Annotated in this window: 89 protein-coding genes, 2 tRNA genes and 1 pseudogene (1 of these 92 only partly in view); 68 read left to right on the plus strand and 24 right to left on the minus strand. The window is 67.4% G+C overall.

Annotated features, from left to right (window positions below; genetic code table 11):
- The 3 genes in view from NFL01S_RS19810 to NFL01S_RS19820 are tightly spaced (at most 40 nt apart) and all read left to right on the plus strand, a layout consistent with a single transcriptional unit that may run on beyond the window.
- Positions 1-281, plus strand: the 3' portion of a protein-coding gene (locus tag NFL01S_RS19810) for a PH domain-containing protein (RefSeq protein ID WP_062977378.1). It extends 232 nt beyond the left edge of the window; only the last 281 of its 513 coding nucleotides appear in the window; its start codon lies beyond the left edge, outside the window; the stop codon is at positions 279-281.
- Between the two features lie 40 nt (positions 282-321).
- Entirely contained in the window at positions 322-999 is a 678-nt protein-coding gene (locus NFL01S_RS19815; RefSeq protein WP_062977379.1) for a response regulator transcription factor, read from the plus strand.
- 1 nt (position 1,000) lies between these two features.
- A complete protein-coding gene (locus NFL01S_RS19820; RefSeq protein WP_062977381.1) occupies positions 1,001-2,311 on the plus strand; it encodes a sensor histidine kinase in 1,311 nt (436 codons plus the stop codon).
- 188 nt (positions 2,312-2,499) lie between these two features.
- Here the strand turns inward: NFL01S_RS19820 and NFL01S_RS19825 are convergent, their stop codons facing one another.
- Entirely contained in the window at positions 2,500-3,051 is a 552-nt protein-coding gene (locus NFL01S_RS19825; RefSeq protein ID WP_062977383.1) for a GtrA family protein, read from the minus strand.
- 87 nt (positions 3,052-3,138) lie between these two features.
- Between NFL01S_RS19825 and NFL01S_RS19830 the strand changes: the two genes are divergently transcribed.
- The 4 genes from NFL01S_RS19830 (at position 3,139) to NFL01S_RS19845 (ending at position 7,266) form a co-directional block, all read left to right on the plus strand.
- Entirely contained in the window at positions 3,139-4,311 is a 1,173-nt protein-coding gene (locus NFL01S_RS19830; protein WP_084492934.1) for a 5-(carboxyamino)imidazole ribonucleotide synthase, read from the plus strand.
- A gap of 46 nt (positions 4,312-4,357) precedes the next feature.
- Positions 4,358-4,831 carry a 5-(carboxyamino)imidazole ribonucleotide mutase gene (gene purE / locus NFL01S_RS19835; RefSeq protein WP_062977583.1) on the plus strand — a complete coding sequence of 158 codons (474 nt, stop codon included), beginning with the start codon at positions 4,358-4,360 and terminating at the stop codon, positions 4,829-4,831.
- Positions 4,832-5,288: 457 nt separating this feature from the next.
- Complete coding sequence (locus NFL01S_RS19840; RefSeq protein ID WP_062977387.1) at positions 5,289-5,987, plus strand: TetR family transcriptional regulator; 699 nt, start codon at positions 5,289-5,291, stop codon at positions 5,985-5,987.
- Positions 5,988-6,105: 118 nt separating this feature from the next.
- On the plus strand, positions 6,106-7,266 hold the full coding sequence (locus tag NFL01S_RS19845) for an acyl-CoA dehydrogenase (RefSeq protein WP_062977389.1): 1,161 nt from the start codon (positions 6,106-6,108) through the stop codon (positions 7,264-7,266).
- Between the two features lie 172 nt (positions 7,267-7,438).
- Here the strand turns inward: NFL01S_RS19845 and NFL01S_RS19850 are convergent, their stop codons facing one another.
- Positions 7,439-8,029 (minus strand): TetR/AcrR family transcriptional regulator, encoded by a 591-nt coding sequence (locus tag NFL01S_RS19850; RefSeq protein ID WP_062977391.1) that lies wholly within the window; start codon positions 8,027-8,029, stop codon positions 7,439-7,441.
- A gap of 89 nt (positions 8,030-8,118) precedes the next feature.
- Here NFL01S_RS19850 and NFL01S_RS19855 point away from each other — a divergent pair, with 89 nt between their 5' ends.
- Positions 8,119-8,523 carry a VOC family protein gene (locus NFL01S_RS19855; protein ID WP_062977393.1) on the plus strand — a complete coding sequence of 135 codons (405 nt, stop codon included), beginning with the start codon at positions 8,119-8,121 and terminating at the stop codon, positions 8,521-8,523.
- A 50-nt stretch (positions 8,524-8,573) separates the two neighbouring features.
- On the opposite strand, the gene NFL01S_RS37030 is transcribed toward NFL01S_RS19855, so the two are convergent.
- Positions 8,574-9,188, minus strand: coding sequence for an oxidoreductase (locus tag NFL01S_RS37030; protein ID WP_245670797.1), 615 nt, complete (start codon positions 9,186-9,188; stop codon positions 8,574-8,576).
- A 43-nt stretch (positions 9,189-9,231) separates the two neighbouring features.
- A pseudogene (locus NFL01S_RS37035) lies at positions 9,232-9,681 on the minus strand (oxidoreductase); the annotation flags it as partial.
- Positions 9,682-9,760: 79 nt separating this feature from the next.
- On the opposite strand from NFL01S_RS37035, the gene NFL01S_RS19865 reads away from it, so the two are divergent.
- Positions 9,761-10,120, plus strand: coding sequence for a MerR family transcriptional regulator (locus tag NFL01S_RS19865; RefSeq protein ID WP_062977395.1), 360 nt, complete (start codon positions 9,761-9,763; stop codon positions 10,118-10,120).
- A gap of 101 nt (positions 10,121-10,221) precedes the next feature.
- On the opposite strand, the gene NFL01S_RS19870 is transcribed toward NFL01S_RS19865, so the two are convergent.
- Positions 10,222-10,689 carry a hypothetical protein gene (locus NFL01S_RS19870; protein WP_157116717.1) on the minus strand — a complete coding sequence of 156 codons (468 nt, stop codon included), beginning with the start codon at positions 10,687-10,689 and terminating at the stop codon, positions 10,222-10,224.
- Positions 10,690-11,130: 441 nt separating this feature from the next.
- On the opposite strand from NFL01S_RS19870, the gene NFL01S_RS19875 reads away from it, so the two are divergent.
- Entirely contained in the window at positions 11,131-11,961 is an 831-nt protein-coding gene (locus NFL01S_RS19875; RefSeq protein ID WP_062977399.1) for a sigma factor-like helix-turn-helix DNA-binding protein, read from the plus strand.
- A 325-nt stretch (positions 11,962-12,286) separates the two neighbouring features.
- Complete coding sequence (cutA, locus tag NFL01S_RS19880; RefSeq protein WP_063916002.1) at positions 12,287-12,610, plus strand: divalent-cation tolerance protein CutA; 324 nt, start codon at positions 12,287-12,289, stop codon at positions 12,608-12,610.
- A gap of 50 nt (positions 12,611-12,660) precedes the next feature.
- Here the strand turns inward: cutA and NFL01S_RS19885 are convergent, their stop codons facing one another.
- The 3 genes from NFL01S_RS19885 to NFL01S_RS19895 all read right to left on the minus strand — a co-directional run bounded on the left by NFL01S_RS19885 (position 12,661) and on the right by NFL01S_RS19895 (position 15,875).
- Positions 12,661-12,948 carry a GNAT family N-acetyltransferase gene (locus NFL01S_RS19885; RefSeq protein WP_062977403.1) on the minus strand — a complete coding sequence of 96 codons (288 nt, stop codon included), beginning with the start codon at positions 12,946-12,948 and terminating at the stop codon, positions 12,661-12,663.
- 91 nt (positions 12,949-13,039) lie between these two features.
- Positions 13,040-14,398 (minus strand): FAD-binding oxidoreductase, encoded by a 1,359-nt coding sequence (locus tag NFL01S_RS19890; RefSeq protein WP_062977405.1) that lies wholly within the window; start codon positions 14,396-14,398, stop codon positions 13,040-13,042.
- A 499-nt stretch (positions 14,399-14,897) separates the two neighbouring features.
- Positions 14,898-15,875, minus strand: coding sequence for an NAD(P)/FAD-dependent oxidoreductase (locus tag NFL01S_RS19895; RefSeq protein WP_371851835.1), 978 nt, complete (start codon positions 15,873-15,875; stop codon positions 14,898-14,900).
- Between the two features lie 213 nt (positions 15,876-16,088).
- Here NFL01S_RS19895 and NFL01S_RS19900 point away from each other — a divergent pair, with 213 nt between their 5' ends.
- The gene (locus NFL01S_RS19900; protein ID WP_245670798.1) at positions 16,089-16,499 is read left to right on the plus strand and encodes a GtrA family protein; all 411 of its coding nucleotides are present in this window, start codon (positions 16,089-16,091) and stop codon (positions 16,497-16,499) included.
- A gap of 182 nt (positions 16,500-16,681) precedes the next feature.
- On the opposite strand, the gene NFL01S_RS19905 is transcribed toward NFL01S_RS19900, so the two are convergent.
- The 3 genes from NFL01S_RS19905 to NFL01S_RS19915 are packed head-to-tail and all read right to left on the minus strand — an operon-like array spanning position 16,682 to position 18,672.
- On the minus strand, positions 16,682-17,323 hold the full coding sequence (locus tag NFL01S_RS19905; protein ID WP_062977409.1) for a Type 1 glutamine amidotransferase-like domain-containing protein: 642 nt from the start codon (positions 17,321-17,323) through the stop codon (positions 16,682-16,684).
- A gap of 1 nt (position 17,324) precedes the next feature.
- Positions 17,325-18,161 (minus strand): maleylpyruvate isomerase family mycothiol-dependent enzyme, encoded by an 837-nt coding sequence (locus tag NFL01S_RS19910; RefSeq protein WP_062977411.1) that lies wholly within the window; start codon positions 18,159-18,161, stop codon positions 17,325-17,327.
- Between the two features lie 52 nt (positions 18,162-18,213).
- Complete coding sequence (locus NFL01S_RS19915; protein WP_062977413.1) at positions 18,214-18,672, minus strand: HIT family protein; 459 nt, start codon at positions 18,670-18,672, stop codon at positions 18,214-18,216.
- Positions 18,673-18,946: 274 nt separating this feature from the next.
- Between NFL01S_RS19915 and NFL01S_RS19920 the strand changes: the two genes are divergently transcribed.
- From NFL01S_RS19920 to NFL01S_RS19955, 9 genes are all read left to right on the plus strand, one after another.
- A complete protein-coding gene (locus NFL01S_RS19920; RefSeq protein WP_062977415.1) occupies positions 18,947-20,080 on the plus strand; it encodes a Re/Si-specific NAD(P)(+) transhydrogenase subunit alpha in 1,134 nt (377 codons plus the stop codon).
- Positions 20,080-20,400, plus strand: coding sequence for an NAD(P) transhydrogenase subunit alpha part 2 (locus NFL01S_RS19925; protein WP_033244390.1), 321 nt, complete (start codon positions 20,080-20,082; stop codon positions 20,398-20,400). The genes NFL01S_RS19920 and NFL01S_RS19925 overlap by 1 nt, the downstream gene beginning before the upstream one ends.
- 3 nt (positions 20,401-20,403) lie before the next feature.
- A complete protein-coding gene (locus tag NFL01S_RS19930) occupies positions 20,404-21,822 on the plus strand; it encodes an NAD(P)(+) transhydrogenase (Re/Si-specific) subunit beta (protein ID WP_062977417.1) in 1,419 nt (472 codons plus the stop codon).
- Positions 21,823-21,902: 80 nt separating this feature from the next.
- Entirely contained in the window at positions 21,903-22,352 is a 450-nt protein-coding gene (locus tag NFL01S_RS19935; RefSeq protein WP_062977419.1) for a nitroreductase family deazaflavin-dependent oxidoreductase, read from the plus strand.
- 80 nt (positions 22,353-22,432) lie between these two features.
- Positions 22,433-23,572, plus strand: coding sequence for a DUF5925 domain-containing protein (locus NFL01S_RS19940; RefSeq protein WP_062977587.1), 1,140 nt, complete (start codon positions 22,433-22,435; stop codon positions 23,570-23,572).
- Positions 23,573-23,590: 18 nt separating this feature from the next.
- A complete protein-coding gene (locus NFL01S_RS35630; RefSeq protein ID WP_174555704.1) occupies positions 23,591-23,749 on the plus strand; it encodes a hypothetical protein in 159 nt (52 codons plus the stop codon).
- A gap of 118 nt (positions 23,750-23,867) precedes the next feature.
- Positions 23,868-24,296 (plus strand): hypothetical protein, encoded by a 429-nt coding sequence (locus NFL01S_RS19945; protein ID WP_157116721.1) that lies wholly within the window; start codon positions 23,868-23,870, stop codon positions 24,294-24,296.
- A gap of 3 nt (positions 24,297-24,299) precedes the next feature.
- Entirely contained in the window at positions 24,300-25,250 is a 951-nt protein-coding gene (locus NFL01S_RS19950) for an AraC family transcriptional regulator (RefSeq protein WP_062977423.1), read from the plus strand.
- Positions 25,251-25,397: 147 nt separating this feature from the next.
- Positions 25,398-25,832, plus strand: a complete 435-nt coding sequence (locus NFL01S_RS19955) for an acyl-CoA thioesterase (protein WP_245670799.1) — start codon at positions 25,398-25,400, stop codon at positions 25,830-25,832.
- 487 nt (positions 25,833-26,319) lie between these two features.
- On the opposite strand, the gene NFL01S_RS19960 is transcribed toward NFL01S_RS19955, so the two are convergent.
- Together NFL01S_RS19960 and NFL01S_RS19965 are read right to left on the minus strand one after the other, a co-directional pair.
- Positions 26,320-27,159, minus strand: a complete 840-nt coding sequence (locus NFL01S_RS19960) for an SDR family oxidoreductase (protein ID WP_062977425.1) — start codon at positions 27,157-27,159, stop codon at positions 26,320-26,322.
- Between the two features lie 67 nt (positions 27,160-27,226).
- Positions 27,227-27,721, minus strand: coding sequence for an Lrp/AsnC family transcriptional regulator (locus NFL01S_RS19965; RefSeq protein ID WP_062977427.1), 495 nt, complete (start codon positions 27,719-27,721; stop codon positions 27,227-27,229).
- A 144-nt stretch (positions 27,722-27,865) separates the two neighbouring features.
- On the opposite strand from NFL01S_RS19965, the gene pdhA reads away from it, so the two are divergent.
- The 4 genes from pdhA (at position 27,866) to NFL01S_RS19985 (ending at position 32,508) form a co-directional block, all read left to right on the plus strand.
- On the plus strand, positions 27,866-28,993 hold the full coding sequence (pdhA, locus tag NFL01S_RS19970) for a pyruvate dehydrogenase (acetyl-transferring) E1 component subunit alpha (protein WP_062977429.1): 1,128 nt from the start codon (positions 27,866-27,868) through the stop codon (positions 28,991-28,993).
- Entirely contained in the window at positions 28,990-29,964 is a 975-nt protein-coding gene (locus NFL01S_RS19975) for an alpha-ketoacid dehydrogenase subunit beta (RefSeq protein WP_062977431.1), read from the plus strand. The genes pdhA and NFL01S_RS19975 overlap by 4 nt, the downstream gene beginning before the upstream one ends.
- A gap of 38 nt (positions 29,965-30,002) precedes the next feature.
- Entirely contained in the window at positions 30,003-31,589 is a 1,587-nt protein-coding gene (locus NFL01S_RS19980; RefSeq protein WP_062977592.1) for a dihydrolipoamide acetyltransferase family protein, read from the plus strand.
- 103 nt (positions 31,590-31,692) lie between these two features.
- The gene (locus NFL01S_RS19985) at positions 31,693-32,508 is read left to right on the plus strand and encodes a sulfurtransferase (RefSeq protein ID WP_062977433.1); all 816 of its coding nucleotides are present in this window, start codon (positions 31,693-31,695) and stop codon (positions 32,506-32,508) included.
- Positions 32,509-32,724: 216 nt separating this feature from the next.
- Here the strand turns inward: NFL01S_RS19985 and NFL01S_RS19990 are convergent, their stop codons facing one another.
- Positions 32,725-33,432 (minus strand): HNH endonuclease family protein, encoded by a 708-nt coding sequence (locus tag NFL01S_RS19990; RefSeq protein WP_084492944.1) that lies wholly within the window; start codon positions 33,430-33,432, stop codon positions 32,725-32,727.
- 51 nt (positions 33,433-33,483) lie between these two features.
- Entirely contained in the window at positions 33,484-33,846 is a 363-nt protein-coding gene (locus tag NFL01S_RS19995) for a hypothetical protein (RefSeq protein ID WP_062977435.1), read from the minus strand.
- A 285-nt stretch (positions 33,847-34,131) separates the two neighbouring features.
- Here NFL01S_RS19995 and NFL01S_RS20000 point away from each other — a divergent pair, with 285 nt between their 5' ends.
- Complete coding sequence (locus tag NFL01S_RS20000; protein ID WP_062977437.1) at positions 34,132-36,936, plus strand: DEAD/DEAH box helicase; 2,805 nt, start codon at positions 34,132-34,134, stop codon at positions 36,934-36,936.
- Entirely contained in the window at positions 36,936-37,700 is a 765-nt protein-coding gene (locus NFL01S_RS20005) for an SWIM zinc finger family protein (protein ID WP_062977439.1), read from the plus strand. Before NFL01S_RS20000 ends, NFL01S_RS20005 begins: the two co-directional genes overlap by 1 nt.
- A 325-nt stretch (positions 37,701-38,025) precedes the next feature.
- Here NFL01S_RS20005 and NFL01S_RS20010 read toward each other — a convergent pair whose 3' ends face one another.
- Positions 38,026-39,084 (minus strand): amidohydrolase family protein, encoded by a 1,059-nt coding sequence (locus NFL01S_RS20010; RefSeq protein ID WP_062977441.1) that lies wholly within the window; start codon positions 39,082-39,084, stop codon positions 38,026-38,028.
- Positions 39,085-39,206: 122 nt separating this feature from the next.
- Between NFL01S_RS20010 and NFL01S_RS20015 the strand changes: the two genes are divergently transcribed.
- The 5 genes from NFL01S_RS20015 (at position 39,207) to mmsB (ending at position 45,685) form a co-directional block, all read left to right on the plus strand.
- Positions 39,207-40,793, plus strand: coding sequence for a DUF2157 domain-containing protein (locus NFL01S_RS20015; protein ID WP_157116723.1), 1,587 nt, complete (start codon positions 39,207-39,209; stop codon positions 40,791-40,793).
- Between the two features lie 231 nt (positions 40,794-41,024).
- Positions 41,025-42,524: a CoA-acylating methylmalonate-semialdehyde dehydrogenase gene (locus NFL01S_RS20020; protein ID WP_062977445.1), complete on the plus strand. Its 1,500-nt coding sequence runs from the start codon at positions 41,025-41,027 to the stop codon at positions 42,522-42,524.
- A 2-nt stretch (positions 42,525-42,526) separates the two neighbouring features.
- Positions 42,527-43,669, plus strand: coding sequence for an acyl-CoA dehydrogenase family protein (locus NFL01S_RS20025; protein WP_062977447.1), 1,143 nt, complete (start codon positions 42,527-42,529; stop codon positions 43,667-43,669).
- Between the two features lie 37 nt (positions 43,670-43,706).
- Complete coding sequence (locus tag NFL01S_RS20030) at positions 43,707-44,792, plus strand: enoyl-CoA hydratase/isomerase family protein (RefSeq protein WP_062977449.1); 1,086 nt, start codon at positions 43,707-43,709, stop codon at positions 44,790-44,792.
- Positions 44,792-45,685: a 3-hydroxyisobutyrate dehydrogenase gene (mmsB, locus tag NFL01S_RS20035; RefSeq protein WP_062977451.1), complete on the plus strand. Its 894-nt coding sequence runs from the start codon at positions 44,792-44,794 to the stop codon at positions 45,683-45,685. The genes NFL01S_RS20030 and mmsB overlap by 1 nt, the downstream gene beginning before the upstream one ends.
- A gap of 462 nt (positions 45,686-46,147) precedes the next feature.
- On the opposite strand, the gene NFL01S_RS20045 is transcribed toward mmsB, so the two are convergent.
- Positions 46,148-46,834 (minus strand): hypothetical protein, encoded by a 687-nt coding sequence (locus NFL01S_RS20045; RefSeq protein ID WP_062977600.1) that lies wholly within the window; start codon positions 46,832-46,834, stop codon positions 46,148-46,150.
- 418 nt (positions 46,835-47,252) lie between these two features.
- Here NFL01S_RS20045 and NFL01S_RS20050 point away from each other — a divergent pair, with 418 nt between their 5' ends.
- The 7 genes from NFL01S_RS20050 to NFL01S_RS20080 all read left to right on the plus strand — a co-directional run bounded on the left by NFL01S_RS20050 (position 47,253) and on the right by NFL01S_RS20080 (position 57,068).
- Positions 47,253-51,068 carry a WXG100-like domain-containing protein gene (locus NFL01S_RS20050; RefSeq protein WP_062977455.1) on the plus strand — a complete coding sequence of 1,272 codons (3,816 nt, stop codon included), beginning with the start codon at positions 47,253-47,255 and terminating at the stop codon, positions 51,066-51,068.
- Between the two features lie 31 nt (positions 51,069-51,099).
- Positions 51,100-51,420 carry a hypothetical protein gene (locus NFL01S_RS20055; RefSeq protein WP_157116727.1) on the plus strand — a complete coding sequence of 107 codons (321 nt, stop codon included), beginning with the start codon at positions 51,100-51,102 and terminating at the stop codon, positions 51,418-51,420.
- Between the two features lie 133 nt (positions 51,421-51,553).
- On the plus strand, positions 51,554-52,033 hold the full coding sequence (locus tag NFL01S_RS20060; protein ID WP_157116729.1) for a YbaB/EbfC family nucleoid-associated protein: 480 nt from the start codon (positions 51,554-51,556) through the stop codon (positions 52,031-52,033).
- Positions 52,034-52,119: 86 nt separating this feature from the next.
- Positions 52,120-54,633: a hypothetical protein gene (locus tag NFL01S_RS35635; RefSeq protein ID WP_062977461.1), complete on the plus strand. Its 2,514-nt coding sequence runs from the start codon at positions 52,120-52,122 to the stop codon at positions 54,631-54,633.
- Positions 54,630-55,424, plus strand: a complete 795-nt coding sequence (locus NFL01S_RS20070) for an ESX secretion-associated protein EspG (protein ID WP_062977463.1) — start codon at positions 54,630-54,632, stop codon at positions 55,422-55,424. The genes NFL01S_RS35635 and NFL01S_RS20070 overlap by 4 nt, the downstream gene beginning before the upstream one ends.
- A complete protein-coding gene (locus NFL01S_RS20075) occupies positions 55,421-56,188 on the plus strand; it encodes an ESX secretion-associated protein EspG (RefSeq protein WP_168433984.1) in 768 nt (255 codons plus the stop codon). The genes NFL01S_RS20070 and NFL01S_RS20075 overlap by 4 nt, the downstream gene beginning before the upstream one ends.
- A gap of 103 nt (positions 56,189-56,291) precedes the next feature.
- A complete protein-coding gene (locus tag NFL01S_RS20080) occupies positions 56,292-57,068 on the plus strand; it encodes an enoyl-CoA hydratase (protein WP_062977467.1) in 777 nt (258 codons plus the stop codon).
- A gap of 30 nt (positions 57,069-57,098) precedes the next feature.
- Here the strand turns inward: NFL01S_RS20080 and NFL01S_RS20085 are convergent, their stop codons facing one another.
- Both NFL01S_RS20085 and NFL01S_RS20090 read right to left on the minus strand, forming a co-directional pair.
- Entirely contained in the window at positions 57,099-58,139 is a 1,041-nt protein-coding gene (locus NFL01S_RS20085) for an Hsp70 family protein (RefSeq protein ID WP_062977469.1), read from the minus strand.
- Between the two features lie 164 nt (positions 58,140-58,303).
- Complete coding sequence (locus tag NFL01S_RS20090; RefSeq protein ID WP_062977602.1) at positions 58,304-58,846, minus strand: MarR family winged helix-turn-helix transcriptional regulator; 543 nt, start codon at positions 58,844-58,846, stop codon at positions 58,304-58,306.
- 222 nt (positions 58,847-59,068) lie between these two features.
- Here NFL01S_RS20090 and NFL01S_RS20095 point away from each other — a divergent pair.
- A tRNA-Cys gene (locus tag NFL01S_RS20095) sits at positions 59,069-59,140 on the plus strand.
- Between the two features lie 54 nt (positions 59,141-59,194).
- On the opposite strand, the gene NFL01S_RS20100 is transcribed toward NFL01S_RS20095, so the two are convergent.
- Positions 59,195-60,604, minus strand: a complete 1,410-nt coding sequence (locus tag NFL01S_RS20100) for a metallophosphoesterase (protein ID WP_062977471.1) — start codon at positions 60,602-60,604, stop codon at positions 59,195-59,197.
- A 211-nt stretch (positions 60,605-60,815) separates the two neighbouring features.
- Here NFL01S_RS20100 and NFL01S_RS20105 point away from each other — a divergent pair, with 211 nt between their 5' ends.
- Positions 60,816-61,277, plus strand: a complete 462-nt coding sequence (locus NFL01S_RS20105; RefSeq protein WP_062977604.1) for a nitroreductase family deazaflavin-dependent oxidoreductase — start codon at positions 60,816-60,818, stop codon at positions 61,275-61,277.
- A gap of 296 nt (positions 61,278-61,573) precedes the next feature.
- On the opposite strand, the gene NFL01S_RS20110 is transcribed toward NFL01S_RS20105, so the two are convergent.
- Positions 61,574-62,245 (minus strand): TetR/AcrR family transcriptional regulator, encoded by a 672-nt coding sequence (locus NFL01S_RS20110; protein WP_062977473.1) that lies wholly within the window; start codon positions 62,243-62,245, stop codon positions 61,574-61,576.
- 132 nt (positions 62,246-62,377) lie between these two features.
- Here NFL01S_RS20110 and NFL01S_RS20115 point away from each other — a divergent pair, with 132 nt between their 5' ends.
- The 4 genes from NFL01S_RS20115 to NFL01S_RS20130 are packed head-to-tail and all read left to right on the plus strand — an operon-like array spanning position 62,378 to position 66,771.
- On the plus strand, positions 62,378-63,505 hold the full coding sequence (locus tag NFL01S_RS20115) for a VOC family protein (protein WP_062977475.1): 1,128 nt from the start codon (positions 62,378-62,380) through the stop codon (positions 63,503-63,505).
- Entirely contained in the window at positions 63,502-64,440 is a 939-nt protein-coding gene (locus tag NFL01S_RS20120; RefSeq protein ID WP_062977477.1) for a fumarylacetoacetate hydrolase family protein, read from the plus strand. Before NFL01S_RS20115 ends, NFL01S_RS20120 begins: the two co-directional genes overlap by 4 nt.
- Positions 64,437-65,954 (plus strand): bifunctional 3-(3-hydroxy-phenyl)propionate/3-hydroxycinnamic acid hydroxylase MhpA, encoded by a 1,518-nt coding sequence (gene mhpA / locus NFL01S_RS20125; protein WP_062977479.1) that lies wholly within the window; start codon positions 64,437-64,439, stop codon positions 65,952-65,954. The genes NFL01S_RS20120 and mhpA overlap by 4 nt, the downstream gene beginning before the upstream one ends.
- Positions 65,955-65,961: 7 nt before the next feature.
- On the plus strand, positions 65,962-66,771 hold the full coding sequence (locus NFL01S_RS20130; protein WP_062977481.1) for an SDR family oxidoreductase: 810 nt from the start codon (positions 65,962-65,964) through the stop codon (positions 66,769-66,771).
- Positions 66,772-67,071: 300 nt separating this feature from the next.
- Here NFL01S_RS20130 and NFL01S_RS20135 read toward each other — a convergent pair.
- From NFL01S_RS20135 to NFL01S_RS20145, 3 genes are all read right to left on the minus strand, one after another.
- Positions 67,072-67,144 (minus strand) — tRNA-Arg (locus tag NFL01S_RS20135).
- Positions 67,145-67,237: 93 nt separating this feature from the next.
- Complete coding sequence (locus tag NFL01S_RS20140) at positions 67,238-67,945, minus strand: DUF305 domain-containing protein (RefSeq protein WP_062977483.1); 708 nt, start codon at positions 67,943-67,945, stop codon at positions 67,238-67,240.
- Positions 67,945-68,916: a thioredoxin-like domain-containing protein gene (locus NFL01S_RS20145; protein ID WP_062977485.1), complete on the minus strand. Its 972-nt coding sequence runs from the start codon at positions 68,914-68,916 to the stop codon at positions 67,945-67,947. Before NFL01S_RS20145 ends, NFL01S_RS20140 begins: the two co-directional genes overlap by 1 nt.
- 92 nt (positions 68,917-69,008) lie before the next feature.
- Between NFL01S_RS20145 and argS the strand changes: the two genes are divergently transcribed.
- From argS to murA, 23 genes are all read left to right on the plus strand, one after another.
- Positions 69,009-70,667, plus strand: coding sequence for an arginine--tRNA ligase (gene argS / locus NFL01S_RS20150; protein WP_062977486.1), 1,659 nt, complete (start codon positions 69,009-69,011; stop codon positions 70,665-70,667).
- Positions 70,668-70,725: 58 nt separating this feature from the next.
- On the plus strand, positions 70,726-72,141 hold the full coding sequence (gene lysA, locus NFL01S_RS20155) for a diaminopimelate decarboxylase (RefSeq protein WP_062977488.1): 1,416 nt from the start codon (positions 70,726-70,728) through the stop codon (positions 72,139-72,141).
- A 23-nt stretch (positions 72,142-72,164) separates the two neighbouring features.
- On the plus strand, positions 72,165-73,541 hold the full coding sequence (locus NFL01S_RS20160; RefSeq protein ID WP_062977606.1) for a homoserine dehydrogenase: 1,377 nt from the start codon (positions 72,165-72,167) through the stop codon (positions 73,539-73,541).
- Between the two features lie 59 nt (positions 73,542-73,600).
- Positions 73,601-74,662, plus strand: coding sequence for a threonine synthase (gene thrC, locus NFL01S_RS20165; RefSeq protein WP_062977608.1), 1,062 nt, complete (start codon positions 73,601-73,603; stop codon positions 74,660-74,662).
- A 2-nt stretch (positions 74,663-74,664) separates the two neighbouring features.
- Positions 74,665-75,642, plus strand: a complete 978-nt coding sequence (gene thrB / locus NFL01S_RS20170; RefSeq protein ID WP_062977490.1) for a homoserine kinase — start codon at positions 74,665-74,667, stop codon at positions 75,640-75,642.
- 312 nt (positions 75,643-75,954) lie between these two features.
- Entirely contained in the window at positions 75,955-78,075 is a 2,121-nt protein-coding gene (rho, locus tag NFL01S_RS20175; RefSeq protein WP_062977492.1) for a transcription termination factor Rho, read from the plus strand.
- A 308-nt stretch (positions 78,076-78,383) separates the two neighbouring features.
- The gene (gene rpmE, locus NFL01S_RS20180; protein WP_062977610.1) at positions 78,384-78,614 is read left to right on the plus strand and encodes a 50S ribosomal protein L31; all 231 of its coding nucleotides are present in this window, start codon (positions 78,384-78,386) and stop codon (positions 78,612-78,614) included.
- A 106-nt stretch (positions 78,615-78,720) separates the two neighbouring features.
- Positions 78,721-79,800: a peptide chain release factor 1 gene (prfA, locus tag NFL01S_RS20185; protein WP_062977494.1), complete on the plus strand. Its 1,080-nt coding sequence runs from the start codon at positions 78,721-78,723 to the stop codon at positions 79,798-79,800.
- 531 nt (positions 79,801-80,331) lie between these two features.
- On the plus strand, positions 80,332-81,216 hold the full coding sequence (gene prmC / locus NFL01S_RS20190; protein WP_062977495.1) for a peptide chain release factor N(5)-glutamine methyltransferase: 885 nt from the start codon (positions 80,332-80,334) through the stop codon (positions 81,214-81,216).
- A gap of 520 nt (positions 81,217-81,736) precedes the next feature.
- A complete protein-coding gene (locus NFL01S_RS20195; RefSeq protein WP_062977612.1) occupies positions 81,737-82,402 on the plus strand; it encodes an L-threonylcarbamoyladenylate synthase in 666 nt (221 codons plus the stop codon).
- Between the two features lie 52 nt (positions 82,403-82,454).
- Positions 82,455-83,621, plus strand: a complete 1,167-nt coding sequence (locus tag NFL01S_RS20200) for an MraY family glycosyltransferase (RefSeq protein WP_062977497.1) — start codon at positions 82,455-82,457, stop codon at positions 83,619-83,621.
- 10 nt (positions 83,622-83,631) lie between these two features.
- A complete protein-coding gene (locus NFL01S_RS20205) occupies positions 83,632-84,099 on the plus strand; it encodes a Cg1360 family ATP-synthase-associated protein (protein ID WP_157116733.1) in 468 nt (155 codons plus the stop codon).
- Between the two features lie 344 nt (positions 84,100-84,443).
- Positions 84,444-85,220, plus strand: a complete 777-nt coding sequence (gene atpB, locus NFL01S_RS20210; RefSeq protein WP_084492994.1) for a F0F1 ATP synthase subunit A — start codon at positions 84,444-84,446, stop codon at positions 85,218-85,220.
- 77 nt (positions 85,221-85,297) lie between these two features.
- Positions 85,298-85,546, plus strand: a complete 249-nt coding sequence (locus NFL01S_RS20215) for an ATP synthase F0 subunit C (RefSeq protein ID WP_062977501.1) — start codon at positions 85,298-85,300, stop codon at positions 85,544-85,546.
- 5 nt (positions 85,547-85,551) lie between these two features.
- Positions 85,552-86,112 (plus strand): F0F1 ATP synthase subunit B, encoded by a 561-nt coding sequence (locus NFL01S_RS20220; RefSeq protein ID WP_062977503.1) that lies wholly within the window; start codon positions 85,552-85,554, stop codon positions 86,110-86,112.
- Positions 86,113-86,131: 19 nt separating this feature from the next.
- Positions 86,132-86,941 carry a F0F1 ATP synthase subunit delta gene (locus NFL01S_RS20225; RefSeq protein ID WP_062977614.1) on the plus strand — a complete coding sequence of 270 codons (810 nt, stop codon included), beginning with the start codon at positions 86,132-86,134 and terminating at the stop codon, positions 86,939-86,941.
- Between the two features lie 81 nt (positions 86,942-87,022).
- Entirely contained in the window at positions 87,023-88,660 is a 1,638-nt protein-coding gene (atpA, locus tag NFL01S_RS20230; RefSeq protein WP_062977505.1) for a F0F1 ATP synthase subunit alpha, read from the plus strand.
- 61 nt (positions 88,661-88,721) lie between these two features.
- Positions 88,722-89,693 (plus strand): F0F1 ATP synthase subunit gamma, encoded by a 972-nt coding sequence (locus NFL01S_RS20235; protein ID WP_062977507.1) that lies wholly within the window; start codon positions 88,722-88,724, stop codon positions 89,691-89,693.
- A gap of 22 nt (positions 89,694-89,715) precedes the next feature.
- Positions 89,716-91,164 (plus strand): F0F1 ATP synthase subunit beta, encoded by a 1,449-nt coding sequence (atpD, locus tag NFL01S_RS20240; protein ID WP_033247477.1) that lies wholly within the window; start codon positions 89,716-89,718, stop codon positions 91,162-91,164.
- A gap of 6 nt (positions 91,165-91,170) precedes the next feature.
- A complete protein-coding gene (locus NFL01S_RS20245) occupies positions 91,171-91,548 on the plus strand; it encodes a F0F1 ATP synthase subunit epsilon (protein WP_062977509.1) in 378 nt (125 codons plus the stop codon).
- A 267-nt stretch (positions 91,549-91,815) separates the two neighbouring features.
- Complete coding sequence (locus NFL01S_RS20250; RefSeq protein ID WP_062977511.1) at positions 91,816-92,238, plus strand: DUF2550 domain-containing protein; 423 nt, start codon at positions 91,816-91,818, stop codon at positions 92,236-92,238.
- Positions 92,239-92,331: 93 nt separating this feature from the next.
- On the plus strand, positions 92,332-92,994 hold the full coding sequence (locus tag NFL01S_RS20255; RefSeq protein WP_084492996.1) for a cob(I)yrinic acid a,c-diamide adenosyltransferase: 663 nt from the start codon (positions 92,332-92,334) through the stop codon (positions 92,992-92,994).
- 154 nt (positions 92,995-93,148) lie between these two features.
- On the plus strand, positions 93,149-94,408 hold the full coding sequence (gene murA, locus NFL01S_RS20260; protein ID WP_062977513.1) for a UDP-N-acetylglucosamine 1-carboxyvinyltransferase: 1,260 nt from the start codon (positions 93,149-93,151) through the stop codon (positions 94,406-94,408).
- Positions 94,409-94,719 lie beyond the last annotated feature (311 nt).

The raw sequence follows: 94,719 nt of genomic DNA on the forward strand, positions 1-94,719 counted from the left end.
TCCTGGACTGGCGCTCGACGCATTTCATCGTCACCGACCGCCGGGTGCTGGTGCGTGAGGGGGTTCTCACCCACAGCGGTCTCGATATTCCGATGAGCCGTATTTCCAGTGTTCAGTTCCGGCACGGTCTGGTGGACCGGATGTTCCGGACCGGCGAGTTGATCATCGGTTCGTCCTCGGAGGAGCCGCTGGAATATTCGGATATACCGAACGTGGAACAGGTGCACGCACTGCTCTACCACCAGGTTTTCGAGGCCGCGCCGCGGCACGGCGGCTACTGAGGACGCGGTCCCGAGATCGCCGGACCGTAACCTTGTCCGCATGACCGCCGTATTGCTGGGCGAAGACGACGAGGCGATCGCCGCGCCACTGTCACGGGCGCTGGGCCGCGAAGGGTATTCGGTGACCGTGGAGAGCTTCGGTCCCGCGGTGCTGGACCGGGCGCTGGAGGGCCACCATGATCTGCTGATTCTCGACCTCGGACTGCCGGGAATGGACGGTCTGGAGGTCTGCCGGCAGGTCCGCGCCCGCGGCGCCGAAATGGCGGTGCTGATGCTCACCGCGCGCACCGACGAAGTCGATTTCGTCGTCGGCCTCGACGCCGGCGCCGACGACTATGTCGGTAAACCGTTCCGCCTGGCCGAACTGCTCGCCCGCGTGCGGGCCCTGCTACGGCGCAGCGGGATCGGCGACGACATCGTGGAGGTCGGCGGTATCCGGCTCGAACCGGCGGCTCGGCGGGTGCTGGTCAACGGAGTCGAAATCGGGTTGGCGAACAAGGAGTACGAGCTGCTCAAGGTGCTGATCGACCGGGCCGGTCAGGTGGTGTCGCGCGAAACCATCCTTCGTGAGGTGTGGGGGGATGCCGAACTCCGGGGGTCCAAAACCCTGGATATGCATATGTCCTGGTTACGTCGCAAAATCGGGGACGAGGGCCCGATGGCGGAGCGGCGGATCGTCACCGTGCGCGGTGTCGGTTTCCGGTTGAACACCGACTGACGTGCGGCGCCGGATCCTGCGGTCGATGCTGACCGTGCTGATGCTGACCACGGTGGTGCTCGGGATTCCGCTCACCTATACCGCCTGGCTGTGGGTCGAGGACATCACCCGTAACGATCTGCGCGGCCGGCTGGAACAGATCTCCACCGAGGTCATCGGACAGGAACGCGGCACCGGTGTGGTGCGCGGCGGTTTGGACCTGCGCACCGTCGGACCGCTGGTCCCGGCGGGCGGCCGCCTGACGATCGTGTATCCCTCGCCGGAGGACAACGCCGCGAAGGTGGAGATCGGTGCAGTCGCCGTCGACGACCCGCTGGTGGAATCGCTGTCCATGGGTACCGAGGGTTCCCTGCGACTCGAAGTTCCTGCCACGCCGATGAAGGCCCGGCAGCGACAGGCAGTGGCCGGAGTGGGGCTGGCGGTGGCACTGTCCCTCGGTGCGGCGATCACCGTCGCCATCGTCACCGCGCGGCGGGTCGCCGACCCGATCCGCGATGTGGCCGCCCGGGCCGCCCGGCTCACGATGGGCGATTTCCGTGCGGACCCGCGCCGGCACGGGATCGAGGAGCTGGACCGTGTCTCCGATGTGCTGGATTCGGCCACTGTGGAGATCGCCGGCCGGTTGCAGCGCGAGCATGCGCTGGTGGCCGATGTATCGCATCAACTGCGCAGCCGGCTCACCGCGGTGCGGTTGCGGCTCGACGAACTGTCCGCGCATTCCGATCCGGCCGTGGTACACGAGGCCGACGAAGCGATGGCGCAGGTCGACCGGCTCACCGAGGCCATCGACGATCTGGTCCGGGCCTCCCGGCACGAGGACGCCACCGACCGCGATCCGGTTCCGGTGATGGACGAACTACGCGGCATCGTCGCCGAGTGGACCCCTCCGTTCCGGGAAGCCGGGCGCACGCTCTCACTGACCGGTGACGAATCGCTGCGCGCCCCGATCACCGGTTCGCGGTTGCGGGAGGCGGTGACGGTACTGGTCGACAATGCGCTGATGCACGGCGGCGGGACCTGCATCGTCTCGGTGCGCACCGTTCGGCCGGGCCGGGATCGCGATCCGTTGGTGTGTGTCCAAGTGGCCGACGAGGGAGACGGGGTCAGCGACGAACTGGCGCCGCATATCTTCGATCGCGGCTTCTCCGGTGCCGGATCCACGGGTGTGGGGCTGGCGCTGGCGCGGGCGTTGATCGAGGCCGACGGGGGACGGCTGGAGTTGCAGCGACGCCGCCCCGCGCTGTTCGCGGTGTTCCTCGGTAAACCGCTCGCGGCGCGGATGGAGAGCCGGCGTGTCGGGGAACCGCGCTGACAATGCCCCTGGATATGCGGCACGCCCGGCCGGTTGCCGGGCGTGCCGGAACCGCGGGTGTGCACACCCGTACTGATCCCCGAGCCCGTTGATGCGCTGTTCGCGGGCCACACTGTCGCGGCCGGCCTGGTGGGCTGCCGACCTGGTGGGGCCGCCGGCGGCGCCCATCGATCCCGGCGGAGCCGAGGTCAGCGGCCGAGCGGCCGCCGGTGGTGTTCCTCTTCCACGTAGTCCTCGAGATCTTCCAGCATCTGATCGACCTCGTCCGGGAACACCCAGCGCCGCATCGCCCAGAACCGGAACGCCATCTGCAACAGATTGCCGATGATGTAGGCGCTGATGAAATCGGCGATGTTCTCCACCATGAAGCTGACCGTGGGCTGGTGCAGTTGGAAGGCGTAGCGGGAGATATAGAGGGGCAGCATGCTGAGCACGACGCCCACGCCGCTGACCGCGAAGAACAGCAGCGCCTCGTGATGGCGTTCCCGTCCGCCGCGGTTCTTGAACGACCATTCCCGATTGAGGATGTAGGAAGCGATCACCGCGATAACGCCGGCGATGATCTTGGCCGTGACAGGCTTCTCCTCCAGAACCGTCCACTTCAGGGAGTAGAAGATCCCGCTGTCGATGACGAACGTGGTGGCGCCGACGATCGCGAATTTGATCAGCTCACGATTCCGGAACGCAATATCCTGCAGGGGCTGCGGAAGGACGCGGACCACGTCGTCGACGATTGACACAAGGCCAGAGCATACCGCTAGGCACTGTTCGCGCAGGACGTGACAGTATTTACCGACGTGAATGCTCGTAGATTCGATCCCGCGGCAATGCCGACCGTCACCATGGTCGGCGGCGGCCAGCTGGCGCGGATGACGCATCAGGCGGCCATCGCATTGGGACAGCGGCTCCGGGTCCTCGCCGAGCGACCCGACGATCCGGCGGCGCAGGTCAGCCCCGATGTCGTCCTGGGCAGCCATACCGATCTGGACGCCCTGCGCCGCGCTGCCATCGGTTCGCACGCGCTGACCTTCGACCACGAACACGTGCCCACCGAACATCTCGAGGCGCTGGTCGCCGAGGGGGTCGCCGTGCTGCCGCCGCCGCAGGCGCTGCGCTACGCCCAGGACAAGCTGGCCATGCGTACCGAACTGTCCGCGCGCGGCCTGCCGGTTCCGCCGTTCGCCGTGGTCGAGACCGAGGCCGACGCCATCCGCTTCGGTGACGAACACGGCTGGCCCATCGTTCTCAAGGCGATCCGCGGCGGATACGACGGGCGTGGCGTATGGATGCCCGCCGACGCGGAGGAGGCGGCGAAGATCGCCGCCGAGCAGCTCGGTGCCGGGGTATCGCTGATGGCCGAGGTCCGGGTGGCGCTGAAGCGGGAACTGTCGGCGATGGTGGCCCGCTCGCCCTACAGTCAGGCGGCCACCTGGCCCGTGGTGGAAACCGTGCAGCGCAACGGCCAATGCGCCGTGGTGATCGCACCGGCCCCGGACCTGTCCGAGGACCTGGCCGCCGAGGCCGAAGAACTCGCGTTGCGGCTGGCCCGCGATCTCGGCGTGGTCGGGGCGATGGCGGTCGAACTGTTCGAGACCGAATCCGGTGAAATCCTGATCAACGAACTGGCTATGCGCCCGCACAACTCCGGGCACTGGGGGATGGACGGCGCCCGCACCGGGCAGTTCGAACAGCATCTGCGCGCGGTACTGGACTACCCGCTCGGTGATACCGCCCCGCTGGCGCCGGTGACCGTGATGGCGAATATTCTCGGTGCGCCCGAGGCGCCGGAAATGTCGATGGATGAGCGGTTGCATCACCTGTTCGCCCGGATGCCCGACGCGAAGGTGCATCTGTACGGCAAGGGCGAACGCCAGGATCGCAAGATCGGGCATGTGAACGTGCTGGGCGACGAGGTGGCCGCGGTGCGGGAACGAGCCGAGCGTGCGGCGCACTGGATGTCGCACGCGGTATGGACCGACGGATGGGATCCGCATGAGTGACGTGGTGGCAGGCAGTATCCCGGGTTCTCCCGCGGTCGGGTTGATCATGGGCAGTGATTCGGACTGGCCCACCATGGAGGCCGCCGCCGAGGCGCTGGCGGAATTCGGGATCCGGTTCGAGGTCGGCGTGGTGTCCGCGCACCGCACTCCGCAGCGCATGCTCGACTATGCGCGGGACGCCGCGGGGCGGGGTTTGAAGGTCCTCATCGCGGGTGCAGGCGGTGCCGCCCATCTGCCCGGCATGGTGGCTTCGGCAACTCCGCTGCCGGTAATCGGTGTGCCGGTCCCGCTGAAGTACCTCGACGGAATGGATTCGCTGCTGTCGATCGTGCAGATGCCTGCCGGGGTTCCGGTGGCCACCGTCTCCATCGGCGGTGCCCGCAACGCCGGCCTGCTCGCCGCGCGTATTCTCGGCGCAGCCGACCCCGCGTTGCGGGAGCGGATGGAACAGTTCCAGGCCGGTCTCGAGGCCATGGTCATGGAGAAAGACGAAGCGCTGCGCAAGCGTTTGCTGGGCTGAGTCTGCTGCGTCGCCGGGCACACGATCACGGTCGATTTCGTGGCCGCTCGTTTCGGCTGGTTCGCCCCCGATCCGGTTCGCGATGCCCGGCCCGCACCTCTCCTGCGCGGCCGCCGTCGGCGGAGTTCGTTCGTGTCGGCGGCTTATCGTCGACGGTCGCGGCGAGTGCTGCGCTGGTCCCGCATGGCAATCGCCGGGGCAATCGAGGTGGTGGCCTTCAGGACGGCCGCCGAAAGTATGCGGTCCATCGGACCCGCTGATCGGAGTGGGTCAGCACCTCGCTCGTGATCCTCGGCGGGGGTACGGGCGCGTGGTCGGCAGTGGGCGGTGACCTCCCGCGGCAGCCGCGCTGTTCAGGGCAGCGGATCGGGTTCTTCGAGCGCTCCGCTACCTTCTCCGCGCGGATGCGTGCCGACAACTCCGCGGATCTCCGGACTGCGCTCGATACGGTTGGCGTATGGAAAACGAGGAAACCGTCCGCCGGTCCGGCGGGGGCGAGTTGGTACGTTTCCGGCTCGGCGTGGTCGACGAGGCGCTACGCCTGTTCGCGGACCAGGGGTACGAGGCGACCTCGGTCGATGAGATCGCCGAGGCGGCCGGTATCTCACGGCGCACCTTCTTCCGCCAGTTCCGGTCCAAGGAGGATGTGATCTTCGCCGATCACGAAGCCCAGCTGGCCGCGGCGCGCGAGTTCCTGCAGCAGGCGCACGGGGATCCGTGGGAGGCGGTGTGTGAGGCCGTGGTGCAGGTTTTCGAGCGGTTCACCCGCTGGCGCGATATTGCCGAGCGCCGCTACCACGTGGTCCGTCGAGTGCCGGCGCTACGGGACCGCGAGATCGTGACGGTGTTCCGCTACGAGCGGTTGTTCACCGACTATCTACGGGAGCGGCTGCCCGATTCCCCGGACCTGGCGCGGGTGCAGTTCACGGCCGCGGTGACCGCGACCCACAACTATCTGTTACGCCGGATGGTCCGCGGGGAGTCGGCTGCCGGGTCCGCGGATCTTCGGGCCGAGCTCAGTACGATTCCGCGGGGTGACCGGCGCGTGTCCGGCGAAGACGAACTGGTGCTTGCGGTGTTCCGGCGCGATCTACCGGCCAGGCACGTGGCCGACTTGCTGCATCAGCGTCTCGGTGGTTTGGCGGAAACGGAGTGATTGACACTGAGTGCCATCACTCGCTCGGGTGCTAGTGATTTGCAGGCGGTATAGTGGCAGAAGATCTGACACCGAGTGCCGACGAGTGGCACCGCACCGGCAAACAGGAGTGAACCCTATGGCGGGAAACCCGGATTTCGATCTGTTCAAGCTGGAGGATTTCCACGACGAGTTGCGGTCTGCCATCCGCGCCCTCTGTGAAAAGGAGATCGCTCCGTACGCCAAGGACGTCGACGAGCACGCACGCTTCCCCGAAGAAGCGCTGACGGCACTCAATGCCGCGGGCTTCAATGCCGTCCACGTCCCGGAGGCCTACGGCGGCCAGGGCGCCGATTCCGTGGCGACCTGCATAGTCATCGAGGAAGTCGCCCGGGTGTGCGGTTCGTCGTCGCTGATCCCCGCCGTGAACAAACTCGGCACCATGGGCATGATCCTCAACGGCTCCGAGGAACTCAAGCAGAAGGTGCTGCCGGATATCGTCAACGGCGAGATGGCCTCCTATGCCCTGTCCGAGCGAGAGGCCGGTTCGGATGCCGCCGGGATGCGCACCCGCGCCCGGCAGGAGGGGGACGACTGGGTCCTCAACGGTTCCAAATGCTGGATCACCAACGGCGGCAAGTCGTCCTGGTACACGGTGATGGCCGTGACCGACCCGGACAAGGGTGCCAACGGTATCTCCGCGTTCCTGGTCCACAAGGACGACGAAGGTTTCGTGGTCGGCCCGCTCGAGCACAAACTCGGCATCAAGGGTTCCCCCACCGCCGAACTGTACTTCGAGAACTGCCGGATCCCCGGCGACCGCATCGTCGGCGAACCCGGCACCGGTTTCAAAACCGCCCTGCAGACCCTCGACCACACCCGCCCCACCATCGGCGCGCAGGCCGTCGGCCTGGCTCAGGGCGCCCTGGACGCCGCCTTGGCCTACACCAAGGACCGCAAACAGTTCGGCACCGCGATCGCCGACTTCCAGAACACGCAGTTCATGCTCGCCGATATGGCAATGAAGATCGAAGCCGCGCGCTTGATGGTCTACACCTCCGCTGCGCGCGCCGAACGCGGCGAGAAGAACCTGGGTTTCATCTCGGCGGCCGCCAAATGCTTCGCCTCGGATGTGGCGATGGAGGTCACCACGAACGCGGTCCAACTGTTCGGCGGCGCCGGTTACACCACCGATTTCCCGGTGGAGCGGATGATGCGCGACGCCAAGATCACCCAGATCTACGAGGGCACCAACCAGATCCAGCGGGTTGTCATGTCCCGCGCCCTGCTCAAGGGGTAGGTCCAGCGAGTTCTGACAAGGCCGGCGGCCTGGGGATTGTTCCCCGGCCGCCGGTGGTGTTTCGGTGCTGGTTCGACGCCGGTGGTGTTTCGGTGCTGGTTCGACGCCGGTGGTGTTTCGGTGCTGGTTCGACGCCGGTGGTGTTTCGGTGCCGGGCGGCCGGTAGGGACGGTTACCGGACGGGGAGTGCGTCGAGGATCCGGCGTAGCGCGGTGAGGGTGTCGGCGAGTGCTTCTGGTCCGGTGCCGGAGGCGAGCCACAGGGCCGCCTCGTTCATGGCTCCGGATAGTAGGTGGCTGAGCGGCTGGACAGGCTGCGGCGGGATGACGCCCTCGTCGATCAGCGATGTCAATGCGTCGGCGAGATGTCGGGCGGAGGTGGCCTCGTCCATCGCGCGCCACTCCTGCCAGCCGAGTACGGCGGGGCCGTCGATCAACATTATCCGCTGGATCTCGGGGGTGGCGCAGGTGGTGAGGAATGCTTCGCATCCGGCGACGAGTTGATCCCACGGGGCGGGGCGGGCGTCCGCCGCGGCGGCGACCCGGTCGGCGACCTCGGACTGAACGTCGGCGAGAACTGCGCGGAACACCTCGGGTTTGCCGGCGAACTGGTGGTAGAGCGCACCCTTGGTGACTCCGGCCGCCGCGACTATATCGGCGATGGTCACAGCGGCGTAGCCGTTGTCGGCGAAGAGCCGTCTACTCTCTCGTAGCAGCGTACGGCGTGTTTCTTCGCGTTGCTGGACTCGTACTGAACCGGCCATCCCCGTCCTTCTGTTGACATACCGTTGGTATGCGATCTAGCTTAGTTCGCATACCAACGGTATGTGAACCGATCGGGCATGGAGGAAGAATGACACTCAGCAGCTGTTATCCCGTACTGGCCACGCCCCGGATCGCGGCGGCACGCGATTTCTACACACGTTGGTTCGGATTCGAGGTCATCTTCGAAGCGGACTGGTACGTCAGCCTGCGACGCACGGAAGGTGAGCGTTTCTACGAACTCGCGCTGCTCGACCCGGAACACCCCACCCTCCCCGCGGGGTACCGCAAGCCGGTGCAGGGCCTGCTGCTGAACTTCGAGGTCGACGATGTCGACGCCGAGTGGGAGCGGCTCGTGGTTCAGGGGGGACTGCCACCCGAACTCGAGATCCGTTCGGAGGATTTCGGTCAGCGGCACTTCATCCTGGCCGCCCCCGATGGGGTCCTTGTGGATGTCATCACCGAAATACCGCCCGTCGGTGAGTACGCCGAATAGCTCGGTCCGCACATCTGGCCGGTGGACTTGCCGGTCCGCGGAACTGCTTGTCAGGCCGTGTACTGGTACGCGGGGTAGGTGAGGTAGCCCGAATTGCCGCCCTGGAAGTAGGTTTCCTCGTCGGCGGGGGTGAGCGGGAGTGCGTTGCGTAGCCGCTCGACGAGGTCGGGGTTGGCGAGGAAAGCGCGGCCGAAACTGATGAGGTCGGCACCTGCGTGGAGCCGGCGGCCGGCATCGGCCGGACCCGTGGGGGTCGGACTCGAGGGGTGTACCGGGTTCATGATGAGCGTGCCCGGCCAGGCCCGGCGGAGGTCGAGTAGTACTTCGTCGTCGATGGTGGCCTCCAGGTGGATATAGGCGACGCCGAGCGGGGCAAGTTCGCGCAGTAGCGCGCGATACAGCCCGGCCGTATCGCTTTCCTGTACGCCCCGGAGTCCGCCGCCCGGCGAGAGGCGGATACCGGTTCGTGCGCCGCCGACGGCCGCAACGGTCGCGGCGACCGATTCGACGGCGAATCGGATGCGGTTCGGGATCGAACCGCCGTAGCGATCGGTACGCAGGTTGGCGTTGGACGAGAGGAACTGCGAGATCAGATAGCCGTTCGCGCCGTGCAATTCCACACCGTCGAACCCGGCCTCGACCGCGCGGGCGGGCCGCTGCGGCATACGATTCGGCCTGTTCCGGAATTTCGGCGGTGTCCAGGGCGCGGGGGACCGGGGCGGTGAGCCGGCCGGAGGGTGCGAAAACTCCACCGACGGCCGGTACGGCCGAGGGGCCGACCGGCTGCATACCGGTGGTGTCAGGGTGGGAGACGCGTCCGCCGTGCATGATCTGCGCGAAGATCCGTCCGCCGTTGGTGTGCACGGCCGCGGTGACCGGACGCCATGAAGCGACCTGTTCGTCCGTGTACAGGCCCGGTGTTCCCGGATTGGATCGGCCGACCGGGTCGGGTTGCACACCTTCGGTGACGATCAGCCCGGCGGTCGCGCGCTGGGTGTAGTACGTGGCCATCGCGGTTGTCGCCAGGCCGCCCGCCGCGGCGCGGACCCGGGACATCGGGGTCATCACCACGCGATTGGGCAGGGGCAGGTCGCCGAGCCGGTACCTGTCGAAAAGGGTTGTCACTTTCGGGGCTCCTTCGGGTCCATCGCGTCGCATCTCGGACGTGTGGGTTACCGTAAAACCTCACGTCTGTGTCAGAGGCAAGGCCAGTGGTTCGAGTCACACGGAGGTCGAGGTGCGGATCGGTGAGCTGGCGGCACGAACCGGGGTCAGTGTCCGGTCGCTGCGCTACTACGAAGAGCAGGGGTTGCTGGCCAGTGCGCGCAGCCCCAGCGGGCAGCGGCACTACACGCCCGAACACGTGGCGCGGGTCGAATTCATCCAGCGCATGTACGCCGCGGGCCTTTCCAGCCGCACTGTCGCCGAAGTCCTGCCCTGCGTCGAATCGCCGAGCGAGGAGACCTCCGATGCGGCGCTGGAGCGACTGGCGCAGGAACGCGAACGCCTCTCGGCACATATCGATGAGCTGATCCGGACGCGGGACGTGCTCGACCAGCTCATGATCGTGAACCGGGCGCATCGCGCGACCCTGTAGACCCGTGACGCATCGTTGTGGTGTTCAGGACGCCGTCTCGCGCCGACCGGTTGTGACGAGCGAATCCCGGTTTGCTCGTCGTCCGTGTGGGCCGGTCGGTTTCAGTCGGACCGCGGACCGGAAACGAACAGCGGTGGTGCGATCCCCACAGGCGCGATCCGGGTACCCGACCACGGGCATCGGGTGTCGTTATCGCGCGGGTGGTCGCAGATATGGTGATCGTGGACGGCGACCCGGGGACCGGGGCACAGTCCTGGGCACGAGAGGGAGACCACCGGGCCGGTGAGGTGTTTGCGGGTGAACAGACGCAGGTGGCGGAGTTTGATCCATGGGCCCCGCCCGCAGGCGCAGCGCGGTCGATCGGTGACTTTTGTTCCGATCCAGGGGCATTCGCCGGGTACGTTTCGCCAGTGGTCGGCTATCCGGCCGTCTTCGACGGTGGTGCCGTGCAGGCAATGAAGCGTTTCCGGACACCGGAAACGGCCGGAGGTGGCTGTCGTGCGCAGCATTCCGCGGTGAATCCAGGGTTCGTTTCCGCAGCGGCACAACGGTTCTGCCAAATATGTCATCGGTTGTGTCCTGTGCGGTCAGTGGGTGTTGCCGGGGGGACGGGCAGGTGTGTGGCGCTGCTTGCCGTTTCGGATGGCGCCGTGTTGCCGGTCGTGTGATGTGGAGGGCCGGGTAGTGCGCGTAGTCCGGCGGCCACGCGGGTCAGGATTGCCGCGTCGGTGCATTCGCCGAGTCGCCACAGCCGCAGTGTGGCCGCTATGGCGCGGTTGGCGGGGGTTCTCGTGGGCAAGCGGGGACGATCATGGTTCATCGGGTGACCTCGTATGTTCATGGATTCGTCGGAGCCGGCATACCGGGAATCGGCGTACGGGCGGTCATGCCGTGATTTATGCTTCCTAAACCGGTGAAACGGGGTGTGCCGCAGAATGTTTAGCGGGGGTAAACCGAGATGTTACGTCGACCCGCTGATGCGGTCAAGCCGGTATCTCTAGACTCAGGGCGTGGGTGGCACAAGCGAGTTCGAGCACGTCCGTTCCGAGCCCGATCCGATACAGCGCGGGCGGCGGGCGACCGAACTGATCACGCTCTACCAGCAGCGGGCCGCCGAACTGGCGCGCCTGCGTAAAGAGGCGATCGAAGAGGCCCACCGAAAAGGGCTGAACTACACCGAGATCGCGGAACTCCTCGGAATCACCAAGGGCCGGATCAGTCAGATCAAGTCGGGCGCGCCACCGGCCGAGCGCGCCTTCTTCGGCGTCGGGCCCGTTGCGGTCGGGATTCCCCGGAGGGAGGTAGGCGAGGGCGGTACGGCAGACGTCTTCGATGCGAGTGATCGAGCAGCTCGATCGCTTGTCGAGAAGGTGCTTGCACGCCTGTCTCTCGCCTCGTCGCGGTTCGAAATAGAACCTGACGCCGCGGAGGTGCCACCCGGGGACACGGTGGTGATCTGCGCTCCCGGCTCGGCGCCGGTGGCACAGCAGCTGATGACGGAGGACGACACGCTGAAACTCGAAAAGGTCGACGGCGAATGGTATCTCGTCGAGAAGGCCACCGGACGCCGGTACACCTCGCCCGCCACCGCGGATCCCGCAGACCGTGCCGATATCGGGTTTCTCGGTCGTCGCGAGGAGGACGGCCGGGTCATCGTCCACATTGCGGGTATGACAAGTATGGGGTCGCACGGGGTGGCGCATTGGCTGGACAGCAACGTGTCCGGGCTGTACGAGCCGTCGGTCCGGTCGGCCAGTGCCGTTGTCGAAAGCGACGTAGAGGCGGGCACGTCGGTCGTCGACAGTCGAGTTGTCGCAGGTCCGTTCGTTACGCGGGAGTGACCCATCGGCGGGCGCGACGGGGTGACGAACACGCTGGAAACGAGCTATACCGAAGCAGATGCCGTAGTCGACCGGGGCCTCACACTTTTTCCGGCGATGTTTCGCCATCCCCACCACCTCCTTCCTGGGCGCGGAGTGAGGACCTGGTCCTCCGCCCCTCGGAATGAGGTGGGCGCACAGTACATAAACGCTCCGACGGGCCGTAAATCGCTGGTGCCAGGCGGTTTTCGCTGGAGACAGGTCCAGGTGGCAGCGTCGGCGGGCGGCTGTCGTTCGGAGTGGGCTCACCGCGCGCGACTCGCGACGCTGGTGGATCATGTACGCCGTGAGCGATAGCGATCTTGTGGACGTCACCATCAGTGGACCCGACGAAGAATGGCTGGCGGAGTTCACCCGGCGGCTTGTAACCGACCGGTTGGCGGCGTGCGGGAATATCCACCCGGAGGTCCGGTCCATCTACCGGTGGGAAGGAGAGGTGGAAGACGCGTCGGAAGCCGTGGTGGTGCTGCATACCCGGGCATCGCACGTCGACGCGATCATCGAACGCGCCAATTCCGAGCATCCCGACGAGGTGCCGCAGGTTGTCGCGGTGCCGGTGACCGGTGTGAACCCCGCATACGGGGAATGGATACTGGCCGAGACCAGCTGATCAGCTCTCACCGCCGGCCGTGCGGAACGGATCTGTCGGCCGGTGCCGCCTCAGCGGTGGACGAGATCGGCGTACTCCGGATGTTTGCCGATGTATTCGTCCACGTACCAGCAGGTGGCGGTGACCGAACAGCCTGCCGCCCGGCTCTCGTCGAGGGCGTACTTCACCACCTGTGCGGCCACACCGCGCCCCCGGAACTCGGGGAAAGTGATCGTGTGGTGAAAGTTGCGGACCTTCGGGCTCTCGGATTCCGCGTAGTCGGCATAGCCGGCCAAGGAGCCGTCGAGGTAGATCTCGAAACGGGTATCGGCGGGATTGTGTCGGAGTTCGGTGCTCACCCTTGTTGGAACGGCCGCCCGTACCGGGTTTGTTCCGGACCGCGGCGATCGGGCCGCGTGCCCGGCAGATCGCCGTGCGATCCGCTGGTGTTCAGAGGACCGCGCCGGGATTGAGGATGCCGTGCGGGTCGAGCGCGTCCTTGATCCGGCGGGTCAGCGCCATCACATCGGGGCCGAGCTGATCGGGTAGCCAGGCCTTCTTCAACCGCCCGACTCCGTGTTCGCCGGTGATGGTGCCGTCGAGCGTGAGGGCCAGGTCCATGATCTCGCCGAACGCGCGGTGCGCACGTTCGGTTTCGCCGGCGTCGTCGGGGTCGTGGACGATCAGCGGGTGGGTGTTTCCGTCGCCGGCGTGCGCGATCACCGACACCGTGACATCGTTGCGCCGGGCGATCTCGGCGACACCGGTGACCAGGTCACCGAGCCGGGGTAGCGGCACCCCGACATCTTCGAGCAGGAGCCGGCCGATCCGCTCGACCGCCGGGATCGCGAAACGGCGGGCCGCGGTGAACGCCTCGGCCTCCTCGGCGTCGGCGGTTTCGAAGACCTCGGTCGCGCCCGCGGCCCGGCAGGCCTCAACCATCACCCGGGCCTCCTGGGCGGCGTGCTCGCCGGGGGCGTCGGACCGGGCGACCAGTAGCGCCGCGGCGCCGCGATCGAGCCCCATCCGCATCTCGTCTTCCACCGCGTTGATTGCGACGGAGTCCATGAATTCCAGCATCGCTGGGCGCAGCGCGCCGGTGATGGCGAGGATGGCCTCCGTGGCTGCGGTGAGCGTCGCGAAGGAGGCGACGACGGTGCATTGCGCGGGCTGGGCAGGCAGTAGGCGCAGGGTGAGTTCGGTGATCACGCCTAGCGTGCCCTCGCTGCCGACGAACATCTTGGTCAGCGCCAGCCCCGCCGAATCCTTCAACCGCGGCCCGCCCAGCCGCACTACGCTGCCATCGGCCAGTACGACTTCCATCCCGAGTATGTAGTCGGTGGTCACGCCGTATTTCACGCAGCACAGTCCGCCCGCGTTGGTGGCGGCATTACCGCCGATGGAACAGATCTCGAAGGAAGAAGGGTCCGGCGGATACCACAGCCCGTGCTCCGCCGCTGCCCGCTTCACCTCGGCGTTGAGCAGTCCGGGCTGGACCACGGCGGTCCGGGTGACCGGGTCGATCCGGATATCGCGCATCCGCTCCGTGCTCAGTACGATCCCGCCGTCGAGTGCGGTCGCCCCACCGGAAAGGCCCGAACCGGCACCACGCGGAACCACCGGAACCCGGTGATCGTCGGCCCAGCGCAGGGTTTCGCGCACATCGGCGGTTCCGGTCGCCCGGACCACGGCGACCGGTGTGCCGGCGCCGGGGTCCAGTGCCCGGTCCTGCCGGTATCCGGCGACGATATCGGGGTCGGTGATCACGGCACCGGCGGGCAGCCGGTCGGTCAATGCGCGCAGGTCCACGATGTCACGGTAGCGCCGAGCCGCGCATCATCGTGGTGGATGGTCCGAGATCGTGGTGGACGGTCCGAGCGCGGAACCGCGACCGGCTGTGGCAGCGCCGCCGGCCGGCCTGTCGGTCCGACCGGGCTGTCGGTCCGATTCGAACGCCGTCGACGTCCGGGCTCCACGAGGTGTGCAGGGGCCGGCTGGGCTCGTCTTCGGTGCCCGCGGAGACCGACTATGCCGGACCCGAGGGCGGAGCTGCGCGGCGCCGCACCAGGCCGGTCGCCGGGACCACCGACCCCGGCGGTATCCCGCGGCGGTCACCGAACGCCTGCGCGCCACCCGCGACCGCGGCGGTCGCTGGACCCACCGGGGCGGGAATCCGGCGACGCGGCCCCGATGTATCCGGCTGTCAGGGGCTGTGCCGCCGTGCCCGCGGCGCCGTGCTCAGTGCCCGCCGCCGTGCTCCGTGACCCGAGGTCCGGTCGCGAGCCGGATATCGCCGGGGCCGGCCGGATCAGGAGGCCCGGGCGTCGACTGCCGCGCGGATCTCCTCTTCGACCAGGTCCGCATTTATCTGCGCCCCGGCCATTGCGCCTGCTGCTGCGGCGGCGCCGACCTGTGCGGAGATATCGGTGACATTGCCTGCCGCCCATACTCCGGGGACCTCGGTGCGGCCGGTCGGGTCGGCCGGAATGTAGCGGCCGGCGCCGGTCGGGTGGGCGATCGCAGGCAAGCCCAGATCGCCGAGGAAACCGGCCCGCGCGACCATCCGTGTTCCGACAGCGACCACATTCCGGGCGACGACCGTGCCGTCGGCGAGGCGCAGCCCGGTGATCCCTTCGCCGTCTGTCTCGACGGCGGTGACTTTCCCGGTCACCACCCGAATACCCCGCGCCGCCAGCCGTTCGCCGTCTTCGGCGGTGAGCTCGGGGCCGTCGTGGGTGAAGAAAACGATATCGTCGCTGAGCTGGCGGAACAATTGCACCTGGTGCATCGCCATCGGGCCGGTGGCCAGCAGGCCGATCGCACGGTCGCGGACCTCCCAGCCGTGGCAGTAGGGGCAGTGCACGACATCGCGACCCCAGCGTTCGCGGAGGCCGGTGATATCCGGGAGTTCGTCGGTCAGTCCCGTGGTGACCAGCAGTCGCCGGGCCCGGACGCTGCGCCCGTCGGCCAGCTCGATCGTGAATCCGTGTTCCGTTCGGGTGGCCCCGGTGATTTCTCCGGAGACCACGTGCCCGCCGTAGCTGCGTACTTCCGCTCGGCCGCGCGCCAGCAGTTCCGCGGGTGGCATCCCGTCGCGGCCCAGCAGCCCGTGCACCCCGTCGGCGGGCGCGTTGCGGGGTTCGCCCGCGTCGATCACTGCTACTGTTCGCCTCGAACGCGCCAGCATCAGTGCTCCGTTCAGCCCGGCCGCCCCGCCACCGGCCACCACCACGTCGTAGTCGTTGTCCAGCGAATCGTTCGCCAGTTGTTCGGTCACCTCGACCACCTCCTCGGCACCGACTATCCAGAGCTCCGGCAATATCGGCAAGTAAATTTGCCGAAACGACAAACTGTTGAGTATGCCTCCGAACGGCCAGGAGCTCGTGGTTTGCCGCGTGCTCACCTCTCCGTCACCTGTCCCTGCGACGCTGGCCGCGTGCAGGAGGCGGCGACGGAAGCTGAAACGTGGGCGAGCCGGTTCGCCCGGTGGTGTGCGGCGGTGGTCACGCGACTGCCCTGGGGGCTCGACCGGATCGTCCCGCCGACCTTCCTCGGTTTCGCAGTGATCAACAGCTTCACCTTCGGTGTCGACCTGCTGATCCTGACGGGTATGCGCAGCGGGCTCGGCCTGCCGGGCTGGTTGTCGGTGACGGTCGGCTATATCTGCGCTTTCGCGCTGGCGTTCTACCTCAATCGCACCCTGAACTTCCGGTCCCAGGCGCCGGCCGGACGGCAAGCGGTCGTCTACACCGTCGTGGTGGTGATCAACTACCTGGCGTTCATTCTGGGGGTGGGAGCGGGGCTCGCGGCGCTGGGTGTGCAATACCACCTCTCACGCCTGCTGGCGGGTGCGTGTGAAGCCGTATACATGTACTCCGCTATGCGCTGGATAGTCTTTCGCCGCAGCTGATTTCGTTATGGGCGTACGCATCGCATGCTGATCCGAAGTATTCGGCTTCTGCTGGTTGGGCGGCCGTCGGCTCGGGCCTGGCAAGCGGTCGTCATGTTGCGTGCCGATGAGGGAAGGGAGGGGCCCTCGCCGCCGGTGTTCGGAGGCGCGCGTGCCGGTGAAGGCAGCAAAGTCGATTCGAATCAGCTCGTGTAAGAACGTATTTCGGTGCCGTTTCGAACGATGACATCGGCATCGGTGAGTGCCCAGTGCGGGGTGGCGTCGGCACGCAGGCGAGCCGCGAGGGCATCGCTCGTGCCGTCGGGATCGGTGGGGGAGTCGAGGTGCGCAACGATCGGCCGGTCGATCAACCCGAGTCCCTCCCATATCGGTTCGATACCGCAGGTCGGTGCCACTTCCCCCGGATCATCGGAGGCTTCCAGGCCGTGCAGATGCGGTCCCAGCAGGCAGGCGCCCGCGCTGTAACCCGCGTACAGGAGGGCATCCGCGGCGAGCAGATCCGGGATCACCGTGTCCGCACCGCTGCGGGCGAATTGGGCACGCAGTACGAAGGTATTGCCGCCGCGCACCCAGAGCGCCGGAAACCGGGACAGGGTCCGGCGCAATTCGGCCGGGCGGCCGATGTATTCGCGCAGGTCCACCTCGTGCGGTGTGAAGCCCGAGTTCCGTAGCGGCACCAGCTCGCTGGTCACCGCCGCCGCGCGTGCGCCGGGCCAGGAATCGCAGGCATTGGCGATCACCGCGATCGGGCCTGGAGTACCGGCGAGTTCGGCGAACACATCGTAGTGTTCGCCGAACCGGTAACTGGCCAGGAAAAGTCGCATCTCAGATCGTGAACGCCAAGTTCCGGGCCAACTGCCGCCCCAGTTCGGTGTCGCCTTCGAAAGTAATGCGGTCCAAGCTGGTTTCGGGGTCGACGCGTCCGCCGCCGAGCCGCACCAGCAGACCCGAATCCAGTTCCAGTGTCACCGTGGCACCCCGGCCGGGAGTGCTCACGTAGGCGGCCCGGTCGCCGACCTCGATATGCAGCGTACGGGCGAGGGGACCGGTCAACCGGAGGGTGATCAGTGAACCGGACGGTGCTCCACCGCGTTTCGCGAGTACCCGGGGCAGCGACTGCGCGAACTCCGTGAACGCGCACTCGCCGCGTGCGCCGCCCTCGTCGACCCGCTCGCCCAGCGCATCGGCGATATCGAGTTCGTGCATCCAGCAGTCGAACAATCGGACTCGCATGAACCGCGCGTAGGGCACCTCGCCTACCGGAGACTGCGAGGGTGCCGACCATGCCCGATCGTCCATGGCGGACAATGCTTTCCGGCGCCGGTCGATCACCTCGTGATACATCCGCAGCAGTTCCGCACCCGACAGTGGCCGCAACCGCTGCAACCAGATCTCGTTCAGTGCCCCGATATCGTTGCGGACGTGCGGCAATGTTTTGACGTCGATATCGGGTGCCTGCGCAGCACGTGCCGGCGGCTCATCGCCGAGCAGTAGCGATTCGGTGCCGATGATATGGCCTATCACATCGAAAACCGTCCAGCCGGGCAGCGGTGACGGTATCCGCCACCGGTCCTCGTCGAGCCCGCCGACCAGGTCGGTCAGGGCATCGAACTGGTCGGACAGCAGCCGGACGAGTTCGGGGCGGTCGGGGAGATCGGACATGGGCGGTGCCTTCCGTGGGCTGGCGGTCGGTCGGTTCGGTGTGGAAACCGGTTCAGCCGGTATCGGTATCGGGATCGGTAGCTGCGGTATCGAGGGCGGCCAAACCGGAGCGAATCGCGGCCGCGACCCGCTCCGGTTCGTGCGAGCGGCGCAGTACCAGGCCGGACGCGAACCGGAACTTGTCGCCGTGTGTGCGGGGCAGTACATGCAGGTGCACGTGGCCGACCGTCTGGAATGCTGCCTTGCCGTCGTTGATCAGCAGGTTCGCGCCGTCGGCGGCGAATGCCGGACCCTGTACCGCCCGCGCGATCCGATGCCCGACCCGGAAGAGTTCGGCACCGGTTTCCGCGTCGAGTCCGGACAGGTCGGTGGCGTGGCTCTTGGGGATCACCAGGGTGTGCCCGCGGGCGATCGGCCGGATATCGAGAAACGCGCAGACGGTGTCGTCTTCGAAGACCCGGTGGGCCGGCGCGGCACCCGCCACGATCAGGCAGAAAACGCATTCGCTCACAGGGCGACTCTACGGCGTACGGCCCGGCCGGACCCGATGGCCTGGTGGAATTAGCAAACTTTTCAGACCCGCCGGAACGGTTCTGCGGTTACCCGCCCCGAACAGCATTTACCAATGTGAAGATGACCGCCCCTGGGGTATGGATGTGACGGGCATCTCAGCTAATCTCACTCCCGTCGATGTACGGTGGCGAGGATTTCGGGCGGGGTGTTCACGAACACCCCGCCCGGCGCCGTAATCGGCGGCCGGAGACGTAGGAGAGGGAAACAGACAAGTGGAGACAACGCAGACCGTGAGCGATTCGTCGCCACGCGGGGCGCGTGTCGGTGTCGTTCGCGAAACCGCCGCGGGCGAGCGGCGGGTCGCCCTGGTGCCGAAGATCATTCCGGCCCTGGTGAAACAGGGTGTGGAGGTCGTCGTCGAAGCCGGAGCCGGACAGAGCGCGCTCATTCCCGATACCGCATACACCGCGGCCGGTGCCACGATCGGCGATGCCTGGTCGGCCGATGTGGTCGTGAAGGTCGCGCCGCCCACCGATGCCGAGGTTGCGAAACTGGCCGCCGACCAGACCCTCATCGGATTCCTGGCGCCGCGCAATGCCGACAACCAGATCGACGCGCTGAAGAAAAAGCAGGTGCAGGCGTTCGCCGTCGAAGCGATCCCGCGCATTTCGCGTGCGCAGGTGATGGACGCACTGTCCTCCCAGGCGAACGTCGCCGGGTACAAGGCGGTCCTGCTGGCAGCCTCGGAATCGACCCGGTTCTTCCCCATGCTGACAACCGCCGCGGGCACCGTGAAACCGGCGACCGTGCTGGTACTCGGCGTCGGTGTCGCGGGGTTGCAGGCGCTGGCCACGGCCAAGCGGCTCGGCGGGCGGACCACCGGATACGACGTGCGGCCCGAGGTCGCCGATCAGGTCCGGTCGGTCGGTGCGCAATGGCTCGATCTCGGTATCGACGCCGCCGGCGAGGGCGGCTACGCCCGCGAACTCACCGACGAGGAGAAGGCGAAACAGCAGCAGGCCCTCGAGGATGCGATCAAGGGTTTCGATGTGGTGATCACGACCGCGCTGGTGCCGGGCCGTCCCGCGCCGCGCCTGGTGACCGCCGCCGCGGTCGCCGGGATGAAACCCGGCAGCGTGATCGTGGACCTGGCCGGCGAAACCGGCGGCAACTGCGAACTCACCGAACCGGGCGAAACCGTGGTCAAGCACGAGGTGACGATCTGTTCGCCGCTGAACCTGCCCGCCACCATGCCCGAGCACGCCAGCGAGCTGTATTCGAAGAATATTTCGGCACTGCTGGAGCTGATGCTCACCGACGGCGAACTGAAACCGGACTTCTCCGATCAGGTGCTGGCCGATTCCTGCGTCACTCGTGACGCCGAACCGACAACGAAAGCCGAATGATGTACAGCGAGCTACTGGCGAATATCGCCATTCTGGTGCTCTCCGGATTCGTGGGTTTCGCGGTGATCTCCAAGGTCCCCAATACCCTGCACACCCCGCTGATGTCGGGCACCAACGCCATCCACGGCATCGTCGTGCTGGGCGCACTGGTCACCCTGGGCCGGATGGAGGACCCCTCGATCGGGGTGCAGATCATCCTGTTCGTGGCCCTGGTGTTCGGAACCCTGAACGTGATCGGCGGTTTCGTGGTGACCGACCGGATGCTGGGCATGTTCAAAGGTAAGAAGCCCGGCGCGGGTGCCGAGAAGGCAGGTCAGTGAGCCATGGACAATCTCGTCGATATTCTCTACATCCTGTCCTTCGCCCTCTTCATCTACGGCTTGATGGGGCTGACCGGCCCGAAGACCGCCGTCCGGGGTAACTGGATCGCCGCGGGCGGTATGGCCCTCGCGGTCATCGCCACGCTCATCGCGGTACGCGATACGAGCAACTGGATCCTCATCGTCGCGGGCCTCGTGGTCGGTGTGGCGCTGGGTGTACCGCCCGCCCTGCACACCAAGATGACCGCCATGCCGCAGCTGGTGGCGGCGTTCAACGGTGTCGGCGGCGGTACGGTCGCACTGATCGCGTGGGCCGAATTCATCGACACCACCGGGTTCTCCACTTTCCATCATGGTGAGGAACCGACGGTGCACATCATCGTCGGCTCGCTGTTCGCCGCGATCATCGGTTCCATCTCGTTCTGGGGTTCGCTCATCGCGTTCGGCAAACTGCAGGAGATCCTGCCCGGTAAACCGATCGGCCTGGGCAAACTGCAGCAGCCGGTGAACCTGCTGCTGCTGGTGGCCGCGATCGCCGCGGCGGTCGTGATTGGCCTCGGTGCCTCCGACGGTGGCGTCACCCAGTGGTGGATGGTCGGACTGTTGCTGGCCGCGGGTGTGCTGGGCCTCATGGTCGTGCTGCCCATCGGCGGTGCCGATATGCCGGTGGTCATCTCGCTGTTGAACGCCCTCACCGGGCTGTCGGCCGCGGCGGCCGGTCTCGCGCTGAACAACACCGCCATGATCGTGGCCGGCATGATCGTCGGCGCGTCCGGCACCATCCTCACCAACCTGATGGCCAAGGCCATGAACCGATCCATTCCGGCCATCGTCGCCGGTGGATTCGGTGGCGGCGGTGCGGTCGCGGCCGCCGGTGGCGGCGAGCAGAAGCAGGCCAAGGCGACCTCCGCCGCCGACGCCGCGATCCAGATGGCCTACGCCAACCAGGTGATCGTGGTCCCCGGCTACGGTATGGCCGTCGCCCAGGCGCAGCACGCGGTGAAGGAGATGGCGGGACTGCTCGAAGCCAAGGGCGTGGAGGTCAAATATGCCATCCACCCGGTGGCCGGCCGGATGCCCGGGCATATGAACGTGCTACTCGCCGAGGCCGAGGTGTCCTACGACGCCATGAAGGAAATGGACGATATCAACGGCGAATTCAGCCGGACCGATGTCGCCCTGGTGATCGGCGCGAACGATGTCACCAACCCCGCCGCGCGCGAGGATTCGGCCAGCCCGATCTACGGGATGCCGGTTCTCAATGTCGACCAGGCGAAATCGGTGATCGTGCTGAAGCGTTCGATGAACAGCGGGTTCGCCGGTATCGACAACCCGCTCTTCTACGCCGATCACACCGCCATGCTCTTCGGTGACGCGAAGAAATCGGTGGGTGCGGTCACGGAGGAACTCAAAGCGCTGTAGGCGCACGAATACAGCGGCCCCGGTGCGCGTTCGTCTCACTGCCGAACGTGTACCGGGGCCGTTGCTGTTAACGTCGACGAATGGCGGATCTCGGCGTGAAACTTTTGCGTACTCGGTGGTTCGTACGGGCCCCGATCTGGGCGTTCCGTGCCAGGCTCGGGTTCCTTTTCGGAGGCCGGCTACTCCTGCTGGAGCACACCGGCCGCACCTCGGGGAAAGCGCGGTACGTCGCACTCGAAACAGTGGATCGCCCCGGCGCCGACACCGTGGTCATCGCCTCCGGCTTCGGTGAGACCTCGCAGTGGTACCGGAACCTGCTGGCCGACCCGCACTGCCGGGTGAGCATCGGCACCCGCTACCGGGCGCCGGCGGTGGCCCGGCCGCTGGAGCGCCAGGAGACGGCCGTGGTGCTGGCCGACTACCGGATCCGGCATCCGAAGGCCTACCGGAAACTGGGCGGCATCATCGAGCAGGCCACCGGCAAGGGGATCGATACGGTGCCGATGGTCGAATTGGCCCTGGGTTCCTGAATCCGACGCGTCGATGACCTGCCGTCGACATGGGAAAATGTGTGGACTGTGTGGTCACCGCGGGCGGATCATGGTCGGCGATGCCCGAACGCAATGAACCACTTCGCCTGATCGAATTCGATCCCACGACTCCCGACCCTGCCGAAGCTTTGCCCTGGTCGGCGGTCCTCGACTCGTATTCCACGCCCCGAGACCTGCTGGACATGCTGACCCTGAGCCTCTTCGGCCGGGGCGTGCAGCCGTACTACCGGAAGAAACAGCTGGACCGGGTGCGACCGGAGGCCCTGCTGCGGCCGCCGGGCTCGCAGATCTCTCGTTCGGTCGTGGAATCCGATTCGCAGTCGATTCTGGTGCTCGGCGAAGGCTGGACCCTGCGCGCCGACCGGTGGGCCGACAAGTCGGCGACGCTGGAAGTGGTGGCAGTGAGCGACGAGCTGGCCGAACGCATCGTCACCGAATCGGTCCACGATGCCGAACAGCCCGCCCCCACCGACCTGTCCGCGGTGAAAATGGGCTTCTGGCATCAGGGCGACCGCGGAGCGACCCGGCGCGCCCTCACCGTCACCACCCCCGAGTGGCCGGAGATCCGGGCAAACTACAGCGTCCCCGTCGCGGGCGCACTGGATCGGTTGATGGCAATGCGCCCGGCCGATATCCGGGGCCGATTACTGCTTCTGCACGGTCCGCCCGGCACCGGTAAGACGACAGCCCTGCGCTCACTCGCCCGGGCCTGGGCGCCCTGGTGTCAGGCCGACTGCGTCCTCGATCCGGAGATGTTGTTCGCCAAACCCGGCTACCTGATGCGTGCGGCGATGGGTGCCGAAGGTGAGGACGACGAATCCGACCGCTGGCGGCTGCTCATCCTGGAGGACTGCGACGAGCTGATCCACGCCGAAGCCAAATCCACTTCGGGACAGGGGCTTTCCAGACTTCTCAATCTCACCGACGGAATGCTGGGCCAGGGCCGTGACGTACTGGTCGCTATCAGCACCAACGAGGACCTGTCCCGGCTGCATCCCGCTGTGACCCGGCCCGGGAGATGCCTGGCTCAGGTGGAGATCGGCAAGCTGACCGCCACCGAGGCGCGGACCTGGCTGGGCGATGCGCCGGCCGATATTCCGGCCGGGGGCGCGACGCTCGCCGAACTCGTCGCACTCCGCGACCGCGCCGAAAGTATCGCGGTACGCACGGAATACACCGACGGTGGAATGTACCTCTAGAAACTTCCGGCCGGGCTCGTGGCCCAACTGCGGGCGGGAATCGGCGCCGAACACGCGGCCGTGATCGTCGGGGCGATCGAAGGCTGTCTCGTGCAATGGCTGGCCGACGATCGGATCTCGCTTCCCGATCTGACAGAGCCCCTCCTTGCGATCTGCGTCGACGGGATCAGACGATGACCATCACCGACCGATTGATCGCGCCCGGCGCGACGAGGGACGAGATCGCACTCGGCTACTGCGCGGGGGGCGGTGGGGCCGTTGCCGCGGGCGCGCTCGCGTGGCAGGCAGGCCAAATGTGGCTGGTGGTCGTGGTGACTGCCTCCTCGGCTTCGACATGTTCGGCGGCGTCGTCGTCAACGCGACCACTTCGGCCACGCGCTGGTATCACCGGCAGGGCCGGGCGGCGCACAGTCATCTCCTGTTCGTTGTCGTCCACATCCGGCCATTTGTGCTCGCCCTCGCGGTACCCGGGTACGGGTGGACTGCGGCGGCACTGACCTACGTCTTGGCTCTGGTGTCCGCTGCCGCGGTGATCCGATCGCCGCGATCGATCCGCACACTTGTGGCGTTCGGCGCCGTCGTCGCCGGAATACTGGTGACCACCACGCTGGTGACGGTCCCGCCTTTCCTGATGTGGTTTGCGCCGGTGCTGCTGATCGAACTACTGCTCGGGCACCTGCTTCCTCATCCTGTTCGGTGCGGAACGCGCCGCGGTTATCGTTGATGGATGGATGCATTGGCGGCGCTGCTCGAAGGCCCACGGGCGCGGGGCGCGTTCGTGCTGCGGTCGATGCTCAGCCCGCCGTGGTCGCTGCGGATCCAGGACGAATCGCCACTGACACTCGTGGCCGTGGTCCGGGGGTGGGCGTGGGTGCTCACCGCCGACGGCGAGCAGCGCCGGATCGAGGCCGGTGACGTCGCGGTGTTCCGGGGAACGCGGCCCTATACCGTCGCCGACGATCCCGCGACCGAACCGCAGATCCTGATCAACCCCGGGCAGGTCACCACGACGCTGGACGGTGAAGTGCTCTGCGAGACCATGAGTCTCGGGGTACGGCAATGGGGTAACGATCCGGACGGGGAAACGGTGTTCGTCACCGGCTCCTACGAATACGTGGGCGCGGTGAGCCGGCGCCTACTGCGTGCACTACCGCCGATTCTGGTACTGCCGCGCGGCCGTTCCGACGATCGGTTGCTCGACCTGCTGACCGACGAAACCGTCAAAGATCTGCCCGCCCAAGGCGTGGTGCTGGACCGCCTGCTGGACCTGCTGCTCATCTCGACCCTGCGCACCTGGTTTTCCGGCGCCGAAGCACCACCGTGGTACCACGCCTACGGCGACCCGCTGGTCGGTAAGGCCCTGCGACTACTACAGCACAACCCCGCCCACCCTTGGACCGTGGCCGCGCTCGCCCAGGAAGTCGGCGCATCGCGGGCAGCGCTGGCCCGCCGGTTCACCGAACTGGTCGGGGAACCACCCATGGCATTCCTCACCGAATGGCGACTCGACCTGGCCGCCGACCTGCTGCAGGGCACCGAGGACACGGTCGAGGCAATCGCCCGCCGGGTCGGGTACGGCAGCGCGTTCGCCTTGAGCACGGCGTTCAAACGGCACTTCGGCGTCAGCCCGAGGGAACACCGGGCCGGCGGTGCTGCCGCGGTCTCCTCGGCCAGTTGATTCGTATCCGGCGTAGCGGCCGGGTCTGCGGTCCGGATGCGGCGGCAGTCGCGAGTCCGGCCGGCCTCGGTTGGACCGAGGACCGCGCGGACCGGCGGTCGTTCCTCGACGGCACTGCCCGCCGGCCGACCCGGTATCGTCGCCCCGGTGACGACGCAGTATCCGGTGCTCTGGCCGGTGCCCACCCGATGGGCCGATAACGACCACTACGGGCACGTGAACAACGTGACCTACTACGCGTACTTCGATACCGCGGTCAATGCGTGGTTGATGGACGCGACGGGCACCGATATCCGTGACCTGGCCGCGATCGGGATCGTCGCGGAGACCTCCTGCCGGTTCCACGCCTCGCTCAGCTTTCCGGACAAACTGCAGGTCGGCCTGCGAATTGCCCGCCTCGGCCGCTCCAGCATCACCTATGACCTGGCGATCTTCCGGGACGCCGGACAGGACCTGGAACTGGCTGCCACCGGCACCTTCGTCCATGTCTATGTGGACGAGGAAACGCGTAAACCGGTCGAGATCCCCGCGGTCATCCGCACCGCTGCCCGGACACTGGTCACCGAGGACCCGGGAACCTAGCGTGTGCCGTGCGGTGTCGCGGGCTCCGGCGCGGCGCCGTGGCTGTTGAAGCCGCCGCTCAATGTCCTGCGGCCGGCGCTGCATCCGCAGGAGCCGGCTCCGCGAGTGGGGTGAATCTCGCGGAATGGGGGCGCGATATCACCGAGGGCCTGCGAAGCCGGACCCGGCGGTTCGCCACCGCGATCGACGTCACGCTCGCCGAACTGCACCTGGAAGCCCTTCCTCCCCGCCGACGAGGCCCCCGCTCGCTTCTTGCGCGAGCGGGCCGAGTAGTGAGCCCTGACTCACTCCGCCTGAATAGGTAAGGCATCGGAATCAACCATGAAAACGAGGCTCGCAGGGGGGCGGTCTCTGCAATCGGCTGAGTATCCCAGCCTGGGCGGGCTGAGCAGGTAACCGGTGGTGGCGAGAGTCCGGAGATTCGTAAGGTGCGGGATCCGGACGGCCCGGAACCCGCGGATATCGCCGGGCGCCAGGTGGCAGATATTCAGTCGCCGGGGTTTTCCAGAGCGGCTTGGAAGCGGCGCATACCGCGGATCCAGCGGTCGTAGTCGGATCCCTTGTTGCGGTACATCTGCAGGACTTCCGGGTGCGGGAGGATCAGGAATTCCCCGGCCGCAACACCGGCGAGGACTGTGTCGGCGACCTCTTCGGGACTGAGTACGGAGCCCGCGGATTTCACGGCGGTGATCGCCAACCGGCCCGCTTCGGCGTTGTTCTCGGGGATCATTCCTTCGCGCAGCAAGGCCGTGTCCACGCCCATCGGGCAGATGCAGCTGACGCCGATTCCTTTGTCGCCGTAGGTGACCGACAACCATTCCGCGAATCCGACGGCGGCGTGTTTGGAGACCGAGTACGGTGCGGAGCCGAGTTGGGTGAGCAGGCCGGCGGCGGAGGCGGTGGAGACGAAGTAGCCGCTGCCGCGTTCGAGCCAGCCGGGGACGAGGAGGCGGGCGGCGCGGATATGCGCCAGGGTGTTGACTTCGAGGGCGGCCGACCATTGCGCGTCGGTGCTGTCCAGGCCTGCGCCGCCGCCGATACCGGCATTGGCGAAGTAGAAGTCGACGGGGCCGAAGGCGGATTCCGCGGCCGCGATCAGTTGCGCGATCACGTCGGGATCGGCGGCGTCGCCGCCTGCGGAGATCGCGGCGGCGCCGATCTCGTCCGCGACCTTCGCCGCGGTGGTGGAGTCGAGGTCGGCGACGACGACCTTCGCGCCGTGGCCGGCCAGCCCGCGGGCCAGTGCCGCGCCGATACCGGAGCCGCCGCCGGTGACGATGGCGGTCCGGCCGGAGAAGGTGTCGGTTGCTGTGCCTGAGAGCTCCATATCGGCACCCTATCCCTTACTGTGACACAAGCCTAGGTATGTCGCTTAATAAGGGGTTCGTGGCGGTTCAGTCCGGTTCGGCCAGGCGGCGAAGCAGGGGGGCGGTGCGCGGGCCCACCAGCTCCTGCATCACCAGTGTCATATTCGTGCGGACCACGCCGGGGATCTTCAGGATCTGCCCGGCGATCCGGTAGAGATCGTCGGCATCGCGGGCGACCACGCGGACCGTGAGATCGGTCGGGCCGGTCATACCGCAGGCCTCGGTCACTTCCGGTACCTCGGCCAGTTCGTCGACCACGGCGTCGAGGCGATGCTGGTCCACGACCACCGCGACGAAGGCGGACAGCCGGTATCCCAGCGCGCGCGGCTGCACCCGGAGTTCGAAACTGCGCAGGACGCCGGCGGCCTCCCAGCGCGCGAGCCGGGCCTGCACGGTATTGCGGGAGAGTCCGAGCCGGGCGGCCAGTTCGACGCCGGTGGCGCGGGGGCTGGCGGTCAGTTCGAGCAGGAGTCGCGCGTCCGTGGCGTCCAATACTGGCTCGGTGCTTTCCTGACTGGTCATAAAGCGCAGTATGACAGCAACCGGGCGGTTGAAACCGTGCGGAATGCTCAGTTGCCGGATCGAGACTTGCGCAGTTCGCCTAAGCGTGGATGCTATGTGGTGTAGGCCACATAAGCGCGTGACCCGCGTGAGGAGGCGAGGCCGATGCCCGGCACAACCGAGTATCCGGTGCAACTGATCCAGCCCGACGGCGCTCGGGTGCACAACCCGGAATATCAGGCCCTGGTCGCCGAGATCGGGCCGGATGAGCTGTGGCAGCTCTACGAAGACCTGGTGGTGAGCCGGCGGATCGATACCGAGGCCGTCGCCTTGGCCCGGCAGGGGCAGCTCGGTCTGTGGGCGCCGGGCGAGGGGCAGGAAGCCGCGCAGGTCGGTTCGGCACACGCGCTGCAGCCCGACGACTACATCTTCAGCAGTTACCGCGAAGCCGCGGTCGCGTACTGCCGCGGCCTGGACCCGGCAGCCCTCACCCCGATGTGGCGCGGGGTCGCGCATTCGTCGTGGGACCCGGCGGAGATCAATATGACCAATCCGGCGATCGTGGTGGGCGCACAGGGTCTGCACGCCACCGGATACGCCTACGCCGCCCACCTGGATGGCGCGGAGATCGCCACCATCGCCTATTTCGGTGACGGCGCCACGAGTCAAGGCGATATCGCCGAGGCCCTGACCTTCGCCTCCACCTGGAGCGCCCCGGTGGTGTTCTTCTGCCAGAACAACCACTGGGCGATCAGCGAACCCGTACATCTGCAGAGCGCCACCCCGATCGCGCAGCGAGCGGTGGGGCACGGGATCCCGGCGAGCCGGGTGGACGGCAACGATGTGCTGGCCGTCCTGGCCGTCACCCGCCGGGCCGCCGCCCGCGCCCGCACCGGCGGCGGGCCCTCCTTCATCGAGGCCATCACCTACCGCATGGGCCCGCACACCACCGCCGACGACCCGACCCGCTACCGCACCTCCGCGGAAACCGGGGACTGGGCCCGCCGCGACCCGATCCTGCGGATGCGGCGACTGCTCGAACGCGAGGGTCTGTTCGATACGGCCGCGCAGCAGCGGGTGGACGAACGCGCGGACGAGGTGGCGCACCGGATCCGGTCGGCCACGCTCACCATGCCCGATCCCGAACCGCTGGAACTGTTCGACCACGTCTACGCGACCCCGCATTCTCTCGTCGCGGCCCAGCGCCGCGACTACGCCGAGTATCTGGCCGACGACCCGGCCGCCGGTGAGAACGTCGCGCTCACCCTGCGCGAGGAAGGAGTCCGCTCATGATCACCACTTTTGCCGCGGCGCTCAACGCCGGGTTGCGTACCGCCCTCGAGGACGATCCCAAGGTGGTGTTGATGGGCGAGGACATCGGCCGGCTGGGTGGTGTGTTCCGGGTGACGGATACGCTGCAGAAGGATTTCGGGGACCGCCGCGTGATCGATACACCGCTGGCCGAATCCGGCATCGTGGGCACGGCGTTCGGGATGGCATTGCGTGGCTATCGGCCGGTGTGCGAGATCCAGTTCGACGGTTTCGTCTATCCGGCCTTCGACCAGATCGTCTCGCAGGTGGCCAAGATCCACTACCGGACGCGGGGCAGGGTGAGCGCTCCGCTCACGATCCGGATTCCGTTCGGCGGCGGAATCGGGTCCGTCGAACATCACTCCGAATCGCCGGAAGCGTATTTCGCGCACACTGCGGGACTGCGGGTGGTGTCGCCGAGCAACCCGGCCGACGCGTATACGATGATCCGCCAGGCGATCGCGCTGGACGATCCGGTGATCTTCTTCGAACCAAAACGCCGCTATTGGGACAAGGCCGAAATCGACCCGGTTGCAACGGATTCGCTGCCACTGGACCGGGCGCGAGTATGCATACCGGGTTCGGACGCCACCCTTGTCGCGTACGGGGGAACGGTGGCCACCGCAGTGACCGCGGCGAAAATCGCCACCGAAGAGGGCCTTTCACTCGAGGTGATCGATCTGCGCAGCCTGGCGCCCCTGGATATCGACACTATCGCCGAATCGGTGGACCGGACCGGCCGGCTGATCGTTGTGCACGAAGCGCCGGTCACCGGCGGAATCGGCGCGGAGATCGCGGCCCGGATCACCGAACGCTGTTTCTATCGACTCGAAGCACCGGTCCGGCGGGTCGGCGGATTCGATATTCCCTACCCTCCGGCTAAGCTCGAAAAGCATCACCTACCCGACCCGGACCGCATCCTGGCGGCGGTCGACAGCACGCTTGCCGCCTGAGTGCCCCGCCACCCTGACGCCAGCCGGAGGTGCCCACCGTGGACGATGCCGCTACCGCCGAATCAGGCGAGATCCTGGAATTCCGGCTGCCCGACCTCGGCGAGGGACTCACCGACGCCGAACTGCAGAACTGGACCGTCGAGGTGGGCGACGAGGTGGAACTGAACCAGACCATCGCCGAGGTGGAAACCGCGAAGGCGGTGGTCGCGTTACCCTCGCCGTTCGCGGGCACCGTGGTGGAACTGCTCGCCGAACCGGGGGCGACGATCGAGGTCGGGGCGCCGCTGCTACGGATCCGTAGCAGCACGCCCGCACCGGGCGGCAACGGTCGAACGTCGGTGCTGGTGGGCTATGGGCCGGAGGCGGAGAATCAGCCGTCGCGCCGCCGCCGCATGCGCGCCGCGGCGTCCGCTCCACCCGCGGAAACCGAGGCCGCCGGGGTCGATTACGAGAGCGGTGTCATCGGCGCGGACGCGGGGCCGGCGGATGAGACCGCGGCGGCGCCTGTGGAACGGGCCGCCGCCGGGGAAACGGCGGAACCGGTGCGGAGGGCTGGTACGGAGCATGCGGAGGGTTCTGCCGGCACCCGTGCTGACGCGGGTGCTCGTTCCCCGGACGAGACCATCCGGGGTGCTAGGCCCGATGTGGCAGCCGGCGGCCGCGCCGCGGCGGCACCGCCCGGCGCGCCACATGGTGGGGACACGCTCGGGTCGGGGGTCGGCGGCGGTCGGGTCTCCGCCACGCCAGGCGCGCGAAAGTTGGCGCGGGAGCTGGGGATCGACCTCTGGTACGTGGCCGGCTCCGGGCCGGACGGCGCGGTCACCGTCGCGGATGTTCGCGGCGCGGTGCCGGTATCGGAGCCTGCACCGCGCGAGCACACCACCGAGGAGGTCGCGCGTATCGGACAGCGGGCCGACGGGTCGGCCCGGGAGGAGCGCACGCCGATTTCCGGAATCCGGAAACGGACCGCGGCGGCAATGGTGGCCAGCGCCCGCACGATCCCGCAGGCCTCCACTTCCAGCACGGTCGATATCACGGCGTCGCTGGAACTGCTCGATCATCTGCGTGCCACCAAGACATTCGAGGGATTGACTCCCACACCGCTCGCCCTGGTCGCGAAATCGGTGCTCGCCGCGCTGTCGGAGTACCCCGGGATCAACACCTACTGGGACGAGGCGAATTCGGAGATCGTCACCAGGTATTTCGTCAACCTGGGTATCGCGGTGGCCACCGAGCGTGGACTGCTCGTCCCCAACATCAAAGACGCGCAGACGCTGAGCCTGCGGGAACTGTGCCGGGAGATCGGCTGGCTGGCGCAGACCGCCCGCGACGGCCGGGCGGGCCTGTCCGAGCTGCGAGGCGGGACGTTCACCATCTCCAATATCGGCGTTTTCGGGGTCGAATCGGGGACGCCGCTGGTCAACCCGGGCGAGGCGGCGATTCTGTGTGTCGGTGCGGTGAACTCGCGGCCGTGGGTTTTCCGCGGTGAGCTGGCCGTGCGGTCGGTGGTCACGCTGACGCTGAGTTTCGATCACCGCATGATCGACGGTGAACTCGCGGCCCGATTCCTGGCCACGGTCGCCGGCGCGCTGGAAGATCCGCTGACCCTGCTCGCCCGCATCTGAGCGGTCCGCCGGTAGATGAATTCTGCGGTGGCCGCATGGACGCGGCAGACCGCGCGCGCGTACGGTGAAAAAACTGTTCCAGACTCTTGGACGAGGAGCTGCGTTGAACGCGGTACTGATCTCGGCTGAAGAACTCCGGGAATCAACGGAAGAAAATTTGCGCCTGCTGGACGTCCGCTGGCAACTGGGTGACCCGGAGGGGCCACAGCAGTACCAGAACGGACATATCCCGGGCGCGGTGTTCGTCGACCTCGACACCGAACTCGCCGCATTACCCACCCCGGCCCAGGGCCGGCACCCGCTGCCGGACCCCGAACAGCTCCAGAAGTGCGCCCGCAGCTGGGGCCTGTGCGCGGGGGACCCGGTCGTGGTCTACGACGCGCTCGGCGGTATGTCGGCCGCGCGGGCGTGGTGGCTGCTGCGCTGGGCCGGGATCACCGATGTGCGCATCCTCGACGGCGGACTACCTGCGTGGTTGCGCAGCGGCGGTGCCCTGGCGACCGGGGTGGAACCCGACCCCGAACTCGGCGATATCGAACTCGACCCCGGCCGGCTGCCCGTGATCGACGCCGATGCCGCCGCCCGGTGGGAGGGTGTGCTGATCGATGCCCGGGCCGCCGAACGGTATCGCGGCGAACAAGAACCCGTGGACCCTCGTGCCGGGCATATTCCCGGCGCGATCAGCGCCCCGACCAGTGAGAACCTCGACGAGGACGGCTGCTTTCTGCCGCCGGAACTGCTGCGCCGGCGATACAGCGACCTCAGCGGCGAACCGGTCGCGGTGTACTGCGGTTCGGGAATCACCGCTGCCCACGCCATTGCGGCACTCGCCGTAGTGGGCGTGGAGGCGGCCCTGTATCCGGGTTCGTGGTCGCAGTGGGCGCACGATTCGAAACGCCCCGTGGCGACAGGAGCCTGATCGGGCTTTCGATCCGCGGCGATCCGGTTGCTGAGAACACCTTGCCGGACGATATCTGGACGCGGCCTGCCACCGCTTCGTGATCCGGAGAGCGCTCGGGCCGCTTTCGGCCCTGCATCCACTGGGTGATCAATGAGATGCCGGCCGGCGGTACCGGCGAGAACACCTGAATGTCGGCACGTTGTGCGGGGTGACGGTGGCTCGGCGTCATGTACATCAGTCGCACCGTGCCGTGATATCGCGTAGTACCTCATGGTCCGCTCCGGTTATCGGGAGCTGATAGCGCACGGCTACGGTGAGGTATCTGCCCGCGTAGTAGCAGTGCCCCGGCCGTGACGGTGGTAACCACTCGGCGGGTGTGCTGTCGCTTTTATCGGTATTGGTCGCGCGGTCGGTGACCTGCAGGTTGTAGTCGATATCGTTCGCGAACCGGATGCGCTGGGCGGACGACCAGGCGGCGGCACCCATATCCCAGGCGGCGGCCAGTGGGTAGATATGGTCCACGGGCAGTTGCTGGGCGTTTTCTTTGCTGAACACCCTCCGGGTGCCGGTGTACGGATCCGCCAGGACGCCGGACTGGACGACACAGCCTCCGGTGCCCGGCCGGTACGCGATATCCACCAGCTGACGGGCGAGCACATTGTTTCGGGTATCGCAGCCGTCGTGACCGCCCGGGCCGTCGTGATCATCGGACCAGGCCGGCCCGAAAACGCAACCCTGCCCGGACCCGCAATCACGCTCGTAGCCGCCGGTGTGCGGGCGTTCGGGAATCACCCGGACCGCAGCGAGGAGTTGTTCGAGCTGCGCGCGCCCGGGGCTACCGGGTGCGGGCCGCAGGCCCGGCGGGACCGCGCAGGCGGTGAGCAGGCCGAACAAGCAGGCAGCGAGCAATGCGGAAACCGTATGAATCTTCCCCCGTGTCATCACGGTTACCGGTATACCCGGGGGCGCCGACAATTTCCGGCGCCCGGTGGATCACAGCCAGGCGCGGGCCAGCAGTTCGTCGTTGTCGACGCCGCTGCTACGGGGTGGGAAACGGGTGGCGACCAGGGATTCGATATGCACCCCGTCGTGGCCGATCACCCAGGAACCACCGCTGTCGAGACATTCGGCGATCTTGGCGAAGGCCGTGAGCAGGAACGTGATGGCATCCTCGGGCCGATCGGTGTGGGCGAGCCGTTGCGATTCGCCGGGCCGGGACAGGTCGAGCCAGACACCGCATTGCCCGTCCAGTCGCATCCCGACGATCTTGCCGGCATCCACGAAGGTGAACTTCCGTCGTTCCCAGGGTGTGGTCGGCGTGTAGCTCTGCTCGAGAACCTGGAGCAGAATTGTCATACTGCTGCCCTCCGCTGTTCGATGACGCCGCTGTGTGCTGTGGGGACCGCTGTTCCGGGGCCGGTGGGCGCCGCCCGCCGCGCGCCGCTGCCGGACAGCTCGCCCGGTGCGGGCTCCGCCCGCGGGCGTGGATGGCGGATAACAGCGGTGACCAGCGGATATTTCCCAGTATGTGCCGTTGTGGGGGATAAATCCAGAAATGGCCCGGCGTGCCGGAGTGGGGTGCCGGCGGGAGTGGGTGGGGACGGGTCACAGCGTGTCGGACCGGGCTGATTTGATGGGGCAATGCTGCACGGACTGTGGTCGCCCGGAGCCGGGCTGCTGCTGTGGTGTGCTCCGGGCGAGGAGGATGAGCCGGTCGGGGGCCTGCTCGGCTCCGTGCTGGCGGAATCGCGGTTCCGCCACCGTGCCGAAGTGCTGCTTGTGGACGAGGCCGGTGCCCGGCGGGAAACCGTCCGGGCCCATGCGCTCGCACCCGCCGCCGCGGCCGCAGCATTACGGCAGCGGTTGCCGGCCGCGGCCGTGGCCGGTGATCTGCGGTTCCTCGCGCATCTTGCCTACGGCTTGGAACGGTGGATACGCGCGGGTGCGGTGGTGCCGGAATTGCGGCGCGAGGACGGCCAGTGGTGGGCGCGCTGGCGTCCGGTCGGCGGTGCCGGTCAGCGCGCCTGGCTCGCCGAACTCGCGGCGCTGGCACCGCCGGCGCTGCGAGTCGCGGGTGAGCCGGCCGATGTGCTCGACGATATGGTCACCGAACTCACCGATCCGATGGTGCGCGAAATGCTCGCCGCGGAGGCCCATCCGCATCCGCTGGCCCACGCCTTGTCCGTGGACGTTCCCGTGGAGTCGGGCAGCCACCAGGTGGCCGAGGTGCTGCGGCAGTGGCGGGAGACGCGGACGTCCGGCGAACCGGAGCTGGTGTTGCGGCTGCGTGAACCGGACGGCGAATTCGCCGACATGCCGGTAGATTCCGCATTGTGGCGACTGGAGGTCTGCCTGCGCGCCGATGGTGCGGCACCCCGGCCGATCCCGGTGCCCGGAATCGCGGACGAGGTACGGACCGGTTTGGAATGGCTGGGTAAAGCGCAGCGCGCCTATCCGCGGCTGCGCGATGTCCCGGCCGACTCACACACCCTCGACCTGCTCTTACCGACGGAAGTGGTGGCCGATCTGGTGGCGCACGGCGCGCAGGAGCTGTCTGCCGCCGGGATCCCGTTGTTGTTGCCCCGGGCGTGGAATATCACCGAGCCCACCCTGCGGTTGCGGGTGAACGGTGCCGCGGTGCCCGCCGCCGAGAGCACGGTCGGGCTGGACGGACTGGTGTCCTATCGCTGGGAGCTGGCGCTCGGCGATACCGTGCTGTCCGAGCCCGAGATGCGGCAGCTGGTCTCGGTGCAATCGGATCTGGTGCGGTTACGCGGGGAATGGGTGCAGGCCGACCACGGTGCCCTGGCGGCCGCCGCGAAATTCGTCGCGCTGCACACCGGCGACAACGAGATCACCCTCGCCGATCTGATCGGTGAGATCGCCGCGAACCAGGTCGGGCGGGTACCGCTCACCGAGGTCACCGCGGAGGGCTGGCCGGCGGCGCTTTTCGACTCCGGTCGCGCGCAGGACCCGGTGGCCGCCCCGGCACGTCTGAAAGCGCAGCTACGCCCGTACCAGGAACGAGGGCTGGCATGGCTGGCCACGATGAACCGGCTGAACTGCGGAGCGATCCTCGCCGACGATATGGGCCTCGGGAAAACGATTCAGGTCCTCGCGCTGCTGCTGCACGAACGTGAAGGTGCCGCCACCCCGCGGCCGACGGTGCTGGTGTGCCCGATGTCGGTGGTGGGCAACTGGCAGCGGGAGGCCGCCCGGTTCGCCCCGGACCTGCGGGTCTCGGTGCACCACGGGCCCGGCCGGGCCCAGGGCGACGACTTGGACACAGCCGTGGCCGGGGCCGATCTGGTGATCACCACCTACGCGCTGCTCGCCCGCGATATCGCCGATCTGTCCCGGCAGCAGTGGGAGCGGGTGGTCCTCGACGAGGCGCAGCACATCAAGAACGCCGCCACCCGGCAGGCGCGGGCGGCGCGGGCGTTACCGGCCCGGCATCGGCTCGCGCTCACCGGTACCCCGGTCGAGAACCGGCTCGAGGAACTGCGTTCACTTTTCGATTTCGCGGTGCCGAAATTACTGGGTAGCCCGCAGACGTTCCGCGCCCGTTTCGCCGTACCTATCGAACGGGAGAACGATCAGAACGCCGTCACCCGGCTGCGCGCCGTCACCTCACCGTTCCTGCTGCGCCGGGTGAAAACCGACCCGGCCGTCATCGACGATCTCCCGGAGAAATTCGAGATGACCGTCCGGGCCAATCTCACCGTCGAACAGGCGGCGCTGTATCAGGCCGTTGTCGAGGATATGCTCGAAAAGCTGCGCGACGCCAAGGGAATGGCCCGCAAGGGGGCCGTACTCGGTGCGCTCACCAAGTTGAAGCAGGTATGCAACCATCCCGCCCATTTCCTCGGCGACTCCTCTGCCGTGCTGCGCCGGGGCGCGCATCGCTCCGGGAAACTGGCACTGGTCGAGGATGTGCTCGACGCCGTACTCGCCGAGGGGGAGAAGGCGCTGCTGTTCACCCAGTTCCGGGAATTCGGTGAACTCATCGTGCCCTACCTCACCGAACGTTTCGGCAGCCCGATCCCGTTCCTGCACGGCGGGGTCGCCAAGAAACGCCGCGATGGCATGGTGGAGGCATTCCAGCGGGCCGGCGGCCCGCCGTTGATGCTGCTTTCGCTCAAGGCCGGCGGTACGGGACTGAACCTGACCGCCGCGAACCATGTGGTGCATCTGGACCGCTGGTGGAACCCCGCCGTGGAGAACCAGGCCACCGACCGCGCCTTCCGGATCGGGCAGCAACGCGCGGTGCAGGTACGGAAACTGGTGTGCGTCGACACGATCGAGGAGCGGATCGACGAAATGATCACCGGTAAACGCGAACTCGCCGATCTCGCCGTCGGGGTGGGAGAGAACTGGATCACCGAACTCGGCGACGACGATCTGGCCCGCTTGTTCAGCCTGGGCGCCGAGGCGGTGGGAGAGTAGTGGCCGAATTCGCCGAATACGGAAAACGCCGGCCGGTATCCGGCGGGGCATCGACCCGTAACCGCCGGGGCGCATTCGCCCGCAACTTCTGGGGCAAGGCACTGCTCGAGGTGATGGAACGGCTCGCCGACCCCGGCCGGCTCGCGCGCGGTCGCACCTATGCGCGGGCGGGTCAGGTGGTGAGTTACCGCATCGAACCGGGGCTCGTCACCGCCGAGGTGCAGGGTAGCCAGCCGCGCCCGTTCACCACCACCTGCGAGATCCGCCGGTTGCGGCCGGAGGAGGTGGAACTGGTGGTGGAGGTGATCCGGTCCGCGCCGGGGATGCTGGCGCGGATCGTGTCCGGGGATCTGCCCCGCGAACTCGCCCCGCATCTGGTGCCGGAAACCGCCGCCGATATCGACTTCGGTTGTAGCTGCCCGGATCCGGGCTGGCCGTGCAAACATGCGATTGCGGTCGTCTGCCTGCTTGCCGAACGGCTGGACGATCATCCCCGCGATCTGCTCGCCGTACGCGGGCTGAGTATCGAACGGCTGATCGGCGGGGTCGAAACGACGACCGAGCAGGTGGACGAAACCACCGACCCCTACGGCAACGCCCTCGAACTTCCGGAGCTGCCCGCCCCACGCGGCGGCCCCGCGCTCGACGAGCTGGACCCGGCGCTGCTGCGGCGTGCGCTGCGAATGCTCTGCGCCGACGAAACCACCGCGGCCGCGGGGAACCGCGCCCTGGTCACGATGTACTCGTCGATGACCCGGGGATAGCGTCCGCCGATCTCCGATGGTCAGCGCGGCCGAGCCCCGCCGGTGACGATGCTCGTGCACCACGATCCGGTGCGGACGAGGTGGGCAACGCTGTACCGCGGCGAGCTGGCGGGACAAGGAGAGCGCCGGCATCGAGATGGGTGCTCCGGTCCCGGTGCGCTCCTGAGGCGCCGGTACCGGCCGGACCGGTATCGTGCGCGACGGCTCGCGACCTGCGGTGTCTTCGCGGCCGGGATGCCGGGATGCGCGGCTTGTGGTCGACCGCCACGGCCGGCGCCGAAGCGATGAACCGGGCACCGGGCAATCGGCCCGCCGGTGCCGCGGTTCAGTCCAGCCGGTAGACCCGCTGTGCGTTCGTGCGGAAGACCTTCTCCAGCGGTGCGGAATCCCCGAGGTGTTCGGCCAGGACCGTCGCGACCGCTTCCGCGCTGTTGGTGACCGAGGTGATCGGCCGGTCGACGGGGAAGTTGGATCCCCAGAGGAGGCGGTCGGCGCCGAAGGTGTCGGCGGCGTGCCGCAGCAGCGGACCGATCCGGTCGGTGAGCTCGGGGACCGGCGTCGGGGTACCGGCGCGGCGGACGGGATGCCCGAGGATCGGCATCATCAGGCCGCTGACCTTCGCCACCACATTAGGGGATTCGGCCAGGTCGGCGATATCGGTACGCCAGCGTTCGAGTATTCCGGCGCGCGCCGCGGTATCGCGGCCGGTGTGTTTACCGATCGGGCCGAAGAGCCCGGCGGGCGTGCCCAGGTGGTTCAGGATGATCGTCGCTTCCGGATAGCGCTGGGCGAGGGCGGTCACCTCGGGAATCTGATGCGAATACACCCAGGCCTCGAAGGCCAGATCGCGTTCGGCGAGAGCGGCGAAACCGTCGAGAAAGGCCCGGCTGCGCAGCATGTTCGGTCCGTCGGCGAAACTGCGGATCCCGGTATCCGGGTGGTGCGCGACCCGGCTGCGGATACCGCGCACCAGCGGCGACGCCGACAGGTGCGCTTCGAGAAGCTCGGCGAAACCCGGATCTGCCGGGGATCCGCCACCGCTGACAGCCGCCAGGGCGGGAGTGTCCACACCGAACGGCAGGGCGGTGACCCAGCGGGTTTCCTCCGCCTTCGGCCCGGCCCACTCGACTTCGATATGCACCACCGATTCGACCGGTACCGCGCCGGCGTCGGTGCGGTAGTCGGCGGGCAGGTACGGCCCCAGATATGCCGACGGTTCCCCGATGAACTCCCGGTCCCGCCGCGGGGCCAGTCGCACGGCGAGCCCGAGGGGCAGCGGGACGGTGCGCAGCAGTTTGGCCGTACGACTGAACTCGCGCGGATTACCGAACGGGTCCCACTGGTGGATATGCGCGTCGATGATCCGGATCTCGCCGATGTCCACAGCGCTGCCTTCCTGCGACGGTCGTCGGTTCGCGGGCCGAGCGTAGCGCGTGATCAGCGCCGGTGGACAGGTTTGCTCTCGCGGGCGCGAAAGTCGGGGTCCGCAGCGGCATACTGGGTGCTGTGGCCGAACAGGATTCGGCGCCGGAAGCGTCGCCGCAGCGTTCCCGGGGCGAGTCGCGCCCCGCTGTCCCGGAGGTTCCGATCGCGGATACACCCGGCAACCGTGGCAGCGGCGAGCCTCGCACTACGGAACGTTCGGATGCGGAATTCGGGACCGGAGCCCACGGCGGCACATCGCCGCCCGGCGCCGATCACAGTACTTCGGCCACGGAACCCGCCGCAGGCAGGGCCGGGCCGGGATCCGGCGCCGGCGAGCAAGCAGCTGTCTCCGCCGCCGAGGCGGGAACGCGCGGAGAATCGGGCCGGATCGAAACTCGCGGCGGTGAGTCACCGGCCGGGGCCGCCGGCGGTAAGGCGCTCGCCGGGACCGGTGGAGGTGAACTCGCCCTCAGCGGCGGAAACGAGCCGCCCGGTACGGTTGCCTCACGTTTCGGTGGCTTCCGGCGCCTGGTCGGCGTGCGGCGCAAGAATGCGCCGACCGTAACCGGTGGCGGCACCGATTCCGGTCGTGGGCGATCTGGAACGGACAGCGATATGGCACCCGGCGGTAGCGGCAACGATGACCGGCCCGCAGATGCCGGCGGTGCGGCGTCTGCGGGGCCCGTATCGGCGCAGGTCCCGCAGTCCCTGGCCGATCTGGTGCGCCGGGGTGTTCTCGACGAAACCCAGTTGGGGGCGGTGGTGACGGCGCTGGCCGAGCCGGAGCCGCGGCCCACGCCGGCGCGGTTGCTCGCCGAAATCGCCGCCTATGCGGGTGCCGGGTTGTTGCTGAGTGGGGTGGTGCTGGTCCTGGCCGAGTCCTGGGACGATATGGCGAAACTCGGCCGGTTCGTTCTGTTCGTCTTGGTCGCGGTGGGTGTGACGGTGGCCGGTGTGGCGACGGCGGGCGGGTGGCGGGCTCTGTTCCGGGCCGCGTGGCGCCGCCCTGCCGCCACCGGTCATACCGCTCGTACGCGACTGGCGGCGGTGTTCTTCGCGCTGGCGGTGGTGAGTATCGCGGCCGCGGCCGGGTCGATCCTGGACGACGGGAACGACACCACCGATCTCACCTGGGTGTATGCCGCCGTGGCGGGGCTGGTGGCCGCGGTCGCGGGGTACGCTGCGCTGCCCTCTTTGCTCGGTTTGCTGCTGTGCGTGGGGTTCAGCGCGGCTGCGGTGTCGGGGCTGCTGGACGAAGTACTCGGGGTCGGCGATCTGACCGGTCCGGGATTGCTCGTTCTCGGTTTCGGCTGGCTCGGCGTGACTCGGTTCGGTGCCGTTCTCGAGCGCTGGGCCGGCTATGTGGCCGGTGTGGCGCTGGCGGTTGCCGGTGTCCAGACCGTCGATATGTCCGATCGGATGTGGCCGGCGTATGCGCTGACGGCGGTGGTCGCGGTGGTGTGTTTCGGGCTCTACGCCACGGATCGTTCGTGGGTGCTGAGTCTCGGCGGTGCGGCCGCGCTGACAGTGGCCGCGGTGGAGGCCGTCGTGGACTGGACGGGGGAGTCGGCGGGGGCGTCCGGGGCGATTCTGGTGGTCGGTGCGGTGGTGCTGGGGATCGGTAGTTATCTGCTGACCAGGTCGGCGAGGAAGTCCGTTCAGAGATAGTTCCGCCGGGTGCGGGCCGCGGATAGGCTTTGTGCAACCACACCGATCGGAGGGCGGAGGGGGGTGTTTGCGCAGTTGGTGGATATCTTGCGGGGAAGTCTGGTTTGCCGGCGGGGCCGGGTGTATCGTTTTGATTGGACGTCCAACTATTGGACGACCGCAAGAATGATCTTCGTGTGACGGACGGCCGCAGCGCCGCGCCCGCCACCCCCGACACGAGGCAGGAATCGCATGGTTCGAGAACTCACACATTTCATCGGCGGGCAGCAGGTCCCCGGCACGTCCGGCCGGTTCGGCGACGTCTACGACCCCAACCTCGGCCAGGTACAGGCCCGGGTGCCGCTGGCGAGCACATCCGAGGTCGAGCAGGTCATCGCGAATGCCGAAGCCGCGCAGCCTGCGTGGGCCGCGATGAACCCGCAGCGCCGGGCCCGGATACTGATGAAGTTCCTGACCCTGGTCAACGACGAGATGGATTCCCTCGCCGCGTTGCTGTCCAGTGAGCACGGTAAGACCATCCCCGACGCCAAGGGCGATATCCAGCGCGGGCTCGAGGTCATCGAATTCGCGGTCGGTATCCCGCATCTGCTCAAGGGCGAATACACCGAGAGCGCCGGCACCGGTATCGATGTGTACTCGATGCGCCAGCCGCTGGGTGTGGTCGCCGGGATCACCCCGTTCAACTTCCCCGCAATGATTCCGCTGTGGAAGGCAGGCCCGGCCCTGGCCTGCGGTAACGCCTTCGTGCTGAAACCCTCCGAACGCGACCCCTCGGTCCCGCTGCGGCTCGCCGAACTGTTCCTCGAGGCCGGTCTGCCCGAGGGCGTGTTCAATGTGGTCAACGGCGACAAGGAAGCCGTCGACACCATCCTGCACGACCCGCGGATCAAGGCCGTAGGTTTCGTCGGCTCCACCCCGATCGCGCAGTACATCTACGAAACCGCCACCGCCAACGGTAAACGCGCCCAGTGCTTCGGCGGCGCCAAGAACCATGCCATCGTCATGCCGGACGCCGACCTCGACGATGTCGCCGACCAGTTGATCGGTGCCGGTTACGGTTCGGCCGGTGAGCGCTGCATGGCGATCTCGGTGGCCGTACCGGTGGGCGAGGACACCGCGAACCGGCTGGTCGAGAAGCTCACCGACCGGGTGCACAAGCTCAATGTCGGGAAATCCGATGATCCGGGCGCGGACTACGGGCCGCTGGTGGGTCTCGACGGTGTGGACCGGGTGAAGAAGTACGTCCAGCAGGGCATCGATGAGGGCGCCGAACTGGTCGTGGACGGGCGCGGGCTCACCGTGGAGGGCGCGGAAAACGGCTATTTCGTCGGCGCGACCCTGTTCGACCGGGTCACCAAGAATATGTCCATCTACACCGACGAAATCTTCGGCCCCGTGCTGAGCGTGGTGCGCGCGGAAGACTACGAGGAAGCTCTCGCGCTGGCCAACGACCACGAATACGGTAACGGCGTAGCGATTTTCACCCGCGACGGTGACGCCGCACGTAACTTCGCGGCCCGGGTCCAGGTGGGCATGGTCGGTATCAACGTCCCGATCCCCGTGCCGATCGCGTACTACACCTTCGGCGGCTGGAAGCGTTCCGGGTTCGGCGATCTGAACCAGCACGGCCCCGATTCGATCCGCTTCTACACCAAGACCAAGACGGTGACGCAGCGCTGGCCCGCCGGGCTCAAGGAGAGCAACAGCTTCGTCATCCCCACGATGGAATGACCATGTTCACTCTCGACGACGACGAGCGGGCAATCCGCGATACCGCCCGGGAGTTCGCCGACGAATACCTCGCCCCGCACGCCGTGGAATGGGACCAGGAAAAACATTTCCCGGTGGACGTCCTGCGGAAATCGGGTGCGGTCGGGCTGGGCGGTATCTATGTGAGCGAGGAATTCGGTGGGTCCGGGCTGCGCCGGCTGGACGCGGTGCGGATCTTCGAAGAACTCGCCACCGGCTGCCCGGCCGTGGCCGCCTATATCTCCATCCACAACATGGCCGCCTGGATGATCGACGCCTACGGCGACGACGAGCAGCGCCGCCGCTGGCTACCCGGGCTCACCGCGATGGACCTGCTGGCCAGCTATGCGCTCACCGAACCGGGGGTGGGGTCGGATGCCGCGGCCATCACCACCCGGGCGGTGCGCGACGGTGACGACTACATCGTCAACGGCGCCAAACAGTTCATCTCGGGTGCGGGCAGCAACGATGTGTACGTGATGATGGTCCGCACCCAGGACACCGGCGCACGCGGTATCTCGACCCTGGTGATCCCGGCCGACACCCCCGGCCTGGAGGTGGGCCCGAACGAGAAGAAGATGGGCTGGAACGCCCAGCCCACCCGGCAGGTGATCCTCACCGACGCCCGCGTCCCGGTGGCCAACCGGCTCGGCGACGAGGGCGACGGTTTCCGGATCGCCATGAACGGGCTCAACGGCGGCCGCCTGAATATCGCGGCATGCTCGATGGGCGGGGCGCAGATCGCGCTCGACAAAACCGTGCCCTACCTGGCCCAGCGCAGCGCGTTCGGCGCACCGCTGCTGAACAACCAGGCCTTGCAGTTCGAACTGGCCGATATGCGGACCAAACTCGAAGCCGCCCGGACCCTGCTGTGGCGGGCCGCGGCGGCCCTGGACGCGGACGCGCCGGACAAGGTCGAACTGTGCGCCATGGCCAAGCGATTCGCCACCGACTCCGGCTTCGAGGTCGCCAACGCCGCCCTGCAACTGCACGGCGGTTACGGTTACCTGGCCGAATACGGTCTGGAGAAGATCGTCCGGGACCTGCGGGTGCATCAGATCCTGGAGGGCACCAACGAGATCATGCGCCTGGTCGTGGCCCGGTCGATGACGGCGTCCGCGTCGTGATCGGCCGAAGCGGGACGGCGTGCGCGGAAGGAACCATATGAGCGACGAACCCGAAGTCCTGGTCGAACAGCGTGACGGCCTGGGACTCATCACCCTGAACCGGCCCAAGGCCATCAACGCGCTGAACCACGCCATGACGCTCACCATCACCGAGCAGTTGCGGGCCTGGGCCACCGACGATTCGGTGCGCACCGTCGCCCTCACCGGCGCCGGTGAACGGGGACTGTGCGCGGGTGGCGATATCGTCGCCATCCATCACGACGCCAAGGAGCAGCAGGCGGCCGGGCACGTCGGGGCGGCGGCGGATTCGGCGACCGGGAAGTTCTGGCGCGACGAGTACATTCTCAACGCGCTCATCGGCCGCTACCCGAAACCGTATGTCGCGGTGATGGACGGGATCGTGATGGGCGGTGGGGTCGGGCTGTCCGCACACGGCAGCCACCGGATCGTCACCGAGAAGTCGACCATCGGGATGCCCGAGGTCGGGATCGGGTTCATCCCCGATGTCGGTGGTACCTATCTGCTGGCGCGGGCGCCGGGCGAACTGGGCACCCATATCGCGCTCACCACGGCGCGGATGAAGGCCGGTGATGCGATCGCTACCGGTTTCGCGGACTACTACGTTCCCGCCGAACAGATTCCGGCTCTGCTCACCACTCTGCAGACCGAATCCGCCGATATCGCGATCGCCAAATACGCGGCCGAGACGCCGGAATCGGCGCTGCTGGGACAGCGGGATTGGATCGACGCCTGCTACGGCGCGGAGACGGTCGCCGAAATCGTCGCCCATCTGCAGGAGCACGCCGATACCGAGGCGAACGCGGCCGCCACCGCGATACTCGGCAAATCGCCGGTCGCATTGCAGGTCACCCTGCGGTCGCTGCGGTCGGCCGGCACGGCCACGAGCCTGGAGGCGGTGTTGAACGAGGAATATCGCGTGTCGATCGCCTCGCTGGCCTCGCACGATCTGGTCGAGGGGATCCGCGCGCAGGTGGTCGACAAGGACCGTAACCCGCAATGGTCGCCCGCAGCGCTGACCGATGTCACCACCGCCGAGGTCGAGGCGTATTTCGCCGAACTGGGCGAACGGGAACTGGGTTTGACGATTCCGGAGGAAAAGTAATGAGCAAGACGATCGGCTTCCTCGGCCTCGGCCATATGGGCGGGCCCATGGCGGCGAACCTGGTGAAGGCCGGATACGAGGTACACGCGTACGACCCGTCGGCCGCGGCGCAGGAACAGGCCCGCAAAGACGGTGTGGCGCTCGTGGATACCGGGATCGCCGCCGCCACCGGTCGCGATATCGTCATCACGATGCTCACCAACGGCAAGCTGGTGCGTGACGTGTATGCCGAACTGCTGCCGGTGGCGCAGCCGAACACCCTGTTCGTCGACTGCTCGACCATCGATGTCGGCGACGCCAAAGCGGCCGCGGAGGCGGCGACCGCGGCCGGGCACCGGGCGCTGGACGCGCCGGTTTCGGGCGGTGTTTCGGGTGCGGCCGCCGGAACGCTCACCTTCATGGTCGGCGGGGCGGAAGCCGATTTCGCCGAAGCGCTGCCGGTGCTCGAGGTGATGGGCGCCAAGGTCGTGCACTGCGGCGGCGCCGGGGTCGGGCAGGCGGCCAAGATCTGCAACAACATGCTGCTCGGTATCTCCATGATCGGGCTGTCCGAGGCGCTGGTGCTGGGGGAGAAGCTGGGGCTGAGCCACCAGTCGTTCTTCGATGTGGTGTCGACGGCATCGGGGCAGAGCTGGGCGCTCACCAGCTACTGCCCGGTGCCGGGCCCGGTGCCGGCCAGTCCGGCGAACAACGACTATCAGCCGGGTTTCGCGACCGCGCTCATGAACAAGGATCTCGGCCTGGCGGTGGAGGCATTACGCGCCAACGGAGTGCAGGGGCGGATCGGTGAGCTGGCCGCGGAGATCTACCGGGAGTTCAACGAGACCTCCGCCGGCCGTGATTTCTCGGCGATCATCACCGAGATCCGCGATCGGAGCGGAGCGGCGCAGTAGCTACGGACATCGGGTGTTCGGACACCGGCGGATCGCGCGGACTGCGCGTTCGCCGGTGCGCCGGATGTCGCGGTGCGCCGGATGTCGCGGTGCGCCGGATGTCGCGGTGCGCCGGATGTCGCGGTGCGCCGGATGTCGCGGTGCGCCGGATGTCGCGGTGCGCCGGATGTCGCGGTGCGCCGGATGTCGCGGTGCGCCGGATGTCGCGGTGCGCCGGATGTCGCGGTGCGCCGGATGTCGCGGTGCGCCGGATGTCGCGGTGCGCCGGATGTCGCGGTGCGCCGGATGTCGCGGTGCGCCGGATGTCGCGGTGCGCCGGATGTCGCGGTGCGCCGGATGTCGCGGTGCGCGTTCGACCGGGGGAATGCATCGGCCGTCGCGACCGCATCGTGCTTCGGGCAGTGGCCGCCACAGCGCACCATGGGTTCCGAGCCCGGCCGCCGGTGACCGTGTCGGCGTCCGTTACTTGAAGTAGTAGTTGTAACTCCCGTAGCGGGGCTTGTCGGTACCGGCATCTTCCCAGGTATAGCCGTAGGTGCCGATATGTTCCAGGCGGAAGCTGGTATCGACGTACACGTCGAATCCGCAGCGCCGCGCGCGTTCGGTGAAGGCGAAGTCCTCACCGAGGTACCAGTGGTTGCCGTCGTCTTCCGGTAGCAGCATGGGCAGGAAGTACGGGACGGTCGGCGTGCCGAACTTCTGGTTGCACACGGGCAGCTTCTCGTGTTCGGCGATCTTCTCGTACACTTCCCGCCTGGTGTGCAGGAAACCTGTACCGACATAACGGACTTCGGTGAGCCCGCCACCCTCGCCGAGGACGAACCTTTCGGTGCCGGGCAATATATGACACGCCAGTGCCCGCGCGCCCTTCTTGACGCATACCCCACCCACCAGCGGAAGCTCGTGGGCGCGCAACTGTTCCACCGCGTCCGGATCGAATCCGGTATCCGAATCGATCCACATCAATTCGTCGAACCCCTCGGCCAGCGCATCGGTGGCCAGCCGGCTACGGGCCTGGTCGATCGCGGCGGAGCCGTATCGGCGGCGCACCTGGTAGCCGCGCCGTTCCAATTGCTTCAGCGCTTCGTCGCAAGCGGGTTCGATATGGTGACCGACGGGTACCAGGACAATGCAGCGTGAGGGATCCATTTCCGAGTTTCCGCCTTCCAGCAACACCGTGATCGAGTCCAACCGTACCGCCGCGCGGTCCGCCGAGCGTGCGGACGGAGACCTGATCGGAGGCCGGTCGTGCTGGAACGCAGTGATGTTCGGCGGCGGACATGCAGTATTCGTCCTCCGGTGGTGCCGGGTTCACGCACGACTTGCTGTGCGGCCGGCGACCCGTTTGTCCGCGACGAATTGTGCACGGGGAGACGGACGAACAGAAACGCCGAGGTAACTGCCGGGCCGGCCGGGTGCGCTGCGTTCCGGGGGTGAGGCCGTGGAATGGATAGTTCGAATTACCTTGTGAGACACCGGATGTTAACTGTCTCTGTTGTACGGTTGCGTCGCAGTTCGGTGAGGAGGTCGTGGTGATCAGCGCAGGGGTTGCCACCGCGGAGGTGCGATGAGCCTCTACCTGCCGGAGGAGCTGCGCTGGCTCGGCTGGATCGCGGGGGCACAGTGGCCCGACGGTGACGAGGACAAGGCCTGGGCGGTTTCCGATGCGTGGGGAGTGGCGAAGGACGCCCTGAATCAGCTGCTCGACGAGATCGACCGGGCCGAAGAAGACGCTATGGCGGCCTATCCGGAGGGTGAAGTCCGCGACGCGATGGGCGACCGGTACGAGCAGCTGCGCCGCGGCGAAATGTCGGTGGAATACCTCGTGAAGCTGATGCAGACACAGCAGGACTCCACCTTCGATATGGGCACCGAGCTCGAGGCCACCAAACTCACCATCATCATCACCCTGTGTTGGCTGGCGGTAGAAATCGCCTGGGCCTGGCTGTTTCCGCCCACCGCGCCCGCCGTCGAAGCCGCCGCGATCGCCTCGACCCGGTCCATTCTCAAGGTCATCCAGGACTGGGTACAGAAGACCATCGCGAATATCGCTGCGCGGATGGGCGCCCCGGTGGCGAAGCGGAATTTCTGGAAGGAACTCGCCAAAGGAAATCTGGTCGCTCCCACTGCGAAAGGATGGGGCGTGTACGGTGCCCGGGCTTTGGAGGGGGCCATAGTTCCGATGGCGATCGACGGAACCGTGCAGGTCGCGCAGATCGGGCAAGGCCACCGGCACGAGTTCAACGTCCAACAGCACCTGCTATCGGGTCTGGGTGGTGCCGCCGGTGCGATTCCCGCGCGCGAATTCGGCCGTTACTTGGGCGAAGGTATCGAACACATCGGCGGAAAGTATTTGAACAACGCCCTCGGGCGTACAGCGAACGGAATGTTCATCGGCGCGACCGCCGATATGTTCGGTGCGGTGTTCGGAAACCTGGCGAGCGCAATCGCCTCGGGCGGCGACTTCTCCATGTTCACCAACGCCGCGGGCTGGGTCGGAAACGCCGCCCAGGGCGGACTCGTGGGTGGCGTCCGCGGTGCCTCGGCATACAACAGCTATGTGCCGAAGACCACCGATGGATTCACGAATATGTCGGCCTTCCAGAAAAACTCGTGGATCCACGGCAACACCTGGTTCTTCTCCAAGTACGAAGGGCCGGGTGCGTTCGCTGTCCGGGACCAGCCCGGCGGTAGTGGCGGTGCCGCTGCGGGCGGACCGGGCGAGGAGCGGCGCGGCGGTCCCGGGGGTACGCCGCCGGGTACACCGGCTCCGTCGGTGGGTGGACCGCCTGGTTTGCCTGTTCCGCCGGGTGGGGTCACGCCGCCGGGGACGCCGGTTGCACCGGGCGCGCCCGCGGCGACATCGATGGGTGGCTCTGTTGGTGGGAGTGCCGGAGGTGGCGCTGCCGACGGTGGGAGCGCTGCCGGTGGTGTTTTCGGGGGTACGCCGCCGGGTTCGCCGGGTCCGTCGGTGGGTGGTCCGGTGGGGTCGCCGCCCGGTACACCGCCGGGCTCGCCGGTCGGGACGCCGCCGGGTACACCGGGTCCGTCGGTGGGTGGGCCGCCGGGTACACCGGGTCCGTCGGTGGGTGGGCCGCCTGGTACGCCGGTGGGGACGCCGCCGGGTTCGCCTGTGCCGCCGGGTGCGGTTGCGCCGCCGGGGACGCCGGTTGCACCGGGCGCGCCCGCGGCGACATCGACGGGTGGCGCTGTTGGTGGGAATGCTGCGGGCGGTGCCGGTAGTGGTGGCTTCGGGGGTTCGGTGGCGGGGACTTCGCCGCCAGGTACGCCGGTAGGCACTCCGCCGACGGCGTCTGTGGGGTCGCCGCAGAGCGGTGTCCCGGGCGGTGGTGCTGTCGGCGGTAGCAGTGCTGCCGGTGCCGGCGCACAGGGGGCCGGCGGTGGAACCGGAACCAATGCGGGCCGTGCCGATACCTCGGGCGGTGCTCCCGACATCGTGAGTCCGCGGCCGGTGCGGCCCTGGGAGCGGATGCCGCAGGCTCGGTGGTTCACAGCGAGCGAGGGGGCGGCCGGTTTCGGGGGTGGTCCCATGGCTGCACCGCCGCCGAGTACGGTATCGGCGTCGTCGGCGGAGCGTGGTTCGCCGTCGCCGGGTGGTGTGGAGCCTGGTGGGTTGCCGCCGTTGCCGTCCGCTACGGGGAGCTCTGCGGGGCTGGTGCGTTCGGTGTCGCCGCCGGCGCCTTCGGTGTCTCCGTTGTCGGATCCCGGTGCGCCGGTTACCCCGCGGCCGGTGTCGCCGCCGGCACCTTCGGTGTCTCCGCTGTCCGATCCCGGTGCGCCGTTTACTCCGCGTTCGGTGTCGCCGGTGTCGACGGAGGGGGGTGTGCGGACGCCGTTGCCCCGTCCGGAGGATGTGGCCTTGCCGCCCTCGCGGCCGGCCAGCCCGGATGGTGCGGATTCGGCTTCATCGGGCCGGGACAGTGACGGCCGTTCGTCGACCGGCCGGGATCCGGCCGCGGCACCGCCGCGCAGGCTGTTGCGGCGGGATCGGGACCAGCAGATCGCGCACCAGCGGTGGCTGGACGAGCAGATGCAACAGTTGCGGCAGCATCGGGACGAAGTCCAGCAGCAGCAGCAATGGCAGGCGCAGCTGGATCTGATGCGCGCGCTGGACAGTCAGGAATCCTCGCCGGGGCAGCGCGAACTGCAGCGGCAGGAAACGCAGGCGGACAATCTTCGCGAACAGATTCAGCAGCAGGAACGGCAGATTCAGCAACGGCAGCAGCAGGTGGATCTGCTGGCGGCGCTGGATGGTGGGCATACTCCGGCGGGGGAACGGCCCCGGGTGCAGGAGCAGCTGGCCGAACAGCGGGAACAGCTGAACCGGGAGAACGCCGATTTGCAGCGCTTGCAGGCCGAGCAGAATCAGCGGCAAGAGGATATGGATCGGCTGCGGCGGCAGATCGCTCGGGAGCAATGGCTGGAATCTCAGCTCGCGCTGTTGCGCGATTTCGACCATACGCCCGCTCAGAACCATCACGAGATGCGGATCGAGGCCGGCAGGCTACAGCGCGAGCAGGACAACATCCGGCAGGACCAGCTCGACCGGATGCCGCCCGAGCACCGGCAGTTCGAGCAGCAGATGCAGTTGGACCGGGAACAACGCCAGGCGGCCGGCGCCGATCTGCGTGACCGGCTGGACCGCTCGCTCCAGGAGCAGTGGGACAGGGTGCCACCGCCCCTGCGGGTGCTGGAGGACCGGTCTCAGCCGCCGCAGATGTGGCAGGTGCTGGGGCTGGAACAGAACTCGGTGGCGCATTATCAGGCGGCCCGCGCCTGGTTCGCCGAGAACCGCGATCCGCATTTCATCGGCGAAGGGAAGGATCTGCGCGGTAAGCCGCGGCCGCAACGCTGGCCGATGAAGGTGCCGTACCCGATCGACAAGTTCCAGGCCCCGGATATTCAAGGTGATTGGCTACCCGACGGCGCAGTGCCTCCCGAGGACTCGCCGGACGACCGGCCACCCGAGGCTCCGCCCGGCACACCGCCGACTATCCACCCGGACGCCATCGTCGACCCCGATGCCGAGATCGGTTCGGGTTCGTCGGTCGATGCCGGTGCCGTCGTGGGCGATCGTACGAAGGTGGGCGACGGTGCCACGGTAGGTAGGGCGGTCACCGTGGGTGTCGGTGTGGTGATCGAGGACGGTGCGGTGATCGGCGACGGGGCCGAGATCCACGCCGGCGCCAAGATCGGCGAGGGTGCTGTGGTGGGAAAGGGGGCCGTCATCAACGATGGCGCGATCATCGAGCCGGGGGCGGTGGTGCCGGATGGTGCGGTCGTGGGGCCCGGGGAGATATTCGCAAATACGGCAGACGGGCCGGGCGGCCCCGATGTCGACAAACCGTTCACATTGACATGACCCGGCGGTGTCCGGGAGTGAGGAGATGATCATGGCCGACCGTATCGAAGTGGACCCGGACAAGCTGGATATCGCCGCGGATTCGACCGAGGCTCTGGGTGAGAGCATCCTGAGCATCGGCGAACGGCTCCGCAACGACCTGGCCGGGCTGGAGGACGAATCGACGGCTCAGCCGTGGGGTGACGATTCGATGGGTTCGAAGTTCATCAACGGTGACAACGACAACGGCTACGGCAGTTCGAAGCCGAACCTGTTGGATGGGGTGGACGCGATCGGTGGCACTTTCACGTCGTTCGCGGTGGGACAGCGCGACGCGGCCGATCAGTTGCGCACGATGGACGACCAGTTCTGAGCCTGGGCCCCGGTGGCGGGCCGTGCACCGAATTTGCATGCGCGCCATCGGGTATTCAACATCTTGCGCTGTAATACCCCGGGTGTGGTCTTCGTGGAGCCCACTCCCGGACCGGAAGGACTGAGGTAGCACCGTGGTGAACGAACGCCTGCAGGAAGATATGGCGACCATGCTGTCCGGCTTGAGCCATCAGATGCGCAGTATCGCCGAAGTGCAGAAGAAGCGTTCCCTTCTCACTGCCACGGTCCTCGCCGAGGAGAAGCGGATCGAGGTGACGGTGAATGCCGACGGCCTGCTCATCGATACCAAGTTCGCCGGCGACATTCTCGACCTGACCATGGACGAGATCGCGGCGGCACTCACCAGGGCTGTCCAGGATGCGGCGGCCGAGGTGCAGAAGAAGGCTCGCGTATTGATGGATCCGCTGCTCGAGCACCGGGAGTCGCTGCCCAAGCTCTCCGAGATGATCGACGGGGCACCCGATATGGGCGATGTGATTCCGCGGCCACCGGTGACGCCGACCATGTCGCCGGATTCCCCCGATTGGCCGGGTAACAAACCCGGCGATCCCGATGACGAGCCTCCGCGGTCGCTGGTAGCGGACCACGACTGACGACTGCGGCGCCGCAGCGGGTTTCGGGCCACCGAAGGTCAGGCCGCCATCCCGCTGCCGTGCGCGATAGACGAAGGTGAACGCAGATGCCTCTCGAGCCAGGAACCATCACCGACCTGACGGGTGCGGTGAGCGACGGCCGGCTGGAGTTCGATCCGGCCGATGCCTTGAAATCCGCCAACGCCGCGCGCGACCTGTACAACGACCTGATCGGCAAGGCGGACGCCGTGGTGACGGCGGGCCTGAACGATCTGTCCGCGTTCGGTACGCTCAATTCCGGTCGGGAGCTGGCCGAGGTCTTCAACGACAAGGCCAACCGGTTGCAGATGGCGATCAACGAACACGCGAAGCTCGCCCGTCAGCTGAGTGATCTCTTCGTGGCCGCCGGCAAAGCTTTCGATGACGCGGAGGACGAATCGTCGGAATCGTTCAAGGGTCTCAACAACTTCGAGTTCAAAGAGAACCCGGGAAAGTACTCTCCCTCCGCGGACGGGGACAAGATCGATGTGAACGAACCGATGGACCATTGGGTTCATGCGGGTCACAACAGTAAGGATCCGGACAAGCACGACGTTCCGTCGTTTATCAACGACTACCAGAACATCGACGATGGATCGGTCGTGACGGTCGAGAACAAGGATTCGGTGACCTTCCAGGAACTCTATGATCTCGGGCAGGCCATCGAACCCCAGCCGGTGATGGACTCGGCGACCACGTGGTACCACTTCGGCAAGGATCTCGATACGACTCTGTCGACGTTCGTCGACCAGATCGTGGTCCTGAACCGGTCCTGGGTCGGCCCGGCCGCCCAGAAGGCGGCCGATGCGATCACCGCCTACCAGGACAATATGGACCCGCTGTTCACCACGATCAGCCAGATCAGCAAGCTGCTGGAGTTCACGGCGGAATGGCTGAACCATACGAAGAAGTGGATGCCGCCGAATACCGATCGCCATGTCGGTTGCAACGATCGGCTCGACGACTACCGCGACGCGTTCGAAAAGACTTACATCACGGGAATGAAGGCCACCGCGGAGAACATGCCGCTGCTGGACGGTCCGCTCACCAAGGACGAGGGCCACGGCAAGGGCGGCGGTGAAGGCAGCGGTGGTGGTAGTGGAGATGGCAGCGGTGGTGGTAGTGGAGATGGTAGTGACTCCGGCAGCACCTACGACCAGGGCTACGAGGACGGGTACGACGACGGTGTAGCCGACGCCAAGGAGCAACTGGAGGATTCGGGCAACGGCGGCGGGGCGGGTTCGGGTTCGGGTTCGGGCGGCGGATACGGCGGTGGTTCGTTCGGTGGCACCGCGGGCGGTGGCGGTCCCACCGGCTCCGGGCAGGGCAGCGGCGGTTCGCGGAGTGGCAGCGGCGGTTCGCGGAGTGGCGGTGGCGGTTCGCAGAAGGGGAGCGGTGGATCCGGTCAGGGTTCGGGGGGCGGCCCCAGCCCTATTCCGGTACCGCCACTCACCGACGGCACTGGTGGCGGCGGTGGCAGTCCGAGCAAGAGTTCTGTCCCCGGCGGCGGCGGTTCGTCGAAACCCTCGCAGCAGGGCGGCGGTTCCGGTGGTGGCTCCGGGCAGCAGATGCCGGAGATCCCGGAGATTCCGTCGGTGGAGGATTTCCTGGGCAATGAGGGATCGTCGGAGTTCGGCAACAAGAACATCCCAGATCTGCAGCCGGGGGAGAGCAGTTACGGTTCGGGGCCGGGTTCGGGCTACGGCGGCGGCAACGGCAGCCCCAAGATGCCGAAGTCTCCCACCGCGGCCGATGTCCTGAGCAAGCTCACGGGTATCCCGGCCGATCAGCTGCCGGACGCGCTGAAGGACCGGAAGATCACAGCCTCGGACGGCTCCGGGAAACCCAGCCTCGCGGATGCGCTGTCGGAGATCACCGGTATCCCGCTGGACGCGATACCGGAGGAACTGAAGGACATCCCGCTCTCGTCGCTGTACGACGAGAATTCGCCCTTCGGCTCCGCCGACACCCTGTTCGGTGAGAACGAGGACGGCGAGCGAGTCGGTGATCGTGGTTCCGGCGACGGTGCCGGGGCCGGAACCAGTTCCAGGAGCAGCGGGGCCGGGGGCAGTAGCCAGGACCCGCTGGGGATTCTGGCCAATCTGCTCACCCAGGGCATCCAAACGTTCACTCAGCTCGGCAGCGGACTGCCCGGAATGGACGAGCTCGCGCGGATGCTCGATCCCAGCCAACTGCAGCAGCATGTGCAGGACATGTTGAATCCGGCACAGGAGAAGCTCGGTGAGCTGGCGAACGCACTCGGTGGCGCCGGCGCGGGTGGTGCCGGTATTCCGGACGAGCCCACCGCCCCCTACCCGCACCAGAGTTCGGCGTCGTTCCCCCGTGCGGCCTTGGCGCCGGCCGGGGAGCAGGTCGCCGGGTACGGATATGGTCCGGGTGGCTCACCGCATCAGCCGGGCGCGCCGATGGGTGGTGCGCCCATGGGGGGTGCCCCCGGCGCGGGTGCCGGAAACGGCGGGCAGGGCAACGAGCACAAGCCGGCGAAGTTTCTGCAGGGCCGGGAGAACCTGGATGATGTCTTCGATGTCCCCGATCGGGTGAAGCCGGTGATCGAGCCGTGACCTGGATATTCACTGATCTGGAATTCAAGGTGCTGTGCGAGGATCACGGTCTGCCCACGGTTCCACATCCGTTCGACTACACCAGCCGAATCCGGCTGGAGAACGATTACCTGATGGCGAAGGCCGTATCCCGAGGTCGGCTGGCACACGAATTCGATGCCGATATCGACGAATTCGGACGGACGCTCAACAGGCCGGACGTCTATGTCGTCGCGCAATCGTGGACCGACAGCGATTTCGACAACCCCGCCGATCGAACCAAGGTGCTGGTGTTGCGCCGCGGAACGCGCGGCTACATGGTCTACCAGCAACCGGGGGAGACCAGGGAACACAGTGCCGGTTTCGAGGTCGGGAACTGCTACCCCGGCGGTTTGGGAGAAGCGGCACTCATCCGGATGCCCTGGGCGGAATCCGGGCGGCAGCAGGATATTCCGGTACCGCTCGGAGCCCCTGCCGCGAAGCGCGAGTATGTACCCGGCGGTTCCCTCGTGTCCGATAACGATGAGCCCGAGGACGGCGACTCGTACCGTGCCGCGGCATTCTTCGGTACCGCGGCGGCCCGCAGCGGGTATGTGCGCGTGCATCAGGGGCGTTCGAAATTCGGTCCGCGGGGCCGGGTCGATATGGGGATGTTCTGGCGCGACCTCCCCGGCGACGGCCGCTATGTGATCCCGATGAACCACCCGGCGCCGACAGCGACCGGTATGGGCACCGAGGAACTGACCGCGTGGATCGACGAACAGGTTTCACTGGTGATGTCTCGGCTGGAATGGAACCAGGAGAACGAGTGACGGCCGGGCCGCTTCACCCGGTGCCCGGAAGCGCTGTCCCGGTGCGGCACCGATGGGAGTTCACCGACCTGGAATTCAAGGTACTGTGCGATGAGTACCGTCGCGGCCGCCTGCCCAAACCGTTCACCTTCACCAGCCGGATCCGTTCGGCGGCCGAGTATTGCGCCGAGTTCGAGCGGGTGCGCCGGTCGCTGCTGGGTTCCGCGGACGCGGCCTTCGCGGCGATGGCCGGGGCGTTGTCGCGGCCGGACGTGATCGTGGTGGCGCGGGGCTGGGACGAGCGTGATCCGCAGGATGCGCAATCGTGTACCTACGTGCACGCGGTGCGGCGGGATTCGCGATGTTTCGTGGTCCGGCAGCAGATGGGCGAAACAACCGATCACAGTGTCGGTTTCGACGTCGCCGAATACTCTGCCCCGCAGCTGCCGGAGATCGTTGTGGGGTGTTTGCCCGCGATGGGCGCCGGGGCCCGGCCGCAATTCGCCGTGGATTCCCGTACCGGGGCGCCGCCTGCCGCGGGTTTCTTCGATACCACCGCGACCGGAACCGGCTATCTGCGGATATTGCAGAGCCGATTGTCCTTCCAGGTGCCCGGCATTCTCCAGACCTGGGCGGTATGGCGTGACCTTCCGGGTGACGGCCGGTACCTGATCCGCTCGGACAGTGGCCGCTCGACCGTTACAGGAGTGGACCGGCAGCAGCTCTCCGGGTGGCTCGACGGCTGGATCGACCGCATCGTGGACCGGCTGGACAGCGGTGAATGACCGGCAGCCGTGATCTGCCGGGCCGGGACTGCCGCCGCGACCCACGAGAACCGAACGGTATCGTCGACGATATTCGTAACCGTTTCGACGAAGAGGATGTGCTGTGACCGACTTCGAGACGATTCTGCTGGAGCGTAAGGACAAGGTCGGCCTCATCACGCTGAACCGGCCCAAGGCGCTGAACGCATTGAATGCGCAGGTCCTCGACGATGTGGTCGCGGCCCTCGACGAACTCGAACGCGACGACGAGATCGGTGCGGTGGTGATCACCGGTTCCGACCGCGCCTTCGCTGCCGGTGCCGATATCAAGGAAATGCAGCCCAAGTCCTATATGGACATGTTCATGGACGACTACTTCGCGCGGTGGGAGCGGCTGGCCCAGTTCCGTAAGCCGACCATCGCCGCCGTAGGCGGATACGCCCTGGGGGGCGGCTGCGAACTGGCCATGATCTGCGATCTGCTGATCGCCGCCGATACCGCCAAGTTCGGGCAGCCGGAGATCAAGCTCGGCGTTATCCCGGGTATCGGTGGTTCGCAGCGGCTCACCCGCGCGATCGGTAAGGCCAAGGCCATGGACCTGGTGCTCACCGGCCGCAATATGGATGCCGAGGAAGCCGAGCGCGCCGGGCTGGTGTCGCGGATCGTGCCCGCGGCGGAACTGCTCGATACCGCGCTCGAGGTCGCCGCTACCATCGCGTCGATGTCGCTGCCGGTGGCCATGATCGCCAAGGAAGCCGTGAACCGGTCCTTCGAGACCACCTTGAGCGAGGGGCTCCGATTCGAGCGGCGGGTATTCCACTCGTTGTTCGCCACCGCGGACCAGAAGGAAGGTATGGCGGCGTTCGTGGACAAGCGGACCGCCGAATTCACCAATCGCTGAGCGGGGCCTCGCGGTCCGGGCCCGTCAGGGCTAGGGCGCGGCGTCGAGAATATCGGTCGGCACGTAGGTGTCCCGGGCCGGCTGCGCCGTACCGTTCTGTGCGGTGAGCAGCCCGGCCACGGTGGCGCCGAGGCCTATGGTGACGGCAGCCGCCGCATACACCTTGCGCCGGCCGGTCACCGGCGGGCTCAGCGGCACCACCTGACCTCCCGCGCGGATATGCGCGGTACGGATTCCGGCGGCCGGCCGCTGGGCCGCGAACAGTAGCGCCCCGCGCGCCGAGACGTATTCCGGTTCCCGGTCGAAGACCAGCGGGAGGTCGAGGAGTTCGGCCAGCCGGGTGCGTAGCCCCGGATTGCGGGCGCAGCCGCCGAGCAGGGCGACGGTCTCGGCCGGAGTCTCGGATTGTTCGCTCACGCGCTGGATCAGGCCGGCGGCCTCCGCAACGGGTTCGGCGCAGAGAGCTGTGAGATCGCTGCGGGTGATCACTGCGCGTTCGGCGGTGGCGGGGTCGGCGGCGGTGACCACCCGGGCGCTGCTCAGTGCCTCCCGGTATCGGCCGGCGGCGGCCTCGTCGGTGAACACTCCCGCCCGGTCGAGCCATTCGCACAGCAGTTCGTCATAGGTGTCGCCGCCGAGACCAGGGCACCGGGCGGCGGCGATGACCGAATCGGTGCGGCAGTCCACCTGGGTCAGGGTGAGCCCGGAGGATCCCAGGTCGAACAGCATCACCGAACCCGATACCGGTAGTTGTTCGGTGAACCGCAGGTACCTGAGCTGGGCAAGCGGCTCGTCCACCAGCGTGACCCGGCCGGTCCCCAGGGCCTCACCGACCAGTTCGACCTGCCGGTGATCCCGGCAGGTCACGGCGGTGCCGGTGATGTACTCGTCGCGCTCGCGGGCCGCGGTATGCATGCGCCGGACCGCGATGAGCACCGGGTCGATCAGTGGGGCGCCGGCCGGGCGGGGGATATGGCAGCGGTCGATCGGCGGGAGGTGCGGTTGATCGGAATGCGTGAGTACCGCGCGCGCTCCCGAGGAGCCCACCGATACCCCGAGCACCAGCACCATAAACATATGGTGCGCCGTGCGGCCGGGGATGCCAAGCCGAATCACCGAGAAATTTGCTGATCGGGTGCGTGGCCGTTATTCGTTTGCTACCGGCCCGGTGTACAAGGCCGAACGGTATGTTTTCGGCTCATTGTTTGCCGGGCCGGTGCGCACCCCGCGGGAGCTCAGGGTTCGTTCCAGCGGGCCGGTTCTTCGCCGGTGTCGAAGTCGCCCGCGGTATGCCGGAACTCCGCCAGCAACTGCAGCAGCGTCCGTAACCGGTCCGGCGGGAGTTCCGGGCGAGCGAACACCCGCTCGTTGAGATATTCGGTGGCCTCGGCGACCAGCGAACGCCCCGCATCGGTGATCTCGATAAGGGTCGCGCGCCGGTCGTTCGGGTGCGGTACCCGGTTCACCAGTCCGGCGGCCTCGAGCCGGTCCACCGAATTGGTCACGCTGGTCGGGTGGACCTGCAACCGTGCGCTGGCCACCGCCATCGGCAACGCGCCGGTGGCGCTGAAGTTCAGCAACTGCAGCAATTCGTAGCGCGAGAAGGTGAGCCCGGTGGGCCGCAGCGCCTCGTCCACCCGGGCCATCACGATCTGCTGGGCGCGGACCAGCGAGGTCACGGCCGCCATCCCATCGGCGACCGCGCCCCAGCCGTGGCCGACCCATTGACGATGGGCCTCCTGTATCGGGTCCAGGGGGAGCGGCCGGGGACGAGACATGTGTTCGATCATCGCACGGCGCTCCGGGAACCGATCCCACAGCGCGGCCCGGGGCCGACGGCTCCTGGGGTGGCGGTACGGGGCCGCACGCTTCGTCCGGCGCGGCGCTGTCCGGCCCGGATTCCGCGATCGCCGATCCTGGCCCCGCGCGACCCGATTGCGATCCGCGTGATCCCAACCCTGGTTCGCGACGCCGCGCACCGGCGATGATCACCTGGTCACGCGGGCGTGGCTGAGTGGTCGAGGCGACGGTCTGCAAAGCCGTTCACGCGGGTTCGATTCCCGCCGCTCGCTCGATTTGCCTGGCCGGAGCCGGGTTTCGTTCCCGGCTCCGGTCCCGGTCTGTTGTCAGCGCAGACCCGAGAAATCACGCAACACAACGTGATTGCGGTCGGCAAAAGTGCCCAGGGCGTAGTCGGGAAGTAATCCGAAGTATTCGCCGCGGGTCAGTGTGCTCCAGCGGCGGGCGCCCGGGGTGCGGGTCTTGTAGAAGTTCACCGCGTACCCACCCTCATAGATCCGCAGCAGGCAATAACCGCCGGGATACTCCTTGACCGCCGCGACCTCCAGGAATTCGACCGCGCAGGCGGTATCGGGCCGGGTGCGGCGGGTGCGGTGCGTATGCCCGCTGTGCTGGAGGAAGACTCCGGGCGCTCTGTCGTAAAGTTGCTGGAGTCGCAGGGAGTGCGCGCGGTCCAGGATGAAACCGGGGCCGCCGGTATTGGTCAGCCCCGCCTCCGCGGTAACCGGGTGGTGACCGAAAACGATTGTGGGGCGGTCTGGGTCGTTGCGCAGCAATTCGCTCATCCGGTCGAGCTGCGGGGGATCGAGTACTCCGCCGGATCCATCGAGTGCGCTGGTGTCGAGACCGAGCAGCCGCAGGCCGCCCAGTTCGTGTTCGACCAGCTGTTGCCGCGGCCCGAAGAGATCGCTCCAGCAATCATGATGCTCGGCGGTACCGGGAACGGCCGGGCAGCCGGCGTATTCACCACCCGTATGCGGGCGGTCGTGGTTTCCGCGCACGGCGAGGTAGTCGGTGCCCGCGCTGCCCCAGCGGTCGAGCCGGTCGCGTACCGCGCGGAGATCCTGCGGTGCGGCCTCGGCGCTCAGATCGCCGGCCAGCAGCAGGGTTGCGGCGCCACGGTCGGCGCGGCGTAGATCGTCGAGCAGGGCGTCCAGCATGACCTGCGGGTACGGCGGCAGGCCCGGCTCCTGGCGGAAGCCGGGCGGTAGATCGCCCACCACCAAACCGCTGACGGTCTCGCCGTAGTGGATATCGTTGGCCAAGGCCAAGGTTCGCAGCAGCCGGCCGGGCGGCGGGACGAGGGTGGTGAAGGTGCCGGTGGTTTCCGGACTGCCCGGTAGGCCCGTGGCCGCCGAAACGGCCGGTATCGCTCGTACTCCGGCGCCGCGGGCTTCGAACCGGTACGTACGCCCCGGTTCGAGACCGTCGATCTGCGCGTAGTGGAACGGGACCGGGCCCTCCGAGCCCCAGACCTGCCGGAGTGGCCGCGGACTGTCGGCGGGAGCCAGCCAGACTTCGCCGTCGGTGGGCACCGGAACCGGCCGGCCCGCCGCGTCGGATGCCCGGCCGGTCCAGGTGAGCACCGCGGCGGTCTCGGTCACCGTGACGACTTCGAGATCGGTGGCGAGAACCCGGGCCGGCTGAGCGATGGCCCGACCGGCTGCGGGGAGCAGCGCCGCCAGGCCGAGGGCACCGAGTACGGTGCGACGCGACGGGCCGCAGCAGCTCGTCAATGGTCTCTCCGATCCCCACACATGGATACCACCGGAACCCTATGGCAAAGATCCGGCCGATGCCGGGGACCGGCCGGGCACATGCCAGGTCGCGAGACCGGTCAGGAATCGAGAAGCGCTGGTCATCGCGGCGCGACTAGCGTCGTTCACCACAGGCCGGCTCAGCGGCTCGGTGGTGCCGGACAAATGGGACCGAGAGGGAGGCAGGTGTATGTCGCAAGAGCAGAAGCAGGGCGGACACAAGAAAGGCTCGACCAGCGCGCTCTCATTGTGGTTCCAGCGAAAGATGAACGCGCGGACCACCGGCAAGATCCGCCGGAAGGGCGGTAAGTACCTGGGGATGGATCTGCTGATCCTGCACACGGTCGGCCGCCGCAGTGGGGAACCACGGGAAACGCCGATCACCTGGTTCCCCGATGACGACGGATGGCTGGTGGTCGCCTCGGGTGGCGGCAAGCGGGATCCCGATTGGTATGTGAACCTGATGGCTCATCCCGAGCAGGCGGCCGTCGAAGTGCACGGCAGCCCGGCCGTGCCGGTGACGCCCCACCATCTCGCCGGCGACGACCGTGCCCAGGCCTGGCAGCGAATCACCGGGCAGCAGCCGCGTTATGCGAAGTACCAGCAGAAATCGACTCGGGAATACCCGGTGGTCCGGTTGGCTCGGCGGTGAGCCGGGTCTGCTGCCCGGCAATGCCGGAGGCGGAGCCGGTGCCCGCACCCGGATCTACGCCCGCTCTCTGGAGGATGCGCTGAAAGCCGCGGCGAAGAGTTCGGGCGAATTCGTGTCCTCTTCGTGTCATCGGCGGGTGTGAGTGCCTCTGCCTCGGCTCAGTCGGCGCGGATGGTTTCGAAGTCTGCTTCTGGCCGCTTGTCCATCGAGGCCGGCGGTCCGCGACGAGGTGTGGCTCGACACCGTCGGTGCGGCCTCGGGCCGCGGCTTCATCCCGAGGGCCACAGCCGTGAACATCAATCGATGCTGCGATCGGGTAGCGCTGTGTCGAGATCGGGCAGTGGGCGGCGGCAGATGGCTGCGGCTTCGTCGGCGGGTACGCCGAACATTCGCAACAGGTCCTCGGCGACGCGGTCGCTGGCGTCGGCGTCATCACGGTCGAGCTGGTCGTGTAGCAGCCGGCCCAGGCACAGGGTCGCGCCCGCCGCAGTCGTCAGAGCCAGTTGCGGGTCGCGGACCGCGCCGAATCTGCCGCTACGGGCGCCGGCCTCGATATCGCGTAGCGCACGTGGCGCCAGTCCTTTCGCCGAGTTCGCGAGTTCCAGCCCGTTGTACAGCAGGACCTTGGACAATTCGGGGAGGCGTCGGTGCAGGCGGCCGGTGATGCGGAAGCTGCGTGCGAAGACTTCGGCGGGGTCTTCGAGGTCTGCGGTCAGGCGGTCGAGGACCGTGCCGTGGAGGTCGAGTGCGTCTTCGAGGGCGACCTGGAACAGTTCATCGCGGCTGCGGAAGTGGTTGTAGAACGAGCCCATGCCGACGTCGGCGGCTTGCGTGATCTCCAGGATCGGCGCGTTCGTACGCCCGGCCGCGAGGAATGATTGCGCCGCACCGACCAGCGCGGCGCGGGTCTGCGCTTTACGCCGTTCCAGGCGGCTCGACCGTGGTGTGGTGGAGGTGCTGTCGGCCATGTCGTTATCACCTCTCCGGAAGTCCGACCCACCCTAACGTCCTCTGTCAATTCTGACGAAATCTTCACCCGACCTTGACTGAGTATATCGTCTCGAGTGACGATATCGTCAGTCAAGTGGAGGGGCTGCGCCATGACCGACCATTCCCACGCCGGTTTGCACAGCGATGCGGGCGCGCGACCGGGCGAGCATCCGGGCCGGGCGCGCAACCCGATCGTGAAGGTGCTCGACCTGGCCTGGCTGCGGTTCGAGAAGCCGGATCTCGAACGCGCCGAAACCTTCGCGCACGCCTTCGGTTTCAGCACCGCGGCCCGTACCGCCGAGGAACTGTGGCTGCGCGGGGTCGACGCGGGGCCGCCCTGTGTACTCATCCGGCGTGGGCGCCGGTCGCGATTCGTCGGCCCGGCCTTCCGGGCGGACGGCGCGGCCGACCTGCTGCGCCTGGCCGAGGCAGTGGGAAGCCGGGTCGAGCCGTTGCCCGACCGGCTCGGCGGCCGGCGGGTCGGGTTGACCGACCCCAGCGGGCTGCGGGTGGACGTGGTGGCGGAGACGGCCCTGTCGACCGCCTTGACCGGACAGCCGGACCGAACCTTCAACTTCGGCCACGCGGTGCAGCGAATCAATCGCACGCAGCGACCGATCCGGGAGCCGGCGCGAGTGCAACGGCTCGGGCACGTGGTCGTGCAGACCACCCGCTACCGCCGGACGCTGGACTGGTATCTGCGGCACCTGGGCTTGATCGTCAGCGATTTCCTGTATTACCCGGGGCAGCGCGACCGCGGCCCGGTATTGGGTTTCCTGCGCTGTGACCGCGGCTCGGAACCGTCGGATCATCACACGCTGGCGTTGACCCTGGGCCCGTCGAACCGGTACCTGCATTCGGCCTATCAGGTGACCGATCTCGACGCGCTGGCTGCCGGTGGCGAGTATCTGCGCGACCACGGGTACCGGCGCTCGTGGGGTATCGGCAGACATATCCAGGGCAGTCAGATCTTCGACTACTGGCGCGACCCCGACGGATTCCTGGTCGAGCACTTCAGCGACGGCGATATGTTCGACAACACCCTGGCACCGGGCTGGGCGCCGATGACCGCGTCCGGCCTGGCGCAGTGGGGGCCACCGGTCAGCCGGGACTTCCTCGGCGTCGCACCTGGCCGTGACGCGTTGCGCGAGCTGCGTGCGATCGCCACAGCGCTGCGCTCGGACAGCGAATTCGATCTCCACCGCCTGCGTGGCCTGATGAAAGTAGCGAACTCATGACCCTGTCCGTACTCCGCACCGACGAGGCCTGGTGGCTGTGGACTCCCGGGGGTGCGGCGCGCATAGCCACCGCCGCGGCCACCACCGCCGAACTGCTCGCCGACCGGCGAGCCGTCACGGCCGCGGCCGCGAGCACCGACCTGGTTGCCGTCGACAGCCTGAGGCTGGTCTCACCGGTGACCGCGCCGTGCCGGGTGGTCGCGCAGATGACGAATTTTGCCTCGCACGTACGGGATTCGGGCGGTGACCCGGCGACGGTGCCGCTGACCTTCTTCCGCAAATCGTCCGGCTCGCTCAGTGGACCCTACGACGACGTCGTCCGCCCCGGCCATGTGCGGCTGCTGGACTACGAGGTGGAGATCGGCCTGGTATTCGGCCGCGCGATGCCGGTGGGATCGGAGATCACCACCAACACTCTGGCCGATTACATCGCCGGGCTGGTCGTCACCGACGACATCTCCGCCCGCGACGTCCAACTGCCGAAAACACAGTTTTATGAAGGAAAGTCGTATCCAACCTTCACACCCGTAGGCCCCGCGCTGGTCCTGCTCGACCGCGAGGAGCTGGATCGTTTCACCGAACTGCGGCTGCGGTTGTGGGTCGACGGCGCGCTGCGCCAGGATATGACCGTAGCCGACATGATCTACCCGCCGCAGCAGGCCCTGCATGCGCTGACCCGATTCCAGCGCATGGACGCCGGCGATCTGCTGCTCACCGGCACACCTGGGGGCACCGCCCTGAGCGCTCCGCCGAAACCGGTACAGCTGTTGTGGTCGCTGCTCCCCGAACGCACGAAATGGCGCGTGTTCTCCCGGGCCCAAGCCCGGAACCCGAAGTACCTGCACGACGGCGCTGTCGTGGAGGCGACGATCGGTACCGACGACGGCCGCATCGATCTGGGGCGCCAGCGCACTGTCGTCAGGCACGCGCGGTGACCGCACGAACCCTGCCTGTCGTGATCGTGGGCGCGGGGCCGACCGGGCTCACGGCGGCCACGTTGCTGGCACAGTACGGCGTCGAGTCCGTAGTACTGGAACGGTGGGGCGGGGTCTATCCACGGCCGCGCGCGGTCCACCTCGACGGCGAGGTCCGCCGCGTGCTGGCCCGGCTCGGCGTCGACGCCGAATTCGCCGCACGCAGCCGGCCCGCCCTCGGCTTGCGCCTGCTGGACCGGGATATGCGGCTACTCGCCCAATTCGATCGCGACCCCACCGGCGGACGCAACGGCTACCCCGAAGCCAACCTCTTCGACCAGCCGGAACTCGAAACGATGCTGCGCGACAACCTCGGCCGGTATTCTTCGGCCACCCTGCGCGGAAACGCCGAAGTATCCGCGATCGTCCCCGAGAACGACTGTGTGCGCGTCGATTTCGTGGACCGGCTGAACGGCTCGGCCGACTCGGTACGCGCAAGGTACGTGCTGGGCTGCGACGGCGCCAACAGTATCGTCCGGTCCGCGCTCGGCTCCCCTATGCGCGATCTCGGGTACTCACAACGCTGGCTCGTGCTCGATATCGCCACCACCGCCGAGCTGGGGCAATGGGACGGCGTGCACCAGGTGTGCGATCCCGTGCGGGCCGCCACCTACATGCGTATCGGCGCCACTCGCTACCGCTGGGAATTCCGGCTGCTGCCAGGCGAGTCCGCCGCCGACTTCGCCGATCCGCACCGCCTGCGCCCGCTACTGCAGCCCTGGACCGGGAAGATTTCGCAGGAGGAGCTGACGCTGCTGCGGGTCGCTGAGTACACCTTTCGCGCCCGGCTGGCCGAACGCTGGCGGCGCGGCCCCCTCTTCATTCTCGGCGACGCCGCGCACCTCACCCCGCCGTTCATCGGCCAGGGCCTGGGCGCGGGACTGCGCGACGCGGCCAACCTCACCTGGAAACTGGCAGGCGTCTTGCGCGGCGAACTGTCCGGCAACGCCCTGGACACCTACGAAACAGAGCGTAAACCCCACGCGCGCACCATGATCAGGCTCGCGAAACTGACCGGCGCAACCATGACCGACGGCGGCCGCCTCGGCAACAGACTGCGGCGCCTGATGGCACCGCACCTGCACCGCGCACCCGGGCTCACCCGCCCGATCACCAGCGGCGAGACACCACCCCTTCGACGCTCCGAACTCATCGCCCCGCGGCGATCTCCCCGCCACCTGGCCGGGCGGTTGATCCCGAACCCGCTGCTCGACAACGGCCGCCGCCTCGACGACGCCGTCGCCGGACGCTACGCGATCATCACCGCCACCCCACCCCGACCACCGGAAATCCGTACCGTCGAGAACCGCGGCGCCGTGCTGATCGACGCCCTCCCCGGCAGCGACCTGCACCGCTGGCTCGGCCGGACCCACGCCGTGCTCATCCGCCCCGACGGCACCGTGCAGCGCAGCGGACGAGACCTGCCGAGCCTGTGCGCCGCCTTACCGCACCGGCGGCCGAGCAGTGACACGTAGGAGAGCTATGCCGACCACACGCACCGCGGTCGTCACCGGCGCCTCGTCGGGGATAGGCCGGGCCACCGCCGCGACCCTGTCGGCCCACGGCTACCGGGTGATCGGGACCAGCCGGAACCCGGACACGATCCTGGACGAGCACCGCATACCGGGCATCGACTACCGGCCACTGGACCTGACCGATCACGATTCCGTCCAGCAGTTCACGTCGGCGGTGGACACTGTCGACGTCCTGGTCAACAACGCCGGAGAAAGCCAAGCGGGGCCGCTTGCCGAACTCCCCGACGACGCCGTGACCCGGCTGTTCCAGCTCAACGTGCTGGGCCCGATCGCCTTGACCCGCGCGGTACTGCCGGACATGCGTGCACGCGGTACCGGGCGGGTGGTGATGGTTGGATCGATGCTGGCCAGTTTCCCGCTGCCCTACCGCTCCTCGTACGTCGCCACGAAGGCCGCGCTGCGCGGATTCGCCACCGCGGCACGCTTCGAGGAATCGCCCTTCGGCGTCTGGCTCACCACAGTCGAGCCCGGCCAAGTCGATTCCGGACTCCGCGAACGACGCACGAAATACCTCTCCGCCGGGTCACCGCACACGACGGAATTCGAGCGGTTCATGGCCGAACTCGACCGCAGACAAGGCGACGGGATCGCACCGGACCGGGTCGCACGCACGATCCTCACCGCGGTCTCGGCGCGCCGCCCCCGCCCGCTGTACGCCGTCGGCAGTCACGCACCCGCCGCCTTCGCGCTACGCCGCGCTCTGCCCCGCGGCCTGATGGAGCGCGTGACCGCACGCGCCTATGGACTGCGCCGTTGACGTCCCGCGATATACGCGCTCACAATCGCCGGCGACCAGCGGGCACCAGTGTGAGGTAGCGAAATCTCGACAGGATATGGCTGGTCACGTGGTTGTGCCCTCTCATGCCGCTGAGCGGGTGATCGGTAGCGGTGACGTGTCGGACGGGCAGGTGTGCCGCTCGCCTCGGTCGTCCGGAGCGTGCGTTCACATTTGCTCCGGATGCCTTCCCGTGTTCGATGTGCCCGGAAACAACCGCGTCTGAGGTGGCGAACGAGAAAAGCTCCCGATCGCAATTGTGCGGTCGGGAGCTTTTGCGTGTGCCCTCGGCAGGAATCGAACCTGCGGCCTTCTGCTCCGGAGGCAGACGCTCTATCCCCTGAGCTACGAGGGCGGGGATCCACCCGAAGGTCCGGAAGTCCGGTTGATCGGGCGGACCACAGCGTAACGCATCAGCCGCGGTAGGGCCAAAACGTGTGGTGGCGGCTCACTCGAACGGTAGCGGTCGGGCGCCGCGGTCGGCGAGCATTTTGGTCATCAACCTGGATTCGCCCTCCTGGGCGGGCAGCATCTGACCGGCGAGTGTCTTGATCTCCGTGGTCTCGGCGTGTTCGGCGCCGTATTCGAGCATCGGAACCCCGCCCTGGTGGTGCCGCAGCATCAGTTGCAGGAACAGTGTGTCCAGCTGCGCGCCCCGGGCGGCGCGGAGCTGCCGGAGTTCGTCGGTTGTGGCCATGCCCGGCATCGCGGCCGTCCCCGCACCGCCGTGGTCGTGACCGTGACCGCCGTGCTCTTCCTGCGGCATCCACGTCATAGGTTCGCCGGTGGTGCTCGCCGGTGCATCCCACATCTGCAGCCAGCCCTGCATCCGTCCGATCTGACCCTGCTGGGTGGTGAGAATGTCGAAAGCCAGCCGCCGGACGTCGGGGTCGGTGGAACCGTTCAGCGCGATACCGGACATCTCCACGGCCTGCGCGTGGTGCGCCGACATATCCTGCGCGAACCCGATATCCGCCGGGCCGGCCGGACTGGCGTCGCCGGTGGTATCCGGCGCCAGCAGGACACCGGCGCCGAACCCGGCCACGAGCAGGGCGATCGCACCGATGATCAGCAGCGGGACGCGTTGCGCGCGCGCCTGTGCGCGCCAGCCGCGGGCCGGCTGCGTTTCATCCGCGACGGTCTCGGTGTCCGGCATTACTGCCCGGCCCCGAGCTCCGGCTGTGCACCGGCCGGTGCCTGCTGCTGTTGCGGCAGTGTGCCCGGCATCCCCGGGATGGCCGGAATACCGCCGGGCAGTCCACCGGGCAGCCCGCCCGGTGCGCCGCCCATCTCGCTCTGGTCGGGCTGGATACCGCCGCCGTCCATCGGCACCGCGTCGGGCCCCGGCTCGCTCGGGTCGTAGGCGGGCGGGTTCTCGGTACCGAAGGTCGGGTTGGAACAGCTGGCGCCGACCTCCGGGTAGGCGTAGTTGTTCAGGCGCAGTGCCGTGACGAACTGGCCGATCCGTTCGTCCTCGGCGTCCGGCACGGTGAGCTGGTGCCCCCACGACTGCAGCGAAATGGGCGCTTCCTGATCGGGGTACGGGGACATGAGCATGTACTGCTCGCCGTCCACCCAGGCCTTCAGCGTGTCGACCCCGTCCTCGTCGACCTTCTCGGGGTTGTAGGTGATCCACACCGCGCCGTGTTCCAGCGAGTGGACGGCGTTCTCCTCACGGATCGCAGTGTCGTAGACGGTGCCCATGCAGTCGGCCCAGGACGCGTCGTGCGGGCCGCCGAACGCCGGCGTCTTGTCGTAGGCGACGCGCTGGGTGGCGTCCACATGCAGACCCGCCGGGTATTCCTGTGTCGCCACGCCCTGGATCTGCGTGGAGGGGTCCTGGTTCTGTTCGGTCGGCGCGAACTGCTGGCCCAGCGATTCACGCAGCTGCCGGACGTGCTCCTGCCGTTCGCGCAGCGCGGCCTGCTCCTGATATTTCGGGAGCAGGCTCGCCGCCAGCGCCCCGACGAGCGCGATGAGCACCACGACAGCGCCCACCGTGAGCCACGGGATACGCTGCATGAGCGGTGGTTTGTTCCCTTTTTTACCGCCTCCCGCCCGGGCGGGAGCGACTTTGCCCGCTGCCTTGACGGCTTTCGCCGATTTGGCGCTGGTCCTGTTCGGCATACCGGTCCTAGCTCTTTCCCACGTGATGAACAGTGCATTGCTGCGGTGCCCACTCGCGGCGCGCACCCACTCGGACCATAGGATAGAGACTCGTGACTCCAGCCGACCTTGCAGATCTCCTTCACGCGACGGCCGCGAAGGTACTCGCCGAACGCGGGCTGGACCCCGCGGTCCTGCCCGACAAGGTCGATGTGGAGCGTCCGCGTAATCCCGAACACGGTGACTACAGCACGAATGTGGCGATGCGGGTCGCCAAGAAGGCGGGTACGAATCCGCGCGAGCTGGCGGGCTGGCTGGCCGAAGCACTCGGCGATACGTCCGGCGTGGCGAGCGCGGAAGTGGCGGGTCCCGGCTTCCTGAACATCCGGCTGGCGGCGTCGGCGCAGGGCGTGATCCTGCAACAGGTGCTGACCGCCGGTGTGAATTACGGCACCGCGGACGCCCTGGCCGGTACCAAGATCAATCTGGAGTTCGTCTCCGCGAACCCGACCGGTCCCGTGCATCTCGGTGGTACGCGCTGGGCGGCCGTTGGCGACGCTTTGGGTCGTATTCTCGCCGCGCAGGGCGCCGAGGTCACCCGCGAGTACTACTTCAACGATCACGGCGCGCAGATCACCCGGTTCGCCGAATCGCTGGTCGCGGCCGCCACCGGCGCGCCGACGCCGGAGAGCGGGTATGCCGGTGCCTATATCGCCGAAATCGCCGACCAGGTCATTGCCGCGCATCCCGGTGTGCTCGACCTCGACCCCGAACGCCGTATCGAACTGTTCCGCGCCGAGGGCGTGGAGCTCATGTTCGCCCACATCAAGAGAACGCTGCACGAATTCGGCACCGATTTCGATGTGTATTTCAACGAGAGTTCGCTGTTCGCTTCGGGCGCGGTGGAACGCGCGGTGGAAACACTGAAGAATTCCGGGGACCTGTACTCGAAGGACGGCGCGTGGTGGATCAAGAGCTCCGAATACGGTGACGATCAGGACCGGGTGGTCATCAAGAGCGACGGCCATGCCGCCTATATCGCCGGCGATATCGCGTATCTGCAGGACAAGCGGTCGCGTGGCTTCGACCTGTGCATCTATATGCTCGGCGCCGACCATCACGGTTATATCGGGCGCCTGAAGGCCGCCGCCGCGGCGTTCGGCGACAACCCCGACAGTGTCGAGGTGCTCATCGGGCAGATGGTGAACCTGCTGCGCGACGGTGTCGCGGTGCGGATGAGTAAACGCGCCGGCACCGTGGTCACTCTGGACGATCTGGTGGAGGCCATCGGTGTGGACGCCGCCCGCTACTCGCTGGTGCGCAGTTCGGTGAACTCGAGTATCGATATCGACCTGGACCTGTGGACGAAACAGGAAAGCGTCAACCCGGTCTACTACGTGCAGTACGCGCACGCCCGCGCGGCGTCGATCGCCCGTAATGCCGCCGAGTTCGAATACGACAAGGTGGCACCGGATTTCGCGCTGCTGGACTCCGATCTCGAAGGTGCTCTCATCCGGACCCTCGGCGAGTTCCCCCGGGTGGTGGCGAGCGCGGCCACCCTGCGGGAACCGCATCGCATTGCCCGCTACCTGGAGGAATTGGCCGGCGCCTACCATCCGTTCCAGTCCAACAAGGCGCTGCGGGTGCTGCCGATGGGCGACGAACCCGTGAGCCCGGTCAACGCCGCCCGGCTGGTCCTGGCCAACGCCACCCGCCAGGTGCTCGCCAACGGGCTTGCCCTGCTCGGCGTCACCGCACCGGAGCGGATGTGACCACCACCCACCATCGCAACGACCGACTGTTCCGGCAGTGGGTGAGGAAGGGAGACCGATGAGTGTCCATCCGGCCGGACCGCGGCACGCCGATATCCCGCACGCGCCGAATCTGCCGCAGCGCCCGGCGGATCCGCGGGAGATGATCGATCTGCCCGAGAACGTGTGGCCGCGCGGCGCGACCCGCGATGCCGACGATGTGGTGCGCCTCGGCGGTATACCGGTCACCGAACTCGCCGCGAAGTTCGGTACCCCGCTGTTCGTGGTGGACGAGGACGATTTCCGGTCCCGCTGCCGCGATATGGTGCGCGCCTTCGGGGCCGATTCGCGAGTGCACTACGCTTCCAAGGCTTTTCTGTGCGGCGAGGTGGCGCGGTGGGTCCGTGATGAGGGCTTGTCGCTGGATGTGGCCTCCGGTGGTGAACTGGCGGTCGCACTGCACGCCGGGTTCCCCGCAGAACGTATTGCGGTGCACGGCAACAACAAATCCGTCGCCGAACTCGAGGCCGCCGTCGCGGCGGGAGTCGGTCATGTGGTGGTCGATTCGCTGTTCGAGATCGACCGGCTGGAAGCCGTCGCCGGCGCGGCGGGGGTGGTGCAGGATGTGCTGGTCCGGGTCACTGTCGGGGTCGAGGCGCACACCCACGAATACATTTCCACCGCTCACGAGGACCAGAAGTTCGGTTTCTCCATCTCCGGCGGTGACGCCATGGAGGCCTTGGCCCGGGTTTTCGAAGCCGGCAACCTGCGCCTGGTCGGCCTGCACAGCCATATCGGCTCGCAGATCTTCGAGATCGACGGTTTCGAAATCGCGGCCCACCGGATGCTCGGGCTGCTTCGTGAAGCCGTCGACAAGTTCGGTGTCGAACGCACCGCGCAGATATCGCTGCTCGACCTCGGCGGCGGGCTCGGGATCTCCTATCTGCCCTCGGACACTCCGCCACCGCTCGACGCCTTCGCCGAGAAACTGCGGGTCCTGGTCGCGCGGGAAGCCGAACTGGCCGGGTTGCCCGTCCCACGGATCGCGGTCGAACCGGGTCGCGCGATCGCCGGACCGGGCACGGTGACTCTGTACGAGATCGGCACCATCAAGGACGTCTCCCTGGACGGTGGCCTGCGCCGCCGCTATGTCAGCGTCGACGGCGGGATGAGCGATAACATCCGGCCCGCGCTGTACCAGGCCGATTACCACTGCCAGCTCGTCTCGCGGGGGTCGCAGGCCGAGCCGGTGGTCGCCCGTGTTGTCGGAAAGCATTGCGAGAGCGGCGATATCATCATCCGCGACACCTGGCTCCCGGCCGACGCCGGGCCCGGCGACCTCGTTGCCGTGGCCGGGACGGGCGCCTACTGCTATTCCATGTCGAGCCGGTACAACATGCTGACCAGACCCGCTGTCGTCGCCGTCGCAGACGGTACGGCGCGGCTGATCCTGCGCCGGGAAACGATCGACGATCTGCTCGGTCTGGAGGTCTGATGGACGCGACGAAAGAGGCGAATATGCCCGAGGCGAGCGTGCCCGCGGTGAACGAAGTCGTACCGGGACAGTGGGGTCCGGACCGGCCCATCGGGGTCGCGGTACTGGGTATGGGCAATGTGGGCAGCGAGGTCGTGCGGATTCTGCGCGAGCACGCCGACGATCTGCAGGCGCGGGTCGGCGCACCCGTGACCCTGCGCGGGGTCGCGGTGCGCACTCTCGACCGGGACCGCGGCCTGCCCGCCGACCTGCTGACCACCGATGCCGAGGGTCTGGTCGCCCGGTCCGATGTGGACGTAGTGGTCGAGGTCATCGGCGGTATCGACCCCGCGCGTGCGCTCATTCTGGCCGCGCTCAACGCCGGTAAATCGGTGGTCACCGCCAACAAGGCGCTGCTGGCCGATTACACCGGGGAACTGGCTGCCGCGGCCGAACGCAGCCGCGCCGACCTCTACTTCGAGGCCGCGGTCGCCGGGGCGATTCCGGTGGTGCGGCCGCTCATCCAGTCGCTGTCCGGTGACCGGGTCAACCGGGTGGTCGGCATCGTCAACGGCACCACCAACTTCATTCTGTCCGCGATGGACGAAACCGGCGCGGATTACGGCGAGACCCTCGCCGAAGCCACCCGCCTCGGCTATGCCGAAGCCGATCCGACCGCCGATGTCGAGGGTTACGACGCCGCCGCCAAGGCCGCCATCCTCGCTTCACTCGCCTTCCACACCCGGGTCACGGCCGCCGATGTGTTCCGGCAGGGCATCTCGACGATCACCTCCGAGGACCTGGAAACCGCCTCCGCGGTGAACTGCGCCGTGAAACTGCTCGCGATCTGCGAGCGGGTGCCGGCCGGCCCGGGGGAGCCGAGTCCGGACGAGGGCGGAAAGGAACGAGTTTCGGTGCGGGTCTATCCGGCGCTGATCCCGCGCAAACACCCGTTGGCCACGGTCAGCGGGGCGTTCAACGCGGTGGTCGTCGAGGCCGAGAACGCCGGCCGGCTGATGTTCTACGGCCAGGGCGCCGGCGGTGCACCCACCGCCTCGGCGGTGCTGGGCGATCTGGTGATGGCCGCGCGCAACAAGTTCTTCGGCGGCCGCGCTCCCGGTGAATCGGTCTACGCGGCGCTGCCGATCGCGCCGATCGGCGATACCCCCACCCGCTACCACGTGAATCTGAAGGTCGAAGACCGTCCCGGTGTGCTGGCCCGGGTGGCGGGTAAATTCGCCGAGCACGGGGTCAGTATCTCCACTGTCCGGCAGGAAGGGCACGATGACCGGGCACGGCTCGTCGTTGTCACCCACCTGGCGACGGAGTCGGCGCTGGCCGAAACCGTGGCCGCCCTCGCGGATATGGAATCCGTCACATCTGTCACCAGCGTTTTGAGATTGGAAGGCACCGAAGAATGACAACAGCATCGCGCAGCGGGGCGGTGGGCGGGCCTTCCGGCGTGGCCCCGCAATCCGGCGTGCACTCCCGCTGGCCCGGGCTGATCGCCGCCTACCGGGACCGGCTCGCGGGTGCGGCCGACTGGGAACCGGTCACCCTGTTCGAGGGCGGCACCCCGCTGGTGCCGGCTCCGTACCTGTCCGAACTCACCGGGTGCGAGGTATATCTCAAGGTCGAGGGCGCCAACCCGACCGGTTCGTTCAAGGACCGGGGCATGACCATGGCGATGACCGATGCCAAATACCGGGGTCAGCAGGCGGTGCTGTGCGCTTCCACCGGTAACACCTCGGCGTCGGCCGCCGCCTATGCGACCCGCGCCGGCATGACCTGCGCGGTACTCATCCCGCAGGGCAAGATCGCCATGGGCAAACTGGCCCAGGCCGTGATGCTCGGTGCCAAGGTGATCCAGGTCGAGGGCAATTTCGACGACTGCTTGGAGCTGGCCCGTAAGGTTACCTCCGATTTCCCGGCGATCGGCCTGGTCAACTCGGTGAACCCGGCGCGGATCGAAGGCCAGAAAACCGCCTCCTTCGAGATCTGCGATGTGCTCGGCACCGCGCCCGATGTGCACGCGCTGCCGGTGGGCAACGCCGGCAATATCACTGCCTACTGGCGTGGCTATCGCGAATACCACGCCGATGGCGTGACGGGGTCGCTGCCGCGCATGCTCGGCGTTCAGGCCGCCGGGGCGGCCCCGCTGGTCAACGGTGCCCCGGTGAAGGAACCGGAGACCATCGCGACCGCCATCCGGATCGGCGCGCCCGCCTCGTGGAACGGTGCGGTCGCGGCCAAGGAGGAGTCCGGCGGTGCGTTCCGGGCGGCCACCGACGCCGAGATCCTGGAGGCATACCGGCTGGTCGCGGCGAAGGAAGGCGTATTCGTCGAGCCGGCCTCCGCGGCAAGTGTCGCCGGAGTACTGGCCGCCCGCGCAGACGGCTGGCTCGAACCCGGGCTGAAGGTGGTCTGCACGGTCACCGGTAACGGTCTCAAGGATCCCGATACCGCTCTGCTCGGTATGCCCGAGGTCCAGGCCATCGCGGTCGACCCGGTGGCCGTCGCCGCCCGACTCGAACTGGCCTGATCTTGGATACGCGCGAGAGCCGGCTCACCGCTCCCACCTTGCCGGCCGGGCTCACCGTCACGGTCCGGGTCCCCGCATCCAGCGCGAACCTCGGACCCGGTTTCGATTCGCTGGGGATGGCGCTGGGTATCTACGACGAGATCGAGGTGCGCAGCACAGAATCCGGACTGGATATCCGGGTCGAGGGCGAGGGCGCCGACGAGGTGCCCTGGGGGCCACAGCATCTGGTGGTCCGGGCCATCGAACGCGGACTGGAATCGGCCGGGGTCTGGGCCGACGGCCTGGAGGTGCTGTGCCGGAACGCGATTCCGCACTCCCGTGGGCTGGGATCCTCGGCGGCGGCCGTGGTCGGCGGTATCGCCGCGGGCTGTGCGCTGGCCGCCGAATTCGACCCCGCCCTGGCCGTCGGCACCGACCGGATGGTGCAGCTGGCGGCCGAATTCGAGGGACATCCGGATAACGCGGCGGCCAGTGTGCTCGGCGGTATCGTCGTCTCCTGGACCGAGACCGGCCCGGGGCCCGAGGCCATCGGTGATATCGCTGCGCCGCAGCGGATCTACCGCGCCGTCCGGCTCGACGGGCACGCCGGTCTGCGACCGGTGGTTCTGGTCCCCGACGAGCGCTCTTCCACCGCCCAGACCCGGGGCCTGCTGCCCGAGCTGATCCCGCATCGCGACGCCGCGTTCAACGTGAGCCGGGTCGCGCTGGCGGTGGTCGCGCTGACCCAGCGCCCCGATCTGCTGCTCCCGGCCACCGCGGATCGGTTGCACCAAACCCAGCGCGCACCCGCCCTGCCGCTGACAACCGCCTGGATCGACCGGTTGCGGTCCGCCGGAATCGCGGCTACCGTTTCGGGCGCCGGCCCCACGGTGCTCGCACTCGGGACCAGCGCTTTCCCCGACGAACTGCGTGCGCGTGCCGCGTCGGACGGGCTGCGGGTACTCGAGCCGGGCCTCGCGGAAGGCGTCCGGATCGCCTGACGGGCGCGTCCGCCTTGCCGAGGTTCGTAGTTGCCCGCTATCCTGGGCAAGTCCGTACATCGCGCGCATCAGACGCCGGTGCTTCATCAGGGCAATCGCTCCAGCAGGCTCCAGGCTCGAGCCTCCATGCCATGGGGGTGCCGCGCAGCCTCTGAACTGGAATGATCTCTTCCACCATTTCCTCGGTGGCGAAGCACCCGGTCCCGGAGGGGCAGGCGATACGGCTACAAATCCGAGTCCGGCAGCGAGATCGGGCTACGGAACGAAACCCTCGACACAGCACACGGCCTTCGAGGGAAGGAAAGGATCTCCGTGACAGATACGGACCTGCTCGCGACACCCGGGGTGGAATCCGACTCCGAACCCTCGGGCAACCGCGAAAGTGACTCCGGACAGATTTCGAAGATGAGCGAGAACACCGACATCGGATCGGGGCTGACTGGAATGTTGTTGCCGCAGTTGCGCGCACTGGCAGGGGAACTCGGAATTCGGGGCACCTCCGGTATGCGCAAGGGTGATCTCATCGCTGCTATCAAGGAAAATCAGGCCGGCAGACCTGCCGCCGCGGAGCGCAACTCCCGCGCGAAGGCTGCCAAGGAACGTAAGTCCGCGGAGCCCGCCGCGGCCGCGTCCACCACGGCTGCTGCTGCACCCGCCGCTGCTCCGGCCGAGGCGCCCGCGCCCGCCCGGACCGCGAACGATCGCGCCTCGACCGGCGCCGATAATGCGTCCGGCGATGCCAAGGGCGCCGAGAAGCAGGCCGCCACCAACGGTGCGGCGAATGCCAACGGCGTCGCGGAGGCCGGGAAGGCCGACACCGCGAAGGCCGGTGCCGGAGCGGACACCAAGGGGGATGGCAAGGCCGACGCCAAGCCCGAGGCCAAAACCGCCGACACCGAGGACACCGGCCGGGATTCCGGCCAGCGTGGCCGCGGCCGGCAGCGGCGCGGTCGCGATCAGCAGGGCAAGAACACCGGTGATTCCGGCGAGACGCGTACCGACGATGCCAAGTCCGACGGCGGCAAGTCCGACGGCGGCAAGTCCGAGTCCAAACAGGACGGCAAGGACTCCGACCAGGGCGAACGCCGACGTGACCGGAACCAGGGCGGCCAGCAGAACCAGGGCGATCAGCGTGGCTCCGGTAGTAACCGGGGTGGCGACGGGAACCGTGGTGGCGACGACGAAGAGGGCGGCCGGGGTCGCCGGGGTCGCCGGTTCCGCGAGCGTCGCCGCGGCCGCGATCGCGAGGGTGGCGGGGAGGCCCGCGAGCCCGAGATCCGTGAGGACGACGTTCTGCAGCCGGTCGCGGGCATCCTCGATGTCCTGGACAACTACGCGTTCGTGCGCACCTCCGGCTACCTGGCCGGGCCGAACGACGTCTATGTCTCGATGAACCTCGTCCGCAAGAACGGCCTGCGCCGCGGTGACGCGATCACCGGTGCGGTGCGAGCCCCGCGGGAGGGCGAACAGTCCAATCAGCGGCAGAAGTTCGATCCGCTGGTGCGCCTGGACACGGTCAACGGCGCCGAGGTGGATTCGGCGAAGCGGCGGCCCGATTTCAACAAGCTCACTCCGCTGTACCCCAATCAGCGGCTGCGCCTGGAAACGACGCCGAACAAGCTGACCACCCGGGTCATCGATCTGATCATGCCGATCGGTAAGGGGCAGCGTGCCCTGATCGTGTCGCCGCCGAAGGCCGGTAAGACCACGATCATGCAGGACATCGCGAACGCGATCGCGATCAACAACCCCGAGTGCTATCTCATGGTTGTGCTGGTCGACGAACGTCCCGAAGAGGTCACCGATATGCAGCGCTCGGTGAAGGGAGAGGTCATCGCCTCGACCTTCGACCGGCCGCCGTCCGATCACACCTCGGTCGCCGAATTGGCCATCGAACGGGCCAAGCGCCTGGTCGAAATGGGCAAGGACGTGGTGGTCCTGCTCGACTCGATCACCCGCCTGGGCCGCGCGTACAACAACTCCTCGCCGGCTTCCGGACGCATCCTGTCCGGTGGTGTCGATTCCACCGCGCTGTACCCGCCCAAGCGGTTCCTCGGCGCGGCGCGCAATATCGAGAACGGCGGCTCGCTGACGATCATCGCCACCGCGATGGTGGAAACCGGTTCGACCGGTGACACGGTGATCTTCGAGGAGTTCAAGGGCACCGGTAACGCCGAGCTCAAACTCGACCGCAAGATCGCCGAGCGGCGCGTGTTCCCCGCGGTGGACGTCAACCCGTCCGGTACCCGTAAGGACGAACTGTTGCTCAACGTCGACGAGGCCGCGGTCCTGCACAAGCTGCGCCGTGTCCTGTCCGGTCTGGATTCGCACCAGGCCATCGATCTGCTGATCGACCGGTTGAAGAAGAGTAAGAACAACCTGGAATTCCTGATGCAGGTCTCCAAGACTGCTCCGGGTGCCCTGGACGAATAAGCGGTATCGCTCGGCACGGGGGCGAGTCCTCGAACGGACTCGGCCCCGCCGGGAGTTCACCGGATCGGCGTGGGCCGGCCTTATGGAAGGCCGGCCCACGTCCTGTTTCCGCCGGACGCACACTCGCAGTTGCCCGTCGTCGATGCGGAACAAATCCTGGGGGAGGCGCGTTTCAGAGGGCGTCGGAGGTTCTGGCATACTGGACCGCCGTGCGTCTGCGAATCGCGCAGACTCCCGCCTTAGTCGGTTCCGGTTCACGTTCGGCGAAATATCCGAGCGACCCGGCGACCAATATCGAGAGGACATCCATGAAGGCAGGAATCCACCCGGCCTACGTCGACACCACCGTCGTCTGTGGCTGCGGAAATACGTTCCAGACCCGCTCCACCAAGGAATCCGGGCATATCACCGTCGAGGTCTGCTCGCAGTGCCACCCGTTCTACACCGGCAAGCAGAAGATCCTGGACACCGGTGGTCGTGTGGCCCGCTTCGAGGCCCGCTACGGCAAGCGCGCCAAGAAGGCCGACGCCGACAAGTAGCTTTTCCGCCAGCGCCCGGTCCTGCCCTCTGCAGGCCGGGCGTTGGCGTTTTTTGTGCCCTGGACGTGTGTCCCGTCGGAATCAGTTGCGTGGTAGGAGACCTGTAATGGCCGAGAAGACCGCACCGTCGGCGATCGACGATGTGCTGGCCGAATACGCCGGGCTGGAGAGCCGGCTGGCGGATCCCGCGCTGCACAACGACCCCGGGGCGGCTCGGCGGGTGGGGAAGCGGTTCGCCGAACTCGCGCCGGTGATGACGACGTACAAGAAACTTGCCGCGACCCGAGACGATCTGGAGGCGGCACGGGAACTGGCCGCCGACGATCCGGCGTTCGCCGTGGAGGTGCCCGGGCTGGAGGAACAGCTCGAAGAACTGGAGAACCAGCTCGCCGATCTGCTGGCGCCGCGCGATCCGCACGACGGTGACGATGTGGTGCTGGAGGTGAAATCCGGTGAAGGCGGCGAGGAATCGGCGCTTTTCGCCGCCGACCTCGCCCGTATGTACATCCGTTACGCCGAACGCCGCGGCTGGAAGGTCGAGGTGCTCGACGCGGCATTCTCCGACCTGGGTGGTTACAAGGAAGCGACCTTGTCGATCAAGAGCCGCGATGCCGCGCGCGACGGGGTGTGGTCGCGATTCAAATTCGAAGGCGGGGTACATCGGGTCCAGCGGGTACCGGTGACCGAATCGCAGGGCCGGGTGCATACATCCGCGGCCGGTGTGCTCATCTATCCCGAACCCGACGAGGTGGAAGAGGTGCAGATCGACGAGAACGATCTGCGTATCGACGTCTACCGCTCGTCCGGTAAAGGCGGCCAGGGGGTCAACACCACCGATTCGGCGGTCCGGATCACGCATCTGCCCACCGGTATCGTCGTCACCTGCCAGAACGAACGCTCTCAGCTGCAGAACAAGGCTCGCGCGATGCAGGTTCTGGCCGCCCGGCTGCAGGCCCTGGCCGAAGAGCAGGCCGAGCAGGAAGCGGCCGAGGGCCGGGCGAGCCAGATCCGCACCGTCGACCGTTCGGAGCGGATCCGCACCTACAACTTCCCGGAGAACCGCATCGCCGACCACCGCATCGGTTACAAGGCGCACAATCTCGACGCCGTGCTCAACGGCGATATGGACGCCCTCCTGGACGCCCTCGGCACCGCCGACCGCAACGCCCGGATGGCGGCCGAATAGCTCACCCGAAGGGCAGCCAGTCCTCTGTAGGACCCGGGCGCGGCGATTCGTGGACCGCGATCGTGGGTGGACCGAGTTCGGAATTCGGGTTCGGCCGGGCGACGACCGAGGTCCCCCGGCCTCGACCGATCGGGCCGGTTCATTCGACTTCGCCGCCGGCCGTCGCGTCGCAGCGCCTCGCGAACCGTCCGCCGGACCCCGGAGCCGTTGGCGAACAGGCCCGTCCCGGACTCCGGCGATACAAGACAACGCCGCACACCGCATGGCTCTGCATCGAGCTGCTTCGGCGTTCGGGCCGTGATCGATTTCGGACCCGCACAATCGGTCGGTACCGACGTCGGCGAAGCCCGCAAGCAGGTGCCCGGCAACGGACCAACGGTGGTGCCGAGTTCAGCGAGGCCCTTGGAGGTTTTTGCCCGTCCCTGCTTTCCGGACTCGATGCGATGCGGTGAAGCCGCGAGTGTCGAGCGCGGAAAGCAGGGACCAAGGGGGCCGAAACCCGCGCCGCCGGAGGCGGCGCAAAATAACACAGTGACCCGTGTGCAGCTGCGCCCCGTGCTCGTCGAGGCGATCGAAACCCTCCGGACGGCCGGCGTGGCGAGCCCACGCGCCGACGCCGAACATCTCGCCGCGCATGTGCTGGGGGTGGAGCGCGGACGGCTGCTGCTCGCGCCGCTGATCGCTCCGGAGCAACTCGACACCTACCGTGCCCTGGTGGCCCGCCGCGCCGAGCGCGTACCGCTGCAGCATCTGACGGGGCAATCGTCCATGGGGGAGATCGATCTCGAGGTGGGGCCCGGGGTCTTCGTTCCCCGCCCGGAAACAGAGTTGCTGTTCGCCTGGGCGCTGGCCCGTCTGGAAGCGGTCCGGCACGATCACACACCGATCGTGGTGGACCTGTGCACGGGCTCGGGCGCCCTGGCGCTTGCCATCGCACACGCCCGCCCGGACGCCGAGGTGCATGCGGTGGAGTTGGACCCGGACGCCTTGCGCTGGGCTCGCCGTAATGCCGACCTGCACAGCGTGGCCGGTGATACACCGATCATCTTGCACCATGCCGATGTCACCGACCCCGGTTTGCTCACCGAGTTGAACGGCCGGGTGGATATCGTCGTCGCCAACCCGCCCTACATCCCGGAAGGCGCGCAGTTGTCACCCGAGGTGGCCGAACACGACCCGCACCGCGCGTTGTTCGGGGGCACCGACGGGCTCGATGTGATCCGGCCGATGGTTCCCGTGATCGGCCGCCTCCTGCGCCCGGGTGGTGGTGTGGCGATCGAACACGACGACAGCAACGGCGGTGAGCTGGCCCGCCTGCTGTCGGCCGCCGGCCGCTTCGCGGAAATCGCCGAACATCCCGACCTTGCCGGCAAACCGCGCTTCGTAGCCGCTAGGTCGTCGGTGACCTCTACATGAGCTGCCGGTCAACCGCTCGAGAAGGTCTATTTATGAGCGAGACAGGCGGTCGGGGCACAGCGCAAGTGGAAGATCGGCCCCGTGCTTCCTGCGTCCAGTCCGTAGTGCTCGCGGCTGTGCCGCTTCAACTCGCGCTCGGTTTCGGCCGGGCTCGGTGCCCCGGCTTGCGGGCGTGGACGCCCGATCTCGGGTGGCTCGGCTGGAGCGGTGCCATCGCCAGGTGTTCGGGCGAGCGACGGCTCGGCGCATATAAGTGTCCAGTGGGATTCGGGGCCGGGCACCGCCGCGGCGTCCGGGCAGCGGATACCGGCCGGCGCGGCTCGCCCGCAGGGCCGGTCTCCGACCCCGCGGCTGCGTGGAACTCGGCGGCGGGTGGAGTACCGTCCGGACGCTGCAGGACCCGCCGTCCGGTGCGCCGGCCGCGGCGCAGCTGTGCGCGACCGGGCCGGTGGCGTGGGATCCGTGGGATCGAGGGGGCCGAAACCGGCGCGGCCGGGGGTGGCGCAATACGATTGTTGCCGTGAGTACCGTCTACGACTGCGCCGACCCCGATTCGCGTGCCGCCGGCCTGGCCGCGGCCACCAGTGCTCTGAGATCGGGGCGGCTGGTCGTGGTGCCTACCGATACGGTTTACGGTCTCGCGGCCGACGCCTTCGATTCGGCAGCTGTGGCCTCGCTGCTCGCGGCCAAGGGCCGGGGGCGCGATATGCCGGTGCCGGTGCTGGTGGGGTCGTGGAACACCATCGACGGCCTGGTCTTCTCGGTGCGGCCGCAGGCGCGCGATCTCATCCGGGCGTTCTGGCCGGGTGGTTTGAGCATCGTGGTGCAGCAGGCGCCGTCGCTGGCATGGGATCTGGGGGATGCGCGCGGCACCGTGATGCTGCGGATGCCGTTGCATCCGGTGGCCCTGGAGCTGTTGCAGGAAGTCGGGCCGCTGGCCGTATCCAGTGCCAATATCTCCGGTCGCCCCGCGGCCGATAATGTCACCCAGGCGCGTGACCAGCTCGGTTCCCTGGTGAGTGTCTTTCTCGACGGCGGTCCGGCACAGCACGCCACTGCCTCGACCATCGTGGACCTGACTGGCGACCAGCCACGTATTCTGCGTGCGGGCGCAGTGGCCACCGAGGCCGTCGCCGAGGTGCTCGCCACCACACCCGAGGCGTTGATCGGATCCGTCGCGCAGTGAGTGTTGCGAGCTGTGCGCAGGCAGTACCCACGGTGACGGGGTGGTCGGTGCGATGACCGGGTCCGGTGCGGTTGTCCCGCTGCGCGAACTCCTGCTGGTCCTGTTGATCTCGGCGGTGGTCACCTTCTTGGCCACCGGCGGGATCCGGACACTGGCCATCGGGTTCGGCGCGGTGGCCATTCCACGTGACCGTGATGTGCATGTGAAGCCGATTCCCCGGATGGGCGGGGTCGGGATGTACATCGGGGTGGTGGCGGCCGTGTTATTCGCCCACCAGCTGCCCGCGCTGCGCCGCGGGTTCGACTACCGGCCCGATATCGCCGCGGTGCTGGTGGCAGCGACGATCATCGTGGCGGTCGGGATCGTCGACGACCGCTGGGGTCTCGACGCACTGACCAAATTCGCCGGTCAGGTCACCGCCGCGGGGGTGATGGCGGTGATGGGCCTGGGCTGGTACCTGATCTACGACCCGTTCAACAACTCCACCGTTGTGCTGGACGGCCTGCAGGGCGGCCTGGTGACGGTGGCAGTGGCGGTGACGTTGATCAACGCCATGAACTTCGTGGACGGCCTGGACGGTTTGGCCGCCGGTCTGGGCTTGATCGCCTCGGTGGCGGTGTTCGCGTTCGCGATCGGCCTGCTCACCGAACAAGGCGGTTCCGTGGACAGTTATCCGCCCGCGCTGCTGGCAGCCGCGATGGCGGGCGCCTGCCTGGGTTTCCTGCCGCACAATTTCTCGCCGGCCAGGATCTTCATGGGCGATTCCGGGTCCATGCTGATCGGGCTGGTGCTGGCCGCCGTATCCACCAGTGCATCCGGCCGGATCCCGCTGCAGGGGTACGGGCCGCGCGATATCGTCGGCCTGCTCTCGCCGCTGCTACTGGTGGGCGCGGTGATGTTCATCCCGGTACTGGATCTGCTGCTGGCGATCGTGCGCCGGGTGCGGGCGGGGGTCAGCTTCTCGACGCCGGACAAGATGCATCTGCATCACCGGCTGTTGCAGATCGGTCATTCGCAGCGCCGGGTGGTGCTCGTCATCTACCTCTGGGTCGGGATCCTTGCCTTCGGTGCGGTGGGCACCTCGGTGATGGACCGGCGCGTGGTGGTGGTGCTGATGGCCGCGGGCTTCCTGTTCGCGCTGGTTGTGACCGCTGTTCCGGGGTTGTGGCACCGGCAGGCGCGGCGGGACGCGGCAGGGTCGGCTACCGGTTCCGGGTAGAGTGCGGACTGTGTTCACCAGCTCTGCCGGTCCCGGTACCTCCGATCACCAAGACGCACCGCTGAAGGCCGCCCTGCGGTACGGACTGATCGGCCTCGTGGTGCTGACCGTGCTGGCGGTCGTGGTCGCGACCCTCGTTGCCGGCGTCGCCGGGCTGTGGGGCGCGCTGCTGGGGGCCGCGATCGGTGGGGGGTTTATTCTGACCACGGCCGCGGTCGTGTTGCTCGGCGCCAAATTGCCGCCCACTACGGCCGGGATGGTAATGCTGGCCAGCTGGGTCGGAAAGCTGCTGGTCGCGCTGATAGTTATCGCTGTTCTGCAGCAATTCGAGTTCTACGATCGGGTCGCATTGTTCCTGACCGTCGTAGGTGCGCTGATCATCGTGCTGGGCGCGGAGACTTACGGTGTATTGCGCACCAAGGTTCCCATTGTCGACCTCCCTGATCAGGCGTCGGACAGCGATTCCGAAACGCCCTGACCGGCGTCAACGACAACCTGTCGTAGATAACATCGCCCCCGCTACGCGTTGTCGTAGATCTCTTGGTAAAGTCTTGGTAAGCAAGCGACCAGTGAGGGGTGCCGACAAGGCGCTGCGAGCTGCCGCTATGCTACTGCCGTGCCGGGCTTGTACAGAGCTCGGTTCTGCATGTCGACGATGTCGCCGACACACGTACAGACGCCAGCGCGGATCTCCCGCTACAGCTGCTGACGAACTTCGAGCCGACCTCAGTCGACCACATTGATCGTCAATGTCCGATCGAACCGCGGGAGCGAAAACATCCCGCGGCCCGAACACGGGAGAGAACGCTGAGCGTCACCACCTTGGCCGCGGAGTTTCACGCGCCGTCGCTAACCGACTTCTTCCCTCCGGCGGTGCTGTTCGAGGGAACTCCCTTCGAACTCGATCGGCTGATGCTGGTCCGGCTTCTGATGACCGCCGTACTGGTCGCCTTCCTGTTCCTGGCTTTCCGTAGCCCGCGTTTGGTGCCCAAGAAACTGCAGAGCATCGGCGAAATGGGGATGGTCTTCGTCAAGGAGCAGATCTGCGACGAGATTCTGGGCAAGGAATCCGGTCGCAAGTTCTTTCCGCTCATCGCGACGATCTTCTTCACGGTTCTGTTCCTGAACTTCTCGGGTGTGATTCCCGGTCTGAACATCTCGTCGAACGCGCGTATCGGCATGCCGCTGGTACTGGCAGTGATCGCGTATATCGCGTTCAACTATGTGGGCATCAAGAAGTACGGCTTCTTCACCTATATGCGCAGCAGCGTCGTCGTTCCGAATGTTCCGCCGGCCATGCACGTCCTGCTCATTCCCATCGAGTTCGTCTCGACCTTCATCCTGCGCCCGTTCACGCTGACCGTCCGACTCATGGCGAATATGCTCGCCGGTCACATCATGCTGGTGCTGTTCTTCAGCGCGACCCAGTTCTTCCTCTTCGACGCGGACAACTGGATGAAGATCTTCTCGCCCTTCTCACTGCTGGGCGGGCTCGCCTTCACCCTCTTCGAACTGCTGGTCATCTTCCTGCAGGCCTATGTGTTCGCGTTGCTGACCGCCGTGTACATCAGCCTTGCCCAGCATGCCGACGATCACTGACCGACCGGACCAACCGATAAGAACCTGCTGCACCGCGCCGACCGGCGGGTGAGCAACAGAAAGGGAATGGAAGACTCATGAGCCTCTCGTACTTGGCCCAGGAAGCTGCCACCAACGAATCCACGTTCCGGGGCCTCGGCGCCGTCGGTTACGGCCTGGCCGCCATCGGCCCGGGCATCGGCGTCGGTATCGTCGTCGGTAAGGCGATCGAGGGCATCGCCCGCCAGCCCGAGCTCCAGGGCACCATCCGGACCAACATGTTCCTCGGCATCGCGTTCACCGAAGCCCTGGCACTGATCGGTCTCGTCGCCGGCTTCATCTTCTGATTCCGATGAACGAGTTCATTCTGCTCGCAGCGGAAGAGGGAGAGGATGTGAATCCTCTCATCCCCGCGACGTACGACATCGTCTGGTCGGCGGTCTGCGTGGCGATTATCGCCTTCGTGGTCTACAAGTACGCCGTTCCGCGCCTGATGAAGGTGCTGGACGAGCGCGCCGACAAGATCGAGGGTGGCATCGAACGGGCGGAGGCGGCACAGACCGAAGCCCAGGAGACGCTGCAGCAGTACCAGAAGCAGCTGGCCGACGCCCGCCTGGAAGCCGCGAAGATCCGCGAAGACGCCCGCACACAGGGCCAGCAGATCCTCGCCCAGATGAAGGCCGACGCCCAGGCCGAGAGCGACCGTATCGTCGCGGCGGGGCACACCCAGTTGGAAGCCCAGCGTCAGCAGATCCTGACCGAGCTGCGCGCCGAGGTCGGCCGCACCGCGGTGGACCTGGCCGAGAAGGTCATCGGGCAGTCGGTATCGGACGAGGCCAAGCAGGCCGCGACGATCGATCGATTCCTCGACGAGATCGATCGGTCGGATGCCGGTATCGGGGTCGGAAGGTAACGACGGAGGCGTGAGAACCATGTACGCAGCAAGCCGTGAGGCCAGCTCCCGGTCCAAGGAGGCTCTTCGGGCCGCGCTGACCGGAAGTAACGGTGTCGCGGCCACGACGGGGTCCGAACTGTTCGCCGTTGTCGACGTACTGGACGACCAGCGTCCGCTGCGTGTGGCGCTCGCGGACGTGTCGGTGCCCGGTTCGGCCCGCGCCGAACTGAGTGAGCGAGTCTTCGGGAGTCAGGTCAGCGCTGCCACGCAGGCAGTGCTGACCAATGCGGTGGCCCAGAATTGGTCCCGTGCCCGCGACCTGGTCGACACCCTGGTCCTGCTCGGGCAGCTGGCGCTGCTGGAAGCAGCGTCCGAACAGGGCCGGATGACCGCGGTCGAGGACGAGCTGTTCCGGCTCGGCCGGATCATCAACGACAACCCGGAGCTCGAGCGGGCGCTGTCCGATCGCGCCGCCTCCCCGGCGGCCAAACGGGAACTGCTGGGGCGGCTGCTGTCCGGCAAGACCGAGACCATCACCCAGGCACTGGCCGAACAGGTGGTGACCCGGCACAGTTCCGGTATCGGTCCGGCCTTCGACGAACTGTCCGATCTGGCCGCGGCCCGGCGGCAGCAGATCGTCGCCCATGTGCGGTCGGCGATCGAGCTCACCGATCCCCAGCGGGAGCGGCTGGCCGGCGCGCTGGGCCGCATCTACGGCAAGGCCGTCACCGTGCATATCGAAGTCGATCCCGGGCTGTTGAGCGGGCTCGTCGTACGCATCGGTGACGATGTGATCGACGGTAGTGCGATCGGCCGACTGGAACGGCTGCGCCGCTCGCTGACCTAGCGGTACGCCACCGGGTAACCCCGGCGCCCCGGCCGCACCACCCCCCGACATTCCAGACCAGAGACCGAGAGCAGGAAGAACATGGCGGAGCTGACGATCTCCTCCGACGAGATCCGTAGCGCGATCGAAAGCTACACCCAGAGCTACACCCCGGAAACCTCCATCGAGGAAGTCGGTGTTGTCACCGATACCAGTGACGGCATCGCGCATATCAGCGGCCTGCCTTCGGCCATGGCCAATGAGCTGCTCGAATTCCCGGGTGGCGTGCTCGGTGTGGCGCTGAACCTCGAGGACCGCGAAATCGGTGCCGTCATCCTCGGCGAGTTCGCCGAGATCGAAGAGGGCCAGCAGGTGCGTCGCACCGGCGATGTGCTCTCGGTCCCGGTCGGCGACAACTTCCTCGGCCGCGTGGTGAACCCGCTCGGCCAGCCGATCGACGGTCTGGGCGAGATCGAATCCAACGACCGGCGCGTGCTCGAACTGCAGGCCGCCACCGTGCTGGAACGGCAGCCGGTCGAGGAGCCGATGGCCACCGGCGTCACCGCTATCGACGCTTTGACCGCCATCGGGCGGGGCCAGCGTCAGCTGGTCATCGGCGACCGTAAGACCGGTAAGACCGCGGTCTGCATCGATACGATCCTGAACCAGAAGGCCAATTGGGAGTCGGGCGATCCGGCCAAGCAGGTGCGCTGCATCTACGTGGCGATCGGCCAGAAGGGCTCCACCATCGCGGGCGTCAAAACCGCCCTCGAGGAGCACGGCGCACTGGAGTACACCACCATCGTGGCGGCCCCGGCCTCCGATTCCGCCGGCTTCAAGTGGCTGGCCCCCTACACCGGTTCGGCCATCGGCCAGCACTGGATGTACGAGGGCAAGCACGTCCTGATCGTGTTCGACGATCTGACCAAGCAGGCCGAGGCCTACCGCGCCATCTCGCTGCTGCTGCGCCGTCCGCCGGGCCGCGAGGCGTACCCGGGTGACGTCTTCTACCTGCACTCGCGTCTGCTGGAGCGTTGCGCCAAGCTCTCCGACGAGATGGGCGGCGGGTCGATGACCGGTCTGCCGATCATCGAGACCAAGGCCAACGACATCTCGGCCTTCATCCCGACCAACGTCATCTCCATCACCGACGGTCAGGTCTTCCTGGAGTCCGATCTGTTCAACAAGGGCGTCCGCCCGGCGATCAACGTCGGTACTTCGGTTTCCCGTGTCGGTGGCGCCGCGCAGACCAAGGGGATGAAGAAGGTCGCCGGTTCGCTGCGTCTGGAAATGGCCCAGTACCGCGAGCTGGAGGCGTTCTCCGCTTTCGCTTCCGACCTGGACGCCGCGTCGCTGGCCCAGCTCGAGCGCGGTGCCCGCTGGGTCGAGCTGCTCAAGCAGGACCAGTACTCGCCGGTCGCGGTCGAGGATCAGATCGTTTCGATCTATCTGGTCGACGCCGGCTACTACGACTCGGTACCGGTGGCCGATATCCGCCGGTTCAACGTCGAGCTGCTCGAAGACCTGCATGCCAATGCGGCCGACGCGTTCGCGAGTATCGCCGGTGGCAAGGTACTCCAGGACGAGGCCGCCGAGCAGATCAAGACGGCCACCGACAAGTTCAAGCAGGGCTTCCTGGCGTCCGACGGCAGCCGCGTGGTGAACGAATCCGAAGCCGGCGAATTGGCCCACGAAGAGGTCGAGTCGCTGTCGGTCACCCGTAAGCACGTCGAGAAGTAGACCGGGCGAACCATGCGCTGTTTTCCTGTAACGCCGCGAACGAAGGGAGTGTGAACCGCCGATGGCTACCTTGCGCGAGCTGCGCTCCCGTATTCGTGGAATCAACTCGATCAAGAAGATCACCAAGGCCCAGGAACTGATCGCGACCTCGCGTATCACCAAGGCCCAGGCTCGGGTGGCGGCCGCCAAGCCGTACTCCGAGGAGATCACCAAGGTGGTCGCGGAGCTGGCGAGTGCGTCGAAGAATCTGACGCACCCGCTGCTCACCGAGCGTCCCGACCCCAAACGTGCCGCGGTGCTGGTGATCACCAGCGACAGCGGCCAGTGTGGTGGCTACAACTCCAATGTGCTCAAACGGGCCGAGGAGCTGATGACCACCCTCCGCGATGAGGGTAAGGAACCGGTGCTCTACGTCATGGGCAACAAGGGTCTGACGTACTACACCTTCCGTGACCGCCGGCCGGTTGCCGCGTGGACCGGGTTCTCCCAGCAGCCGGGCTACCCGGATGCTTCGGCGGCCTGTAACCACCTGGTCGACAGCTTCATGGCCGGGTCCGCGGGCGAGGTTCCGGCGCCGGACGGTACCGGTTCGATCGCGGGCGTGGATGAACTCCATATCGTCTACACCCGGTTCGTGAGCATGCTGTCGCAGACGCCGGAGGTGCGCCGGATGGCGCCGATCCAGATCTCCTTCGTCGACGAGAAGTTCGACCTGGGCGACGATATGTTGTCCGATTCGTCCACGGCCGAGGTGAGCGCGCAGTACGAATTCGAGCCCGACGCCGATGTGCTGCTGGCGGCGCTGCTGCCCAAGTACATCAATACGCGGATCTACGCGTCGTTGCTCGACGCAGCGGCATCCGAGCATGCGGCTCGGCGCACCGCAATGAAGGCGGCCACCGACAACGCCAATGAATTGGCGAGTTCCCTGTCCCGGCAGGCCAACTCGTTGCGGCAGGCCAACATCACGCAGGAAATCAGCGAAATCGTCGGCGGCGTGAATGCCCTGGCGGCCAGCTCGGAACGCGACTGAGACGCAGGAAGAGAACCTAGAAATGACCGCAGCTGTTACTCGAGAAGACTCGAGCCGGACCAGCGCCGCCAGTGGCCGCGTGGTCCGCGTCATCGGCCCCGTCGTGGACGTCGAGTTCCCGCGGGGTTCCATCCCTGAACTGTTCAACGCCCTCGCCGCCGAGATCACCCTGAAGTCGGTGGCCAAGACGTTGACCCTCGAGGTCGCCCAGCACCTCGGTGACAACATCGTGCGCACCATCTCGATGCAGCCCACCGACGGTCTGGTCCGCGGCGCCGAGGTTCGCGACTCCGGCAAGCCGATTTCGGTGCCGGTCGGCGATGTCGTCAAGGGGCATGTGTTCAACGCCCTCGGCGACTGCCTCGACAGCCCCGGCCTCGGCCGCGACGGCGAGCAGTGGGGTATCCACCGCAAGCCGCCGAGCTTCGACCAGCTCGAGGGTAAGACCGAAATCCTGGAGACCGGCGTCAAGGTGCTCGATCTGCTGACCCCGTACGTGAAGGGCGGCAAGATCGGTCTGTTCGGTGGTGCCGGTGTCGGCAAAACCGTTCTGATCCAGGAGATGATCACCCGTATCGCCCGGGAGTTCTCCGGTACCTCGGTATTCGCCGGTGTCGGTGAGCGCACCCGTGAGGGCACCGATCTGCACCTGGAAATGGAAGAGATGGGCGTTCTGCAGGACACCGCCCTCGTCTTCGGCCAGATGGACGAGCCGCCGGGCACCCGTATGCGGGTCGCCCTGTCGGCGCTGACCATGGCGGAGTACTTCCGCGATGTGAAGCACCAGGACGTGCTGCTGTTCGTCGACAACATCTTCCGGTTCACCCAGGCCGGTTCCGAGGTTTCGACTCTGCTGGGTCGTATGCCCTCCGCCGTCGGTTACCAGCCGACCCTGGCCGACGAGATGGGTGAGCTGCAGGAGCGGATCACCTCGACCCGTGGTCGTTCGATCACCTCGCTGCAGGCGATCTACGTTCCCGCCGACGACTACACCGACCCGGCGCCGGCGACCACCTTCGCGCACCTGGATGCGACCACGGAGCTCTCCCGCCCGATTTCGCAGAAGGGTATCTACCCCGCCGTCGACCCGCTGACCTCGACTTCTCGTATTCTCGAGGCCTCGATCGTCGGCGACCGGCACTTCGCGGTGGCCAACGAGGTGAAGCGGATCCTGCAGAAGTACAAGGAACTGCAGGACATCATCGCCATCCTCGGTATGGACGAGCTCTCCGAAGAGGACAAGGTCCTCGTCGGCCGGGCCCGGCGGCTGGAGAAGTTCCTCGGCCAGAACTTCATCGTGGCCGAGAAGTTCACCGGTCAGCCCGGTTCGGTCGTGCCGCTGGAGCAAACCATCGACGACTTCGACCGGGTCTGCAAGGGCGAATTCGACCACTTCCCGGAGCAGGCGTTCAACAGCTGCGGTGGTCTCGACGATGTCGAGGCGGCCGCGAAGAAGATCGCCGGAAAGTAGTCCTTCATGGCGGATATGTCAGTTGATCTCGTCGCGGTCGAGCGGCGGCTCTGGTCGGGCCGGGCGAACTTCGTCAGCGCCCAGACCACCGAGGGGCAGATCGGCATCATGCCCGGTCACGAACCCCTGCTGGGGCAGTTGATCGAGGGCGGCACGGTGACCATCGTCGATACCGAGGGCAATCGGATCGTGGCCGCGGTACACGGCGGATTCTTCTCGGTCACCACGGATACCGTGCGTGTGCTGGCCGAGACCGCCGAGTTCTCCACGGAGGTCGATATCGACGCGGCACGTAAGGTGCTGTCCGACGGTTCGGCCGCCCCGGAGGACCAGCTGGCCGCGCAGGCCCGGGTTCGCGCTGTCGAACAGGCCGCGGCTTCCTGATCTCCGATCCGGAGACCAACAGAATATTTCGGCTCCGGCCGGTGACGGGGTAACCGTCACCGGCCGGAGCCGATTCTCGTCCCGGCCCACCGATATCGAGTGGGCACCGTCACCCTGTCCCACCTGGATCGATGAGATCGCATTTTCCGAGACATCCGCGTGTCGTTTGTAAACTGGTTCGTGGTTGAATGACGTCGGGTGCATCGGCCGAGCCCAGCCGGCGATCGCCTCGGACGAACGAAGGGATGTGCGGCATTGCAGACCGGGATGGTGATTGCGATCATTCTGGTTGTAGTGCTGGTCGCTTTGGCTCTCCTGTCCACATATCGCCTGGTGATGCTGCGTCGCGGGGGGACGGCGGCGATTCTGCGCATACTCCCGGCACGGGGTGGGGAACGCTGGCGGCACGGCGTCATCCGATACGACGAGGACCGTCTCGTCTTCTACAAACTCACCAGCCTCAAGCCCGGGGCGGATTCGGTGATCCGGCGCCGCGGTATCGAGATCGGCGATCGCCGCGGTCCGCGGGGTGACGAGTACGACATCATGACCGATGCGATCTCGGTGATCGGTGTCGCGGACCGCAGCGGTGACTACGAACTGGCACTCGATCGGGCCGCGCTGACCGCATTTCTGTCGTGGGTCGAATCACGCCCCTCCGAACGTGCGCGCCGGCTTCGCGGCCACTGACCGCCCCGATGCGGTGACGCCGGTGTCCGGCGGCACATGGACGCAGCATCGGTAACCCGGTCCGGGACGCCGCGAGCGTTTATGGTGGGTCCTGTGAGCGTGCATCTGACGCGGATCTACACCCGAACCGGCGACGACGGGACCACCGGTCTCAGCGACTTCTCCCGTGTCGCCAAGACCGATCCCCGCTTGGTCGCCTATGCCGATTGCGACGAGGCCAATGCCGCACTCGGTGTGGCGATCGCTCTGGGCGCGCCCGGCGCGGAGTTGGTCGCGGTGTTGCGCAGTATCCAGAACGACCTGTTCGACGCCGGCGCCGATCTGTCGACACCGCTGGTGCCGGACCCGGAGTATCCGCCGTTGCGCATCACCGAGGCGTATATCGAACGCCTGGAATCCTGGTGTGACGAGTTCAATGCCGAACTGGCACCGCTGCATTCGTTCATCCTGCCCGGCGGGACACCGCTGGCGGCCTTGTTGCATACGGCCCGCACGGTCGTCCGGCGGGCCGAACGTTCGGCGTGGGCCGCGGTCCATGCGCATCCCGACGATACGAATGTCCTGCCGGCGAAGTACCTCAACCGGCTGTCGGACCTGCTGTTCATCCTCAGCCGGTACACGAACCCGGAGGGGGATGTGCTCTGGCAGCCCGGCGGCGGGCGCGCGGACACTGAACCGGCCGAGTCCCCCGGCCGTAACGAGCCGGGCGCGGATTCCGGTACCTCGTCGGGGCCCGGCAGCCCGTCGCAACACTGAGGCGGACCGGTTCCGTCAGCGGTGGTCGTGCCGGACGGCCGTCGGGGCGAGCCCGGCGGTCGGGCCCGGCGCAATCGTGCGACCGGCACACCAGCGCGCACGTCTGCGCTCTATCCTTGCACCCACTGGTGCGCCGAATACTCGGAGAGGCGGCATGGAACGGTTTTTGGTAACTGGCGGCAACCGGCTGGTCGGTGAGGTCTCGGTCGGAGGCGCCAAGAACAGCGTCCTGAAACTCATGGCCGCGGCTCTGCTCACCGAAGGCACCACCACCATCACGAACTGCCCGGATATTCTGGACGTTCCCTTGATGGCGGAGGTCCTGCGCGGTTTGGGCTGCGAAGTCACGATCAGCGGCGATGTCGTCGCCATCGATACTCCCGCCGAGCCCAAGTACCACGCCGATTTCCCGGCGGTGACCCAGTTCCGCGCGTCGGTCTGTGTCCTGGGCCCGCTCATGGCGCGGTGTAAACGTGCAGTGGTCGCGCTACCCGGCGGTGACGCTATCGGGTCACGCCCGCTCGATATGCACCAGGCAGGCCTGCGTCTGCTCGGGGCGACCAGCGAGATCGAGCACGGATGCGTGGTGGCCCGCGCCGACGAACTGCAGGGGGCGCGGATCCGGCTCGACTTCCCGTCGGTCGGGGCGACCGAGAACATCCTCATGGCGGCGGTGCTCGCGCAGGGGGAGACGGTGATCGACAACGCCGCCCGCGAGCCCGACATCGTGGACCTGTGCACGATGCTCACCCAGATGGGTGCGCATATCCGGGGAGCCGGCACCTCGGTCCTGACGATTCAGGGCGTGAAGCGGCTCTCGCCGACGACGCACCGGGTGATCGGCGACCGGATCGTCGCCGCAACCTGGGGTATCGCCGCGGCCATGACCATGGGTGACGTCCGCGTCACGGGGGTCAATCCGCAGCATCTTGCGCTGGTCCTGGACAAACTGCGTTCGGCCGGCGCGCGTATCTCGTTCGAACAGGACGGTTTCCGCGTCGTCCAGGCCGACCGTCCCCGCGCGGTGAACTTCTCGACCCTGCCTTTCCCCGGCTTCCCCACGGACCTGCAACCGATGGCCATCGGTCTGGCGGCGATCGCCGACGGGACGTCGATGATCACGGAGAACGTGTTCGAGGCCCGGTTCCGGTTCGTCGAGGAGATGATCCGCCTGGGCGCCGATGCCCGTACCGATGGTCACCATGCGGTGGTCCGTGGCATTCCGCGGTTGTCGAGTGCACCGGTGTGGTCGTCGGATATCCGTGCCGGCGCCGGATTGGTTCTGGCCGGGCTGGTTGCCGACGGGGTCACCGAAGTCCACGACGTATTCCACATCGACCGCGGATATCCGGCCTTTGTGGAAAAGCTGCAAGCGCTCGGCGCAGCCGTGGAACGCGTGGGTACGGCGGGATGAGGGTTTCCGAGCCGAAACGGTGCGCGCGGGTATTACATGAATGTCGCGATTTACCTACCGTGACCAGGCGATTTGACATCTATTTCGACGCCGCGTAACTTTATCCAAGTCAGAGCGACACGGACACCGACCCGGGGCCCGGAGCGAGGCGGAAACGCCGAGCCGGAGGGACCAGGGAAACGAGGTAGGACGAGGAGCGCCTGGCGATCACACTGGTTCAACCGGAACCCCCGATTTGCAATCGGGAAAACGGATGAGCTAAACTTGAGAAGTTGCCTCACAGAAGCACCGGTCAGACCGGATGTCGAAGT

Source organism: Nocardia flavorosea NBRC 108225, assembly GCF_001613385.1.
Lineage (GTDB): Bacteria > Actinomycetota > Actinomycetes > Mycobacteriales > Mycobacteriaceae > Nocardia > Nocardia flavorosea.

What these genes read in the sequence shown, in the direction of transcription:
- NFL01S_RS20120 (WP_062977477.1), top strand. Translation starts at nt 63,502, where the DNA reads ATGACCCTGTCCGTACTCCGCACCGACGAGGCCTGGTGGCTGTGGACT.
- NFL01S_RS19845 (WP_062977389.1), top strand. Translation starts at nt 6,106, where the DNA reads ATGGCGGGAAACCCGGATTTCGATCTGTTCAAGCTGGAGGATTTCCAC.
- NFL01S_RS37030 (WP_245670797.1), bottom strand. Translation starts at nt 9,188, where the DNA reads ATGCCGCAGCGGCCCGCCCGCGCGGTCGAGGCCGGGTTCGACGGTGTG.
- NFL01S_RS20050 (WP_062977455.1), top strand. Translation starts at nt 47,253, where the DNA reads ATGAGCCTCTACCTGCCGGAGGAGCTGCGCTGGCTCGGCTGGATCGCG.
- NFL01S_RS20025 (WP_062977447.1), top strand. Translation starts at nt 42,527, where the DNA reads ATGTTCACTCTCGACGACGACGAGCGGGCAATCCGCGATACCGCCCGG.
- NFL01S_RS20000 (WP_062977437.1), top strand. Translation starts at nt 34,132, where the DNA reads ATGCTGCACGGACTGTGGTCGCCCGGAGCCGGGCTGCTGCTGTGGTGT.
- NFL01S_RS20130 (WP_062977481.1), top strand. Translation starts at nt 65,962, where the DNA reads ATGCCGACCACACGCACCGCGGTCGTCACCGGCGCCTCGTCGGGGATA.
- NFL01S_RS20140 (WP_062977483.1), bottom strand. Translation starts at nt 67,945, where the DNA reads ATGCCGGACACCGAGACCGTCGCGGATGAAACGCAGCCGGCCCGCGGC.
- NFL01S_RS19995 (WP_062977435.1), bottom strand. Translation starts at nt 33,846, where the DNA reads ATGACAATTCTGCTCCAGGTTCTCGAGCAGAGCTACACGCCGACCACA.
- NFL01S_RS35635 (WP_062977461.1), top strand. Translation starts at nt 52,120, where the DNA reads ATGCCTCTCGAGCCAGGAACCATCACCGACCTGACGGGTGCGGTGAGC.
- NFL01S_RS19960 (WP_062977425.1), bottom strand. Translation starts at nt 27,159, where the DNA reads ATGGAGCTCTCAGGCACAGCAACCGACACCTTCTCCGGCCGGACCGCC.
- rpmE (WP_062977610.1), top strand. Translation starts at nt 78,384, where the DNA reads ATGAAGGCAGGAATCCACCCGGCCTACGTCGACACCACCGTCGTCTGT.
- atpA (WP_062977505.1), top strand. Translation starts at nt 87,023, where the DNA reads ATGGCGGAGCTGACGATCTCCTCCGACGAGATCCGTAGCGCGATCGAA.
- NFL01S_RS20110 (WP_062977473.1), bottom strand. Translation starts at nt 62,245, where the DNA reads ATGGCCGACAGCACCTCCACCACACCACGGTCGAGCCGCCTGGAACGG.
- murA (WP_062977513.1), top strand. Translation starts at nt 93,149, where the DNA reads ATGGAACGGTTTTTGGTAACTGGCGGCAACCGGCTGGTCGGTGAGGTC.
- NFL01S_RS20020 (WP_062977445.1), top strand. Translation starts at nt 41,025, where the DNA reads ATGGTTCGAGAACTCACACATTTCATCGGCGGGCAGCAGGTCCCCGGC.
- purE (WP_062977583.1), top strand. Translation starts at nt 4,358, where the DNA reads ATGGGCAGTGATTCGGACTGGCCCACCATGGAGGCCGCCGCCGAGGCG.
- NFL01S_RS20220 (WP_062977503.1), top strand. Translation starts at nt 85,552, where the DNA reads ATGAACGAGTTCATTCTGCTCGCAGCGGAAGAGGGAGAGGATGTGAAT.
- NFL01S_RS19850 (WP_062977391.1), bottom strand. Translation starts at nt 8,029, where the DNA reads ATGGCCGGTTCAGTACGAGTCCAGCAACGCGAAGAAACACGCCGTACG.
- NFL01S_RS19965 (WP_062977427.1), bottom strand. Translation starts at nt 27,721, where the DNA reads ATGACCAGTCAGGAAAGCACCGAGCCAGTATTGGACGCCACGGACGCG.
- NFL01S_RS20115 (WP_062977475.1), top strand. Translation starts at nt 62,378, where the DNA reads ATGACCGACCATTCCCACGCCGGTTTGCACAGCGATGCGGGCGCGCGA.
- NFL01S_RS19910 (WP_062977411.1), bottom strand. Translation starts at nt 18,161, where the DNA reads ATGTCCGATCTCCCCGACCGCCCCGAACTCGTCCGGCTGCTGTCCGAC.
- NFL01S_RS20045 (WP_062977600.1), bottom strand. Translation starts at nt 46,834, where the DNA reads ATGGATCCCTCACGCTGCATTGTCCTGGTACCCGTCGGTCACCATATC.
- NFL01S_RS20215 (WP_062977501.1), top strand. Translation starts at nt 85,298, where the DNA reads ATGAGCCTCTCGTACTTGGCCCAGGAAGCTGCCACCAACGAATCCACG.
- NFL01S_RS19855 (WP_062977393.1), top strand. Translation starts at nt 8,119, where the DNA reads ATGACACTCAGCAGCTGTTATCCCGTACTGGCCACGCCCCGGATCGCG.
- NFL01S_RS19815 (WP_062977379.1), top strand. Translation starts at nt 322, where the DNA reads ATGACCGCCGTATTGCTGGGCGAAGACGACGAGGCGATCGCCGCGCCA.
- NFL01S_RS19905 (WP_062977409.1), bottom strand. Translation starts at nt 17,323, where the DNA reads ATGCGACTTTTCCTGGCCAGTTACCGGTTCGGCGAACACTACGATGTG.
- NFL01S_RS20235 (WP_062977507.1), top strand. Translation starts at nt 88,722, where the DNA reads ATGGCTACCTTGCGCGAGCTGCGCTCCCGTATTCGTGGAATCAACTCG.
- NFL01S_RS19950 (WP_062977423.1), top strand. Translation starts at nt 24,300, where the DNA reads ATGGATGCATTGGCGGCGCTGCTCGAAGGCCCACGGGCGCGGGGCGCG.
- NFL01S_RS19830 (WP_084492934.1), top strand. Translation starts at nt 3,139, where the DNA reads ATGCCGACCGTCACCATGGTCGGCGGCGGCCAGCTGGCGCGGATGACG.
- lysA (WP_062977488.1), top strand. Translation starts at nt 70,726, where the DNA reads ATGAGTGTCCATCCGGCCGGACCGCGGCACGCCGATATCCCGCACGCG.
- NFL01S_RS20160 (WP_062977606.1), top strand. Translation starts at nt 72,165, where the DNA reads ATGCCCGAGGCGAGCGTGCCCGCGGTGAACGAAGTCGTACCGGGACAG.
- NFL01S_RS20200 (WP_062977497.1), top strand. Translation starts at nt 82,455, where the DNA reads ATGACCGGGTCCGGTGCGGTTGTCCCGCTGCGCGAACTCCTGCTGGTC.
- NFL01S_RS19930 (WP_062977417.1), top strand. Translation starts at nt 20,404, where the DNA reads ATGGACAATCTCGTCGATATTCTCTACATCCTGTCCTTCGCCCTCTTC.
- NFL01S_RS19935 (WP_062977419.1), top strand. Translation starts at nt 21,903, where the DNA reads ATGGCGGATCTCGGCGTGAAACTTTTGCGTACTCGGTGGTTCGTACGG.
- NFL01S_RS20245 (WP_062977509.1), top strand. Translation starts at nt 91,171, where the DNA reads ATGGCGGATATGTCAGTTGATCTCGTCGCGGTCGAGCGGCGGCTCTGG.
- NFL01S_RS19990 (WP_084492944.1), bottom strand. Translation starts at nt 33,432, where the DNA reads ATGACACGGGGGAAGATTCATACGGTTTCCGCATTGCTCGCTGCCTGC.
- NFL01S_RS20090 (WP_062977602.1), bottom strand. Translation starts at nt 58,846, where the DNA reads ATGTCTCGTCCCCGGCCGCTCCCCCTGGACCCGATACAGGAGGCCCAT.
- NFL01S_RS19840 (WP_062977387.1), top strand. Translation starts at nt 5,289, where the DNA reads ATGGAAAACGAGGAAACCGTCCGCCGGTCCGGCGGGGGCGAGTTGGTA.
- mmsB (WP_062977451.1), top strand. Translation starts at nt 44,792, where the DNA reads ATGAGCAAGACGATCGGCTTCCTCGGCCTCGGCCATATGGGCGGGCCC.
- NFL01S_RS19975 (WP_062977431.1), top strand. Translation starts at nt 28,990, where the DNA reads ATGATCACCACTTTTGCCGCGGCGCTCAACGCCGGGTTGCGTACCGCC.
- NFL01S_RS19940 (WP_062977587.1), top strand. Translation starts at nt 22,433, where the DNA reads ATGCCCGAACGCAATGAACCACTTCGCCTGATCGAATTCGATCCCACG.
- NFL01S_RS20105 (WP_062977604.1), top strand. Translation starts at nt 60,816, where the DNA reads ATGTCGCAAGAGCAGAAGCAGGGCGGACACAAGAAAGGCTCGACCAGC.
- NFL01S_RS20085 (WP_062977469.1), bottom strand. Translation starts at nt 58,139, where the DNA reads ATGGTGCTGGTGCTCGGGGTATCGGTGGGCTCCTCGGGAGCGCGCGCG.
- NFL01S_RS20250 (WP_062977511.1), top strand. Translation starts at nt 91,816, where the DNA reads ATGGTGATTGCGATCATTCTGGTTGTAGTGCTGGTCGCTTTGGCTCTC.
- NFL01S_RS19925 (WP_033244390.1), top strand. Translation starts at nt 20,080, where the DNA reads ATGTACAGCGAGCTACTGGCGAATATCGCCATTCTGGTGCTCTCCGGA.
- NFL01S_RS20145 (WP_062977485.1), bottom strand. Translation starts at nt 68,916, where the DNA reads ATGCCGAACAGGACCAGCGCCAAATCGGCGAAAGCCGTCAAGGCAGCG.
- NFL01S_RS19870 (WP_157116717.1), bottom strand. Translation starts at nt 10,689, where the DNA reads ATGACATATTTGGCAGAACCGTTGTGCCGCTGCGGAAACGAACCCTGG.
- prfA (WP_062977494.1), top strand. Translation starts at nt 78,721, where the DNA reads ATGGCCGAGAAGACCGCACCGTCGGCGATCGACGATGTGCTGGCCGAA.
- NFL01S_RS20225 (WP_062977614.1), top strand. Translation starts at nt 86,132, where the DNA reads ATGTACGCAGCAAGCCGTGAGGCCAGCTCCCGGTCCAAGGAGGCTCTT.
- NFL01S_RS20030 (WP_062977449.1), top strand. Translation starts at nt 43,707, where the DNA reads ATGAGCGACGAACCCGAAGTCCTGGTCGAACAGCGTGACGGCCTGGGA.
- pdhA (WP_062977429.1), top strand. Translation starts at nt 27,866, where the DNA reads ATGCCCGGCACAACCGAGTATCCGGTGCAACTGATCCAGCCCGACGGC.
- NFL01S_RS20055 (WP_157116727.1), top strand. Translation starts at nt 51,100, where the DNA reads ATGGCCGACCGTATCGAAGTGGACCCGGACAAGCTGGATATCGCCGCG.
- atpD (WP_033247477.1), top strand. Translation starts at nt 89,716, where the DNA reads ATGACCGCAGCTGTTACTCGAGAAGACTCGAGCCGGACCAGCGCCGCC.